Origin of the sequence: Haloferax sp. Atlit-109R (assembly GCF_003665865.1) — an archaeon.
GTDB classification, from domain to species: Archaea; Halobacteriota; Halobacteria; order Halobacteriales; family Haloferacaceae; genus Haloferax; species Haloferax volcanii.
The window spans coordinates 111019-221001 of record NZ_QPLO01000001.1 but is presented as its reverse complement, the minus strand read 5'-3'; the positions used below and the strand labels follow the sequence as shown (position 1 = coordinate 221001).

The 109983-nt window shown below is 67.5% G+C and carries 118 protein-coding genes and 1 tRNA gene (2 of these 119 cut by a window edge); 72 read left to right on the top strand and 47 right to left on the bottom strand.

All coding sequences use genetic code 11. The features are described from left to right. The 5 genes in view from DVK03_RS01135 to DVK03_RS01115 are tightly spaced (each overlapping or abutting the next) and all read right to left on the bottom strand, a layout consistent with a single transcriptional unit that may run on beyond the window. Positions 1-839, bottom strand: the 5' portion of a protein-coding gene (locus DVK03_RS01135) for an urease accessory protein UreD (protein ID WP_115802035.1). It extends 61 nt beyond the left edge of the window; 839 of the gene's 900 nt are visible here — the first part of the coding sequence; the start codon lies at positions 837-839; its stop codon lies off the left edge, out of view. Then, positions 839-1462: an urease accessory protein UreG gene (gene ureG / locus DVK03_RS01130; protein WP_004065640.1), complete on the bottom strand. Its 624-nt coding sequence runs from the start codon at positions 1460-1462 to the stop codon at positions 839-841. Before ureG ends, DVK03_RS01135 begins: the two co-directional genes overlap by 1 nt. Next, positions 1459-1848 carry an urease subunit gamma gene (locus DVK03_RS01125; protein WP_115802034.1) on the bottom strand — a complete coding sequence of 130 codons (390 nt, stop codon included), beginning with the start codon at positions 1846-1848 and terminating at the stop codon, positions 1459-1461. The genes ureG and DVK03_RS01125 overlap by 4 nt, the downstream gene beginning before the upstream one ends. Next, the gene (gene ureC / locus DVK03_RS01120; protein ID WP_115802033.1) at positions 1845-3551 is read right to left on the bottom strand and encodes an urease subunit alpha; all 1707 of its coding nucleotides are present in this window, start codon (positions 3549-3551) and stop codon (positions 1845-1847) included. Before ureC ends, DVK03_RS01125 begins: the two co-directional genes overlap by 4 nt. Further along, a complete protein-coding gene (locus DVK03_RS01115; protein WP_006600796.1) occupies positions 3548-3967 on the bottom strand; it encodes an urease subunit beta in 420 nt (139 codons plus the stop codon). The genes ureC and DVK03_RS01115 overlap by 4 nt, the downstream gene beginning before the upstream one ends. Positions 3968-4498: 531 nt before the next feature. Between DVK03_RS01115 and DVK03_RS01110 the strand changes: the two genes are divergently transcribed. From DVK03_RS01110 to DVK03_RS01090, 5 genes are read left to right on the top strand one after another with little or no spacing between them, the layout of a single operon-like run. Next, entirely contained in the window at positions 4499-5776 is a 1278-nt protein-coding gene (locus tag DVK03_RS01110; protein WP_115802032.1) for an urea ABC transporter substrate-binding protein, read from the top strand. Position 5777: 1 nt separating this feature from the next. Then, entirely contained in the window at positions 5778-6716 is a 939-nt protein-coding gene (gene urtB, locus DVK03_RS01105) for an urea ABC transporter, permease protein UrtB (RefSeq protein WP_004065650.1), read from the top strand. Beyond that, positions 6717-7817, top strand: a complete 1101-nt coding sequence (locus tag DVK03_RS01100) for an urea ABC transporter permease (protein WP_115802031.1) — start codon at positions 6717-6719, stop codon at positions 7815-7817. A 26-nt stretch (positions 7818-7843) separates the two neighbouring features. Further along, a complete protein-coding gene (locus tag DVK03_RS01095; protein ID WP_115802030.1) occupies positions 7844-8602 on the top strand; it encodes an ABC transporter ATP-binding protein in 759 nt (252 codons plus the stop codon). Beyond that, positions 8599-9300 carry an ABC transporter ATP-binding protein gene (locus tag DVK03_RS01090; protein ID WP_115802029.1) on the top strand — a complete coding sequence of 234 codons (702 nt, stop codon included), beginning with the start codon at positions 8599-8601 and terminating at the stop codon, positions 9298-9300. The genes DVK03_RS01095 and DVK03_RS01090 overlap by 4 nt, the downstream gene beginning before the upstream one ends. 6 nt (positions 9301-9306) lie before the next feature. On the opposite strand, the gene DVK03_RS01085 is transcribed toward DVK03_RS01090, so the two are convergent. Both DVK03_RS01085 and DVK03_RS01080 read right to left on the bottom strand, forming a co-directional pair. Next, on the bottom strand, positions 9307-9912 hold the full coding sequence (locus DVK03_RS01085) for a protein sorting system archaetidylserine decarboxylase (protein ID WP_115802028.1): 606 nt from the start codon (positions 9910-9912) through the stop codon (positions 9307-9309). After that, positions 9912-10937 (bottom strand): AAA family ATPase, encoded by a 1026-nt coding sequence (locus DVK03_RS01080; RefSeq protein WP_115802027.1) that lies wholly within the window; start codon positions 10935-10937, stop codon positions 9912-9914. Before DVK03_RS01080 ends, DVK03_RS01085 begins: the two co-directional genes overlap by 1 nt. A 136-nt stretch (positions 10938-11073) precedes the next feature. Here DVK03_RS01080 and rnz point away from each other — a divergent pair, with 136 nt between their 5' ends. Next, complete coding sequence (gene rnz / locus DVK03_RS01075) at positions 11074-12021, top strand: ribonuclease Z (protein WP_006600802.1); 948 nt, start codon at positions 11074-11076, stop codon at positions 12019-12021. Positions 12022-12068: 47 nt separating this feature from the next. Then, on the top strand, positions 12069-12947 hold the full coding sequence (locus DVK03_RS01070; protein WP_115802026.1) for a PhzF family phenazine biosynthesis protein: 879 nt from the start codon (positions 12069-12071) through the stop codon (positions 12945-12947). Between the two features lie 42 nt (positions 12948-12989). Here the strand turns inward: DVK03_RS01070 and DVK03_RS01065 are convergent, their stop codons facing one another. Beyond that, a complete protein-coding gene (locus DVK03_RS01065) occupies positions 12990-13334 on the bottom strand; it encodes a hypothetical protein (protein WP_115802025.1) in 345 nt (114 codons plus the stop codon). An 8-nt stretch (positions 13335-13342) separates the two neighbouring features. Then, on the bottom strand, positions 13343-14362 hold the full coding sequence (locus DVK03_RS01060) for a prohibitin family protein (protein WP_115802024.1): 1020 nt from the start codon (positions 14360-14362) through the stop codon (positions 13343-13345). A 182-nt stretch (positions 14363-14544) separates the two neighbouring features. Here DVK03_RS01060 and DVK03_RS01055 point away from each other — a divergent pair, with 182 nt between their 5' ends. Further along, positions 14545-16545, top strand: a complete 2001-nt coding sequence (locus DVK03_RS01055; protein WP_115802023.1) for a DUF460 domain-containing protein — start codon at positions 14545-14547, stop codon at positions 16543-16545. Positions 16546-16560: 15 nt separating this feature from the next. Here DVK03_RS01055 and DVK03_RS01050 read toward each other — a convergent pair whose 3' ends face one another. Next, positions 16561-16938, bottom strand: a complete 378-nt coding sequence (locus tag DVK03_RS01050; protein ID WP_006600804.1) for a hypothetical protein — start codon at positions 16936-16938, stop codon at positions 16561-16563. A gap of 20 nt (positions 16939-16958) precedes the next feature. On the opposite strand from DVK03_RS01050, the gene DVK03_RS01045 reads away from it, so the two are divergent. Both DVK03_RS01045 and DVK03_RS01040 read left to right on the top strand, forming a co-directional pair. Then, positions 16959-17945: a tyrosine--tRNA ligase gene (locus tag DVK03_RS01045; protein WP_004065671.1), complete on the top strand. Its 987-nt coding sequence runs from the start codon at positions 16959-16961 to the stop codon at positions 17943-17945. Between the two features lie 91 nt (positions 17946-18036). After that, entirely contained in the window at positions 18037-18885 is an 849-nt protein-coding gene (locus tag DVK03_RS01040) for an alpha/beta hydrolase (RefSeq protein WP_115802022.1), read from the top strand. Between the two features lie 25 nt (positions 18886-18910). Here DVK03_RS01040 and DVK03_RS01035 read toward each other — a convergent pair whose 3' ends face one another. After that, entirely contained in the window at positions 18911-19090 is a 180-nt protein-coding gene (locus DVK03_RS01035; RefSeq protein WP_115802021.1) for a hypothetical protein, read from the bottom strand. A 105-nt stretch (positions 19091-19195) separates the two neighbouring features. On the opposite strand from DVK03_RS01035, the gene eif1A reads away from it, so the two are divergent. The 5 genes from eif1A to DVK03_RS01010 all read left to right on the top strand — a co-directional run bounded on the left by eif1A (position 19196) and on the right by DVK03_RS01010 (position 23722). Then, on the top strand, positions 19196-19486 hold the full coding sequence (gene eif1A, locus DVK03_RS01030; RefSeq protein ID WP_004045248.1) for a translation initiation factor eIF-1A: 291 nt from the start codon (positions 19196-19198) through the stop codon (positions 19484-19486). A 101-nt stretch (positions 19487-19587) separates the two neighbouring features. Then, positions 19588-20460 (top strand): serine/threonine-protein kinase Rio1, encoded by an 873-nt coding sequence (gene rio1 / locus DVK03_RS01025; protein ID WP_004045247.1) that lies wholly within the window; start codon positions 19588-19590, stop codon positions 20458-20460. Between the two features lie 93 nt (positions 20461-20553). Beyond that, a complete protein-coding gene (locus DVK03_RS01020) occupies positions 20554-21096 on the top strand; it encodes a KH domain-containing protein (RefSeq protein WP_004065679.1) in 543 nt (180 codons plus the stop codon). Between the two features lie 252 nt (positions 21097-21348). Then, positions 21349-23001 carry a thermosome subunit alpha gene (gene thsA, locus DVK03_RS01015; RefSeq protein ID WP_004065681.1) on the top strand — a complete coding sequence of 551 codons (1653 nt, stop codon included), beginning with the start codon at positions 21349-21351 and terminating at the stop codon, positions 22999-23001. Positions 23002-23308: 307 nt separating this feature from the next. Continuing rightward, entirely contained in the window at positions 23309-23722 is a 414-nt protein-coding gene (locus DVK03_RS01010) for a hypothetical protein (protein ID WP_115802020.1), read from the top strand. Positions 23723-23908: 186 nt separating this feature from the next. On the opposite strand, the gene DVK03_RS01005 is transcribed toward DVK03_RS01010, so the two are convergent. The 4 genes from DVK03_RS01005 to DVK03_RS00990 all read right to left on the bottom strand — a co-directional run bounded on the left by DVK03_RS01005 (position 23909) and on the right by DVK03_RS00990 (position 25306). Continuing rightward, positions 23909-24112, bottom strand: a complete 204-nt coding sequence (locus DVK03_RS01005) for a hypothetical protein (protein WP_115802019.1) — start codon at positions 24110-24112, stop codon at positions 23909-23911. Between the two features lie 51 nt (positions 24113-24163). Next, positions 24164-24439: a hypothetical protein gene (locus tag DVK03_RS01000; protein ID WP_115802018.1), complete on the bottom strand. Its 276-nt coding sequence runs from the start codon at positions 24437-24439 to the stop codon at positions 24164-24166. Between the two features lie 372 nt (positions 24440-24811). Continuing rightward, positions 24812-24885: transfer RNA gene (locus DVK03_RS00995), tRNA-Arg, on the bottom strand. A 43-nt stretch (positions 24886-24928) separates the two neighbouring features. Next, positions 24929-25306 (bottom strand): YccF domain-containing protein, encoded by a 378-nt coding sequence (locus DVK03_RS00990; protein WP_004045241.1) that lies wholly within the window; start codon positions 25304-25306, stop codon positions 24929-24931. 140 nt (positions 25307-25446) lie between these two features. Between DVK03_RS00990 and DVK03_RS00985 the strand changes: the two genes are divergently transcribed. Beyond that, complete coding sequence (locus tag DVK03_RS00985; protein WP_004045240.1) at positions 25447-26016, top strand: AAA family ATPase; 570 nt, start codon at positions 25447-25449, stop codon at positions 26014-26016. 2 nt (positions 26017-26018) lie between these two features. Beyond that, complete coding sequence (locus tag DVK03_RS00980; protein ID WP_049922186.1) at positions 26019-26435, top strand: RNA-binding domain-containing protein; 417 nt, start codon at positions 26019-26021, stop codon at positions 26433-26435. Positions 26436-26468: 33 nt separating this feature from the next. On the opposite strand, the gene DVK03_RS00975 is transcribed toward DVK03_RS00980, so the two are convergent. The 4 genes from DVK03_RS00975 to DVK03_RS00960 form a co-directional block, all read right to left on the bottom strand. Continuing rightward, complete coding sequence (locus DVK03_RS00975; protein WP_004065693.1) at positions 26469-27488, bottom strand: transporter gate domain-containing protein; 1020 nt, start codon at positions 27486-27488, stop codon at positions 26469-26471. A gap of 74 nt (positions 27489-27562) precedes the next feature. Next, on the bottom strand, positions 27563-28123 hold the full coding sequence (locus DVK03_RS00970) for a magnesium transporter (protein ID WP_004065695.1): 561 nt from the start codon (positions 28121-28123) through the stop codon (positions 27563-27565). Next, on the bottom strand, positions 28124-28705 hold the full coding sequence (locus DVK03_RS00965; RefSeq protein WP_004045236.1) for a magnesium transporter: 582 nt from the start codon (positions 28703-28705) through the stop codon (positions 28124-28126). Positions 28706-28814: 109 nt separating this feature from the next. After that, the gene (locus DVK03_RS00960; RefSeq protein ID WP_004045235.1) at positions 28815-30212 is read right to left on the bottom strand and encodes a signal recognition particle protein Srp54; all 1398 of its coding nucleotides are present in this window, start codon (positions 30210-30212) and stop codon (positions 28815-28817) included. 90 nt (positions 30213-30302) lie between these two features. Between DVK03_RS00960 and DVK03_RS00955 the strand changes: the two genes are divergently transcribed. Together DVK03_RS00955 and DVK03_RS00950 are read left to right on the top strand one after the other, a co-directional pair. Next, positions 30303-31277 carry a D-2-hydroxyacid dehydrogenase gene (locus tag DVK03_RS00955; RefSeq protein ID WP_115802017.1) on the top strand — a complete coding sequence of 325 codons (975 nt, stop codon included), beginning with the start codon at positions 30303-30305 and terminating at the stop codon, positions 31275-31277. A gap of 33 nt (positions 31278-31310) precedes the next feature. Then, positions 31311-31928, top strand: a complete 618-nt coding sequence (locus tag DVK03_RS00950; RefSeq protein ID WP_115802016.1) for a LysE family translocator — start codon at positions 31311-31313, stop codon at positions 31926-31928. Between the two features lie 42 nt (positions 31929-31970). Here DVK03_RS00950 and ftsY read toward each other — a convergent pair whose 3' ends face one another. The 8 genes from ftsY to DVK03_RS00910 form a co-directional block, all read right to left on the bottom strand. Next, positions 31971-33341 (bottom strand): signal recognition particle-docking protein FtsY, encoded by a 1371-nt coding sequence (gene ftsY, locus DVK03_RS00945; protein WP_115802015.1) that lies wholly within the window; start codon positions 33339-33341, stop codon positions 31971-31973. A 32-nt stretch (positions 33342-33373) separates the two neighbouring features. Next, a complete protein-coding gene (gene pfdA / locus DVK03_RS00940) occupies positions 33374-33844 on the bottom strand; it encodes a prefoldin subunit alpha (RefSeq protein ID WP_004045222.1) in 471 nt (156 codons plus the stop codon). Then, positions 33844-34020, bottom strand: coding sequence for a 50S ribosomal protein L18Ae (gene rpl18a / locus DVK03_RS00935; RefSeq protein WP_004045220.1), 177 nt, complete (start codon positions 34018-34020; stop codon positions 33844-33846). The genes pfdA and rpl18a overlap by 1 nt, the downstream gene beginning before the upstream one ends. A gap of 81 nt (positions 34021-34101) precedes the next feature. After that, positions 34102-34767 carry a translation initiation factor IF-6 gene (locus tag DVK03_RS00930; protein WP_004045218.1) on the bottom strand — a complete coding sequence of 222 codons (666 nt, stop codon included), beginning with the start codon at positions 34765-34767 and terminating at the stop codon, positions 34102-34104. A 3-nt stretch (positions 34768-34770) separates the two neighbouring features. Further along, entirely contained in the window at positions 34771-35049 is a 279-nt protein-coding gene (locus DVK03_RS00925; RefSeq protein ID WP_115802014.1) for a 50S ribosomal protein L31e, read from the bottom strand. Between the two features lie 3 nt (positions 35050-35052). Next, entirely contained in the window at positions 35053-35205 is a 153-nt protein-coding gene (locus DVK03_RS00920; protein ID WP_004045214.1) for a 50S ribosomal protein L39e, read from the bottom strand. Positions 35206-35355: 150 nt separating this feature from the next. Then, on the bottom strand, positions 35356-35910 hold the full coding sequence (thpR, locus tag DVK03_RS00915; protein WP_004065708.1) for an RNA 2',3'-cyclic phosphodiesterase: 555 nt from the start codon (positions 35908-35910) through the stop codon (positions 35356-35358). Between the two features lie 26 nt (positions 35911-35936). Next, positions 35937-36554 carry a histidine phosphatase family protein gene (locus DVK03_RS00910; RefSeq protein ID WP_115802013.1) on the bottom strand — a complete coding sequence of 206 codons (618 nt, stop codon included), beginning with the start codon at positions 36552-36554 and terminating at the stop codon, positions 35937-35939. A gap of 91 nt (positions 36555-36645) precedes the next feature. On the opposite strand from DVK03_RS00910, the gene DVK03_RS00905 reads away from it, so the two are divergent. Both DVK03_RS00905 and DVK03_RS00900 read left to right on the top strand, forming a co-directional pair. Beyond that, the gene (locus DVK03_RS00905) at positions 36646-37386 is read left to right on the top strand and encodes a tetratricopeptide repeat protein (protein ID WP_004065712.1); all 741 of its coding nucleotides are present in this window, start codon (positions 36646-36648) and stop codon (positions 37384-37386) included. After that, complete coding sequence (locus DVK03_RS00900) at positions 37387-37689, top strand: DUF424 domain-containing protein (protein WP_004065714.1); 303 nt, start codon at positions 37387-37389, stop codon at positions 37687-37689. 45 nt (positions 37690-37734) lie between these two features. On the opposite strand, the gene DVK03_RS00895 is transcribed toward DVK03_RS00900, so the two are convergent. Beyond that, positions 37735-38868, bottom strand: a complete 1134-nt coding sequence (locus tag DVK03_RS00895) for a PAS domain-containing sensor histidine kinase (protein WP_115802012.1) — start codon at positions 38866-38868, stop codon at positions 37735-37737. Positions 38869-39081: 213 nt separating this feature from the next. Between DVK03_RS00895 and sufS the strand changes: the two genes are divergently transcribed. The 3 genes from sufS (at position 39082) to sufU (ending at position 41555) form a co-directional block, all read left to right on the top strand. Further along, a complete protein-coding gene (gene sufS, locus DVK03_RS00890; RefSeq protein WP_233521762.1) occupies positions 39082-40356 on the top strand; it encodes a bifunctional cysteine desulfurase/selenocysteine lyase SufS in 1275 nt (424 codons plus the stop codon). 110 nt (positions 40357-40466) lie between these two features. Beyond that, entirely contained in the window at positions 40467-41054 is a 588-nt protein-coding gene (locus tag DVK03_RS00885) for a mechanosensitive ion channel domain-containing protein (RefSeq protein WP_115802010.1), read from the top strand. A gap of 72 nt (positions 41055-41126) precedes the next feature. Beyond that, entirely contained in the window at positions 41127-41555 is a 429-nt protein-coding gene (gene sufU / locus DVK03_RS00880; RefSeq protein ID WP_004045199.1) for a Fe-S cluster assembly sulfur transfer protein SufU, read from the top strand. A gap of 56 nt (positions 41556-41611) precedes the next feature. Here the strand turns inward: sufU and DVK03_RS00875 are convergent, their stop codons facing one another. The 5 genes from DVK03_RS00875 to htpX all read right to left on the bottom strand — a co-directional run bounded on the left by DVK03_RS00875 (position 41612) and on the right by htpX (position 46205). Next, positions 41612-42025 carry a DUF1641 domain-containing protein gene (locus tag DVK03_RS00875; protein ID WP_115802009.1) on the bottom strand — a complete coding sequence of 138 codons (414 nt, stop codon included), beginning with the start codon at positions 42023-42025 and terminating at the stop codon, positions 41612-41614. A 10-nt stretch (positions 42026-42035) separates the two neighbouring features. Next, positions 42036-43181: an NAD(P)/FAD-dependent oxidoreductase gene (locus tag DVK03_RS00870; protein WP_006600821.1), complete on the bottom strand. Its 1146-nt coding sequence runs from the start codon at positions 43179-43181 to the stop codon at positions 42036-42038. 240 nt (positions 43182-43421) lie between these two features. After that, a complete protein-coding gene (radA, locus tag DVK03_RS00865; protein WP_008605306.1) occupies positions 43422-44453 on the bottom strand; it encodes a DNA repair and recombination protein RadA in 1032 nt (343 codons plus the stop codon). 258 nt (positions 44454-44711) lie between these two features. After that, positions 44712-45317 carry a hypothetical protein gene (locus tag DVK03_RS00860; protein WP_006600823.1) on the bottom strand — a complete coding sequence of 202 codons (606 nt, stop codon included), beginning with the start codon at positions 45315-45317 and terminating at the stop codon, positions 44712-44714. Positions 45318-45323: 6 nt separating this feature from the next. Beyond that, complete coding sequence (gene htpX, locus DVK03_RS00855) at positions 45324-46205, bottom strand: zinc metalloprotease HtpX (RefSeq protein WP_004065738.1); 882 nt, start codon at positions 46203-46205, stop codon at positions 45324-45326. 124 nt (positions 46206-46329) lie between these two features. Between htpX and DVK03_RS00850 the strand changes: the two genes are divergently transcribed. Together DVK03_RS00850 and DVK03_RS00845 are read left to right on the top strand one after the other, a co-directional pair. After that, positions 46330-46968 (top strand): phosphoribosyltransferase, encoded by a 639-nt coding sequence (locus DVK03_RS00850; protein WP_115802008.1) that lies wholly within the window; start codon positions 46330-46332, stop codon positions 46966-46968. A gap of 77 nt (positions 46969-47045) precedes the next feature. Continuing rightward, positions 47046-48173 carry a 60S ribosomal export protein NMD3 gene (locus DVK03_RS00845; RefSeq protein WP_006600825.1) on the top strand — a complete coding sequence of 376 codons (1128 nt, stop codon included), beginning with the start codon at positions 47046-47048 and terminating at the stop codon, positions 48171-48173. Positions 48174-48309: 136 nt separating this feature from the next. Here the strand turns inward: DVK03_RS00845 and DVK03_RS00840 are convergent, their stop codons facing one another. The 3 genes from DVK03_RS00840 to DVK03_RS00830 all read right to left on the bottom strand — a co-directional run bounded on the left by DVK03_RS00840 (position 48310) and on the right by DVK03_RS00830 (position 51104). Continuing rightward, on the bottom strand, positions 48310-48504 hold the full coding sequence (locus DVK03_RS00840; RefSeq protein ID WP_115802707.1) for a UPF0175 family protein: 195 nt from the start codon (positions 48502-48504) through the stop codon (positions 48310-48312). A 404-nt stretch (positions 48505-48908) separates the two neighbouring features. After that, positions 48909-50819 (bottom strand): helicase C-terminal domain-containing protein, encoded by a 1911-nt coding sequence (locus DVK03_RS00835; protein WP_115802007.1) that lies wholly within the window; start codon positions 50817-50819, stop codon positions 48909-48911. Positions 50820-50900: 81 nt separating this feature from the next. Next, positions 50901-51104 carry a hypothetical protein gene (locus DVK03_RS00830; RefSeq protein WP_115802006.1) on the bottom strand — a complete coding sequence of 68 codons (204 nt, stop codon included), beginning with the start codon at positions 51102-51104 and terminating at the stop codon, positions 50901-50903. A 117-nt stretch (positions 51105-51221) separates the two neighbouring features. On the opposite strand from DVK03_RS00830, the gene DVK03_RS00825 reads away from it, so the two are divergent. The 3 genes from DVK03_RS00825 (at position 51222) to DVK03_RS00815 (ending at position 53962) form a co-directional block, all read left to right on the top strand. Next, entirely contained in the window at positions 51222-52106 is an 885-nt protein-coding gene (locus DVK03_RS00825; RefSeq protein WP_115802005.1) for a YkgJ family cysteine cluster protein, read from the top strand. Positions 52107-52230: 124 nt separating this feature from the next. Beyond that, positions 52231-53163 carry an NAD(P)H-binding protein gene (locus tag DVK03_RS00820; protein WP_115802004.1) on the top strand — a complete coding sequence of 311 codons (933 nt, stop codon included), beginning with the start codon at positions 52231-52233 and terminating at the stop codon, positions 53161-53163. Between the two features lie 103 nt (positions 53164-53266). After that, a complete protein-coding gene (locus DVK03_RS00815) occupies positions 53267-53962 on the top strand; it encodes a hypothetical protein (protein WP_115802003.1) in 696 nt (231 codons plus the stop codon). 27 nt (positions 53963-53989) lie between these two features. Here DVK03_RS00815 and DVK03_RS19905 read toward each other — a convergent pair whose 3' ends face one another. Further along, positions 53990-54166, bottom strand: coding sequence for a DUF5786 family protein (locus DVK03_RS19905; protein WP_004045169.1), 177 nt, complete (start codon positions 54164-54166; stop codon positions 53990-53992). A 165-nt stretch (positions 54167-54331) separates the two neighbouring features. Between DVK03_RS19905 and DVK03_RS00810 the strand changes: the two genes are divergently transcribed. Next, positions 54332-55339, top strand: coding sequence for a DUF5784 family protein (locus tag DVK03_RS00810; RefSeq protein ID WP_004065752.1), 1008 nt, complete (start codon positions 54332-54334; stop codon positions 55337-55339). Positions 55340-55501: 162 nt separating this feature from the next. Here DVK03_RS00810 and DVK03_RS00805 read toward each other — a convergent pair whose 3' ends face one another. Further along, a complete protein-coding gene (locus DVK03_RS00805; protein ID WP_004045161.1) occupies positions 55502-55786 on the bottom strand; it encodes a hypothetical protein in 285 nt (94 codons plus the stop codon). A 132-nt stretch (positions 55787-55918) separates the two neighbouring features. Here DVK03_RS00805 and DVK03_RS00800 point away from each other — a divergent pair, with 132 nt between their 5' ends. Together DVK03_RS00800 and DVK03_RS19900 are read left to right on the top strand one after the other, a co-directional pair. After that, the gene (locus DVK03_RS00800; RefSeq protein ID WP_115802002.1) at positions 55919-56713 is read left to right on the top strand and encodes a PHP domain-containing protein; all 795 of its coding nucleotides are present in this window, start codon (positions 55919-55921) and stop codon (positions 56711-56713) included. Between the two features lie 75 nt (positions 56714-56788). Continuing rightward, a complete protein-coding gene (locus DVK03_RS19900; RefSeq protein WP_004045157.1) occupies positions 56789-56953 on the top strand; it encodes a DUF6757 family protein in 165 nt (54 codons plus the stop codon). An 80-nt stretch (positions 56954-57033) separates the two neighbouring features. Here DVK03_RS19900 and DVK03_RS00795 read toward each other — a convergent pair whose 3' ends face one another. After that, on the bottom strand, positions 57034-57546 hold the full coding sequence (locus tag DVK03_RS00795) for a DedA family protein (protein WP_006600828.1): 513 nt from the start codon (positions 57544-57546) through the stop codon (positions 57034-57036). Between the two features lie 105 nt (positions 57547-57651). Between DVK03_RS00795 and hemB the strand changes: the two genes are divergently transcribed. The 7 genes from hemB to DVK03_RS00760 all read left to right on the top strand — a co-directional run bounded on the left by hemB (position 57652) and on the right by DVK03_RS00760 (position 65255). Continuing rightward, positions 57652-58635, top strand: a complete 984-nt coding sequence (hemB, locus tag DVK03_RS00790; protein ID WP_115802001.1) for a porphobilinogen synthase — start codon at positions 57652-57654, stop codon at positions 58633-58635. A 340-nt stretch (positions 58636-58975) separates the two neighbouring features. Continuing rightward, positions 58976-60394, top strand: a complete 1419-nt coding sequence (locus tag DVK03_RS00785; RefSeq protein ID WP_004045146.1) for an ammonium transporter — start codon at positions 58976-58978, stop codon at positions 60392-60394. After that, a complete protein-coding gene (locus tag DVK03_RS00780) occupies positions 60391-60750 on the top strand; it encodes a P-II family nitrogen regulator (RefSeq protein ID WP_004045143.1) in 360 nt (119 codons plus the stop codon). Before DVK03_RS00785 ends, DVK03_RS00780 begins: the two co-directional genes overlap by 4 nt. Positions 60751-61129: 379 nt before the next feature. Then, complete coding sequence (locus DVK03_RS00775; RefSeq protein ID WP_115802000.1) at positions 61130-62500, top strand: ammonium transporter; 1371 nt, start codon at positions 61130-61132, stop codon at positions 62498-62500. A gap of 3 nt (positions 62501-62503) precedes the next feature. After that, a complete protein-coding gene (locus DVK03_RS20210) occupies positions 62504-62875 on the top strand; it encodes a P-II family nitrogen regulator (RefSeq protein WP_115801999.1) in 372 nt (123 codons plus the stop codon). Positions 62876-63067: 192 nt separating this feature from the next. Continuing rightward, entirely contained in the window at positions 63068-63775 is a 708-nt protein-coding gene (locus DVK03_RS00765) for a type II CAAX prenyl endopeptidase Rce1 family protein (protein ID WP_115801998.1), read from the top strand. A gap of 142 nt (positions 63776-63917) precedes the next feature. Beyond that, the gene (locus tag DVK03_RS00760) at positions 63918-65255 is read left to right on the top strand and encodes a glutamate-1-semialdehyde 2,1-aminomutase (RefSeq protein WP_115801997.1); all 1338 of its coding nucleotides are present in this window, start codon (positions 63918-63920) and stop codon (positions 65253-65255) included. Between the two features lie 33 nt (positions 65256-65288). Here DVK03_RS00760 and DVK03_RS00755 read toward each other — a convergent pair whose 3' ends face one another. Both DVK03_RS00755 and DVK03_RS00750 read right to left on the bottom strand, forming a co-directional pair. Next, positions 65289-65474 (bottom strand): hypothetical protein, encoded by a 186-nt coding sequence (locus DVK03_RS00755; RefSeq protein WP_223173859.1) that lies wholly within the window; start codon positions 65472-65474, stop codon positions 65289-65291. 128 nt (positions 65475-65602) lie between these two features. After that, positions 65603-65992, bottom strand: a complete 390-nt coding sequence (locus DVK03_RS00750; RefSeq protein ID WP_115801996.1) for a hypothetical protein — start codon at positions 65990-65992, stop codon at positions 65603-65605. A 124-nt stretch (positions 65993-66116) separates the two neighbouring features. Here DVK03_RS00750 and hemC point away from each other — a divergent pair, with 124 nt between their 5' ends. The 5 genes from hemC to DVK03_RS00725 all read left to right on the top strand — a co-directional run bounded on the left by hemC (position 66117) and on the right by DVK03_RS00725 (position 71602). After that, complete coding sequence (gene hemC / locus DVK03_RS00745) at positions 66117-67190, top strand: hydroxymethylbilane synthase (RefSeq protein ID WP_188148645.1); 1074 nt, start codon at positions 66117-66119, stop codon at positions 67188-67190. Between the two features lies 1 nt (position 67191). Next, a complete protein-coding gene (gene cobA / locus DVK03_RS00740) occupies positions 67192-68073 on the top strand; it encodes a uroporphyrinogen-III C-methyltransferase (protein WP_115801994.1) in 882 nt (293 codons plus the stop codon). Next, on the top strand, positions 68070-68813 hold the full coding sequence (locus DVK03_RS00735) for a uroporphyrinogen-III synthase (protein ID WP_115801993.1): 744 nt from the start codon (positions 68070-68072) through the stop codon (positions 68811-68813). Before cobA ends, DVK03_RS00735 begins: the two co-directional genes overlap by 4 nt. 1 nt (position 68814) lies before the next feature. Next, the gene (locus tag DVK03_RS00730; protein ID WP_115801992.1) at positions 68815-70008 is read left to right on the top strand and encodes an MFS transporter; all 1194 of its coding nucleotides are present in this window, start codon (positions 68815-68817) and stop codon (positions 70006-70008) included. A 163-nt stretch (positions 70009-70171) separates the two neighbouring features. After that, complete coding sequence (locus tag DVK03_RS00725) at positions 70172-71602, top strand: DHH family phosphoesterase (protein ID WP_115801991.1); 1431 nt, start codon at positions 70172-70174, stop codon at positions 71600-71602. On the opposite strand, the gene ppk2 is transcribed toward DVK03_RS00725, so the two are convergent. Next, positions 71599-72429 (bottom strand): polyphosphate kinase 2, encoded by an 831-nt coding sequence (gene ppk2, locus DVK03_RS00720; protein ID WP_115802706.1) that lies wholly within the window; start codon positions 72427-72429, stop codon positions 71599-71601. The genes DVK03_RS00725 and ppk2 overlap by 4 nt on opposite strands. A 780-nt stretch (positions 72430-73209) precedes the next feature. Here ppk2 and DVK03_RS00710 point away from each other — a divergent pair. The 4 genes from DVK03_RS00710 to DVK03_RS00695 all read left to right on the top strand — a co-directional run bounded on the left by DVK03_RS00710 (position 73210) and on the right by DVK03_RS00695 (position 75955). Further along, positions 73210-73431, top strand: coding sequence for a hypothetical protein (locus DVK03_RS00710; protein WP_004065778.1), 222 nt, complete (start codon positions 73210-73212; stop codon positions 73429-73431). 158 nt (positions 73432-73589) lie between these two features. Then, the gene (locus DVK03_RS00705) at positions 73590-73907 is read left to right on the top strand and encodes a DUF5783 family protein (RefSeq protein WP_115801990.1); all 318 of its coding nucleotides are present in this window, start codon (positions 73590-73592) and stop codon (positions 73905-73907) included. 44 nt (positions 73908-73951) lie between these two features. Further along, positions 73952-74329 (top strand): NifU family protein, encoded by a 378-nt coding sequence (locus tag DVK03_RS00700; RefSeq protein WP_004045112.1) that lies wholly within the window; start codon positions 73952-73954, stop codon positions 74327-74329. 78 nt (positions 74330-74407) lie between these two features. Then, on the top strand, positions 74408-75955 hold the full coding sequence (locus tag DVK03_RS00695; RefSeq protein WP_115801989.1) for a sulfatase: 1548 nt from the start codon (positions 74408-74410) through the stop codon (positions 75953-75955). A 31-nt stretch (positions 75956-75986) separates the two neighbouring features. Here DVK03_RS00695 and DVK03_RS00690 read toward each other — a convergent pair whose 3' ends face one another. Next, a complete protein-coding gene (locus DVK03_RS00690) occupies positions 75987-76883 on the bottom strand; it encodes a ketopantoate reductase family protein (RefSeq protein ID WP_115801988.1) in 897 nt (298 codons plus the stop codon). 70 nt (positions 76884-76953) lie between these two features. Continuing rightward, positions 76954-77241: a rubredoxin-like domain-containing protein gene (locus DVK03_RS00685; RefSeq protein ID WP_004065787.1), complete on the bottom strand. Its 288-nt coding sequence runs from the start codon at positions 77239-77241 to the stop codon at positions 76954-76956. 176 nt (positions 77242-77417) lie between these two features. Here DVK03_RS00685 and DVK03_RS00680 point away from each other — a divergent pair, with 176 nt between their 5' ends. After that, positions 77418-78680 carry a PQQ-binding-like beta-propeller repeat protein gene (locus DVK03_RS00680; protein WP_008609584.1) on the top strand — a complete coding sequence of 421 codons (1263 nt, stop codon included), beginning with the start codon at positions 77418-77420 and terminating at the stop codon, positions 78678-78680. Positions 78681-78837: 157 nt separating this feature from the next. Here DVK03_RS00680 and DVK03_RS00675 read toward each other — a convergent pair whose 3' ends face one another. From DVK03_RS00675 to DVK03_RS19895, 3 genes are all read right to left on the bottom strand, one after another. Continuing rightward, positions 78838-82443, bottom strand: coding sequence for a DNA polymerase II large subunit (locus DVK03_RS00675; RefSeq protein ID WP_115801987.1), 3606 nt, complete (start codon positions 82441-82443; stop codon positions 78838-78840). Between the two features lie 2 nt (positions 82444-82445). After that, on the bottom strand, positions 82446-82865 hold the full coding sequence (locus DVK03_RS00670; RefSeq protein ID WP_004045093.1) for a PPC domain-containing DNA-binding protein: 420 nt from the start codon (positions 82863-82865) through the stop codon (positions 82446-82448). Between the two features lie 84 nt (positions 82866-82949). Then, complete coding sequence (locus DVK03_RS19895; RefSeq protein WP_004045091.1) at positions 82950-83117, bottom strand: hypothetical protein; 168 nt, start codon at positions 83115-83117, stop codon at positions 82950-82952. Between the two features lie 235 nt (positions 83118-83352). Between DVK03_RS19895 and DVK03_RS00665 the strand changes: the two genes are divergently transcribed. The 23 genes from DVK03_RS00665 to DVK03_RS00550 all read left to right on the top strand — a co-directional run. After that, positions 83353-85191: an ABC transporter substrate-binding protein gene (locus DVK03_RS00665; RefSeq protein WP_004065794.1), complete on the top strand. Its 1839-nt coding sequence runs from the start codon at positions 83353-83355 to the stop codon at positions 85189-85191. A 212-nt stretch (positions 85192-85403) separates the two neighbouring features. After that, positions 85404-86453, top strand: coding sequence for an ABC transporter permease (locus tag DVK03_RS00660; protein ID WP_004065796.1), 1050 nt, complete (start codon positions 85404-85406; stop codon positions 86451-86453). Positions 86454-86459: 6 nt separating this feature from the next. Beyond that, a complete protein-coding gene (locus tag DVK03_RS00655) occupies positions 86460-87899 on the top strand; it encodes an ABC transporter permease (protein WP_004065798.1) in 1440 nt (479 codons plus the stop codon). Continuing rightward, positions 87896-88975 carry an ABC transporter ATP-binding protein gene (locus DVK03_RS00650; protein WP_115801986.1) on the top strand — a complete coding sequence of 360 codons (1080 nt, stop codon included), beginning with the start codon at positions 87896-87898 and terminating at the stop codon, positions 88973-88975. Before DVK03_RS00655 ends, DVK03_RS00650 begins: the two co-directional genes overlap by 4 nt. After that, complete coding sequence (locus DVK03_RS00645) at positions 88972-90306, top strand: ABC transporter ATP-binding protein (RefSeq protein WP_115801985.1); 1335 nt, start codon at positions 88972-88974, stop codon at positions 90304-90306. Before DVK03_RS00650 ends, DVK03_RS00645 begins: the two co-directional genes overlap by 4 nt. Positions 90307-90308: 2 nt before the next feature. After that, the gene (locus DVK03_RS00640; RefSeq protein ID WP_115801984.1) at positions 90309-90764 is read left to right on the top strand and encodes a hypothetical protein; all 456 of its coding nucleotides are present in this window, start codon (positions 90309-90311) and stop codon (positions 90762-90764) included. A 61-nt stretch (positions 90765-90825) separates the two neighbouring features. Further along, positions 90826-91404 carry a hypothetical protein gene (locus DVK03_RS00635; protein WP_004065808.1) on the top strand — a complete coding sequence of 193 codons (579 nt, stop codon included), beginning with the start codon at positions 90826-90828 and terminating at the stop codon, positions 91402-91404. A 132-nt stretch (positions 91405-91536) separates the two neighbouring features. Continuing rightward, positions 91537-92391: a CBS domain-containing protein gene (locus DVK03_RS00630; protein WP_004065811.1), complete on the top strand. Its 855-nt coding sequence runs from the start codon at positions 91537-91539 to the stop codon at positions 92389-92391. Further along, a complete protein-coding gene (gene glyS, locus DVK03_RS00625) occupies positions 92384-94168 on the top strand; it encodes a glycine--tRNA ligase (protein ID WP_115801983.1) in 1785 nt (594 codons plus the stop codon). The genes DVK03_RS00630 and glyS overlap by 8 nt, the downstream gene beginning before the upstream one ends. A 6-nt stretch (positions 94169-94174) precedes the next feature. Beyond that, on the top strand, positions 94175-94777 hold the full coding sequence (locus DVK03_RS00620) for a dolichol kinase (protein ID WP_115801982.1): 603 nt from the start codon (positions 94175-94177) through the stop codon (positions 94775-94777). A 43-nt stretch (positions 94778-94820) separates the two neighbouring features. Further along, a complete protein-coding gene (locus DVK03_RS00615) occupies positions 94821-95306 on the top strand; it encodes a cation:proton antiporter regulatory subunit (RefSeq protein WP_006600845.1) in 486 nt (161 codons plus the stop codon). Further along, positions 95306-96520, top strand: a complete 1215-nt coding sequence (locus tag DVK03_RS00610) for a cation:proton antiporter (RefSeq protein ID WP_115801981.1) — start codon at positions 95306-95308, stop codon at positions 96518-96520. The genes DVK03_RS00615 and DVK03_RS00610 overlap by 1 nt, the downstream gene beginning before the upstream one ends. A gap of 499 nt (positions 96521-97019) precedes the next feature. Continuing rightward, positions 97020-98237: an argininosuccinate synthase gene (locus tag DVK03_RS00605; protein WP_004065822.1), complete on the top strand. Its 1218-nt coding sequence runs from the start codon at positions 97020-97022 to the stop codon at positions 98235-98237. Between the two features lies 1 nt (position 98238). Further along, on the top strand, positions 98239-99705 hold the full coding sequence (gene argH / locus DVK03_RS00600) for an argininosuccinate lyase (RefSeq protein ID WP_004065824.1): 1467 nt from the start codon (positions 98239-98241) through the stop codon (positions 99703-99705). Between the two features lie 320 nt (positions 99706-100025). Next, a complete protein-coding gene (gene lysW / locus DVK03_RS00590) occupies positions 100026-100205 on the top strand; it encodes a lysine biosynthesis protein LysW (RefSeq protein ID WP_004045057.1) in 180 nt (59 codons plus the stop codon). A 1-nt stretch (position 100206) separates the two neighbouring features. Next, positions 100207-101082: a lysine biosynthesis protein LysX gene (lysX, locus tag DVK03_RS00585; protein ID WP_115801979.1), complete on the top strand. Its 876-nt coding sequence runs from the start codon at positions 100207-100209 to the stop codon at positions 101080-101082. Further along, complete coding sequence (argC, locus tag DVK03_RS00580) at positions 101079-102122, top strand: N-acetyl-gamma-glutamyl-phosphate reductase (RefSeq protein ID WP_004045051.1); 1044 nt, start codon at positions 101079-101081, stop codon at positions 102120-102122. The genes lysX and argC overlap by 4 nt, the downstream gene beginning before the upstream one ends. A gap of 54 nt (positions 102123-102176) precedes the next feature. Beyond that, positions 102177-103160, top strand: coding sequence for an acetylglutamate/acetylaminoadipate kinase (locus DVK03_RS00575; protein WP_006600849.1), 984 nt, complete (start codon positions 102177-102179; stop codon positions 103158-103160). Further along, complete coding sequence (locus DVK03_RS00570; RefSeq protein ID WP_004065834.1) at positions 103157-104293, top strand: aspartate aminotransferase family protein; 1137 nt, start codon at positions 103157-103159, stop codon at positions 104291-104293. Before DVK03_RS00575 ends, DVK03_RS00570 begins: the two co-directional genes overlap by 4 nt. After that, on the top strand, positions 104290-105435 hold the full coding sequence (locus DVK03_RS00565; protein WP_004065836.1) for a [LysW]-lysine hydrolase: 1146 nt from the start codon (positions 104290-104292) through the stop codon (positions 105433-105435). The genes DVK03_RS00570 and DVK03_RS00565 overlap by 4 nt, the downstream gene beginning before the upstream one ends. 85 nt (positions 105436-105520) lie before the next feature. After that, positions 105521-106417: an ornithine carbamoyltransferase gene (argF, locus tag DVK03_RS00560; protein ID WP_004065839.1), complete on the top strand. Its 897-nt coding sequence runs from the start codon at positions 105521-105523 to the stop codon at positions 106415-106417. 142 nt (positions 106418-106559) lie between these two features. After that, entirely contained in the window at positions 106560-108764 is a 2205-nt protein-coding gene (locus DVK03_RS00555) for an ATP-dependent DNA helicase (RefSeq protein ID WP_115801978.1), read from the top strand. 81 nt (positions 108765-108845) lie between these two features. Next, positions 108846-109983: the 5' portion of a cytochrome P450 gene (locus tag DVK03_RS00550; protein ID WP_115801977.1), read on the top strand. It continues 239 nt past the right edge of the window; the window shows 1138 of its 1377 coding nt (coding positions 1-1138); its start codon is at positions 108846-108848; its stop codon lies off the right edge, out of view.

Below are 109983 nucleotides of genomic sequence, written 5' to 3'. Positions count from 1 at the left end.
GCGGCGTCGCACGCGGTCCGGACGGTGTCCGCGCAGTCACCGAGCGCGCGAACCGCGACACCGGCGTCGTTCGGCAGTTCGGTCGCGCCGGCGCGGGCGTCGGTAGCCGCGACCGCCTCGTGGAGGTCGTCGCTCAACGAGGCCGCGTCTCGGCCCGGCGCGACGACAAACAGGGTCCCGTAGACCGCGTGCTCACCGAGGAGTCCCGGCGCGCTCGGGTCCGACTCGTCGGGCGCGAGATGCGTGGCGTCCTCGAACAGGAGGCCGTCCGGGCCGGTCGCGCGCAGTCGAGAGCGATAGCGGTCGAACTCGAACCGCTCGCCGCGGGCGAGTCGCCCCGAGACGACCACGTCGCCGACGATAGCCGTCGCGCCGTCTGCGACGTCGAGACGCAGGTCTTGCGTGTACCGGGCGTCCGCGTGGAGAATCGTCGGCTCCGGCACGTAGTCGAGGTGGCCGCCGGCGGCGACCGACAGCGCGGTGTCGACGCCGGCGTAGTTGCGCTCCATCGTCTGCACCTTCGTCGAACTCTGCGTCGAGACGTGCGCGATTGCGTCGGCTTCGACCGCGATGGTCAGGTCGTGGCGGTCGCCCTGCGCGACGCCGCCGGTCGGCGACTGGACGAACACCGTCTCTGCCTCGGGGTGCGGGTCGTGGCCGAGCGTTCCCGAAATATGGAACGGCACGGTCGCGTAGTCGTGGACGAGCGCCGTCCCGCGGCTGGTCCGCTCGAACGTCAGTTCGAGGACGCCGTCTTTTCCCGGCGCGCCGACCGCCGCCTGCGGGACGGGCTCCGCCGCGTACCGCTCGAACGACGGCGGGGGCGAGTCGGCGGCCATCAGGCGAACAGCACCCCTTCGCGAACGTGCGTCAGCACCTCCTCGATGCCCGTCTGAGAACGACAGTCGGTGAAGACGAACGGCCCGCTTCGGACCGCCTTCGCGTCCCGCTCCATCACGTCGAGGTCGGCGTCGACGTGCGGCGCGAGGTCGGTCTTGTTGATGACGAGCAGGTCGCAGTCGACGACGCCGGGGCCGCGCTTCCGCGGGATGTCGTCGCCCTCCGCGACGCTGATGACGTACAGCGAGTAGTCCGCGAGCTCGGGGTTGAACGTCGCCGCGAGGTTGTCGCCGCCGCTCTCTATCAGCACGATATCTAGCTCGGGGTGGTCCGCGAGGAAGTCGTCTATCTGCTGGAGGTTCATCGACGGGTCCTCCCGGATGCCCGTGTGCGGGCACGCCCCGGTCTCGACGCCCGCGACGAGGCTCTCGGGGACGACCCCGGCGAACCGCTCGCGCAACACGTCGGCGTCCTCCTGGGTGAGGATGTCGTTTGCGATGACGCCGACGTTCAGCCCCTGTTCGCGAAGCTGCGGCACGAGTTCGGTCAGAAGCGACGTCTTGCCCGACCCCACGGGCCCGCCGATACCGACCGTCGCCACGTCGCGGTGTGTGAGGCTCACGCGTCGTCACCCCCGCTCGCATCGGTCTCGTCGCCCCCGTCGGTCGCCGCGTCCGCAGCGTCGTCGGCGGTGCCGACGCTGTCGGACCGGATGGGGTCGTGGACGGTGACGAGCTTGGTGCCGTCGGGGAACATCGGTTCGACCTGAATCATGTCGATCATCTCGGGGACGCCGTCCATGACGTCCTCGCGGCCGAGCAACTGCGACGCCCCGGAGCGAATCTCGGCGACGGACTGTCCGTCGCGGCCGCGCTCGATACACCAGTCGGTGATGTACGCGACCGCTTCGGGGTGGTTCAGCGGGACGCCGCGCTCCTTGCGGCGTCGCGCGACCTCTGCGGCGGTGAAGACCGTGAGCCGTTCCTGTTCTTTCGGGGTGAGTTTCATAGCGTGTACCGCTGTGCGAGGGGGAGTTCGGAAGCCGGTTCGCAGGTGACGAGTTCGCCGTCGACTTCGACCTCGAACGTCTCGGGGTCGACGTCGATGTCGTCGGGGCAGTAGTCGTTGTACAGCATGTCCTCCTTGCCGGGCGTGCGCGTGCCGCCCACCGGGACGACCCGCGAGTCGAGGCCGTACGCCTCGCCGACGTCGTTGTCGGCGGCGGCCGGGGAGACGAACGACAGCGAGAGGCCGTGTTTGGCCTTGCCGTCCGCGCCGGCCCGCCGGCGCTGGAGAATCGGTTCGCACGTCATCAACGAGCCGTTGGCCTCGCCCATCTCCGAGTGGACGGGGAAGCCGCCTTTGAATATCATCGCCGGCTTGACGCCGAAGAACGCGGGGTCCCACAGCACCACGTCCGCGAGTTTGCCGGGTTCGAGCGTGCCGACGTAGTCGTCGATACCCGCGGATATCGCGGGGTTGATGGTGTACTTCGCCAGGTAGCGCTTGATGCGGTGGTTGTCCGCGCCGGTCCCCTCGTCTTCGGGGAGCGGCCCGCGTTGGGACTTCATCTTCGAGGCGGTCTGCCACGTCCGCGAGACGAGTTCGGCCTGCCGACCCATCGCCTGCGAGTCGGTCGTCATCATCGAAATCGCGCCCATGTCGTGGAGCACGTCCTCGGCGGCGATGGTCTCGGCGCGCACCCGCGATTCCGCGAACGCCACGTCCTCGGGCACGTCGGGGTTGAGATGGTGACACACCATCACCATGTCGAGGTGCTCGTCGAACGTGTTGTCCGTGTACGGCATCGAGGGGTTCGTCGACGACGGGAGCATGTTCGGCTCGCCGACCAGTTCCATGATGTCGGGGGCGTGACCGCCGCCCGCGCCCTCGATGTGGAACAGGTGCATCGTCCGGCCGTCGACGGCCGCGAACGTGTTCTCGACGAAGCCGGCCTCGTTGAGCGTGTCCGTGTGCATACACACCTGTACGTCCTCGTCTTCGGCCACGTCGAGGCAGGTGTCGATTGCCGCGGGCATCGACCCCCAGTCCTCGTGCAGTTTGAGCGCGCACGCGCCGGCTTCGACCTGCTCGATGAGGGGTTCGGACGTGGACGCGTTCCCCTTGCCGTAGAAGCCGACGTTGACGGGCCACGCCTCGGCGGCTTGGAGGAACCGCTTGATGTTCTGCGGGCCGGTCGTGCAGGTCGTCGCGCCGCCGCCGTAGCCGCCGCCGAGCATCGTCGTGATGCCGGACGCCAGCCCGTGTTCGTGCAGTTGCGCGGAGTTCCAGTGGACGTGGATGTCGAGCGCGCCGGCGGTCGCAATCTTCCCCTCGGCCGGGTAGACGTCGGTCGCCGGGCCGACGACCATGTCCACGCCGTCCATCGTGTCGGGGTTGCCCGCCTTGCCGACGCCGACGATGTCGCCGTCGCGGATGCCGATGTCGCCGGCGACGACGCCGAGAACCGGGTCGATGACGGTCGCGTTCGTGATGACCCAGTCCAGCGCCCCGTCTGCTTGGGTCACGTCGGGGGCCATCCCCAGACCGTCGCGGAGCGTCTTCCCGCCGCCGAAGACGGCCTCGTCGCCGTGCGTCCGGTAGTCCGTCTCGACCTCGGCGAACAGTTCGGTGTCGGCCAGTCGGACGCGGTCGCCCTCCGAGGGGCCGTACAGGTCGGCGTAGGCCTCGCGGTCGATGTCCTTCGTCATTCGCTCGACCCCTCCGCGGTGCCGTGTTCGTCGTCGGAAGCGCCGGTGTCAGCGAACCCGGCCGCGCGCAGGCGCTCGACGGCGGCGCTCGGGTCGGTGTCGACGCTGCCGTTGACCATCCCGTTCATCCCGTGGGCGCGGCGCTTGCCGCCGATAGCGACCAGTTCGACCGACGTTTGGTCGCCGGGTTCGAACCGGACCGCGGTCCCCGCGGGGATGTTCAACCGCATCCCGTAGGCCGCCTCGCGGTCGAACGACAGCGCGGCGTTCGCCTCGAAGAAATGGAAGTGAGAGCCGACCTGTATCGGCCGGTCGCCGGTGTTCCCCACCGTCACCTCGGCCGTCTCTCGCCCCTCGTTCAGCGTGATGGTCCCGTCGGCGGTGATGACCTCACCGGGAACGAACTCGCCGGTCATAGCGACACACACCGAACGGACGCGTTCGTGTCGGAATGACCAAATGGATATTCACACATCTTTATCGACATATTCGAGACATTTAGGATAAATATGGCCAGGAGAACAATATTTGCCCTGTCGGGGTCCGAGATGCTACTGGTTTGTCTATCGGACTCCGGTGGACCGAACCGCGCGGGAACCGGCCGCTCACGCCCCGAACACCTATCAAATATTCGAACTGTTCGGAAATAACTGAATTTCTTTAAATTAGTGAACCAATAAAATCTGATGTGTCGAGTATGTCGCAGATGTTACGAGATTACTTTCGGTTACACATGTCTAATGTTTACCTTTTCCAACCTTATACCACTATATTCAATAGATGTAAAATTAATACTCGATTGAGAACCCTTTTATATATCCTTCAGAACGGAGACATGTGTTCGAAAACGTTGACAAACGCACTGCTCTCGTGCAGATTGCTGAAGATTCATCCATTATCTACGCAAAATCGGAGGATTCACGAGTGTCGTTCGGGGGTGTCGGTGAATGAACGACCGACTCGTAAGTCGGCGTCAGTTCCTCGGGTCGGCGGCGGCGGTCGCCGGGACCGCGTTCGCCGGGTGTATGGGAGGTACGTCGTCCAGCAGCGACACGATAACCCTCGGGATACTCGAAGACCGCTCGGGAAACTTCGCGCTGGTCGGTGACCCGAAGTACAAGGCGTCGCTCCTCGCCATCGAGGAGATTAACGAAAACGGCGGCATCAACGGCCAACAGATCGAGGTTTTCGACCCCGACCCGCAGTCCGACAACCAGCGCTACCAGGAGTTGACGAGGCGCGCAATCAATCAGGAGAACGTCGACGCGCTGTGGGCGGGCTACTCCTCTGCGACGCGGGAGGCGATTCGGCCCATCATCGACCGTGAGGACCAACTGTACTTCTACACGACCCAGTACGAGGGCGGCGTCTGCGACCAGAACGTCTTCGCCGTCGGGCCGACCGCCCGCCAGCAGTTGGGGAGCGTCCTCCCGTACCTCGTCGAGGAGTACGGCCCGCGGATCTACACCATCGCCGCCGACTACAACTTCGGACAGCTCTCGGCGGACTGGGTGCGGGTCCTCGCCAACGAGAACGGCGCGGAGGTCATCGGCGAGGAGTTCATCCCGCTTTCGAACTCCCAGTTCGGTTCGACCATCAACCGCATCCAGGAGGCCGACCCCGACTTCGTGATGTCGATGCTCGTCGGCGCGAACCACACCTCGTTCTACGAGCAGAAGGCCTCCGCCGGGCTGGACGTGCCCATCGGAACGTCGACGGCGATGGCGCAGGGGTACGAGCACCTCCGGCTTGACCCGCCCGCGATGGAGAACATCTACGCCGGGGTCAACTACATGGAGGAAATCCCGACCGAGCGGAACACGGAGGACGGCGGCTTCGTCGACCGGTACTTCGAGAAGTTCCCCGACGCGCCGTATCTCAACGAGGAGGCCGAGAACAACTACTTCTCTATCTACATGTACAAGCAGGCGGTCGAGCAGGCCGGGACGACCGACCAAGCGGAAGTGAAGGCCGCGCTCGAATCGGGCATCACGTACGAGGCGCCCGAGGCCCCCGCGGGCGAGAGCATCGCGCTGGACGGGGCGACCCACCACGTCGACCACCACATGTGGGTCATGCGGGCGGACGGAGAGCACAACGTGGAGGCGGTCGACGACCGCGTCATCCCCGAGACGTTCCTCTCGGAGACGGTCGGCTGCGACCTCGCCAGCGAAGACGAGGAGAACCAGTACACACCACAGGACTTCTACGAGGTGGCGGGGTAAGATGGTAAATCCGCTGAACTTACTGTTTCAGTTCCTCGATAGCTTCGCGTTCATCGTGCTGGCGGCCGCTGGCCTCGCCGTCATCTTCGGCATCATGGGCGTCATCAACCTCGCCCACGGCGAGTTCATCATGGTCGGCGCGTACGCCACGACGCTGGCGAACATCCGCCTCGGCCTCCCGCTGCCGGTCGCGATGCTGGCCGGGGTCGCCGTCTCGGCGGTGTTCGGCCTCGTCGTCGAGCGGGTCGTCATCTCCGGGTCGGTGCCGAACGCGGTCAGCCAGCGGGCGCTCGGCCGCGACGTGGTCGAGCCGCTGTACGACCGCCTCGCGGATTCGATGGTTGCGACGTGGGGGTTGAGCCTCATCATGGTGCAGGGCGTCCGCATCACGCTGGGCAACTCGCTGCCCCAGATCGGGACACCGCTCGGGGAAATCGCGTACGGCGGCTACTCCTACTCGACGTACCGCGTGTTGCTGGCGGGCGTCGCCGTCGGCGTGCTCGCGCTGACGTACTACCTGTTTACCCACACCGAGTACGGAATGCGCGCCCGCGCGACGATTCAAAACGAGCGAATCGCAAAGGCGCTCGGCGTCGACACCGAGCGGACGTACATGACGACGTTCGCAATCGGCTCCGGGATGGCCGGGCTGACGGGCGCGCTGTACGCGCCGACGGTGACGATGGTTCCGACCCTCGGCAGCTCGTTCCTCGTGGAGTCGTTCGTCGCCGTCGTCGTCGGCGGCCCGGGCGTCGTCCTCGGGACGACGCTGGCCGGCGGGCTGCTGGGCTCCATCAACGCCCTGTTTTCCAACCTCGTCGGGACGTTCTTCGGTCGCATCGCCCTTCTCGCCACCGCTATCGTGATGATTCGGTTCCTGCCCGACGGCATCACCGGCTTCATCGAAACCGTCCGCGCGCGGCGGCAGGAGGACGCGTAGATGTCGAGCGGAAGCGCCGACGACACCGGGGTTCTCGCCCGACTGCGGCGGCGGGTCGAAGGTCCTAACACCGTCGGTGACTCGCGGGGGTTCTGGGTCGGCTTCGCCGTCGTCGTCGCGGCGCTGTTGGCGTACCCGTTTCTCGCCGGGTCCTATCAGGCGTCGCGGTTCTCGCTGTTCTTCGTGTACGCCTTCCTCGGCCTCTCGCTGTCGGTCGTCTGGGGCTACTCCGGCGTGCTGAGCTTCGGCCAGGTGGTGTTTTTCGGCATCGCCGGCTACACCTTCGGGGTCGTCTCGGTGAACGTCCCGACGCCCCTCGGCATCTCGACGGCGTTCCTCGTCGGCATCCTCGGCGGGGCGGTCGCTGCCGCGGTGCTCGGCTACTTCATGTTCTACGGCGGGGTGCGGGACGTCTACGTCACCATCATCACGCTGGTGTCGACGCTCGTGCTCCACACGTTCATGGCCCAGACCGCGGGCGACGAGTGGACCATCGGAAGCGCCGCGCTCGGCGGCTTCAACGGTATGCCGACGATTCCGACCCTCTCGCTCGGCGTCGGGCCCGCCGCGGTCACCTTCGACAGCGTCTCGTTCTACTACTTCGTGTTGGCGCTGCTCGTCGCCACGTATCTCGGACTGCGGGCGCTCGTCAACTCGGATTACGGGCGCGTGATGGTCGCCGTCCGCGAGGACGAAGACCGCACCCGGATGTTCGGCTACGACGTGCGGCGCGTGAAGCTCACCGTCTTCACCATCGGCGGCGCGCTCGCCGGCCTCTCGGGCGTGCTGTACGCCTCGTGGGGGAACTACGTCAGCCCGCAGGTGTTCGACCTCGCGTTCGCCTCGCTGCCCGTCATCTGGGTGAGCGTCGGCGGCCGCAAGACGCTCCTCGGAGCCGTCGTCGCCACCGTCGGCATCGAGTTCGTCCGGAACTCGCTCGGCGGCGAGTGGGCGTTCGTCGCGGTGGGTGCGCTGCTGTTGGTGTTCATCCTCGGACTCCCCGGTGGCATCGTCCCGTGGGTTCGCCAGACCTACGTCGAACTACGCGGCGGCGCGGCGACGCCGACGCCGTCGGAGAACCCGGAGGTGACTGAGTCATGAGCACACACAACACGAGCGGGCCGCAGATGCGACAGACCGCAGCACAGAGAGCGACCGGACGGACCACGGACACGCTGTTGCAGACCGAGGGTCTGCGGAAGGACTTCGGCGGCTTCACCGCCACCGACGAGGTGGACTTCAGCGTCGACGAAGGCGAGCTTCGGTGTCTCATCGGCCCGAACGGGGCCGGGAAGTCGACGCTGTTGAAGCTCATCACGGGGACCTACGCCCCGACCGCGGGCAACGTCTACTACGACGGAAGCGACATCACCGACGCCGACCCCCACCAGCGGGTCAGACGCGGGATTAGCATCAAGTTCCAAGTCCCGTCGGTGTACGGGAACCTGACGGTTCGGGAGAACGCGCGGCTCCCGATTCAGCGGTTCGCTGACGGCGCGGAGCGCCGGCAGCTCGTCGACGACGCGATAGCCGCGGCCGGACTCGACGGCTACGAGAACGCCCAAGCGAGCGCGCTCTCCCACGGCCAACAGCAACAGCTCGAAATCGGGATGGCCGCCGCGTTGGAACCGGAACTACTCTTGCTAGACGAACCGGTCGCCGGACTCGACATCGCGGAGCGCGAGGCCATCGCAGAGCGCATCACGCGGCTCAACGAGGAACAGAACATCGCGTTCGTCGTCATCGAACACGATACCGACTTCGTCGCGGACATCGCCGACGAGGTGACGGTGCTGCACAAAGGCGACGTGTTCCGCGAGGGCTCTATCGGCGAGATAGAGTCCGACCCGGCCGTCCAGCGCATCTACCTCGGGGGAAAGCAATGATACTCGAACTCGACGACGTGTCGGCCGGATACGGTACGACGCCGATTCTGCGCGACGTGAACCTCCGGGTCGAGGCGGGCGAAATCGTCGGCGTGATGGGCAAAAACGGCGTCGGGAAGACGACGCTGATGAAAACCGTCATCGGCCTCCTCGACGCGACCGAGGGGACGATTACGTACGCCGGCGAGGACGTCACCGCCGCCGGCGCGGACGAGCGCGCCCGGGCCGGGATGGGCTACATCCCGCAGGGCCGCGAGGTGTTCCCGAAACTCAGCGTCGAACAGAACATCAAGATGGGCGAGACGGTCAACGCCGGCAGCGACGACCTGCTGTACGACGAGATATACGACTACTTCCCGATTCTCCAGGAGCGCGCCGACCAGCAGGCCGGCACGCTCTCCGGAGGACAACAGCAGATGCTCGCCATCGCCCGGGCGCTCGTCTCGAACCCCGACGTGCTGCTTCTGGACGAGCCGAGCGAGGGCATCCAGCCCTCCATCGTCGACCAGATAAGCCGCGACATGAAGCGAATCAACGACCAACTCGGGACGACCATCCTCTTCGTCGAACAGAACCTCGGCGTCATCCGCGAACTGGCCGACCGGTGTTACGCGATGGAGCGCGGCACGTTCGTCGACACGGTGGGCCCCGAGACGCTAGCCGACGAAGACGCGCTCGCGGAGTACCTGGCCGTTTAGCGACGCTCACTCCCGCCGCGCCAACACCGTCTCGCCCGCCCGCACCGACTCACCCTTCTCGACGACCACGTCTTCGGAGCCGAACTCCGGTGGTAACAGCACGTCGGCCCGCGAGCCGAAGTCGATGTGGCCGAGTTTCTGGCCGCGGACGAGTTCGTCGCCGGGCGCGACGTACGAGTGAATCCGCCGGGCGAACGCGCCGGCGATGAGCGACACTTCGTGGTCGCCCGCGTCGGTGTCGAGTTCGATATCGACGCGCTCGTTGCGGTCGGAGTCCTTCGAGAACGCCGGTTTGTGCGCGCCGGGGCGGTGGGTGACGGTTCGGACCGAACCGGAGACGGGCGCGCGGTTGACGTGCACGTCGGTGACGTTCATGAACACGCCCACGCGGACGCGGCCGTCCTCGACGCGAATCACGGAGACGCGCCCGTCGGCGGGGGCGACGACGCCCGGTTCGTCGGGGGGCGAACGCTCGGGGTCCCGGAAGAACCAGAGGACGAACGCGCCGACCGCGAGAAGCGCGGCCCCGAGCGGTGGGAAGACGACCGCCGCGACCGCCGCGCCGACGAAGGCAGGAAGGGCGAACCGTCGGTAGCCGGGTGCGAACCGCATTATGCCTCGCCGCGGACGTCCGCGCCCCAACTCGTGAGGAGGTGGGTGATGTGCAGTCGGTCGTCGATGCCCGTCGAGATGTCGAGGTCGACCTGCCCCGCGAGTTCGTGCAGGCGGGCGAGTTCGCCGTCGGCGAAGCGCTCGGGGGTCGAGTCGGCGACGCGGAGGATGTCGCGGAGGAGCTCCTGCCCCTCGTAGCCCTCGTCGTCGAGGAGCGTCGTGAGGGTCTTGCGGGCGTCCTTGATGTCGCCCTCGCGGGCGTTGATGAGGAGCGTCTTCAGCTCGTCGTCGAAGCCCACGTCGCCGAGGGCGGCGTGGACCGTGGACATGGTGACCTCGTCAGCCTCGGTGGCCGTCCGCTGGGCCGAAAGCACGGCTTTTCGGACGTTGCCGTTCGAGGCGTCGGTGAGGAACTGGAGGCCGCCGGCGTCGTAGTCGACGCCCTCGGCGTCGAGGATGTCGGCGAGGAGGGCTTCGAGCGCCTCGTCGTCGGGCGCGGGCATGGGAACCGGGAAACACCGCGAGCGAATCGGCGGGATGAGCTTCGAGGGCTGGCGCGTGGTGATGACGAACTGCGTGGTCCGGTGGTGCTGTTCCATCACGCGGCGGAGCGCCTGCTGGAAGTCCTCGCGGATTGATTCGGCGTTGTCGAGGACGATGGTCTTGTACTCGCCTGACATCGGGGCGTAGCCGGCGGACTCCTTGAGCACGCGGTTTATCATGTCGCGTTTCGCCATGCGACTGCGGCCGTCGAGGAACTGCTCGAACCGCGGGTCGGCGCGAATCTGCTTTTTCGTCCGGTTGAAGAAGTCCGCGACGTTGAGTTCGATGAGGTCGTTTTCGGGGTCCGCGTGCGCCTCACGGGCCAGCGCGCGGACGGCGGCGGTCTTGCCGACGCCCGGCGGGCCCTGCACGACGAGGTTCATCGGTTCGTCCACGGCGCGTCGGAGGCGGTCGCGGACCTCCGGCTGTGGGAGGTCGTCGAGCCCCGGCGCGTGCGTCTCGGTCCACAGCGGCGCGTCCATTGGACTCCGGTAGCAGACGGTCGGGTAAGAATCGGTCGGTCCGGGGCGTCGGGGGCCGCACCGCCTCGGGGCGGCGAGCGGCCGCGACGGATTCGACGCACGTTTAGTCCCGCCGGTATCATTCTGGAGCATGTCCATGCGCGCGACCTTCCTCGGGACCGGCGGGGCCGTCCCCACCACGGCGCGTGCGCCGAGCGCGTTCCTCGTGAACCGCGACGGCGAGCGCCTGTTGTTCGATTGCGGGGAGGGCACCCAACGCCAGATGATGCGCTACGGGACCGGGTTCGGCGTCAGCCACCTGTTCGTCACCCACCTCCACGGCGACCACATCCTCGGCATCCCCGGGCTGATTCAGACGCTCGACTTCAACGACCGCGACGACTCGCTTGCCATCCACGGCCCGCCGGGGAGCAAAGGCCACCTCGAACAACTCGTCCACGCCGGCGGCTACCAGCCCGGCTTCCACGTCTCCGTCCACGAGGTCCGACCGGGGAACGTCGCCTACCGCGCCGACGACTACGAGGTCCGCGCGTTCGACACCGAACACCGGACCGCCTCGGTCGGCTACGCCCTCGTCGAGGACGACCGCCCCGGCCGGTTCGACCGCGAGAAGGCCGAGGAACTCGGCGTCCCCGTCGGCCCGGCGTTCGGCCGCCTCCACGCCGGCGAGGACGTGGAGCTCGAAGACGGAACCGTCGTGCGCTCCGAGCAGGTGGTCGGTGACCCCCGACCCGGCAGAACCGTCGTCTACACCGGCGACACCCGCCCGCTCGACTCGACCGTCGAGGTCGCCCGCGACGCCGACCTGCTCGTCCACGACGCGACGTTCACCGACGAGGAGGCCGAGCGGGCGAAACAGACCGCGCACTCGACCGCGCGGGAGGCCGCCCGCGTCGCCCGCGACGCAGACGTGCGGCGGTTCGCGCTGACGCACATCTCCGCCCGGTACGCCGCCGACCCGAGCCCGCTTCTCGAACAGGCCCGCGAGGTGTACGACGGCGAGGCGTTCGTCGCCGAGGACGGCCAGAAACTGGAGGTCCCGTACGCCGACAGCGACGGCGGCGGGGCGGAGACCGGGGAGTAGTCCGGGGCCGCGGTACGCTTTTCCCCCGCCCGCGCGCACCCGTCGATGTGCCGCAGAACGCCTTCCACACCGTCGACGTGTTCGCCACGGCGAAGTACGCCGGCAACCAACTCGCCGTCTTCGAGGACGCGGACGCGCTGCGTTCCGAGCAGATGGCCGCGCTCGCCAACGAGATGAACTACTCGGAGACGACGTTCATCGAGGGCGGGTCGCCCGACGATGGCTACGACGTTCGCATCTTCACGCCGGACGGCGAGATTCCGTTCGCCGGACACCCGACGCTCGGGACGGCCGCCGTCCTCCGCGACCACTTCGGCGCGGGCGACGAGGTGACGCTGAACCTCGGCGTCGGTCCGATTTCGGTCGAGGTCCGGTCCGACGGAAGCGACAGCGAGCAGTACTGGATGACGCAGAACGCGCCGAGGTTCGGCGCGGAACTCGACCGCGAGACGCTCGCGGAGGTGCTGTCGCTCGACGCGAACGACTTCGACGCCGACTGGCCGATACAGGTCGTCTCGACCGGCCTCCCGGCGGTGATGATTCCGCTCCGCGACCGCGACGCGCTCGCCCGGAGCGAGGTGTTCACCCCGGCGTACCGGTCGTTCTTCGACGACGTGGGCGTCGAGAACCTCTTTCTGTTCTGTCCGGACCCCCGCGACGACGCGAACGACTTCGCGGCGCGGATGTACGCGCCCGGCCACGGCGTCGCCGAGGACCCCGCAACCGGGAGCGCGAACGGCTGTTTCGCGGGCTACCTCGCCCGCCATCGCTACTTCGGAGACGACGAAATCGAGGTCACGGTCGAGCAGGGCTACGAGATGGGTCGACCGTCCCACCTCCACCTCGAAGCCGAGGACCGCGGCGACGAGGTGGCGGTCCGCGTCGGCGGGCGCGTCGAGTTCGTCTCGACGGGCAGGCTCGTCTGAGCGGCCGCTGAACGGGCCATCGAGCCGAAAGACGAGGTCGGGTCAGTCGCGGTGGGCGTCGCAGACCGGGTTCTCGCCGTCGTCGATGAGGACGACGGGAACCCCGAGGACGACCCACTCGCGGACGTAGCGCCGGCGCGTCGTCGCGGGCGACCCGCACTCGACGCAGGCGGCGTCCGCGGACTGGGCGGCCGATTCGATGATTCTCGTCCGCGGGCCGACGGCCGTCCGTGGGTACGCCGGCTGTGTTGCGAGGAGCGCCACGAGCGCCGCGGCGACCGCGAGGCCGGCGACCGGCAGGACGAACCGGCCGACGCCGGAGCGCGCGAGGACGCCGACGATGACGAGCAACGCGACCGCGACGGCCAGTTCACGGAGGAGACGCATCGACGGCGTCAGGTGCTCGTCTCGTTTTCGGAGCCGGACGAAGATGACGAACTGGACGACCCCGACGAACTGGACGACGCGGAGCGAGCGTCCGACGACGAACCGGCGGACGAACTCGACGACGAATCCGACGACGACGAGCCGTCGTTATCCAGCGACCGGACGAACTGCGGGTAGCCGCCGTCACCGACCGGGATGTAGACGGTGTCCGTCTCGTCGAGTTTCTCGATGTACTTCTGGGCCAGCACCTCGTCGGACAGCGACTGGGCGATGATGCGGTTGGCGTCGGCCTGCCCCTGTGCCTCGATGCGCTTGCGCTCGGCCTCCAACTCCTCGACGGCGAGTTCGTCCTGCTTCTGCTGGCGGCGCTGTTCGGTGATTTCCTTCTGTTCGACCGCCTGCGCGTACTCGGCGGGGAGTTCGACGTTGCGAACCTGCACCGCTTCGAGGATGAGGCCGTCGTCGGCGAACTCCTCTGCGAGTTCCCGCTCGGCGGCGGCCTTCAACTGGGTCTGGCCCTCGCCGGTGTAGATGACGGTGACGGGGAGCCGACCGGCCTCGGTCCGGAGCACCGAGCGAATCGACGGGCGAATCAGGCGCTCTTCGGCGGTTTCGAGCGTCCGGTAGTTGCGGTAGAACTCGACCGCCTGCCCGGCGTCGATGCGGTAGCGGACGGTCACGTCGATGTCCGTCCGGAGACCGTCTTCGGTCAGGACGGTGATGGCGTCGTCGCCCCGTTTGTCACCTTCGCTCGTCGACGACGACATCGTGTACGACTGCGGTCGCACCGACAGCGACGAGGTCGACTGCGAGACGGGGTTGACGAAGTGCGCGCCGGGTTCGAAGACGGTGCCGGTGGTCGCGCCCCACTTCTTGACGACCTTGACGTTCCCCTCTTCGACGGGTTCCCACGCGAGGAGCCCGGCGATAGGGGCGGCGATAAGGAGGAGGGCGACGACACCGATGAGGGCGATGCGCGTCAGCGACCGGGAGGTCACCGACGGCGGGTCGGGGATGTCAGAACTCATCACTCTGGTTTCAAATAGCCGAGACTTGTTTGTTTCGTGTCAAACGTAGGTCGCGGCGGGGTGTCGGCGGTGTCGGCGGCGAGCACCCGCTCGGCGGCCGAGTCGCGCAACCGCGACACCCGGCCGCGTCGGCACCCGCGACCGGCGTGGAGTATATATCCGGCGCGGCCCTAGTCGCCGTCGTGAACGACCGGACGAGTGCGCTCGACTCGGTCGTCTTCGGCGTCGACATCCAGAGCGGCGATATCCGCGGCGACTCGCCGTCGTACGCGCTGGTCGTGTTGGACACCCGAGACACCGAGTCAGACGAGGTCCGAATCGAACGAGACGTGGTCTCCTTCCGCAAGTTACGCCGACTCATCGAGCGCGACGAACCGCGCGTCGTCGCCACGGACAACATGTACGAGTTGGCGACCGACAAGGACGATTTAGTCCGCTTCCTGCGGTGGCTTCCCCACGGGACGCAGTTGGTGCAAGTGACCGGCGCGGAGCGACCGGAACCGCTCTCGCGGGTCGCCTCGCGCCACGGCGTCCCCTACGGCAAAGACCCGATGAAGGAGGCCGAGGCCGCGGCTCGACTCGCCCTCGGCAACGTCGGCTACGAGGTCGCCGCCTTCGAGAACACGACGACCGTGAAGGTCTCTCGCGGCCGCTCGACCGGCAAGGGCGGGTGGAGTCAGGACCGCTACACGCGCCGCATCCACGGGTCGGTCAAACAGCAGGCCCGCGAGGTCGAGTCCGCGCTGAAGGAGGCCAACCTCGACTACGAGCGGGACGTGACCGAGAAGTACGGCGGCTACTCGCAGGCGCTGTTTACCGTCGAAGCGCGGCCCGAGGACATCCCCGTGTCCACCCACCGCTCGGGCGACACCCGCGTCGAAATCGAGCGCGAGCGCCGCGACGGCATCGAGTTCGAACCGCTCGTGAAGCGCCGCGACCGCGTCATCGTCGGCATCGACCCCGGAACGACCACCGCCGTCGCCGTCGTCGGCCTCGACGGGCGCGTCCTCGACGTGCACTCGACGCGCACCGCCGACACCGCCGCCGTCATCGAGTGGCTCATCGAGCGCGGGCGGCCCAGCCTCGTCGCCGCCGACGTCCAGCCGATGCCCGAGACGGTCGAGAAGTTCCGCCGGAGCTTCGACGCCGCCGGCTGGGCCCCCGCGAGCGACATCCCCGTGGACGAGAAGCTCCACCGAACCCGCGAGGTCGACTACGAGAACGACCACGAGCGCGACGCCCTCGCCGCGGCGCTGTTCGCCTTCGACGACCACGAAGACCAGTTCGAGCGCATCTCCCGGAAGGTCCCCGCCGACGTGGACAGAGAGGAGGTCATCGCCCGCGTCCTCACCAGCGAGGAGTCGGTCGAGGCCGTCCTCCGCGAGATGGACGACGACGCCGACGACGGCGGCGACGACGCCGACGACGAATCCCACGAGGAGCCCGAACTCACGCCCGAAGAACGCGAGATTCGGGAGTTGCGGTCGCGGGTCGAGCGCCTCGAATCGCACGTCGAGGACCTGAAATCGACCATCGAGGAGAAAGACGAGACCATCGAGGAGTACAAAGACGAACTGTCCGACGCCCGCCGCGAGGAGCGCCGCGAGGCCCGCGAGCGCCGAGAAGTCACCCGGCTCGAACGCGAGAACGGCCGGTTGGAGCGGAAGGTCGAATCGCTCGAATCCGACAAGGCGGAGCTCGCAGACAAGCTCGACCAGCTGAAGTCGCTGTGGAAGCTCGACCACTCGAACTTCGCGGACGTGAACACCGACGGCAGTTTGGTGCCGGTCAAAATCGTCGAACAGTTCACCAACGGCGCGCTCGACCACACCGTCGAGGAGTACGGCATCGCCGCGGGCGACGTGGTCTACCTCCGCGACGCCAGCGGGGCGGGGCGGACGACCGCCGAGCGCCTCGCCGAGTTCGACCCCAAGGTCGTCCTCCGGTCGGGCAACCTCTCGGAGGTCGCAGACGAGGTGCTGTTCGAGGCCGACGTGCCGGTCGCACCCGCCGACGGCGTGACGATTCAGGAGATAGACGAACTCGCCGTGGCGAAGGAGTCCGAAGTCGAATCTGCAATTTCCGACTGGGAAGACCGGGCGGAAGAACGGCAGAAGGAACAGCGCGAGGAGATGGTCGACCAGATTATCTCCGAACACCGCGCCGAGAACCGGCGCGGATAGCGTCGAGTCGGGTTTTCAGTCGGTCGCGTCGTGGCCGACGACGACGGCGACCACGAAGTACAGCGCCGCGCCGACGAGCGGCAGTAAGAAGGCGATGACGGCCCAGAACGTCGCGTTTCGCCCCTTGAGCGTCGCGTCCTTGTGGACTCGGTACGGCAGGTAGACGTGGAACGCGAGAAAGTAGACGGCGAAGCCGAGGATGTACGGGAGGAGGTCGCCGCCGCGGACCGACGCCCACATGACCGCGAGCAGGCCGAAGACGACGAGGATGAGCGCGGCGAAGATGATGACGGGCGCACGCGTCGTGGTTCCTGAGTCGGACATCACCCGGAGTTGGGACCGGTGGATGTTGTCCGTTTCGCCCGCGGGCGGCTTCCAGAAGTCATATGCCACGTCCCCGACACCGGACGTGTATGGACGCATACGACCTGATCACTCGGAACGCCTCCGAAGTGGTCACGGAGGACGAAGTGCGCGCGCTGGCCGACGACCCCGAGGGCAAGCGAGCGTACGTGGGCTACGAGCCCTCCGGCGTCCTCCACATCGGTCACATGCTCACCGCCAACAAGCTCATCGACCTCCAAGCGGCGGGCTTCGAAGTCGTCGTGCTGCTGGCGGACGTACACGCCTACCTCAACGGGAAGGGCACGTTCGAGGAGATTCGTGAGACGGCCGAGCGGATGAAAGCGCAGTTCATCGCCTACGGCCTCGACGAGAGCCAGACGGAGTTCGTCCTCGGCTCGGAGTACCAGCTCGACGAGAGCTACGTCCTCGACCTGCACGCGCTCGAACTGGAGACGACGCTCTCGCGCGCCGAGCGCGCCATGGCCGAAATCAAAAGCGGCGACGGCGTCACCGTCGCGCAGGCGGTCTACCCCATCATGCAGGCGCTCGACATCGTCTACCTCGACGTGGACCTCGCCATCGGCGGGATGGAACAGCGCAAGGTCCACATGCTCGCCCGCGACACGCTCCCGAGCATCGGCGAGGAGTCGCCGACCTGCATGCACACGCCGCTCATCGCGGACCTCGGGACGGGCATCGGCAAGATGTCCTCCTCCGAGGGCGTCACCATCTCGATGGAGGACTCCACGGAGGACATCGAAGACAAGGTTAACGGCGCGTTCTGCCCGCCGACGGCCGACCCCGAGCCGACCGACGAGGGCGAGGCGCGCGAGAACCCCGTCCTCCAGATTTTCGAGTACCACGTCTTCCCGCGCTTCGAGCGGGTCGTCGTCGAGCGCCCCGAACAGTACGGCGGGAACCTCGACTACGACGACTACGAGACGCTGGAGGCCGACCTCGAATCCGGCGAACTCCACCCGGCCGACGCGAAGGGCGCGCTCGCGGACTACCTCGACGAACTCATCGAGCCGGGCCGCGCGAAGATAGCCGAGTAATCGCCGCGCCTCGCCGGAACGATACCCTTTTCGACGGTTCGTGACTCGCCGTCACCCAAACCGATAGAAGCCGCCGGCTCGACGAGTCGATATGCCCCGCCCGTCCGACGTTCTCGTTCATCGAAACCGCACGATCACCGACCGCGAGGAGCGCACGCTGACCGCGGACGTGTACTGTCCCGACTCACCGGCGGCCGAGATGGGCGGCCCGGCCGAGACGACCGAACCGGCCGAGACGACCGAACCGACCCGGCCGCTCGTCGTCTTCGTCTACGGCGGCGCGTGGGAGACCGGTTCGACCGGCCAGTTCGCCCGCTGGGCGCTCGACGCCGCCGACGAGGGGTTCGTCGCGGCCGAGGTGTCGTACCGACTCGGGCACGAAGCGCCGTTCCCCGCGCAAATCGAAGACGTGTGCGAGGGCATCGACTGGCTGACGGACCGCGCCGACGAGTTCGGAATCGACACGGACGCCGTCGCCGTCGTCGGTCACTCCGCGGGGGCGCACCTCGCGTTACTGGCGGCGCTTTCGGACGGCGAGTTCGGTCGCCGGACCGACATCGACGCCGCGGTCGGCGTCTCCGGCGTCTATGACCTCCGAGCCGACGACCACGAGCGCGCCGGCGAGTCGCTGCCGCTGTTCGAGAACCGGCCGTCGGCCGCCGAGTTGCGCCGGTGTTCGCCGATTACCTACGTGGATGACGACACCGACGCCGATGCCGATGCCGATGCCGACGCGCCGCCGACGCTGTTGCTTCACGGGAGCGAGGACTCGGTCGTCGCACCGGACCAGAGCGCCCGGTTGGCGGACGCGCTCGAAGCGGCCGGAACACAGGTCGAGTACGACGCCGTCGACGCGGCCGACCACGTCTTCTTGCACTCGTCGTACCACTATCCCGCGGTGCGAAAACGGGTGTTCTCGTTCCTCCGCGAATCGCTGTGAGCCGAGGGCCGGAGTCGAAGGCCCGTCAGGCCATCCCGAACATCTTCATGACGCCCTCGGCGAGGCCGCCGGCGACGAGGCCGAGCCCGGCGACGACGAACGCGAGGCCCGCCGCGACGACGGGGGCCTGATAGGCGACGATACCGATACCCACGAGCAGCGAGACGACGCCGGCGATACCCTTCGTGCCGAGTTTGTCGAGCATACCACGACGGCGTTTCGGGACGGTCCTAAACGCGTCGTTCCGTCGGACGCTTCCTACCGGCCGAACGTCGGCGGATTTAACCATGCCCACGTCGAACGCTCGCGCATGAGCGACGACGAGAACGAGAGCCGCCGAGACCTTCGAATGCCGAACGACGACGAAGTGTTCGCCGTCGTGACGAACATGCTCGGGGCCAATCGTATTCGCGTCCGCTGTGCCGACGGCGTCGAGCGGACCGCTCGCATTCCCGGACGGATGCAGAAGCGAATCTGGATTCGAGAGGACGACGTGGTGCTCGTCGAGCCGTGGGACTGGCAGGACGAGAAGGCCGACGTGAGCTGGCGCTACGAGAAGTCCGAAGCCGACCAGCTCCGCCGCGAAGGTCACATCCAGTAACGCGCACGTCCGAGACGGCGCGCCGTTTGTTGTTTGTTCCCCGAAGACGCCGAACCCGGAGCCTGTGCCCTTTTCATCTCGCCTCTCGTAGCCCTAGTCCAATGACTGACGAGTTCGGCATGGTCGAACCCCAGGAGGGCGAGGCGTTCGGCGACGAGTGGGAGGAGATAGACGTCTCCGACGACGAGGCGGACCGCATCGCGCGCCGCAAGGACCGCGACTTCGACGAGTTCCGGATGCGGTTGAAGGACGCCGACCAGTTCAAAGTCGAGCAGTCGGTGTTCGACGACGCGACGTTCGCCGCCATCTACAAACTCGTCCAAGACGGGCACATCGACGCGTTCGGCGGGCCGATTTCGACGGGCAAGGAGGCCAACGTCTTCGAGGCGCTCGGCGGCGACGACGCGGACGTGGCGGTCAAGATATACCGCATCAACGCCTCCGACTTCCGGCACATGCGCGACTATCTCGAAGGCGACCCGCGCTTCGAGAACATCGGCCACGACAAGGGACAGGTCGTCCGCGCGTGGGTCAGAAAGGAGTTCGCCAACCTCGAACGCGCCCAGCGCGCCGGCGTCCGCGTGCCGAAGCCCATCGCGGTCCAGCGGAACGTCCTCGTGATGGAGCTCGTCGGCGTCGTCGACGACCGGGCGCGGCGGCTCTCGGAGGTGCGCGTCGAGAACCCACAGACAGCCTACGAAGTCGTCCGCGAGTACATGCGTCGGCTCCACCGCGCCGGCCTCGTCCACGGCGACCTCTCGGAGTACAACCTCATCATCCACGACGGCGAACTCGTCGTCATCGACCTCGGACAGGCCGTCACGGTCCACCACCCGAACGCCGAGGAGTTCCTCCGGCGGGACTGCCGCAACGTGGCCAACTTCTTCCGGCGGCAGGGGGCCGACGCCGACGGCGACTCGCTGTACGAGTTCGTCACGGGCGACGAGGGCGAGGACGGAGACGGAGACGAGTAGCAACCCAGACCCGCCGCGAGACGGGTGTGCGACCGAGACACGCGGCGACCCGCCGAGCGAACGCTTAAACCACTCCGACGGGTATCGGGTGATATGCAGCACGTCAAGGTGCCGCAGGACCGTATCGGTGTTCTCATCGGCGAAGGTGGCTCGACGCTCCGAGAGATAGAGAGTCGCGCGGAAGTCCGACTCGACGTGGACTCGGAGAACGGCAGCGTCGCCATCGACAGCGTCGGCGACCCCGTACTCGGCATGGTCGCTCCCGACGTGGTTCGAGCGGTCGGCCGCGGCTTCGCCCCGGAGGACGCGATGGCGCTCCTCGACGACGACATGATGATGTTCGAACTCATCGATATCGACCGGCACACCCGAAACAAAAACGACATGCGGCGGCAGAAGGGCCGCCTCATCGGCGAGAACGGCCGCACCCGTGAACTCATGGAAGAGCTGACGGGTGCCGACGTGGTCATCTACGGCTCGACGCTCGGCATCATCGGCCAGCCCGAAGAGGTCGAGGTCGTCCGCCGGGCCGTCGAGATGATTCTCGACGGTGCCCCCCACGGCGCGGTGTACTCCTTCCTCGAACGGAAGCACAACGAACTGACCCAGGGCTTCAACGTCCGACAGAACAACTGAGACGCCACCGCCGACGAGTCCACCCCGACGCGACACGGCACTCGCCCGCATCGTCTTTTCACCGCACCCGCTTCGGGACTGGCGAGACCGCCCGGCGAAAGCCGCACATAAACCGCCGAAATCGACCGCCGTCTCCGGGTCTCAACCACCCCACCGTGTTGCGTTTTGGCATACCAATAAACGAAGCTTTTTTATAGAATCACAAACAATCAGGCGATGACTATGAGCCAGCGAATGCAGCAGGGTCAGCCCATGATCATTCTGGGCGAAGACTCCCAGCGCACATCCGGACAGGATGCGCAGTCGATGAACATCACGGCCGGGAAGGCCGTCGCAGAGGCCGTACGCACGACGCTCGGCCCCAAAGGGATGGACAAGATGCTCGTCGACTCCGGCGGGCAGGTCGTCGTCACGAACGACGGCGTCACCATCCTCAAGGAGATGGACATCGACCACCCCGCGGCCAACATGATCGTCGAAGTCTCCGAGACCCAGGAGGACGAGGTCGGAGACGGCACGACGACGGCCGTCATCAACGCCGGTGAACTCCTCGACCAGGCCGAGGACCTCCTCGACTCCGACGTTCACGCGACGACCATCGCGCAGGGCTACCGTCAGGCCGCCGAGAAGGCCAAGGAAGTCCTCGAAGACAACGCCATCGAAGTCACCGAAGACGACCGCGAGACCCTCCAGAAAATCGCCGCGACGGCGATGACCGGTAAGGGTGCGGAGTCCGCGAAGGACCTGCTCGCCGAACTCGTCGTCGACGCCGTGCTGGCCGTCAAGGACGAAGGCGGTATCGACACCGACAACGTCTCCATCGAGAAGGTCGTCGGCGGCACCATCGACAACTCCGAACTCGTCGAGGGCGTCATCGTCGACAAAGAGCGCGTCGACGAGAACATGCCCTACGCCGTCGAGGACGCGAACATCGCCATCCTCGACGACGCGCTGGAAGTCCGCGAGACCGAAATCGACGCGGAAGTCAACGTCACGGACCCCGACCAGCTTCAGCAGTTCCTCGACCAGGAAGAAAAGCAGCTGAAAGAGATGGTCGACCAGCTCGTCGAGGTCGGCGCCGACGCCGTCTTCGTCGGCGACGGCATCGACGACATGGCGCAGCACTACCTCGCCAAGGAGGGCATCCTCGCGGTCCGCCGCGCCAAGTCCTCCGACCTCAAGCGCCTCGCCCGCGCGACGGGCGGCCGCGTCGTCAGCAGCCTCGACGACATCGAAGCCGACGACCTCGGCTTCGCCGGCTCCGTCGGTCAGAAGGACGTCGGCGGCGACGAGCGCATCTTCGTCGAGGACGTCGAGGACGCCAAGTCCGTCACGCTCATCCTCCGCGGTGGCACGGAACACGTCGTCGACGAGCTCGAACGCGCCATCGAGGACTCCCTCGGCGTCGTCCGCACGACGCTCGAAGACGGCAAGGTCCTCCCCGGCGGCGGCGCTCCCGAGACGGAGCTCTCCCTGCAGCTCCGCGAGTTCGCTGACTCCGTCGGCGGCCGCGAGCAGCTCGCCGTCGAGGCGTTCGCCGAGGCGCTGGACATCATCCCGCGCACCCTCGCCGAGAACGCCGGTCTCGACCCCATCGACTCCCTCGTCGACCTGCGCTCGCGCCACGACGGCGGCGAGTTCGCAGCCGGCCTCGACGCCTACACGGGCGAGGTCATCGACATGGAAGAAGAGGGCGTCGTGGAGCCCCTCCGCGTCAAGACCCAGGCTATCGAGTCCGCGACCGAAGCCGCAGTCATGATTCTCCGCATCGACGACGTCATCGCGGCTGGCGACCTCTCCGGTGGCCAGACCGGCAGCGACGACGACGACGGCGGCGCACCCGGCGGCATGGGCGGCGGCATGGGTGGCATGGGCGGTATGGGCGGCATGGGCGGCGCAATGTGAGCGCCCCAGTAGGCCACCATACACCCACACCCTGACCTTCGCATCGACTCGACTCGCTCGGCCAAATTCACGACGTTTTTTGCGGCTTTACACCCGTTAGCAGCTGCTTTGCCCGCGGACGCGCCGGTTTGGACGCCGTTAATCGAGCGCCCGTGCCGCGCCGTCGGCTACCGCCCCGAGGCGGCGGGCGTATCGACAACTGATTCGTGACAGAAGTTGACAAATCTTTATGAATCATCCGATGTGATTCGTGAAATGCCGGTGTCCGCTCTATACTTATCTCCCGTGTCAGCGAATCTCACATCGTATGTCCCCACCCGAGAGCCCGGCGACCGACGCCGACTCGGACGCGACCACGCCCGCGAATCGACCGCCGTTTCTGGCCGTCGTCGCGCCCCGAATCTCCGAGGCGGCGGCACTCGCGGGACCGTTCCTCCACGGAGCCGGCCCGCTCGTCCGCGCGCCGCACAGTTCCTCCCCGTCGAACCTCCGCGCGACCCTCGCCGCGATGCGGCGACCGGACGCCCCGCTCGTCGTGGCGACCGATAGCGCGGCCGCCGTCCGCGACGCCGACCGCGTCCACGTCGCCGACGGCGGCGTCGTGGTCGAGTCCGGCGCGCCGAGCGACCTCCTCGCGGTCCACGGCGTCTACGCCCGACGCTACGGTGCCGAACTCGGCGCGAACTTCGCCGGTCCGGGAAAAGACGTCGATGACGAGTGACGGGCCGGCCGACGCTCGGCGCTCCGGTTCGCCCCAACGTTCACCACCGTTCCCGTGATAGCGGTACGTATGGGAGACAGGGCGTGTTACCGCGAGTTCTGTCCGGACTGCGACGCGCCGGTGACTATCGTCGACGACGAGTGCCCCGACTGCGGTCGAGAACTGGCGCTCATGTGAGAACCGGCGTCACTCGGGGACTCGCACGTCGACATGGCGGACCGCGTGCGGGGAGAGATACCGGCCGCCCGGCACCTCGACCCAGCCGTTGACGAGCACGCGGACCGGCCCCTCGTGGAGCGCGGACCCCATGTCCGCGTCGCCGTGGACGACCGCGTCGTCTATCGTCTGTTCGAACCGTCCCCCGAACGGGGAGTCGGACGCGAAGACCATACACGGGGCAACTGGACGACACGTAACGAGAATAGTGGGGAGTCGCGGCGTTCACGACGACCCGGAATCGCCCGCCTCGGCGCGCCGGGCGAGGAAATCGATCAGCGCCGAGACCACGAGCAGGGCCGCGACGAGTTGGAGGCCGTGAGCGACGTTCAGTCCGAGCGACGCCGCGAGTCCGAACTGTTCGATGACGTAGAGCGTCGCGGCGACGACGCCCAGACACCCGAACAGGAGTCTCGCGAATCGGCCGTCGAGGCTCGTCACGAGATTGTAGGCGGCGACGCCGAAGACGACCGCCGCGGCGACGATGCCGAGAACGTCCATGCGGGGCGTCTCGCGCCGCTCGACCGAAAAATGTTGTCATCCTAACTTGTAGGTCACACGTATCCGAGGTCAGGCCCCATAGTCGTCGAGAACAGAACCCGCTCAGGACAGGAGTAGGTGGGGCCGCCGATGCCGTCGCTCGGCGGTCTACCGCAACGAAAAGAGCGCGACGGGATTGAACAAACGCGGAGCGTTTGCGACGGGATTCGAACCCCAGTCGCAACAAGTTGCTCCCTGATTCGAATCCCGCGCGTGGCGTTCCCACACGTCTCGCTACCACTCGGGGGTTTCAGCAACGAAAAGAGCGCGACGGGATTGAGCAAACGCGAAGCGTTTGCGATGTCCGTCGCGCGAGCGAGGCCTCCGGCCGAGCGAGCGCGACGGGATTCGAACCCGCGACCATCGGATTAGAAGTCCGACGCTCTGTCCGACTGAGCTACGCGCCCTCGATGCCCACAAACCGTCCCTGCAAGAAAAACGAATCGGGTTCTACCCGTCGAACCGATACAGCGACGTGACCGCGGGGAGCCGGTTGAGCATCCAGATGCCGACCGGGAGGCCGACGATGGTGAGCGTGAACAGCACCGCCACGTTCGCCCAGACCCAGCTCAGCCACCAGCCGACGAACACGAAGTAGACGGCGCGGACGACGACCGACCGCTGGCCGCGACCCGAGTCGGGGTCGAGCCGGGTTTTCGGCTCCTTCAACGAGAGCACCGTCGGCACGAGGTTGATGAGCGCGACGCCGAGCGGGATGCCGATGACGGTCGCGTTCAGGAACCACGCGACGTTGACGACGGCGGGCGTCGCCCACCAGCCGACGAAGACGAACCAGAGGGCGCGGACGACGAACGAGCGCTGAGACATAGGCGTAGTACGCGGGCCGAGGCGAAAAGCAGCGGGGTGAGTCGGGAGTCGCCGAGGCGGTGACGGGAGAGCGGCGAAAACCCGCCACCCGGAGCGACGTGAAGGGAGGCTTTAACAGCGCCAACGCGGTAACACCGGCTATGAGAGTCATCGGGACGGTCGGCCTGCCGGGAAGCGGCAAGGGCGAACTCGCCGAGGTGGCCCGCAACGCGGGCGTACCCGTCGTGACGATGGGCGACGTCATCCGCGAGGAGTGTCGCAAGCGCGGCCTCGACCCCGCGACGGACCACGGGAAGATAGCGACCGCGCTCCGCGAGGAGGAGGGCGACGACGCCATCGCGGCGCGCTCGCTGCCGATGGTCGAACAGCACCTCGAATCGAACGACGTGGTGCTCGTCGACGGGCTTCGGTCGGGCGTCGAACTCGACCGTTTCCGCGAGGCGTTCGGCGACGACTTCGTCCTCGTGAGCGTCGAAGCGCCGTTCGAGACGCGCGCCGAGCGCCTGCTCGACCGCGACCGCGACGACAGCGACACCGACGTGGAGGCGCTCAAAAAGCGCGAACGCCGCGAACTCGATTTCGGGATGGGCGACGCGATGGACCGCGCCGACGTGGTCATCCAGAACACCGGCACGCTGGCTGAGTACCGCGAAACCATCACGAAGCTGTTCGAAGAGGGGCCGGAAGCGCTCGCGGAGGCCGACGCGTGAGCATGATTTACAGCGTCGACGTCCGCATCGAGGTGCCCGTCCGCGACACCGAGGTCACCGACCGCGTCGGCGACGCCGTCGAGAACATCTTCCCCGGCGTCGAACTCGACCACGAACCCGGACAGCTCGTCGGCGAGACCCACGAGCTGGAGCGCTTCTCCGAACGCCTCCACGAGCAGGCCATCCTCGACACCGCCCGCCGCGAGTTCGCAAAGCGCCGCGACGACGACGGCTTCTCGTTCGCGCTGAAAAAGCAGGCCGCGTTCAAGGGCGTCGTCAACTTCTCCGTCGGTAACCCCGACGAACTCGGTGACATCGAAGTGCACGTGACCGTCCGCGACCCCTCCGTCGACGAGGTCATCGACTACATCGCGCCGCCGACCGAAGAGGGGCGGCCGGTCGACCCGAACGACCGCTAACTCGGCCGCTGCGGCGGGGACGTTTCTTGCGACTCAGGCGACCAACAGCGCCACCGCGACGGCGATGAAGACGATTTTCAGCCCCGTGTTGACGGCGATGACCTTGGACCCGAACTCGGGGCCCCAGATGCCGTACTGGAAGGGAATCGACCGCTTGAACGTCGAGACGGCGAAGGAGATGATGCCGCCGATGAGCATCGTCGCCACGGCCTGTCTCGGCGTAAACGTCTCGCCGATGGCGGGCGCGATGGTCGCCGCGCCGGTCGTCGTGTCGAACGCGAAGGCGACGACGACGGGGACGGCCGCGCCCGGCAGGCCGACGAGGTTCGTCAGCGGGCTGGCGAGCGCCGCGAACGATTCGAGGTCGGTCGTCCGAAGCAGGAGCGTGACGGCCACGTAAACGACCGCCAGCCGCGGGACGATGCGCCGAAGTTTCTTCCAGGTGCTCCGGGCGGCGTCGTCGACCGTCTCGCGGAGCGAGTCGTCGCTCTCGGCCGCGTCGCCGGAGTCGCCCGCGTCGGCGGCCGAATCGACCGCATCCACCGCGCCGCCCGAGCCGTCGGTCTCGGTGACCGCGACCGGGGTCGTGTTCCGGTCCGCGAGGAGCACCGCGCCGGCGACGACGCCGGTCGCGGTGATGGCGAGCGCGATGGCCGCCCGCGCGCCGACGTACATGAAGCCGACCTCGCGGCCGAGGATGGGGATGAGCACCGGCCAGTAGAACGTGAAGATGTGCTGGACGAAGCCGAAGAACGTGTTGATGGTGACGGCGACGAGCGTCGCCCGGTCGTCGAGGACGCCCGACTCGCGGAACTCCGCGAGCATCCCGTAGCCCGCCGTCGTCGAGGCGGCGGTGGTGACGATGGCCGTCCCCACCTCGTCGGGGAGGTTCGCGGGGCTCGTCAGATACCGCGAGAGGCCGGCGATGCGCTCGACGAGGCCGAAGGCGACGACGAGGTTCGCGGCGAAGACGCCCACGGCGATGTAGGCGGCGATGCGCGCGACTCGCGGGAGCACCTCGAACAGCACCGGGAGGACGGCCGACGGCTGCACGACCGACGGTCGGGGCCGAGCGAACTAATCGGCGTCGGTCGGCGGGAGGCGTTCGAACGTCGGGGACAGCGGGGTCAGACGAGCACCTGCGCCACCCCGAACAGGACGACGACCCCCAGCACGTCGCAGAGGTTGGTGACGACGGGGATGACCACGTCGTCGGGGTCGAGACCGAACCGATAGGCGACGTAGGTCGAAGAGAACGTCACGACGACCGCGAGGACGGCCAGCGAAATCCCGCTCGATAAGGCGACGAGGACGACCTTCTGGAGGGCCAGCGACGTGTCGCCGGAGACGAGGAGCGTGGCGACCCACGCGCCCGCGCCGATGACTGGGAACACCGTCACCGCGAGGGCGAGCGTGGCGACGGCGTTGCCCGCGAGTTCGTCGTCGCGGGGCGAAAACGAGAGCGTCCCGAGGTGGAACGACGTGGACAGTCGCGCCGCGAGGACGCTCCCGAGGTTCCCCGCGGTCCCGATGGTGACGGGGACGAGCACGAGAAGCGACGGGTAACGGAACAACTGCGCCTCGAAGCTCCCGAGAACGAGACCGCTCCCGAGTTCGACGAGCGTGAGCACGAGCAGCACCGGAAGCATCGCCCGCGTGATGGCGCGGACGGTCCACTCCGTCGGCACTCAGAACACCCCCGCGACGGCGAGGACGGTCCGGACCGCGATGAGTAAAAAGAGGACGCCGAACACGTCGCCGGTAGTCGTCACGACCGGGCCGACGATGGTGTCGGGGTTGCGCCCGCGGCGGTAGCCCGCGAAGACGACGCTGACGACGACGACGGTCAGGACGATGCCGGAGAGCAGGCCGGCGACGATGGCGACGCCGACGAGAATCGGAAGCGGCGCGACCCGGCTGCCGAGGAACGTGAGGAGGAAGTACGCGACGACGGCGGCGAACGTGCTCGTGAGCACGCCGTTTGCGAGCGCGGCAGTCGCGGCCGCCCGAAGGCGCTCGTCGCCGCCGGTGACGCGGGGTTCGATGAGCCCCTGGTGGAGCGCGGTGGCGATGCGAGCGCCGAGCGAGCCGTAGACGTTGCCGCGGGTCGCCAACAGCGCGGGAACGAGGACGAGCAGCCCCGGGACGGCCCGGAGTTCGGCCCGCATCCCCCCGAGGACGACGCCGGCGACGAGGCCGCCGACGAGGCTGGCCGCGAGCGCGGGCAAGGCTTCCTTGTAGGCCTCGACCGCCACGTCTCGCACGGTCATTGTGGGGTGCGACGGACCCGAGCGTTAAAAGTCGGCGGTATCGCGGCGCAGCGAGGCGAGGAACTCGCGCGGGCAGGCACAGAAACCGCGGCGAAGAAATCGCGCGCGTTCAGAACGGCCCCATGCCGCCGAGACCGCCCATGCCGCCACCGCCGCCGCCACCCTGGTTCTGGAGCTTCTTCATCATCCGCTGCATGTCGCCGTCGCCCATGTTCTGGAACTGCTTGATGGTCTGTTCCATCATGCGGTGCTGTTCGAGCAGTTCCTGAATCGTCTCCTCGTCCTGTCCCGACCCCTGCGCGATGCGCCTGACGCGGGACGCGCCGACCTTCCGGGGGTTCTCCAGTTCCTCCTCGGTCATCGAGTCCATGATGACCTCGAACGAGCGCATCCGGTCTTTGGTCACGTCCATCGCGTCGTCCGGAAGCTGGTCTTTGATGCCGCCGCCGAAGCCCGGAATCATGTCGAGCACCTGGTCGAGCGGCCCCATCTTGTCCATCGCCTCCATCTGTTTTTGCATGTCCTTGAGGGTGAAGTTCCCCTTCATCATCTCCTCGGGGTCCCAGTCCTCGTCTTCGGCCTGGGTCTCGGACATGGCGCGTTCGACGCGCTCGGAGAGCTGTTTCAGGTCGCCCATGCCGAGCAGCCGAGAGATGAAGCCGTTCGGCTCGAAGCGCTCGATGTCCTGGACCGTCTCGCCCATGCCGAGGAAGGCGATAGACGAGTCGGTCTCGTTGACGGCGGTCAGCGCGCCGCCGCCCTTCGCCGTCCCGTCGAGTTTGGTGATGACGACGCCGCCGATGCCGATGGACTCGTCGAACTGCTGGGCCTGTTCCTTCGCCCCTTGCCCGATTGCCGCGTCGAGGACGAGCAGGTTCAGGTCGGGCTGAACGACGCCCTCTATCTCCTCGATTTCGTCGATGAGGTCGTCTTCGAGCGCGTGGCGACCGGCCGTGTCGACGATGTGCACGTCGGCGTCCTCGGTCGCTTCGAGGCCCTCGCGGGCGATTTGGACCGGGTCGTCGCAGTCGGGGTCGCCGTAGAAGTCGACCTCGGCGCGCTCGCACATCTGCTTGGCCTGGTCGTACGCGCCGGGGCGGAAGGTGTCGGTCTGGATGACCGCGGGGCGAAGCCCCTTCTTCGAGAACCACCACGCCATCTTGGCGGAGGTGGTCGTCTTCCCCGACCCCTGGAGGCCGGCGAGCATGATGGTCTGCGATTCGAGCGGAATCTCCGTCGACTCGCCGATGAGGTCGACGAGTTCCTCGTAGACGATTTTCAGGACGTGGTCGCGCGCGCTCGTGCCGCCCGGCGGCTCCTCTTCCAGCGCGCGGGTCTTGATAGAGTCCGAGAGGTCCATGACGAGGCTGACGTCGACGTCGGCGGAGAGCAGGGAGCGCTGAATCTCCTTGACGATCTCCTGAACGTCGTCCTCGTCGAGGCGGGACTTCCCGCGCAGCTTATCGAGACTGCCGCGGAGGGAACTCCCGAGATTGTCGAGTACCATTGTGCCTTCCTACGCCGGCGCGCCGGTAAAGGCTTTATCCGTCGCGTTCGGGGCCAACACCTATCGGCTCGGCCCCCGACAGCGCACTCGATGACGACGATTCTCGTCCTCGACCGCCCCACGCACGGCATCCCGGCGTCGGAGTACGCCGCGGCCCTCCGCGAGCGACTCCCCGACGCGACCGTGCGCCACCCGAAGACGACCGCCGAAACGCTCGACGCCGCGACGGACGCGACCGTCATCACGAGTACGTCGCTCCCCGACGAGGTGCTCGACGCCGCCGACGACCTCCGACTGTTCGCCGGCGCGGCCGCCGGCTACGACCACCTCCCGCTGGAAACGCTCCGCGAGCGCGGCGTCCGCGTCACCAACGCCTCCGGCGTCCACGGCCCCAACATCGCCGAACACGTCCTCGGGTGGCTGCTCATGATTACCCGCCGACTCGACGAAGGTCTCCGCCGCCAGCGACGACGCGAGTGGCGGAGTTTCCAGTCGTACGGCGAGTTACGGGGGTCGACGGCTACCGTGGTCGGCCTCGGCGCTATCGGACAGGCGGTCGTCGAGCGACTCGACGCGTTCGGCGTCGAGACCGTCGGGGTTCGCTACACGCCCGAGAAGGGCGGCCCGACCGACGAAGTGCTCGGATTCGACGACCTCGAATCGGCGCTCGTCCGCACCGACTTCCTCGTGGTCGCGTGCCCGCTGACCGACGAGACGCGCGGACTCATCGACGGCCGGGCGCTGAGCGCGCTCCCCGAACACGCCGTCCTCGTCAACGTCGCGCGCGGCGGTATCGTCGACACCGACGCCCTCGTCTCGCACCTCCGAAGCAACCGCCTCCGCGCCGCCGCGCTCGACGTGACCGACCCCGAGCCGCTGCCCGAAGACCACCCGCTTTGGGGCTTCGAGAACGTCTACATCACCCCGCACGTCGCCGGCCACACGCCGCACTACTGGACGCGCGTCGCCGACATCCTCGCGGAGAACGTCGAGCGACTGGCGTCGGCGTCGGACGGCGAAACGCCAACGCTCCGCAATCAGGTCGTTCCGAGTCCGAATCCCTGAGCTACTTCCCGCGGCGAATCGTAGCCCCGAGCGATGACGACGCTCGCGTTCGGACTCGACGCCGCGACCTACCTCGCGTTCTGCGGCGCGGCGGTCGCGCTCATCCTCGCGCCCGGTCCCGACACGATGTACGTCCTCGCCCGCGGCCTCGACGGTCGCGGGCCGGGCGTCCGGTCGGCGTTCGGCATCGCCACGGGCGTCCTCTTTCACACGCTTCTCGCGGCGCTCGGCGCGGCGGCGCTCTTTCGAACCGTCCCCGAGGCCGCCGCGGCGGTCAAGTACGTCGGCGCGGCGTATCTGGGCTATCTCGGCGTCACCGCCCTCCGAAACGACGAGTTCGACCCCTCGGTCGAGACCGAAAGCGGGGCGAGCTTTCGTCGGGGCGTCCTCGTCAACGCGCTCAACCCGAAGGTCGCGCTGTTCTTCCTCGCGTTCCTCCCCGGGTTCGCCGGGCAGGGCGCGGGAGCCGGCGTCAGGATGGCGGGTCTGGGCGCGACCTACGCCGCCCTCACGGCGCTGTACCTCTCGGGCGTCGCCCTCGGCGCGGACCGACTCGGCTCGCGGCTCGCGGAGACCCGGGTCGCCAGCGCGCTGAACTACGTCGGCGCGGGGACGATGCTACTGCTCGGAGTCGTGCTCGCACTGGAGTGAGCGTGAGGCGACCGAAAGAAACGGACGACGGACCGAGTCCGATTACTCGTCTTCACCGAGCAGGCGCTCGACCATCTGCTCGGGGTCGAACTTCTCGATGTGGTCGTAGCCCTGCCCCACGCCGAGGAACAAGATGGGCTTGCCCGTCACGTACGCGATGGAGATGGCCGCGCCGCCGTTGGAGTCGGCGTCGGCCTTCGTCAGAATCGCGCCGTCGATGGCGGCCGCGTCGTTGAACTGCCGGGCGCGTTCGACCGCGTCCTGGCCGGCGACGGCCTCGTCCACGAAGAGGGTGAGGTCCGGGCCGACGACGCGGTCTATCTTCTCCAACTGCGCCATCAGGTCGTTCGAGGTGTGGAGCCGACCGGCCGTGTCGCCGAGGACGATGTCGATGTCGTGGGCCTCGGCGTACTCGACGCCGTCGTAGATGACCGCCGCCGGGTCGCCGCCCTGCTCGTGAGCGATGAGCTTCTTGTCGAGCGCCTCAGCGTGCTCGCGAATCTGCTCGTTCGCGCCGGCGCGGTAGGTGTCGCCGTTGGCGAGCACCGTCGAGTAGCCCTGCTTCTCGAAGTACTTCGCGAGTTTGGCGATGGTCGTCGTCTTCCCGACGCCGTTGATGCCGGTGAAGATGAGCGTGACCGGTTTGTCGGCCTCGGCGATGCGCTGGTCGAAGTCGAACTGCCCGACGCTGATGACCTCGTACAGCGCGTCGTGGAGCGCCTCGGAGACGAGCTGGCCGGTGCTCTCGACCTGCTTTCGCGTCTCTCCGATGAGCTTCTCGCGGATGGTCTCGAGAATCTCCTCTGCGACCTGCATCTCGACGTCGCTCTGGAGGAGCGCCATCTCGAGCTCCCAGAGGGGATCTTCGAGGTCTTCCTCCTCGATGACGACCTTCCCCGTGGCGAACGCGGCGGCGCGGCGGAGCCGCCCCGGACCGGACGAATCGTCTTCGTCTTCCTCGGTCAGCGCCGCCTTCGCGGCGTCGGAGGCGAGCGACTCGCGCGGTTCGACCTCGTCGGCCGTCGGCTCGCCGCTCGGCTCGTCGTCCGTGTCCGCGCCGGCGTCGACCTCGGAATCCGGCTCCGGGGTCGCCGCGGATTCGGATTCGGCATCGGCATCGGCTTCGACCGCCGCAGACGCCGACTCGGCGTCCGCGGGAGCGTCGGCCGCGTCGACCGCGTCGGCTTCGGACCCGGCGTCCGCGTCGCCGACGGCGTCGGCGTCCGGGTCGGCAGCAGCGGGTTCGGACGCCTCGGGTTCGACCGCCGCGTTGTCCGCGTCTGCTGGTGCTGATTCCGCTTCCGCGTCGGCGTCGGATTCGGCCTCGTCGGCGGCCGCCTCGGCCTTCTCTTCGGCGGTCTCTTCAACGTCGTTACGGAAGCGGTTGAGTTTCTTCTTCAGTCCGTCGAACATCTGAATAGTAGGAGGTGGGGGTAGGGGTTACCTTACTCGTCGTCGCCGTCGTCGCCCTCGCCCTGCATCTGCTGCATCTGCTGCATCTGCTGTTGCTGCATCTGCTGTTGGGCCTGCATCGCCTGCTCTTCGATCTCGTCGCTCTCCTCTTCGAGCTCCTCGATCTGGCCGCGAACGCTCGCGATTTCCTCGTCGAGCGCGTCCTGCTTGCGTCGCAGGGTCTCGATGGCCGTGCTCTGTTCCTGCTCGGCGGCGTAGTTCGCGCCGAGGGAGACGACGACCTCGTCGATGTCCTGGACTTCGGCGCGGAGATACGCGTCGCCGCCGAGGGGCACCTGCACCGTCGAGCCCGTTTCGAGCGTCTCGATGGCCTCGACCGCCTCGTCGATCTCGTCTTTCTCGTCGTTCAGGTCGGAGACTTCGGCTTCGAGCGATTCGATTTCCTCGTCGAGCGCCTGAAGCTCCTGGGAGAGCTGCTGGAGTTGCTGCTGACCGCCGCCCATCATGCCGCGGTCACCTCGTTGAGCTCGACCTTCGTGCGCTTGATTCCGTGCTCGCTCCCGATGAGCGAAAAGGCGCGTTCCTGTGCGACGTTCTCGTTCGGCGCTTCGACAGTCTTCGTGAACTCGTGGACGACGCCACGGCTCGTGAAGCTGCCCGTGATAATGAACTGGCTCATGCACGTCGGTCGGGTGGCGAGCGGGAAAGGTCTTCCTACTCGGAGCGAAACTGAAGCGAGAAACGGGGGGACGCGAGGCCCTCAGTCGATGTAATCGAGGGCGTCTTCGATGCGACCCAGCTCCGGGCCGGTCGTGTCCTCGCCGACGACGTAGCTCTCGTCGTTGGCGACGAGGCCGGAGCCGACGAGCGGTCCGCCATAGTTGATGGTGCCGATGTCGGCGCGAACGTCGAGCAGCGCTTCGAGCGCTTCGAGTTCGGGTTCGCGCGACTTCGGGTGACAGAGGACGCCGCGGTTGTTGGCGACGGCCGCCGTCCCGACGGTTCGAACGTCGGCGAGGTCGCCGCGTTCGACGGGGACCTCCAGCGCCTCCTCGACGGCCGCGACGGCCTCGTCGGAGAGCTCCGCGTGGACGTACGCGCCGTAGTCGTTCGCAAGCACGACGTTGCCGGCGGCGTTGATGCGACCGGGAAGCTCGTAGACCGGGAGGTCCACGGCGTCGGTGAGGGCCTCCTTCTCGCGGGACGTGGCGCGGCTCGACACGAGAAGACCGTTCTCGTTACCCGTCGCTAACGCACCGACCGTTCCCGACCCGCCGACGGTCGTCTTGACCAGCGGCACGTCGAGTTCCTCGGCCATCTGCTCGGCGAGCGAGTCGTCGGCGTCCGGGCGGACCAACAGCGCGTCGTCGGTCGCGCGAGCGAAGACGCCGATGTAGGACGAACCGGCGAAGGAGGCGCGAAGCACCGTTTACTCGGCCGGTTCCGCTTCGACGACCGACTCGCCGTCCTCGTCGAAACGCGCGGCGCGGACGCGGAACTTGCTCGGCGGGCTCTGCCGACCGTGCGCCCAGATGTCCTCGTTGATCTGCGTGTCGAGACGCACGTTCTCGGTGTCGACCTTGAAGTGCTTCGCGAGGTGCTCGCGGATGAGCGTCATCGAGCGGCCCGCGCGTTCGTGTGCCGGAACCGCCTGCACGTCTCGGAGCGGGACGGTGACGACGCGCTCCTCGAAGTCGTTTGCGCTCATTGCTTACTCGTCCGTGTTGCTCCGCCGCCAGTTGCGACGCTTGGGGTTTCGCGTGACTTCCATGTCCGTCTTGAGCATGACCCACGCGGGGACGCGACTGTTCTGGCGTTCGAGCTTCGCCAGACGCTTCTTCTTGGACTTCGACTTCTTACCCATAGTGGGCTGTACTTTCCATCCTCCGCATAAAATCTTGTTCCTTCGAGTTTCGGGCGTGTGAGGGGCGTCCGCACGCCCGAATCGGCTGAAACGCGGCTCTCCGCGGGGGTCGGCGTCGCGGGCGGCCGACCGACCGACGACTGACGCGCCTCACAGCGAGACCCGCGCCACCGTCTCGTACTCGGGGCCGTCGGGGCCGAGGTCGCTCTTCTTCAGGCGTACCTCGCGCACGCGAAACGACCCGACCGTCGGTGACTCACCCCCGACGACGCGCCGCACGAGGTCCTTCCCGCGGGCGTCGTCCATGCGGGCGAGCGTGACGTGCGGCGTGAACTCGTGGTCTTCGGGGTCGAAGCCGAGTGCCGTCGTCTCGCGCTCGATGGCCTCGTGGAGCCGCGTCAACTCGGCCCCGCCGTCGTCGACGCCGAGCCAGACGACCCGGATGTAGTCGAGCGAGGGAAAGACGCCCAGCCCGTCGACCGAGGCGTCGAAGGGGCCGACGCCCGCGGCGTCGACGGCTGATTCGACCGCATCTTCCACCGCTCCGACGCGGTCCGGCGACACCTCGCCGAGGAACTTCAGGGTGACGTGCGCACTCTCGGGGTCGGTGAACCGAAGCCCGTCCGCGTCCGAGAGCCGGTCTTGTACCGCGGCGACGCCCGCCGCGAGCGAGTCGGGGAGGTCGACGGCGAGAAAGCAACGCATGGCAGGTGGTTGACCCGAACCGGACGTTAACGTTCCGCCGGGTCGCGGTCGGCGTCGCCCTCGCGGGCGGCCTCCTCGGGCGTCCACGTCCGGGCGATGCTGAACGCCTCGCCGTCCACGAACGTCACCTCGTACACGTCGGGCGTCGTCAGCCCCGTCCAGAACTCGCGGCCGTAGCGCGGGTCGTAGGCGTTGAACACGAGCGCCATGAGCGTGGCGTGGGTGCCGACGACGACGTGGCGGTCGGGGTACGCCTCGACGAGGCGGTCCACGGCGGCGACGCCGCGGGCCTGCGCCTCGGCGTGGGACTCGCCGCCGGGGTGCGACGCGTTCGGGTTCGCCCAGAGATGTTCGACGGCCTCGTCGAAGTCTTCGATGGGTGAGTCAGCGAGTTCGCGTTCTCTGAGGTCGTCGTCGACGATGAGCGGGGCGTCCGCCGCGTCGGCGACGCCCTCGACGGTCGCGCGGGCGCGCTCGGCGGGGCTGGTGGCGACCACGTCCGCGAGGTCCGCGAGGCGGGCGGTGACGCGCGCGGCGTCGCGGCGGCCGTGACGCGAGAGGCCGGGGGTGCGCTCGGCGTCGGAGACGGACGGGACGTGGGCGTGCCGGACGAACGACACGACCGTCGTCGGGGGCGCGGACATTCGGAGACGCTCGCCCGCGGGAGGCTAAAAAGCGGTCGGTGTCGTCCCGCTGACGCAGCGTTTAACCGCCGTGACGCCCAAGCGCGGCTATATGACCGACGACGGCAAGCGACCCCACCGCTTCTCGGAAGGGCAGGGGTTCGACGAGGACTACTCCGACTTCTCGCTCGACCCGCCCGAACTCTCGGTGGACCCGACGAAGGTCGACCCGGTCGACTCGCGCGTCCTGACCGACATCCTCGACCAGCGGAACATCGACCCCGAGGACGTCGACGTCGAGAAACTGCTCGACGTGGCGCTCTCGTACATGCAGATTAACCGCTTCGAGGAGGCCACCGAGGCGTTCGAGCGCGTCGCTCGGTTCGCCGGCGACGACGAGGACATCGCCCAGGAAGCGTGGGTGAACAAGGGCGCGGCCCACGGCCAACTCGAAGAGTGGGACGAGGCCATCGGCTCCTACCGGGAGGCGCTCAAACTCGACGACGACAGCGAACACGCCGCGACGGCCCACACCAACCTCGCGTACGCGCTCTGGGAGGCCGGCCAGACGGCCGACGCGCTCGACCACGCGGAGCGCGCCGTCGAACTCGACCCGCGGTTCCCGCAGGCGTGGTACAACCGCGGCTTCTTCCTCCACGAGCGCGGCCTCAACGAGGACGCCGTCAACGCCTTCGACAACGCCATCCGCCTCGGGATGCGCACCCCCGGCGTCCACGAGGAGAAGGCGCGCGCGCTCGAAGAACTCGGGCGCGACGAGGAAGCAGAACAGGCCCAGCAGCAGGCCGACGACCTCCGCGAGCAGGCCGAAGCGGAACTCGTCGAGGAGTACTAGATGCTCCTCCGCGAGCGGGAGACCCCCGAGGGGCTCCTCGTCTCGGTCTGCGACCCCGACTGCATCGGCGAGACCTACACCGACGACGGCGTCTCGCTGGACGTGACGGAGGACTTCTACGGCGGCGACGAGGCCGAGACCGCCGACGAAGACGCCGTCGTGGACAGCCTCACCCGCGCGACCGTCGCCAACATCGTCGGCGAGGAGTCCGTCTCGGTCGCCATCGACGCCGGCCTCGTAGACGAGGAAACCGTCCTCGAAGTCGACGGCACGCTCCACGCGCAACTGCTCTGGCTCCGCTGAGCCGCCGTCGAAAATCGGTGTGCTCCGCGCTTCCGCGCCGGTACGTTACGCCGGGCGCTCGACGCCCGTTATCTCGAAACGAGCGCCGCCGTTTTCGGCCTCGGTGACGTCGATATCCCAGTCGTGCGTGTGAACGGCCTGCGCGACGATTGACAGGCCGAGTCCCGTCCCTTCTTCACCCGTGGTGTAGCCGGCCTCGAACACCTCGTCGCGCTCCTCCGCGGGGATGCCGACGCCGTCGTCCTCGACGTAGAACCCCGTCTCGTCCGCGTCGCCATAGAGCACGCCGACCGTCACGGTCAGGTCGTCGCTCGCGCCGTGCTCGACGGCGTCACCAGACGCAGTCTGGTTGCCCGTGGAACCGTGTTCGACAGCGTCGTCGGGAGTATCCCGACTGCCCGTGGAACCGTGTTCCACGGCGTTCCGAAACAGGTTCTCGAACACGTGTCCCAACAGACTCGGGTCCGCGCGGAACTCGACGGTGTCGGCGACGACGAGGTCGGCCGAGCCGGTGTCGACGTGCTCCCACGCGGTCATCGCGCGCGTTTCGAGGTCGACGGTCGAGAGCTCCTCGACCGCGTCGTGGCGGGCCAACACCAGCGCGTCGGTGATGATGTCGTCCATCCGGTCGAGCGCGCCGGCGACCTGTTCGAGTCCGTCGGCGGCGACCACGTCGTCGAGGAGCGATTCGACGTAGCCCACGGCGACCGAAAGCGGGTTTCTGAGGTCGTGCGAGAGCATCCGCGCGAGGTTCCGGAGGCGCTCGGCCTTCTCTTCGGCCTCCAGTTCCGCGCGCTTCCGGTCGGTGATGTCGAGGTGTGCGATTTGAACGTACGTCTCGCCGTCGTCGGTGAATCGAGTCGCCCGCATGGTGAACCAGAGGCGCTCTTCGGGCGTCTCGCAGGGGTATTCGAAGGAAAACTCGTCTCTGTCGTCGTCGATGACGGCGCGGATGCCCTCGCTGGCCGTCGTCGCGTCGGCGTCGGCGCTGAGGTCGCAGACGCCGAGGTAGTTCATGCCGACGGAGCTACTGTCGCCCTGATAGCCGTGTTCGTTGCCGAACTCCTGCCACGCGCGGTTGGTGTAGACGATGACGCCGTCCTCGTCCAGAATCGCGAGTTGCGTCGGAAGCGCGTCGAGGCTCGAAAACGCGAGCGAGGACGAGGTGACGTGCGACATTGTTACACAAACGAACGTGAGCTACTTGATTCGTTCGGGTGGGGAGCCGACACGTCCCCGCCGCGCCGCGGTCGCTGTCCTCGTCGCCGTTGCGTCGCCGTCGCGTCACCGTCACCGGCCACAGTTGCCGGCTGACGAAACCGAAATCGGTTGCAGCGCCGCGTGCGGACCGAAGACGTGTTGTGCCTACGGGGGTAACTCACACCAATGAGAGTGCAGGAGTCGTACCCCGTCGACGTCGACGCCATCCGCGCGGATTTCCCCATCCTCCAGCGGAAGGTCGGCGGCGACATCTCGACGCCGGGTGAACACGACGACGACACCACGCCGCTGGTCTACCTCGACAACGCCGCGACGAGCCACACGCCGGAACAGGTCGTCGACGCCATCGTCGACTACTACCACGGCTACAACTCGAACGTCCACCGCGGCATCCACCATCTGAGCCAGGAGGCCTCGGTCGCCTACGAGGACGCCCACGACCGCGTCGCGGAGTTCATCGGCGCGTCCGGCGGCCGCGAGGAGGTCGTCTTCACGAAGAACACCACCGAGTCGATGAACCTCGTCGCCTACGCGTGGGGCCTCGACGAACTCGGGCCGGGCGACTCGGTCGTCATGACCGAGATGGAACACCACGCCTCGCTGGTCACGTGGCAGCAAATCGCCAAGAAGACCGGCGCTGAGGTGCGCTACATCCGCGTCGACGACGACGGCCGCCTCGACATAGAGCACGCGAAGGAGCTCATCGACGACTCCACGAAGATGGTCTCGGTCGTCCACGTCTCGAACACCCTCGGAACCGTCAACCCGGTCTCCGAACTCGCGGACATGGCCCACGAAGTCGGGTCGTACATCTTCGTCGACGGCGCGCAGTCGGTCCCGACCCGCCCCGTCGACGTGGAGGCCATCGACGCCGACTTCTTCGCCTTCTCGGGCCACAAGATGTGCGGCCCGACCGGCATCGGCGCGCTCTACGGCAAGCGCGACATCCTCGACGAGATGGGGCCGTACCTCTACGGCGGCGAGATGATTCGGAGCGTCACCTACGAGGACTCCACGTGGGAGGACCTCCCGTGGAAGTTCGAGGCCGGCACGCCGCCCATCGCGCAGGGCGTCGGCTTCGCCGCGGCCGTGGACTACCTCGACGACATCGGCATGGAGAACGTCCAGGCCCACGAGGAACTGCTCGCGGAGTACGCCTACGACCGCCTCACCGAGTTCGACGACATCGAAATCTACGGCCCGCCGGGCGACGACCGCGGCGGCCTCGTCGCGTTCAACCTCGACAGCGTCCACGCCCACGACCTCTCCAGCATCCTCAACGAACAGGGCGTCGCCATCCGCGCCGGCGACCACTGTACCCAGCCGCTCCACGACAAACTCGGCGCAGCGGCCTCGACGCGGGCGTCGTTCTACATCTACAACACGCGAGAGGAAGTCGACGCGCTGGTCGACGCTATCGATACGGCCCGCGAACTGTTCGCCTGAGAGCGAACCGTTCCGCGAACCAACAGTTCGCCTGAGTACGGCCGCGTTCCCCTTTTTCCCGCCCGGCCGCCCCCAAATACCTTTGTCCCGCTGACACGTCGTCGGAGCGTATGCTTCAATCGCTGACCGGCTTCCTCGTCGAGACGCTCCGGGAGACCGTCGCGGAGTTCGGGACGGCGGTGCAGGACGCCGCGCCGAAGGTGCTCACGGCGGTCGTCTTCCTCGCGCTCGCCTACGTCGGCATCAGGGCGATACTGTTCGTCGTCCGGGGCGTGCTCGACGGGCTGTACCCCGAAGAACAGGACCTCGTGGTCGAACTCGGCGTCGCCGTCGCGGGCGTGTTCCTGTGGTTCGGCGCGGCGCTCGCGCTGTTGAACATCGTCGGCATGACCGAGGTCGCCGCGAGCCTCGGCACCGCGACCGGCTTCGTCGCGCTGGGCGTCTCCTACGCGCTGTCGAACATGATAGCCGACACGGTGGCGGGCGTCTACCTACTTCGGGACCCCGATTTCAACCCCGGCGACCGCGTGAAATCGGACCCGGTGACGGGGACGGTCAGCTCCATCGAACTCCGAAAGACGCGCTTCGAGAGCGACGAGGGCGACACCGTCGTCGTGGCCAACCGCGACGTCGAAAAGAAGTGGACGAAGTACGACGCGCCGGCGGCCGAAGACGCGTCAACGGCCGACGCGACGTAAGCGACGAATTCGGCCGAATCGCCGGCCCCGGAATCCTTTTACGGCGCTCGGGCGTACCCCCGACGAACACCAATGGGCATTGGCTCAGACATGTATCGTCAGCAGATAATGGACCACTACAAGAACCCCCGGAACCACGGTCGGCTGGAGTCGCCGACGTTCACCCACACCGGGGAGAACCCCTCCTGCGGCGATACGATTACGATGGACGTGCAGCTCGCCGACGACGGCGAGACCATAGAGCGCGTCGCGTTCTCCGGCGATGGCTGCGCCATCAGTCAGGCGTCCGCGAGCATGCTCACCCAGCGACTGCCGGGCACGACGCTCTCGGAGCTGGAAGCGATGGACACCGACGACATCACCGAGATGCTCGGCGTCGACATCTCGCCGATGCGAATCAAGTGCGCCGTCCTCGCGCGACAGGTCGCACAGGACGGCGCGAAGATTCACGACGGCGAGATAGAAATCGAGAAAACGAAGACCGAAGACGGCGACGACTGAGCCGGCTTCGGCCGACTTCGGCCGGCAGCGGCACGGCGAACCGAACGCGATTCGAGTTATTCTTCGTCCGTCCCCGCGCCGAGCGCCGCCGCCAGCGCGACGAGGTAGCCGAGCCCCGCCTTGACCTCGGGGTCGCGAGTGGCCCGCAGGAGGCCGACCGCGCCCACGGGCGTCGCCTCCGCCTCCTCCGCGTCGCCGACGGCGCGGAGCAGGCGCTTCATCCCGGCGACGGTGTCGGGGTCGGAAGCGTCGTCTGCGACTTCCGCGAGCGAGGTGCCGGTTCGCGCGAGCGACCGCACCATCTCGTCGTCGAGTGCGCCGACGCCGAGTTCGAGCACGTCGATGAGGTCGTTGACGAGACCCATCCGCTCGACGAGGAGCGCGACCTCCTCGGGGTTGTTCTCGATGGCCCGTACGAGTTCGTCGGGCACCTGCTGTTCTGTCGTCGTGGTTGGTTCGTGGTCCTGCATTGGTCTCACCTCAGAGCATCCCCCTGGCGGTCAGCCAGTACGATTCGTTGTACGCGTGTTTCGCCCAGTGGACGGGCTTCGACGGCTGGCGCATCGTCGCGGGCGTCTCGTAGTCGAACGAGACGAACGACGCCTCGTCGAGGCCGGTCTCGACGAAGCAGACGGTCTTGCCGTCGTAGCGCTTCGTCGGCGTGCGACCCCGGACCTCCGCGGCGATGCGCTCCGCGACCGCAAAGGCCTGGAAGTGCGCCGCGCTCCCGGCTTTCGGGATGGGCAGCGCCGCCGTGTCACCGATGGCGTACACGTCCTCGGCGGCGGTCGCACGGAGGGTCCGCTGGTCCACGTCGACCCAGCCGGCGTCACCGAGGCCGGAGTCGGTGATGAGTTCGTCACCGCGGTGCGGCGGGATGCCGACCAACAGGTCGTAGTCCACCTCCGCGCCGCTTTCCGCCGAGACGACCCGTTCGTCCGGGTCGACGGCGTCGACGACGAAGTCGGTCTCGACGCGGACGCCCCGTTCGGCCAGAATCGGGTCGGCCCACTCCGCGACCTCGGGCTTCCCGTGGCTCCGCTCCATCGGGTAGGTGTAGACGAGGTCCGTGTCCTCGCGCAGCCCGCGGCTCCGGAGCCAGTCGTCCACGATGAACGTGAATTCGAGCGGCGCGGCCGGGCACATGTGGGGCGTCCCGACGACGCTCAACACGAGGCGACCGCCCTCGAACTCCGCGAGCGCGTCGCGGAGCCGTTCGGCCCCATCGGCGTTGTAGAAGTGGTGTGCGCCCTCCCGGAAGCCGGGAACCGCGTCGGGGTCGAGCTTCGCGCCGGTCGCGAGGACGAGCGTGTCGTAGTCGAGTTCCTCGTCGCCGTCCTGACAGTAGAGGCGCTTTTCGTCGGTGTCGACCCGGCGGACGCGGTTGGTGACGATGTCCACCCGCTCGTCGACGAGGTCCCGCAGGTCGCGGACGCCGTCGTCCGGCTCCGCGACTCCGAACGGGACGTACAAGAACACCGGCTTGTAGACGTGTTTCGTATCGTCGGAGACCAGCGTTACCTCCACGTCGCCGTCGTCTATCTCCGATTCGAGTTCCTCGGCGAGACGGTTCGAAACGACCGTCCCACCCGTGCCACCGCCAACGACTACGATTCGGTGCGTCATGGAGTTCACCTACCTAGACGATGGGCCGCCGACGGGATAGTATTGCAATCTGTTTCCAACATTGTGAGAACCGCGAGACGGGGCGGTCGCTCGGGGGACGAGACGAAGGGGAGAATGTGGTGGGGTGGGGAGGGGTGGAATGGAGTGGAGTGAGACGGAGAGTGTGGGGGAACGGGGACCGCGGAGTCGTGTGAAGTCGGCCGGCCGAGCGAGTGATTGAGCGGCCGACCGAGCGACGGCTTACTCGGGCTTGAGACCGGCGTCCTGTACGCGCATGATGGCCTCGCCGTCGGCGAGGTTCGGCGCGTCCACGAGGCGGACGATACGCTTGTCGCCCTTGGACTTGCGGAGGTAGATGCGGAACGTCGAGGTGTGGCCGAGGATGTTGCCACCGATGGGCTGGGTCGGGTCGCCGAAGTAGGAGTCGGGGTTCGACGCGACCTGATTCGTCACGAGGATGCCCGTGTTGAACAGGTCGCCGATGCGCATCAGGTCGTGGAGGTGCTTGTTGAGCTTCTGCTGGCGCTCTGCGAGTTCGCCGCGGCCGACGTACTCGGCGCGGAAGTGAGCGGTGAGCGAGTCGACACAGAGGAGGCGGACCGGCCACTCGGTGTCCTCGTGCTCGCCGGCGAGCTCCTTGGCCTTCTCGGCGAGGAGAATCTGGTGGTTGGAGTTGAACGCCTTGGCGACGTGAATCTTGTCGAGGAAGTCGTCGACGAGCGCCTGCATCGTCTCCTCGTCGTCGATGGAGCCCTCCATCTCGCGGTCTTCGAGCGTCGCTTCGAGCGCCTCGTCTTCGAGCCCGCGGACCATGTCGTCGATACGCTCGGGGCGGAACGTGTCCTCGGAGTCGATGAAGATACAGCCGCCGCCGAGGCCGCCCTGTTCGGGCGGAAGCTGGACGTTGACCGCGAGCTGGTGGGTTATCTGGGACTTCCCGGCACCGAACTCGCCGTACACCTCGGTGATGGACTGCGTTTCGAGACCGCCGCCGAGGAGTTCGTCCACTTCGTCGATTTGCCAGCTCAGCTTGCCGATCTGCTGGCGTCGTTCGAGGACCATCGAACCGGTCTCGAAGCCGCCCACGTCGGCCGCGTCGCGGGCCGCGTTGATGATGTCGGAGGCCGTGCTGGAGCCGATGTCTGCCTTGTTCGACAGTTCGCCGGGGCTGGCGACCGCGATGGACTGGTAGCTGTCGTAACCGCTCTCGACGAGTTTGTCGGCCGTCGCCGGGCCGACGCCGGGGAGACTTTCGAGGTCGTCTTCTGCCATACCCAGTCGTTCCGCCTATACCCTCATAAACCCTCGTTAACAGCAGGGTGAAAGTGAAAACGGGAGACGTGGTGGGGTCGGCAATCGGGCCGGTGCGGAGATTCAAGGGCGATATCGCGAGGACGGGGGCGGACGGGAGAGACTGGGTCGGCTCCGAACTCGGCTGAGAGCGCGGGCTGGCGCGGAAGTAGAATCGAACAGAAAGGAAAGGGGGCGGGGGCTGACGACGAGAGCGTCAGGCGCGACGGGCGAGCGCGGTTAGTCCCACGGATGGCCGTTCGGCGTCGACGGCCACAGCGGGTACCAGTAGCTCTCGTCGCCCTCGATTTCGAGTTCGCCGTCGAGGACGGATTCGAGTTTGAACTCCAGACTCTGGTTCCGCGAGGAGGTGCCCTGCGGGGCGAAGGGATAGTACGCGCCGCGGCGGAACGAGTAAATCCAGTAGGCGCGGTCGCCGTCGCGCTCGAAGCCGAACAGGGCGGCGAGCAGGCGCGAGCCGTAGCCGCGCTCGATGAACTCGTCGGCGGCGAAGTGGACGCTCGTCACGAGGTCCTCGGGATCGTCGTCGGCGAGGACGACCCAGTTGTAGCCGTGGCCGTCGGTGTGGCGGCTGAACTCGGTCCCGGTCTCCTCGCTTCCGGCGGTGAGGATGTCTTCGACGGCGTCGACGGTGTCCGCGAAGTCGGTGCTATCGACCGAGGAGAAACACAGGGCCGCCTCGTCGGCCGAGTCGAACCGGAGGTCGGCCTCCATCGTGAGGTACGCCGTGCTCATCCCGAAGAGGTCCTCGGGGTCCGCTTTCGTGGTCGCGTCGGACTCGGCGCTGATGCCGAGCATGGCGCGGAATGAATCGAACAGCCCCATCGGAACTCAGGCGGTCTCCATCTCGCGCTCCAGGTCGCGGAGGCGCTCGACGCGGTTCTCGGTGGAGGGGTGGGTGCTGAACAGGCGACCGATGAAGTCGGACTTGATGGGGATGATGAAGAACGCGTTCATCTCCGAGGTGTCGCGCATGTCGCGCTTCGGGACGTTGTCCATCCGGCCCGAAATCTTGAGGAGCGCGGACGCCAGCGCCGAGGGGCGGCCGGTGATGACGGCGGCTCCGCGGTCGGCGGCGTACTCGCGGTAGCGCGAGAGCGCCCGAATCAGGAGGTACGAGATAATCCAGACGACGAGCGACGCGATGATGGCGACGATGACCGGCGCGTTCTGGCGGTTGTCGTCGCCGCCGAAGAGCCAGCCCCAGCGGACGATGAGGAAGGCGATACTGGAGAGGAACGACGCGATGGTCATGACCATCACGTCGCGGTTCTTCACGTGCGCGAGCTCGTGGGCGATGACGCCCTCCAACTCGTCGTCGTCGAGGGTCTCCATCAGGCCGGTCGTGACGCAGACGGCCGAACTCTTCTGGGAGCGCCCCGTGGCGAAGGCGTTCGGGACGCGCGTGTCGGCGATGGCGACCTTCGGTTTCGGGAGGTCCGCCTGCTGAGAGAGCCGGCCGACCATCGCGTGGAGCTTCCGCGCCTGCGGGCCGTCGTCCTCGTCGACGACGCTCGCGCCCATGCTGTACAGCGCGATTTTGTCGCTGAAGAAGAACTGCGCGAAGAGGAAGACGCCCATGACCCCCGCCATGATGAACAGGCCGTCGAAGTACCATGCCAACAGGCCTGCAAAGACGATGTAGAGGGCGAACAGGAGGAACATCGTGAGCGCCATCCGCCCGCGAAGTCCCCAGTCCGGTTTCCAGTTCATACCACGTGATTAGTAATCCGGCTAATAAACGCTGTTGGAGTGCGAAGCCCTCGCACGCGACCGCCCCAGTCGTGAAGAATCGGGATATACCGTTTTGCCGCCGGAGCGCGTAGCTCCGGGTGACATGTTCGCCGATAGGGAAGACGCGGGCCGCCGGCTGGCGGACCTGCTCGACGAGCGAGATGAGACGGCGGACCTCGTGTTGGCCATCCCGCGGGGCGGTCTCCCCGTCGGTAGGGAGGTCGCAGACCGCCTCAGAGCGCCGCTCGACGTGGTGGTCGCCTCCAAGGTCGGCGCGCCGGACAACCCCGAACTCGCCGTGGGGGCGGTCGCCGGCGACGGGAGCGCGTGGTGGAACGAGGACCTGCTTTCGTACCTCGACGTGGGCGAGGACTACCTCGACCGCGAGCGCGAGCGCGAGGCCGAGGCGGCCAGAGAGAAGGTGTCGCTGTACCGCGGCGGCGACCCGCTTCCCGACGTGGCCGAAAAGCGCGTGGTCGTCGTCGACGACGGCGTCGCCACGGGTGCGACCGCCCGGGCGTGTCTCCGTCAGGTCGCCGCCGGCGGCGCAGAGCGCGTCGTTCTCGCGGTCCCGGTCGGCCCGCCGCACACGCTCTCGGAACTCGAAGCCGAGTGTGACGCGGTCGTCGCGGTCGAGTCGCCGGAGACGTTCGGGGCCGTCGGCGCGTTCTACCGCGACTTCGCGCAGGTGTCCGACGAGGAGGCCGCGACGTACCTCCGCGACGGGGCGGGCGAGCACTGAGGCGAGTTGCTGACGGCCGAGGTTCACCGGCGCGCCGTGACGCCGAACTTAAGCGGTCGAACGGACTAGAGCCGTCAATGAGCGAATCCCGCGACTTCTGCCCTCGGTGCGGCGACCCGGTTCCGGAGCGACCGGAACCGCTCCCCGGGATGCCGCGCGAGCGCGACGACGTGCTCTGCGACTCGTGTTACTTCGAGGACTTCGACCTCGTGGACGCGCCCGACGAGGTGCAGGTCCGCGTCTGCGCGCAGTGCGGCGCGATTCACCGGGGCAACCGATGGGTCGACGTCGGCGCGCGCGACTACACCGACATCGCCATCGAGGAGGTATCGAACTCCCTGGGCGTCCACCTCAACGCCGAGGAGGTCCGCTGGGGCGTCGAGCCCGAGCAGGTCGACGAGAACAACATCCGGATGCACTGCCACTTCTCGGGCGTCGTCCGCGGCACGCCGCTGGAGGAGTCCATCGTCGTCCCGGTGAGCATCGCCCGCGAGACGTGCCAGCGCTGCGGCCGCATCGCCGGCGGCTACTTCGCCAGCCTCGTTCAGGTCCGCGCCGACGACCGGACGCCGACGACCGAGGAGGCCGAGACGGCCATCGAAATCGCCGAGTCCTACATCGCGGAACGCGAGGACAAAGGCGACCGCAACGCCTTCATCACGGAGGTGAATCGGACGCCCGACGGCCCGAACATCAAGATATCGACCAACCAGATGGGAAGCGGCGTCGCGAAGCAGATTCGCGAGCGCTTCGGCGGCACCATCGAGGAGCACCCGACGCTCGTCACGGAGGACGGCGACGGCAACGAGGTCTACCGCGTCACGTTCGTCGCCCGCCTGCCGCGGTACACCGCCGGCGACGTCATCGACCCCGAGGACGGCGACGGGCCGGTCCTCGTGCGGAGCAACCGCGGCCGACTCAAAGGAACGCGGCTCACTTCCGGCGACCTCTACGAATCGGAGTTCGAGGAGGGCGAACGACCCGAGGCCGAAGACCTCGGCTCCGTCGAGGACGCGGCGGAGACCACCGTCGTCACCGTCGAGGACGAACACGCCGTACAGGTGCTCGACCCCGAGACGTACGAGGCGAAGACCATCCCGCGGCCGGACTACTTCGACCCCGACGCGTCGATGGTGCCGGTCCTCAAGAGCCCGTCGGGGCTGCACATCCTCCCCGAGGAAGTCGTCGACGACGACGAGGAGTAAGCGAGAAGCGGCGAGGAGAGAGGCAGAACACGACGAAATCGTCGTTTTCGATTTGTACGACTCGCGGTCCGAGCCAGCGAGAGCGCCCAGAGAGCGGTCGCTAAGAGACGGGCGATAATCGAACGACGAAGCAGAATCAGTCGGCGCTGGCCGGCCGGTCAGCCGAGAGGGACGCGGCCGGAGCGTCGTCTTCGTGCGCGGGCACACCGTGGCGCTGGAGGGCGAGGAGCAGGTCGTCTTCGGAGTAGCCGGAGCGAGCGGCCGCCTGCGAGAGTGTGAGTGCCCCACTACGATACAGTGTCATCGCCGTGGCGAGTGCGTTGGTGTGCATGACCGATACTCCACCATTCAGGGGCATTGGTGTTAACTATTTCGTGAGAAAGCGTATCAAAGACAAAGTTAGTGGAAATATAGCTTTACAAACGTTGCGCTATTCCCCATCTACACTCTCTAAACGGTTAAACGCATTAACAATCATTGAGGAAACGTGGCGGAGGCGGCGGCTCTCCTGGACACTATGGCGATTTTTGCCGGACAAACGAGATGTGATGGCATGACATCGTGAGGATGGCACCGACTGTCGGGCGGGGTTATCACTCGTGGGAACCGGTTCAGAAACGTTAATTACCGGCCGACCGACCCACACCCATGGATAGACAGCAGTTCCTCGCGTTGACGCTCGTCGCGCTCATGATCGGGTCGACGCTGTTCTCCGCGGCCAGTGTCATTCTGTAATCACTCGCCCCACACGTCGGAAAGCGGGTGATTGCTCCGGCCGCTGTCGTCAGCGCTCCCGTCCGAGCCGCCGGTCTCGCGGCCGTCGGAACCGCCGGACGACGTACCGCCGGAGCCGCCCGCGCGACTCCCAGCGGACCTCGAACCGCGAGTCGAGTCGCGCCGCGAGTCGGAGTCGGAACCCGACGCTCCTCGCGACCGACCCGTCGAGCCGCCGAGATTCGCGGTCCCGCCGGTTGCGTTGCCCGCGTTGCTCCCGCGGCCCCCCGCCGCGACGGGGTCGAACTCGGGGAGGTCGGGGTTCGTCATCCGGTCGACCTGCGCCGCGAACCAGTCGGGCATGTCGGTCCGCGTCTTGTCGAACAGTTGCAGCAGACTGCTGTCGGCGACGTAAGTGTCGCCGTAGTCGTCGGGCGCGCGCACGACCCGGCCGCAGGCCTGAATCACGGTTCGGAGGGCGGCGCGGCGGTACCACGCCCACTGGCCGTCTTCGAGGCGACGGGCGACTCTGGAGTCGTTCGTGTTGAGGTAGGGCGCTTTGCAGAGCACCTGCCAGCGACAGAGGTCGCCGTTCAGGTCCAGCGCCTCCTCCATCTTCACCGAGAGGAACACCTCCGGGCGGTCGGTCGCCTTCCACGTCTCCAGTTCCGCGTTTCGGTCGTCGCGGTCGTGGCCGCGGACGCGGTTGCCGAGGCCCATCTCGGCGAGTCGGCGGCGAAGCTCCGCCTGAATCGCATACGAGTGGCAGTGAATCAACCCCTTCTCGTCGGGATGTTTCGCCATCAGGCGAACGACGAGGCGGGCGATTTTGGGCAGCGTCTCGTCGCGGTGCTCGTAGGTCATCTTCCCCCGCGTCACGTCGTACAGCGGCCGGTTCTCGACGGGGAAGGTGTGCTCGACGTCCACGAGCGCGACCTTCGAGGGGTCGAGACCGACCGAGCGGCAGAACGCCGCCTTGTTGAGGATGGTCGCAGACAGGAGCGCGAACTTGTTTCCGCGGTCCCAGACGGTGTGTTTGAGGTACTTCGCGGGGTCGAGCGGCTTGATGGCGATGGGCGACCCCTCGCCGTCGTGCTGGTCGACGACCCACGTCGTCGGGCTCTGGGGGTCGCGGTAGTCCTCCACGAACCAGTTCAGCTCGCCGATGAGCTCCTGTAAGCGGTCGCGGCGGGCGGCCTCCTCGGGCGTCAGTTCGGACTTCGTCAGCAGCTCGTCTTTCTCGCGCTTGCAGACGCCGACGAGCGTCTCCGCGAAGCGCGAGGCGCGCTCGACGGGGTCGCCCGCGGCCGCCACGTCGGGGACGCCGATGTCGTCCCACACCGGGACGGTCCGGGGTTTCAGGTCGATAGTCGCGTACATCTCGGCCCACTCGGCCAGTCCGTGAGCCTCGTCGACGACGACCACGTCGCGCTTTCGGAACACGTCGGAGCCGGCGGTCTGCATGAAGTACGCGAGCGTCATCGCCGCGATTTGGCGGTTCGAGGCGATGGCGCGGTCGGAGAAGTACGGACAGCGGTGCCGAACCGAGCAGTCGAAGCCGCGCTTGCGGGCGCAGGGGGCGCGGTCGACCGGCGTGTCTTCCTCGCCGCGGATGATGCAGTTGTAGTTGGACTTGCCGCGGATTATTTTGAGGTCCGAAAGCAGGTCGTCTTCGGCCACGTCGTCCAGTTGCGACACCTGCGGGGTCGTGTAGTAGGCGTCGGTCGCCTGCGCGGGCGAAGTCTCGTCCACGGTCGCCGCCGACCCCGCGATGGCGCGGGCGAGAAGCGACTTGCCGCTTCCGGTCGGCGCGCGGACCAAGACCACGTCGTTGCCGTCGGCGAAGGCGTCGCGGATGTCGCGCAGGGCCTGTTCCTGCGCGCCGCGGAAACTGGGGGCCGGAAACGAGTCGATGATGCGCGACGGGTCCACGGTCGATGGAGTCCTCGGACGGGCCTAAATCCACCGCTCCGGGGTGCGGTCGCGGCATCGACAAGGCCGAGAAATCGGAGCCTAAAGCGCCGCCACGTCCTCGGCCGTCGGTTCGCGGTCGCCTGGGAGTCGCTCCATGCAGTCGAAACAGAGGAAGTGCTCGGAGCCGTCGACGAGTTCCAGCGTCATCCCGCCGGACGAGGAGGTGGAGAAGTTCCAGAGGTCGCCGATGCCGCCGGCGATGCGGACGCCCTTCCCGCAGGCGTCGCACGGTTCGGAGGTCATGAGGGAACCGAAGAGCCGAGGCGGCAAAAGCGCCCCGCCGCGTCGGCGGAAACGTAATCGGCCGGCGCCGCCGACCCGGCGAGAGGTTCTTGTCGGTTGGCGTATGACTTTCGTCCCATGCGCGTCGACTGCGAAGGCTGTGCCGGCTGCTGTATCGACTGGCGACCGGTCGCGCCGGCCGCGCTCGACCACGAGCGTCGCGGGCCGCGCGCGCCGCTCGACGACACCTACAACCTCGTCCCGCTGACCCGCGACGAGGTTCGCGACTTCGTCGAGGCCGGGTTCGGCAGTGCTCTCTCCCCGCGGCTGTGGGAAGCGCCGCCGGGCGAGGGCGTCGAAATCGACGGCGTCGAACTCGCGGCCGTCGACGGGAAGCCGGCCTTTTTCGTCGGCATGCGCAAGCCGCCGAAGCCCGTCGCGCCGTTCGGACTGGAACGGACGTGGCTCCGCGCCTGCGCGTTTCTCGACCCCGAAACCCTCCAGTGCCGCATCCACGACACCGACTTCTATCCCGACGAGTGCGCCGAGTACCCCGGGCACAACCTCGTCCTCGAACAGGAGACCGAGTGCGAGCGCGTCGAGCGACACCACGGCGGCGAGCGCCTGCTCGACGACGCGGCCCCGGACGACCTTCACGGCCTGCTCCTCGGCCCCTACGCCCTCGGCGCGAAACTGTTCGTCCACCCGGAGCCCGAGCGGTTGGCTGGGACTATCGACCACCTCAAACGCCGCGAACTGACGCCCGAAGACCGCGCGGAGTTCGTCGGCGTCGCGGTCGGGTCGCACCCCGGTTCGACCGAGGTCGACGACGACCGCGCCTCGCGGGCGCGTGCGAAGACGCTCGAAAGCGAGTCGTGGGCGGGCGAAGCGGTCGCCGCGTGGGACGCGGTCGCCGGTCGCCTCGGGAGCGCGGCCGGCGACGCGCCCGACCCCGACGAGGTCGAAGTCGCTCGCGGCGCGCCCGAAACCCCCGGCTGGGACGCGGTTCGCGACGACGGCTGAGTCGCGGGCGGCGAGCGGCGGGGGAGACGGCGGTCCGCGGTCAGGTCAGCGAGCAGTCGGTGGTCGGTCGGTGGTCGGTCGGACGGGCGATACGTTAACATCGTGAGCGGCGCTACCGTATGGCATGAAAGTGCTCGTGACCGGTGCGACCGGGTTCGTCGGCCGGCACCTCGTACCCCTCCTCCTCGACGCCGACCACGACGTGATCGTCTTCGTCCGCGACGCGGCGCGCTACGACGGTCCGCCCGGCGTGGAGGTGGTCGAGGGCGACATCTTCGAACCGGCGACGCTCGACCCCGCGATGGCGGGGGTGGACGCGGCGTACTACCTCATCCACTCGATGCACGCCGGCGGCGACTTCGAGGCGCGCGACCGGCTCGCCGCCCGCAACTTCGTGGACGCCGCCGGGTCCGCCGGCGTCGAACGACTCGTCTACCTCGGCGGCCTCGGCGAGGACCGCGACCAACTCTCGGCGCATCTGCGGTCGCGCCGCGAGGTCGAACACATTCTCGCGTCGGGCGCGCCCGCACTCACGACGCTCCGGGCGGCCATCATCGTCGGCGCGGGGAGCGCGAGCTTCGAGATGGTCCGCCAGCTCGCCACGCGTCTCCCGGTCATGGTGACGCCGCAGTGGGTCGAGACGCGGTGTCAGCCCGTCGCCATCGCGGACGTGGTCGCCTACCTCGCGGGCGTCCTCGACCACCCCGAGACGGCGGGCGAGACCTACGAAATCGGCGGCCCCGACGTGCTCACCTATCGGGAGATGCTCCAGCGCGTCGGCGCGCAGTTGGGCCACGCGCCGCGAATCGTCCCCGTGCCCGTGTTGACGCCGCGGCTCTCGTCGTACTGGATCGGCCTCGTGACCGACGTGGACACGGGCGTCGCCCGCCCGCTCATCGAGGGGCTGAAAAACCCCGTCGTCGTGGGCGACGACCGCATCCGCGACATCGTCGCGGTGGACGAGACGCCGTTCGACGCCGCGGTTGAGCGGGCGCTCCGCGGGGAGCGCGAGCAGCGGGAGAAAACCGTCGAACCGGCGTCGACGACCCCGACGTGAACGGGACCCGAACCGCCCGTCCGCGCACCTCGACCGCCCCGACCGCCCCGAGCATCCCGAGCGCGGCGGCGATTGATATACCGCGGGGCCGTAGGAGCGGGACATGAACGACGCCCCGGAGTACGGCGAGACGTGGGTGTACGAGAGCATCGTCGGCGCGCTCCCGGGCGTGAACATCGGTGAGGCGGGCGCTATCGCCCTCCAAATCGCCGTGTTCGAGGTCGCGGTGCTCGTCTTCGCGTGGGTGTACGACCTGTGGGCCGCGGCGGTCGCGGGCACCGCGGCCATCGTCGTCGCGGCCGCGGGGAGCGTCGTGATGCTCCGCATGGGCGAGTGGACCCGCGCCGCGAGAGTGCCCGCTCCCTATCGACGCCTGCTGTTCGGGTCGAGCATCGAAGTCGTGCTGGGCGTGCTCGCGTTCGTCGCGCTCGTGACGCATCTGTTCGTCTTCGACCCGCGACAGCCGGGGACGCCGCTCATAACGACGCTGTTCGGCCCCGAGCCGCCGGTCGTGGTCGTCTACCTGACGCTGCTCGTCCTCTGGGACCTCTGTTACCGAATCGGCACGTCGTGGTGGGCGGCCGTCGTCGGCCTCTGGGGGGCCGTTCGCTACCGATTCGACGGTCCGACCGCCGAGACAGTCAGGCGAGTGAACCTCCTGAACGTCGGCTTCGCGGCCGCGCAGGTGCTGTTGCTCCCGTTCGTCGCGGACCAGCCGGTGCTGTTGCTCGCGGTCGGCGGGCACGTCGTCGCCGTGACCGTCGTCTCGGTGACGGCGGCGGCGCTGACGAGGACGTGAGGGACGCAGGAACAGGAGAGGGACGGGTCAGTCGTCGGACTTCATCCGCTTGAACTGTTCGAGCAGCGCGTCGGTCGAGTCGCCGGAGTCGTACTCGACGCTGCCGTGGTACGTCTTCCGGTCGTCGTCGGTACCGGGTTCGACCTGACTCGTCATCCGCTCGCGGCGTTCGTGTTCGGCTTCGTCGTATGCCCCCATTGACATGGTTCGACTTACCATGTGGTAGAGTACCACATATAACTATCGGAGACGTTCACAATCGTGATATTCTGGAGACGGGGGACCGGAGCGCCGAACCGAGCGGGGATGGAGCCGAAATTCGGGGCTGTCGCAGGAAAGCGTAAAAACAATCGCCGAACTACACCGTGTGTGGCACGCCCGCTTCGCTTTCGTTACGCCCCCGGTCGCTGGGACGAGTCGCGCATCGGCCGCGACGTCTTCCAGCCGCTCGACGCCAACCTCGGTGCCGAGATGGGTGCGCCGTGGTACGCACCGCCCGACGGCTACGAGGCCCGACGGTTCGATATGGACAACGGCGACACCGCGCTGTTCGCGTGGACCGACGACCACGCCTACTGGATCGGCAACACCGAGACGCCGAGTTCGCTGTGGCGGACCGACAAGGAGGGCTTCGACGAGGCCCCCTTCGAGGTCTCCCGGTGGGCCCAGCGCGAGCTCATCGCCGAGCTGTTCGACCAGTCGCCGTGGCTGAAGCCCTATCCGCACCTCTCGTGGTTCTTCCTCCCGGTGTTCCTCTCGAAGGACGGCCGCGAGACGACCCGCGAGTTCTTCCACGACCACGCCGCGGGCTTCCCGGACGCGACCCGCGAGGAGGCCCTAGAGTTCTACGAGTCGTTTTTCGCCACGGGCGTCCTCGACGAGTACCGCGAGGTCATGGCCGGAAAGCTCGGCACCTCGGAGTACTTCGACCCGATACGGATGGCCGCGGCGATGGGCGAGTTCGACGTGGCGTACCTCCTCGACGACGCGGGCTACGACATCACGCCCGAAATCGCCGTGGCGACCGGCCACTCCATCGACTTCCGCGCCGAGAACACCCGCGCGGGCGGCGCGCTCATCGAGGTGACGCGCCCGCTGCCGCCGAACCGACGCTCCGTGAGCAACCCCGTCGCCGCCATCCGCGACACGGCTCAGACCAAGACCAACGGTGAAGGCCAACTCGCGGAACACGGCGGCGGCGTGACGCTGTTCGTCGACTGTTCGTCGTTCCCCGACGACGACTGGGCCGCCATCATGGGCGAGAAGCCCGACGTTCGGCACCGACCGGCCGTCGTCTTCCGCCTCCGGCCGTCGGGAGCGGTCGAAGGCTACTCCAAGGGGTCGGTCCCGGTGGACCTGCCGTGGCTCACCGAGTGACGGGGCGGACTCCTGTCGGCCGTCGGCTGTCGGCCGCTTCGGCCCGTGAACGGCGGTGACACGGGCGAATCAGCGAATGAACGAATCAACGAGCGAGACGCCGAGCCGACGGCTCGGGAATCGCGGGGAGAAAGAAAAATCGGAGCGAGACGAGAGCCGACCTCAGAACGAGACCATCTCTGGTCCGTTCTCACCGAGCGGGGACGGGTCGCGGTCACTGTAGTAGCGGCGACCGATTGCCTCGTGTCCGACACCGGTCAAGAGGGCGTCCCGCACGTCCTGCGGGCACGTGTACGTCTCGTCGCCGAGACGGGCCAGGATTTGTGCGACGGTCTCCTGACCGTTCTGGAGCTCGATTACTTCGTCGCCGTGACGTTGGGCGAAGTCGGTCGAGCTAATCGGGTATTCGTGGCGATCAATCGCGTCGCCGAGTCCGTTCAGGCGCATTACACCCACAACTGGACCGCCACCATCCTTAATGATTTTCCATGTATTTGATTAGTGGCATTGGAGTCCTTAATCGTCCTTAATGACGTACTGGGCGCAACGTTTGTCTCCCCCTCGCCCCGACCACGAGACATGGACGAAAGCCCGCCGGTCGCGGACCTCCATCTCCACACGACCGCCTCGGACGGCCGGCTCACTATCGACGCGCTCCCGGACGCGGCCCGCGCGGGCGGGGTGGACGTGGTGGCCGTGACGGACCACGACCGCTATCACCCGGAGCTCGACGCGCCGGTGGTCGAACGCGACGGCGTGACAGTCGTCCGCGGCATCGAACTGCGCGTCGACGCCGGCGACCGCCGGGTCGACCTCCTCGGGTACGGTCTCAGGGAGCGGCCCGCTCTCGTCGAGACGGTCGAACGACTCCAGCGGAACCGCGTCGAACGGGCGCGCGAAATCGTCGCGGCGGTCGAGGAAGAGACCGGAGTCCGCCTCGACATCGACATCCACGACGGCGTCGGCCGGCCGCACGTCGCCCGCGCAATCGACGCCAGCGAGGCACCCTACGACTACCAGGGCGCGTTCGACGAACTCATCGGCGCGGACGGTCCCTGCTACGTCGCGCGCGAACTCCCGACGTTCGACGACGGCGTGGCGGCCCTGCGAGACGCCTGCGACGTGGTCGGCCTCGCACACCCGTTTCGCTACCGCGACCCCGCCGGCGCGCTCGAACTCTGTGCCGACCTCGACGCCGTCGAACGCTACTATCCCTACGGCTTCGATGTCGAGGCGGACCTCGTCGAGGAGGCCGTCGAGCGCTACGGCCTGCTCGCCACGGGCGGGAGCGACGCCCACGACGAGACGCTCGGCCGCGCCGGGCCGCCGGAGACCGACTTCGCCCGGTTCGCCGCGGCGGTAGACGGTTTCTAACCGTGTTAGTCCGTGAATAACCCGGAACGTGCCGTGGGGCGTAGAGTTAAATCCTATCGGAACTGAAGGGGCGGTATGCAGTGTCACTACTGCGACCGTGAGGCCGCATACGCCGCGGAGAAAGACCACATTAAGGTCGGCCTCTGCGAGCGACACTTCCGCAAGCGGGTCGAGGAACTCGCCGAATCCGAGGAACTCGCCGCCCTGAAGGAAAAACTCGATATTAACCGAACAAAGTGACGGCCACCCCACAGCAGTCCCTCCACTAACGTCAGCCTACCGCCGCCGCGCCGACCCGCCTCGGTCGGCGGCGCGTCCGCTCACGCGAGCACTTGGCCGCCGAACACGTACAGCGCCGCGAGCGCGCTCTCGAACACGACGGTCCCGAGCGCCGAGAGCGCGAGGAACCGCTTTACCGACATCCCGGACAGCCCCGCCGGCACGGTGAGCATCCCGCGGGTGAACAGCATCGCGTTGCTCAGCGGAACGACGACGGGACCCCAGCGGTCGAACCAGCCGTCGAACCGGTCGAGGGAGTCTTCGCTGACGCGGAACCACGGCCGCGACAGGAGATACTCGCGGCCGCCCCGCTTGGCGACGAGAAACAGTCCGACCTGACCGACGGTCGCGCCGAGCACGGCGACGGCGAGAATCGGAAGCAGCAGTCGCTCGCCGACCAGCACCAGCGCACCGGGGACGAGGAGTTCGCTCGGCGCGACGTAGAGGAGCATCGCGCCCTCCAGCACGAACACGAAAAAGAGGGCGACGAAGGCGAGGTCGGACGCGAGGAGTTCGCGGAGGAAGTCGGGGAGTTGGGCGGTGAAGGCGCTCATGTCGTATGCGTGTTTCGAGCGGAATCATGTTCATTATGGTTTGGATAACGCGGCGCGAACCGACGGGAGCGACGGCATTTTGCCGCCGCCGACCGAACCCGGCGTATGAAGTTCACCGACCGCCCCCGCAGGCTTCGAACCGACGGGATTCGGCCGCTCGTCTCGGAGACGACCCTCGACGCGACCGACCTCGTCGCGCCCGTCTTCGTGGACGCGACGACCGACGAGCGCGTCCCCATCGAATCCATGCCGGGCCACGAGCGCGTGCCGGTCGCGGAGGCGGCCGACCGCGTCGCCGAGGTGCGCGAGGCCGGCGTCGAGGCCGTCATCGTCTTCGGCATCCCCGAGTCGAAAGACCCCGAGGGGTCCAGCGCGTACGCGCGAAACGGGGTCGTACAGGAGGCCGTCAGCGCCATCACCGCCGAGACGGACGCCTACGTCATCACCGACGTCTGTCTCTGCGAGTACACCGACCACGGCCACTGCGGCGTGCTGGAGGACCACGCCGAGGACGACCCGACGCTGACGGTCGAAAACGGGCCGACGCTGGACCTGCTCGCGGAGACGGCCGTCTCCCACGCCGAGGCGGGCGCGGACATGGTCGCCCCCTCGGCCTCGATGGACGGGATGGTCGGCGCGATTCGCACGGCGCTCGACGACGCCGGCCACGACGAGATACCCATCATGTCCTACGCCGCGAAGTACGAGAGCGCCTTCTACGGCCCCTTCCGCGACGCGGCCGACGGCGCGCCGGCGTTCGGTGACCGACGGCACTACCAGATGGACCCCGCGAACGCCCGGGAGGCGCTGCGCGAGGTCGCCCTCGACGTCGAACAGGGCGCGGACGTGCTGATGGTCAAGCCGGGCCTGCCGTATCTCGACATCGTCCGCGCCATCCGCGAGGGCTACGACCACCCGGTCGCCGCCTACAACGTCTCCGGCGAGTACGCGATGCTCCACGCCGCCGCCGAGAAGGGCTGGCTCGACCTCGACGCGGTCGCCCGCGAGTCGCTCCTGTCGATGAAGCGGGCGGGCGCGGACCTCATCATCACGTACTTCGCGGAGCACGTCGCGCGGCAACTCGACTGAGACGAGCGGCGAATCGACCGCTCACGACCGACCGGTTCGAGACGCGCACCACGGGACACGATACCGCGGCGCGCACGGCCAAAACACACTTGTCAGGCAACATTTTCCTGAACGTTCGTCCAGAGAACGCCCGAGAATCTCAAAACTCTTGGACGATATACAACCTTATATGCGTAATATTCTAGCCTATTTTGTGCAGTTGTGGTATTACACCCCAGTAAATTTGACAAAACCAACCCCACACTTTATGTACTAACTCACCATGAAGCCGAACCGTGATGAAGCACCAGAATCCACACGGATACGGAGCAAAAGTAACTGAACGGTCACCGGAGACCGCATGGGGTGGGCAGTCGTGATACCGCTCCAAGTCGACCCGAGCGTTATCGCGCAGGGGGTCAACTACGTCTGGATCCTCGTCGTCTCGTTCCTCATCTTCTTCATGCAGCCGGGCTTCGCGCTCTTAGAGGCAGGGCAGGTACGCGCGAAGAACGTGGGCAACGTGCTGATGAAGAACATGACCGACTGGGCGCTCGGCGTGCTCGTCTACTTCCTCGTCGGCGCGGGGGTCGCGACAATCGTCGGCGGCCTCACGTCGCCCGGCGGCTTCGACGTCGCCGCCGCGTTCTCGTACATCGGAGACTCCGGCGCGTGGATTGACTGGCTGTTCGGGGCCGTCTTCGCCATGACCGCCGCCACCATCGTCTCCGGCGCGGTCGCAGAGCGCATGGACTTCCGCGCGTACATCGTCTTCGCGGCGACCATCACGGGGTTCATCTACCCCGTCGTGCAGGGCCTGACGTGGTCCGGTGGTCTCCTCTCGAGTGGCGGCTACATCGGTGCCGCGCTCGGCGTCGGCTACCTCGACTTCGCCGGTGCGACCGTCGTCCACATGTGCGGCGGCGTCGCCGGCCTCGTCGGCGCGAAGATGGTCGGCCCGCGTAAGGGCCGCTTCGACTCGAACGGCAACAGCCAGCCCATCCCGGGCCACTCGATGCTGCTCGCCGTCCTCGGCACGCTCATCCTCGCGTTCGGCTGGTACGGCTTCAACGTCGGCACGCAGGCGACCGTCCTCGCGGCCACCGACAGCGGCGGACTGGAGTTCATGGGTGCCGCGCTCGGTCGCGTCGCCCTCGTGACGACCCTCGGTATGGGCGCCGGCGCGGTCGCCGCGATGATCGTCTCGACGAGCTACCAGGGCAAGCCCGACCCCCTCTGGATGGCGAACGGCCTGCTCGCCGGGCTCGTCGCAGTCACCGGCGCTGTCCCCCACGTCACGTGGTGGGGCGGCCTCATCCTCGGCGCGCTCGGCGGCGCAATCGTCCTGCCGGCGTACCGCTGGACCGTCGACTCGCTCAAAATCGACGACGTGTGTGGCGTCTTCGCCGTCCACGGCGTCGCGGGCGCGGTCGGCACGGCGCTCATCCCGGTCTTCGCGGTGAGCGGCTTCTCCGGCACCCAGCTCGTGATGCAGGTCGTCGGCGTGGTCGTCATCGCCGCGTGGACCATCATCGCCTCGGCCGTCGTCTTCGCCATCGCGGACGCCGTCTTCGGCCTCCGCGTCTCGGAAGAAGAGGAAGAAGAGGGCCTCGACGCCGGCGAACACGGCGTCTCGGTCTACCCCGAATTCGTCGGCGACGCCGGTCCCGACGGCGCGCTCGGCTCGCCCACGGCGACCGACGGCGGCAGCGACGTCCGCACCGACGGTGGCGTCGAGCAAGACGAGACCGTCGAAGCCAACGGAGGTGACAGCCAATGAGCGACGGAGAACAGGGCATCAAGATGGTGATGGCCATCATCCGCCCCGACAAGCTCTCGGACGTGAAGACCGCGCTCGCAGAGGTCGGCGCGCCGTCGCTCACCGTCACCAACGTCTCCGGCCGCGGCTCCCAGCCCGCGAAGAAGGGGCAGTGGCGCGGCGAGGAGTACACCGTCGACCTCCACCAGAAGGTCAAAGTCGAGTGCGTCGTCGCCGACATCCCCGCCGACGACGTGGTCGACGCCATCGCCGACGCCGCCCAGACCGGCGAGAAAGGCGACGGCAAGATATTCGTGCTCCCCGTCGAGAGCGCGGTGCAGGTCCGTACCGGCAAGGAGGGCGAGACGGCGGTCTGAGCGCGCAACTGCGACCGAAGCCGACTGGAAGTCTCCTTTCGCCGCTCTCGTCGTGGTCCGCGCGAGTGCGCACCTGACCGGGGTTCGACGAACGCCCCACGTCGTTCTGTTTACTTTTCCGACACTACGTTCGTAGGGTTGTGTGGCAACATTTGTTCACTGAGTGCCAACCTTACGACCTTATACAAGACATATTTCATCTTATATCGGACATACGTCTCTCAGAACACCATTTTGTAGACGTTTGTCAACGCGAACCGTTATATGAACGTCTTGAGATAGCATCTCTCATGGTTCGCGAGACATTCGGTCGCGAATCGAGCACCAATATGAACGACTGTCCAACTTCCCAGCTCGAACCGCTCGCCGGAGGCATCGTATGTTGACACCCTTGCAGACCGACCTCGCCTCGGTCGTCGAGGGCGTGAACCTCGTGTGGGTCCTCACGGTCACGTTCCTCATCTTCTTCATGCACGCCGGCTTCGCCATGCTCGAAGCCGGGCAGGTCCGCGCGAAGAACGTCGCCAACCAACTGACCAAGAACCTGCTGACGTGGAGTATCGGCGTCATCGTGTTCTTCCTGCTCGGCGCGGCCGTGTCGTCCATCGTCGCCGCCCTCACCAGCGGCTCCGCGCTGGACATCACCGGGGCGTTCATGAGCCTCTACGCGCCCGACGCCTCGGCGACGACGGCGTGGGTCGACTGGCTGTTCGGGGCCGTCTTCGCCATGACCGCCGCCACCATCGTCTCCGGTGCCGTGGCGGGTCGCGCCCGGCTCCGCGCGTACCTCACGTACACCATCCTCATCGCGGGCGTCATCTACCCCGTCGTGGTCGGCTTCACGTGGGGCGGCGGCTTCCTCGACGCCCTCGGCTTCCACGACTTCGCCGGCGGCATGATCGTCCACGGCATGGGCGGCATCGCCGGCCTCACCGCGGCGTGGATTATCGGCCCGCGCATGGACCGCTTCAAGCCCGACGGCACCGCGAACGTCATTCCCGGTCACTCCATCACGTTCGCCGTCCTCGGTACGCTCATCCTCGCGTTCGGCTGGTACGGCTTCAACGTCGGCACCGCCGCCGCGCCGCTCGCGTACGCTGACGGCGCGGTCACGCTCGGCTCGTTCGCCTACGTCGGCCGGGTCGCCCTCGTGACGACCCTCGGCATGGCCGCGGGCGCAATCGGCGCTGGCGGCGTCGCCATGTACAAGACCGGCAAGGTCGACACGCTCTACGTCGCCAACGGCGTCCTCGCCGGCCTGGTCGGCATCACCGCCATCGCCGACGACATCGTCTGGCCGGGCGCGCTGGTCGTCGGCCTCCTCGCCGGCGCGCAGCTCCCGGTCGTCTTCGAGTTCGTCGAAAAGCGCCTCCGCATCGACGACGTGTGCGCGGTCTTCCCCGTCCACGGCTCCGCGGGCGTCCTCGGGGCGCTGCTCTACCCCGTGTTCGCCGTCCCGCTGTGGCACGACGGCGCGTCGTTCGTCTCGCTGGCCGTCCCGCAGGTCATCGGCGTCGGCGTCATCGCCATCTGGACGTTCGTCGCCACCGCGGTCGTCTTCGGCGGCTTCCGCGCCCTCGGACAGGTCCGCGTCTCCTCGGACCACGAGCGCGAGGGCCTCGACACGGCCGAACACGGCGTCGACACCTACCCCGAGTTCGGCTCGCCCGACCACGACACCGGCATCCGCACCGACGGCTCCGGCGTCCCGAGCGGGGATGGATTCATGACGACGGGACGGGAGGACTAACCCATGAGTGATGCAGACGCTCCGAACGACGGCGAAATCAAGATGGTGATGGCGGTCATCCGCCCCGACAAGCTCTCGGACGTGAAGACCGCGCTGGCCGAAATCGGCGCGCCGTCGCTCACCGTCACCAACGTCTCCGGCCGCGGCTCCCAGCCCGCGAAGAAGGGGCAGTGGCGCGGCGAGGAGTACACCGTCGACCTCCACCAGAAGGTCAAAGTCGAGTGCGTCGTCGCTGACATTCCGGCCGACGACGTGGTCGACGCCATCGCCGACGCCGCCCAGACCGGCGAGAAAGGCGACGGGAAGGTGTTCACCCTCCCCGTCGAGAGCGCGGTGCAGGTCCGCACCGGCAAGACCGGCCGCGACGCGGTCTGAACGCCGCCGACCGCTGTTTTCGTTCGGTTCGGTCGCGCCGAGCCGTCCCCGGCGTCGTCAGCCTGACGGGCGACGGGGTTATACGCGCTCGGCCGAACGTACCGGTGGCCCCCCACGGGGCGAGAGCCGAACCCACGCGAAACCGTTTTTCCCCTCCGCACCGAGCGTCGTGACGATGAGCGGTGGCTCCACGTGGTGACTGTCGCTGTCCTCGGCGGACTCGCCGTCGCGCTGTTCGGGATGGCCGGCGTCGGCCTGCTCGCCGACCGATATCTCGCCGAGCCCGACGACCTCCGCGCCGACCTCCTCGTCAGCGACGCGAACAAGTGGGCCGTCTTCGCCCTCCTGTGCGGCTACGTGCTCGTCGTCGAGGGGCGGCCGCTGTCCTCGATGACCGGCCGCTCGCTTGCCCCCCTCGCGTTCGTCGCGGTGGTCGGCGGCGGCGTCTTCGTCCTGTTCGCCGCGAACGCGGTGACGACGCCCGTCTTCGACCGACTCGGCGTGGGCGGCCTCGACGAGGGGATGTCCGGGTTGGGTTCGCTGTCGGTCAGACACCGACTGTTCGTGTCCGGGACCGCCGGGATTACGGAGGAAGTGCTGTTCCACGGCTACGCTATCGAGCGCCTGCTCGAACTCACCGGCAGTCCGCTCCTCGCGGGCGGCGTCTCGTTCGCCGCGTTCACCGCGAGCCACGCCGTCGGCTGGGAGCGCGGCGCGGTCGCCAGAATCGCCGTCCCCGCGCTCCTGACGACGATTATGTACCTCCTCGTGCGCGACGTGGTCGCGCTCGTCTGCATCCACGCGCTCAACGACGCGGTCGGACTGCTGTTGGCCGGGTCGGTCGAGGACGCCGGCGACGCCGACGGCGCTGACGCGGCCGCGGACGGAACGGCGCGGTAGGTCGCCGCCGCCGGAGCGAACCGATAGGTCGCCGCAGTCCCGCGACGCCGGCCGGGCGGGCGTCGCCCCGTCTACTGGTTCGCCGGCGGCAGGTGCGGCCGGCCCAGTAAGGTCTTTCCCGCGAGCGGCCGAACCGCCGCGCATGAACCACGACGAGTCAAGGGCGCTGTACGACCGCGCGCTGTCCGTGCTCGCGGGCGGCGTGAACTCCTCCGTCCGGGCGACCCAACCGTACCCGTTCTTCGTCGAGCGCGGCGACGGCGCACACGTCATCGACGCCGACGGGAACCGCTACGTCGACTACGTGATGGGCTACGGGCCGCTGCTGTACGGCCACGACGCGCCCGAACCCGTCCAGTCGGCGGTCCAGAAGCACGCCGCCGCGGGGCCGATGTACGGCGCGCCGACCGAAATCGAGGTCGAACACGCCGAGTTCGTCGCGCGGCACGTCCCCTCCGTCGAGATGCTCCGATTCGTCAACTCCGGCACGGAGGCGACCGTCTCGGCGGTCCGCCTCGCCCGCGGCGTCACCGGCCGCGACAAAATCGTCGTCATGCAGGGCGGCTACCACGGCGCACAGGAGTCCACCCTCGTCGAGGGCGGCCCCGACGGCGCGAAGCCCTCGACGCCCGGCATCCCCTCGTCGTTCGCTGACCACACCATCCCCGTCCCGTTCAACGACGAGGAGACCGTCCGCGAGGTGTTCGCGGAACACGGCGAGGACATCGCTGCGGTGCTGACCGAGCCGATTCTGGCGAACACGGGCATCGTCCACCCGGTCGACGGCTACCTCGAAGCCCTCCGCGACGTGACCGAGGCACACGGCGCGCTCCTCATCTTCGACGAGGTCATCACCGGCTTCCGCGTCGGCGGTCTCCAGTGCGCGCAGGGCAAGTTCGGCGTCACGCCCGACCTCACGACGTTCGGGAAGATTATCGGCGGCGGCTTCCCCGTCGGCGCGGTCGGCGGGAAGGCCGAACTCGTCGAGCAGTTCACCCCCGGCGGCGACGTGTTCCAGTCGGGCACGTTCTCGGGCCACCCGGTCACGATGGCCGCGGGCCACGAGTACCTGAAGTACGCCGCCGAAAACGACGTGTACGGGCACGTCGACCGCCTCGGCGAGAAGCTTCGGGCGGGTATCACGGACATCCTCGAAGACCAAGCACCCGAGTACACCGTCGTCGGCACGGACTCGATGTTCAAGACGGTGTTCACGCGCCACGGCGCGACCGAGCGCGCCGACGCCTGCGCCGACGGCTGTTCGCAGGTCGAGTCGTGTCCCAACTACGACGCCTGTCCGAAGACCGGCGCGGACGTGTCGAACGCCGAGACCGACCGCTGGGAGCGCGTCTTCTGGCAGGAGATGAAAGACCGGGGCGTGTTCCTCACGGCGAACCAGTTCGAATCGCAGTTCGTCTCCTACGCCCACACCGACGAGGACATCGAGAAGACGCTGGAAGCGTACAAAGCGGCGCTATAACCATAATCGACGATTCGCCGGTCGCGCGCTTTTTCACGACTCCGACCCGCTCGCCCGAGAGAGCCCGAAGTACACCGGCAGTCCGAAGACGGCGGCCAGTCCGGCGGTGAGGAACAGCGGGGCGATGCCGGTCGGGTCCGGCGCGAAGATGAAGCCGAGCGGGAGCGCGACGACGAACGCGACGCCGAAGGTGAGGGCGAGACGGGCGGACCTGTTCACGTCGGCGGCGTCGTCGCGGAGGCCGATAACTGTTCGGCACTTCGACACGGCTGCGAGGCGGCCGAGGCGAGCGAGGACCGTCCGTCGCGACTTCGACCCGGGCCGGGCCGGGCCGGGCCGAACGCGCCTCACTCGACCCGCAGTCGCGCCTCGGCCGCCCGCCACAGCGGCGGGTAGGTCAGGGCGACGCCGACGCCGAGCGCGGCCGCCCACGAGACGAGGATGCCGACCGGGTCTCCTTGGAGTTCGAGGAAGACCAACAGCGGAATCCAGACGGCGGTCACGACGAGACCGACGCCCCAGACGCGGGCGACGAGTCGGAGGCGGAGGGGGCGCGCGAGGAGGAGCGCGAGCGCGACGAGCGCGGCCGCGACGAGGCCGGCGAACCACGGCGGTTCGACGCCGACCGACGAGAGAAACAGGTCGAGGGGCGCGACGACCGAGGTCAGGCCGAACAGGAGGAGGGCGACGACCACGAAGTCACCGACCTGCCGGACGGCCGAATCGAGGGCGGGCATCGTCCGGGTCGTCGCGCGGGGACCGTATCGGTCTTCCGTTCGGATTCGACCCGGCGCGCGGGAGCGAACTGGAGGGCTTTTCAACGCGGGGGCCAGACTGACGCGTATGACTACAACACTTCGCTTGGCGACGCGAGGGTCGGCGCTCGCTCGCGCGCAGGCCGCGAGCGTGCAGGGGGCGCTCGCGGGCCGCCGACTCGACGTCGAACTCGTCGAAGTCGAGACCACGGGCGACCGGATTCAGGACGAACTCATCCACCGACTGGGCAAGACCGGCGCGTTCGTCCGCGCGCTCGACGAGCGCGTCCTCGACGGCGAGGTCGACGCCGCGGTCCACTCGATGAAGGACATGCCGACCGAGAAGCCCGCCGACCTCGTCGTCGCCGGCGTGCCCGAGCGCGCGCCCGCTGGCGACGTGCTCGTGACGGCCGAGGGCCACGACATCGACGACCTGCCCGAGGGAGCCGTCGTCGGCACGTCGTCGCTCCGCCGACAGGCCCAACTGCTGAACTACCGCGAGGACCTCGAAGTCGAGCCGCTCCGGGGCAACGTCGACACCCGCATCGAGAAACTGCTGGCGACGCACCTCCAGCGCGAACACGAGGCCCGCGTCGAAAACGACAAAGAGCGACAGGGCAAGAAGGGCAAGACCGACCACGACGAGGCGTTCGACGAGACCGCCGACGAGTGGTTCGAGGGGCTCACCGAACTCGAACGGCAGGCGCTCGGCCGGCAGGTCGAAACCGAGTACGACGCCATCGTCCTCGCGGAGGCCGGGCTCAAGCGCAGCGGGCTCACCGAGAAGGTGAACTACGAGCGCCTGCCGCGGACGACGTTCGTCCCCGCACCCGGACAGGGGGCCATCGCCGTGACCGCCGCGGACTCGGAGGTCATCGAACTCATCCGCGACAAACTCGACCACCCGCGGACCCGCGTCGAGACGACCGTCGAGCGGACCATCCTCGCGGAACTCGGCGGCGGCTGTATCGCCCCCGTCGGCGTCCACGCCCTCCTGCAGGGCGAACACGTCCACGTCGACGTGCAGGTGCTTTCGACCGACGGCTCGGAGTCCATCAAGACCTCTCGCGACCTCCCCGTCGGCAACCACGCCAACGCCGCCCGCGAGTTCGCGGCGGCCCTGCGCGACCGCGGTGCGGGTCAGTTAGTCGACGCCGCCCGCGAGGAGGCCGAGGAGTGAGATGACGGGCGACGACCAGCGCGCGGGAGCCGACGAACACTCGAACGACGACGCGACCGACGGCGACGGCGTCGGCACGGTCCACCTCGTCGGCAGCGGCCCGGGCGACCCGGAACTGCTGACGATGAAGGCCGCCCGCCTCATCGACGAGGCGGACGTGGTGCTCCACGACAAGCTCCCCGGCCCGGAGATTCTCGAGATGATTCCGGTCGAGAAGCGCGAGGACGTGGGCAAGCGCGCCGGCGGCGAGTGGACCCCGCAGGAGTACACGAACAACCGACTGGTCGAACTCGCCCGCGAGGGCAAGGACGTGGTCCGCCTGAAGGGCGGCGACCCGTTCGTGTTCGGCCGCGGCGGCGAGGAGATGGAACACCTCGCAGACAACGGGATTCCCTTCGAAGTCGTGCCGGGCATCACCTCGGCGGTCGCCGGGGCCGGCGCGGCGGGCATCCCCGTCACCCACCGCGACCACGTGTCGTCGGTGTCGTTCGTCACCGGCCACGAGGACCCGACGAAAGACGAGTCCGCGGTCGACTGGGACGCGCTCGCCGCGACCGGCGGGACGCTCGTCGTCCTCATGGGCGTCGGCAAACTCCCGCTCTACACCGCCGAACTCCGCGAGGCGGGGCTGGCCGGCGACACGCCGGTCGCCCTCATCGAGCGGGCGACGTGGCCCGATATGCGCGTCGCCACCGGCACGCTCGACACCATCGTCGACGTGCGCGACGAGACCGACATCGAGCCGCCCGCGATTACCGTCATCGGCGAGGTCGCGGCGACCCGCGACCGCGTGAAGGGGTTCCTGCAAGGCGGCGGCGCGGACGCCATCGAGGCGGGCGCGGACGCGAACCCGACCTCCGGAGGTGCGGGAGGGGACGAATGAGCCAGCAGGTCCGCGCGGCCGTCTTCCGCCCCGACGACGACCGCATCGAGCGCGCCGTCGAACTCCTCGACTCGCTCGGCGCGACCCCCGTCCCCGACCCGATGCTCGCAATCGAGCCGACCGGCGCGACGCCCGAACCCGGCGCGTTCGTCGTCCTGACGAGCAAGACCGGCGTCGAACTCCTCGACGAGGCCGGCTGGAACCCCGGCGACGCGGTGCTGTGCTGTATCGGCCCCGCGACCGCCGACGCCGCCCGCGACGCCGGCTGGACGGTCGACCGCGTCCCCGACGAGTACACCTCGGCCGGACTGGTCGACCACCTCGCGCCCGACGTGGACGGCGCGACGGTCGAAGTCGCCAGGAGCGACCACGGCAGTCCGGTCCTCACGGACGGCCTGCGCGACGCGGGCGCGGACGTTCACGAGACGGTGCTCTACCGGCTCGTCCGCCCCGAGGGAGCCGGCGAGTCGGCCGAGCTGGCCGCCGCCGGCGACCTCGAAGCCGCCCTGTTTACCTCGTCGCTCACGGTCGAACACTTCCTCGACGCCGCCGCCGAGCGCGGTATCCGCGAGGAGGCCATCGCCGGCCTGAACGACGCGGTCGTCGGCGCAATCGGGCCGCCGACCCGCGACACCGCGGAATCCCACGGCATCGACGTGACGGTCGTCCCCGACGAGGCGACGTTCGAAGCGCTCGCGGTCGCCGCGGTCGAGACCGCCGCGCCGACGTATCACGAGTGACGTGACGGGAAGCGAGACGAGAGATGACTCGGGAGACGGCTCGTGGCGCGCCGTCGGCTCGGTCGCCGGCTGGCAGACCGCCGCGAGCCTCTGTTACTACGCCATCTTCGCGGCGACCGGCTTCGTCCGCGACGCGTTTTCGGTCTCCGAGTCGCTGGTCGGACTGTTCCTGACCGCCGGCCTGCTCGGTTACACGGTGTTTCTCTTTCCGAGCGGCGCGGCCGTCGACGGCTACGGCGAAAAGCCCGTGATGGTCGTCGGCCTGCTGGCGCTGTCGGTCGCGCTCGTCGGCGTCACGTTCGCGCCGCCGTCGTATCTCCTGTTGTTGGTGACGGTGGCGCTTCTCGGGGCGGCCTACTCGACCGCGATGCCGGCGTCGAACCGCGGCATCGTCGCGGCCGCGCCCGCCGGGAGCAAGAACCTCGCGATGGGGCTGAAGCAGGTCGGCGTCACCGTCGGCAGCGGGGCGTCGTCGCTCATCGTCACCGGCGTCGCCGTCGTCGCGGCGTGGCAGGTCGGCTTCTGGGCCATCGCCGTCTTCGCCGCCGGCTACGCGCTCGTCTTCGCTACGCGCTACCGCGGAAACCCCGGGACAGGACGGCTCGAACGCCCCCGGCTCGCCGGCCTCGGCGGCAACCGCGCCTACGTCGCGCTCGTCGCCGCCGGACTGTTCATCGGCGCGTCCATCTTCTCGATGCTCGGCTACACCGTCCTCTACGTGCAGGACGTGGTCGGAACCGGTCCCGCGCTCGCCGGGGGCGTCCTCGCGGCGACGCAGGTGACCGGAAGCGTCGGCCGCATCGGCGCGGGAAGCCTCGCGGACCGCCTCGGCGGGCCCCGCGGCGCGGCCACCGTCGCGCTCGTCCAACTGGCCGGCGCGGTCGCGCTCTTTTCGCTCCTCGTCGGAACCGGCGGCTCGTTCGCGCTCACCATCGCCGTCTTCGTCGCGCTCGGGCTCACCATCCACGGCTCGACCGGCGTCTTCTACTCCTGTCTGAGCGGCGTCGTCGACGACGGCGACATCGGCGCGGCGACCGCCGGCGGCCAGACCGCGCTCAACGTCGGCGGTCTCGTCGCTCCGCCGCTTTTCGGCTTCGTCGTGGAGTCGACGGGATACGGGGCCGGCTGGGCGCTCGTCGCCGGTTCGACGGTGCTGGCGACCGTCCTCCTGTTCGTCGTCAGGCGGCGAATCTGACCGGCGGTCGCCGTCGACCAGTGCCTCGCTCCGCAGGCGAGCCTTCTTATACCGAACCACGGCAACCACGACACATGTTCGCCGTCGAACTGGAGTGGAAACGAAGGGGTCGCGTGGCCGGACTACTAGCGTTTATGCCGGAGAGGGCGTGAGTACCACACCAATGGACGGACCCGTCCCCGAACTCACAGAGCACGCGGCGGCCTGCGCGGCCCGCCTCCGCGACGCCGACCGGGTGCTCCTCGCCTCGCACATCGACGCCGACGGGTTGACGAGCGCCGGCATCGCCTCGACCGCGCTCGAACGCGCCGACATCCCCTTCGAGACGGTGTTCTGCCGCCAACTCGACGAGGCCGCCGTGGCCGACATCGCGGCGACCGACTACGACACCGTGCTGTTCACGGACTTCGGCAGCGGCCAACTCGACATCATCGCCGAGCACGAGGCGGCGGGCGACTTCCACCCCGTCATCGCCGACCACCACCAGCCCGCCGAGGGCGTCGAGACCGACCACCACCTCAACCCGCTCCGGTTCGGTCTCAACGGCGCGAGCGAACTCTCCGGCGCGGGCGCGAGCTACGTCCTCGCGCGGGCGCTCGAACCCGACGCCGGCGACAACCGCGACCTCGCCGCCCTCGCCGTCGTCGGCGCGGTCGGGGACATGCAGGACACGAACGGCGAACTCCGCGGGGCCAACGCGGGCATCGTCGACGAGGGCGTCGAAGTCGGCGTCGTCGAGGAGGGCACCGACCTCCGCATCTACGGCCGCCAGACCCGCGCGCTCCCGAAACTGCTCCAGTACGCGACGGACGTACGCATCCCCGGCATCTCGAACAACGAGGCCGGAGCCATCGAGTTCCTGACCGAACTCGACGTGCCCTGCCGCGACGACGACGGCGAGTGGAAGCGGTGGGTCGACCTCACCGGCGACGAGCGCCAGACGCTCGCCAGCGCCCTAATGCGCCGCGCCATCGCCAGCGGCGTGCCCGCCTCCCGCATCGACGACCTCGTGGGGACGACCTACGTGCTCTCTCGGGAGCGGGAGGGGACCGAACTCCGCGACGTAAGCGAGTTCTCGACGCTCCTGAACGCGACCGCGCGCTACGACCGCGCGGACGTGGGCCTCGCGGTCTGTCTCGGCGAGCGCGACGCGGCGCTCGACCGGGCGCGCAGGCTCCTGCGAAACCACCGCAAGAACCTCTCGAACGGCCTTCAGTGGGTGAAGGAACACGGCGTCCGCGTCGAGGACAACCTCCAGTGGTTCGACGCGGGCGACGAGATACGCGAGACCATCGTCGGCATCGTCGCCGGGATGGCCGTCGGCACCGACGCGACCCGAAGCGGGATTCCCGTCCTCGCGTTCGCCGAGAAAGAAGACGGCGAAGTGAAGGTCTCCTCGCGCGGGTCGTACGTGATGGTCAGAGACGGCTTGGACCTCTCGGCGGTCATGCGCGAGGCGTCGCGGGCGGTCGGCGGCGACGGCGGCGGCCACGACGTGGCCGCGGGCGCGACGATTCCGAAGGGCGAAGTCGAGGCGTTCATCGCCGAGGCAGACCGCATCGTCGGCGAGCAGTTGGCCGAGGACGCGGACTAATCGTCGACCGGGTTCTCCCCGAACCGCGCGGGCACCCAGTTTTGGCTGTCGATTGGCGGCCGCTCGTATCCGGTGTCATCCTGTCGCGGCGGGAGTTCGATGGGGTCGGGCGTGAGGTCCTCGTAGTCGATTTGGTCCAGCAGGTGCGAGATACAGTTGAGCCGCGCGTGGCGCTTCACGTCGGCGTGGACGACGTGCCACGGGGCCTCGTCGATGTCGGTGTGTTCGAACATCCGGTCTTTCGCCTTCGAGTACTCAACCCACCGAGAGCGCGCTTCGAGGTCCATCGGACTCAGCTTCCACCGCCGCTTCGGGTCGTCTGTTCGTTTCTGGAACCGCCGTTCCTGTTCCTCGTCGCTGATGGAGAACCAGTACTTGACGAGGATGATACCCGAGCGGACGAGCATCCGCTCGAACTCGGGGCAGGACCGCAGGAACTCCTCGTACTCCTCGTCGGTGCAGAAACCCATCACCCGCTCGACGCCCGCGCGGTTGTACCAACTCCGGTCGAAAAGCACCATCTCGCCCTCTGTCGGAAGCTGTTCGACGTACCGCTGGAAGTACCACTGGCCCTGTTCGCGCTCCGTGGGTTTGCCGAGCGCGACGACCCGCGCGACCCGCGGGTTGAGCCGGCGGGTGATGCGCTTGATGACGCCGCCTTTCCCCGCGGCGTCGCGCCCCTCGAAGACGACGCAGACCCGGAGGTCGCGTTCCTTTATCCAGTACTGGAGTTTCACCAGTTCCTCCTGAAGGCGGTGCAACTCCCGTTTGTACTGTTGCTTCTTCAGGACCCCCTCGTCGTCGTAGCGGGGCTCGTCGGCGGACATACGAGAACTGCGTGCGCTGTGACCAAATAGCAAGCGGGGGCGGGCGGCGCGCTCGACGCCGGCGACGACGAACGCCGCGGGCGACGAGCGGTCTGACCATCCGCCGGAACAACGGCCTGTGTGCCAGCGCGTCGATGAGAATGCGACGGTCGTACATCAGGGGGCGCGGACACCTCGGGAGAGCGCCTGTCGGAGTCGTGCGGCCCACAATCGCGACAGACCGAGCTGCTCGACGAGTAGAACGTGATAAAGTACTCACTTCTGGAGGAATTGACTCGTGTCTGGGAATATATTTACACATATATTTAGAGTCCGACAACCTATCGAGTATAAAATCGGTTGTCCTCAAACAACCCACTCCGGCTATGACTCCCTCGACTCGGCACAACCTCGGAGGATGGAAGTGTTGCGTGCCTTCTATTCAAGCACAACAACGGAGAAATAGGCGCAGTCTATCGGTTTTGACTTCATATCACTCAGAAATCCTTTCCACGCTTTCTCACCGTGACGAACTCGGAAATCACGAGACGAGGGCCTAATCAAACACAAACCATGTGAAAATAAGACACGCAACAGAACCCAAACTCCGAAACTCTGCGACTCGGATACGGAAGCAATTCGATATAGCGGAATGTGATTTATTATGGCCGAGGTGGGGGAAGAAACGGCCGAGTGTAGACCGCGTTCGCGTTCGCCCTCGGGGTCGAAGCCCGCGAAATCCTCATATCGGATGCTTGTGTATGTCATGGCACCGGCACGCATGCCGGAGTGGGGTGAACGATGGCGACTGCCAACTCGAACGAGGCCGAATACGACTACCCGGTCGGCTACGAACCGGAGGTACAAACAGAGACGGTCGAACTGGACCGTCGAACCGTCGAGCGACTCGACGCGCTGCGCGAGGACGACGAGTCGTACGACGAACTGATAACCGAGCTCGCGTCCATCTTCGCGGCGAGCGAACTCTCCGCCGCGCGCGTGGACAGCCCGCTCATCGAGTGACGCCCCGCGTCGCTCGATTTTCCGTATTTGAGACGCGCTAAGAGAGGAATCGCCGTTCAGAGGACGAACAGTCGATAAATGCTACGTTGCTATACAGAATCCACAATTCCGACGAACTAACCGTCCGATTTTTTGCTCAGAGCGCGAAAGCTCCGAGTATGACCGAGTTCGACCCCGAGAAGTTCGAGGACAAGTACGCCAACTACTTCCCCGAACTCCAGCGCGCGTACAAGAACGCCTTCGAGACGATGAACGACGAGTTCGACTCGTCGCTCATCCACGGGGTCGACCAGCAGATTCTCAACGAGTCCGAGCCGTTCTACGATGACGGCGACTTCTCCGTGCAGCTCCCCGACGACCCCGCGGAGCGGCTGACGGCGGTCGAAATCGACGACGACGAGCTCGACGCCGTCCTCGACCGCTACGTCGACGAAATCGAAGGCGAGCTTCGGCGGGTCTTCGGCGTCGAGGCGTAACCCCGAACCAAAGGCCTAAGCACGTTCACCTCGAAGCCGCGTGCATGAGCACGGAGACGCAGGACGGCGAGGACGACCTCAAAGAGCGTGTCGTGAACTTCCTCCGTCGGAACTTCCCGCAGATCCAGATGCACGGCGGCAGCGCGGCCATCCGCGACCTCGACCGCGAGACCGGTGAGGTTACCGTTCTCCTCGGCGGCGCTTGCTCCGGGTGCGGCATCTCCCCGATGACCATCCAGGCCATCAAGACCCGCATGGTCAAGGAGATTCCCGAGATCAACGAGGTCCACGCCGACACCGGCATGGGCGGCGACGGCGGGATGGGCGGCGACAGCCGCGGCGGCAGTCCGTCGTTCCCCGGCGACACCAGCGACGACACGACCGATATCGAGGACGACCAGGGCCCGCAGGCCCCGTTCTAACTCGGCGGTTCGGACGTTTTCGTCGCGGCGGCGGCCGAGAACAGGAGTTTTATCGGCAACTACTCCCCACCCTCGGGTATGACTGCCGAGTCGCCCGAGAACGTCCTCTTCGTCGTCATGGACACCGTCCGAAAGGACCATCTCACGCCGTACGGCTACGACCGCCCGACGACGCCGGGCCTCGACCGGTTCGCCGACGAGGCGACCGTCTTCGAGCAGGCCGTCGCGCCCGCGCCGTGGACGCTTCCGGTCCACGCCTCGCTTTTCACCGGGATGTACCCCAGCCAGCACGGGGCCGACCAGGAGAACCCCTACCTCGAAGGCGCGACGACGCTCGCCGAGACGCTCTCGGCGGCCGGCTACGACACCGCCTGTTACTCCTCGAACGCGTGGATAACGCCCTATACGCACCTGACCGACGGCTTCGCGGAGCAGGACAACTTCTTCGAGGTCATGCCCGGCGAGTTCCTGTCGGGGCCGCTGGCGAAGGCCTGGAAGACGATGAACGACAGCGACGCGCTGCGGACGCTCGCCGACAAACTCGTCAGCCTCGGCAACACCGCCCACGAGTATCTCGCCGGCGGCGAGGGCGCGGACTCGAAGACGCCCGCGGTCGTCGACCAGACCATCGACTTCATCGACGACTCCGAGGGGTTCTTCGCGTTCGTCAACCTCATGGACGCGCACCTGCCGTACCACCCGCCCGAGGAGTACAAAGAGCGCTTCGCGCCGGGTGTCGATTCGACCGAGGTCTGCCAGAACTCCAAGGAGTACAACGCCGGTGCCTACGAGATTGACGACGACGAGTGGGATGACATCCGCGGGCTCTACGACGCCGAAATCGCCCACATCGACGACCAGCTCACCCGGCTGTTCGACCACCTCAAAGAGACCGACCGCTGGGACGACACGATGGTCGTCGTCTGCGCCGACCACGGCGAACTCCACGGCGAACACGGCCTCTACGGCCACGAGTTCTGCCTGTACGACCCGCTCATCAACGTCCCGCTGATGGTCAAACACCCCGACCTCGACGCGGAGCGACGCGACGACCAGGTCGAACTGGTCGACCTCTACCACACGGTGCTCGACTCGCTCGGCGTCGAAGGCGGCGAGCCCGCGACCCCCAGCGACGACGCGGTCGGCCTCGACCGCACGCGCTCGCTCCTGTCGGCCGATTACCGGGAGTTCGCGCAGGCGTCGAACGACGACCCCGGTCAGCGCCGCGACGGTCAGTACGCCTTCGTCGAGTACTCCCGTCCCGTGGTCGAACTCAAGCAGCTAGAAGAAAAGGCGTCGAGCGCCGGCATCACCCTGCCTGAAGACTCGCGATTCTACTCCCGGATGCGGGCGGCGCGGCGGACCGACGCCAAGTACGTCCGAATCGACCGCATCCCCGACGAAGCCTACCGCATCGACGACGACCCCGAGGAGACCGAGAACGTCGCCGACGCCGACACGGGCGACGAGGCCATCGCGGAGACCGAGGTCGCCCTCGCGGAGTTCGAAGACGCAATCGGCGGCGCGTGGACCGACGCGCTCGACACCGACGTGTCGGACGACTCGGTCGACCAGATGGACGACGAGGCGCAGGACCGACTCCGCGACCTCGGCTACCTCGAATAGCTCGCACACGGGCGTCTCGGGTCCGACGCGACTACCGAAGCCCTGCTCCCCGCTCCCACGCCCGGAGGAGCGCCGCGAGCGTCCGGTTCGTCGGCACCTCGAAGCCGTGGTCGGCGGCGATATCCACTACCGCACCGTTGATAGCGTCCACCTCGGTCCGCTTTTCGGCCGCCACGTCCTGCAACATCGACGAGCGGTTCGCGGCGGTCTTTTCGACCACGCGGTCGACCGCCTCGCGGGCGACGCGGTTCGGGAGCGACACGCGCTCTAATCGGGCGACGCGGGCCGTTTCGCGGGCCGCTCGGTGTGCGAGTTCGCCGGCGTCGTCGCCCGCGAGCGCGCCGTTTTCGACCCGCGCGAGCGCGGTGACCGCGTTGATGCCGGCGTTGACGGCGAGTTTCTCCCAGCGCCGTCGCGGCATGTCGGTCGCGACGAGCGTGTTGAGCCCCGCGTCGCGGAACGCCTTCCCGACGCGCTCCGCGAGGGGGTCGGGCCCGCCGTCGAGCGCGCCCAAGACGACCCGACCGACGCCGGTGCACTCGACGCGGCCCGGCTCGACTAATCGCGCTCCGTAGGTCGCCGTTCCCGCGAGGACCGGCGCGTCGAGGCGAGAGGCGAACGTCTCCTCGGTGAGTCCGTTCTGGAGCGACAGCACCGCGTCCACGTCGCAGTCAGCGAGCGCGTCGGCAGCGGCCGCGGTGTCGAACGACTTGACCGTGACGAGCGCGAGGTCCGCCGAATGGCCCGTCTCGGTCGTCGTCGCGGCCGGCGAGATGTGCGCCGACTCGGCACCGACGATATCGAGCCCGGCCGCCGACACCCGGGCCGCGTGCGGGTCGCGGGCGACGAGCGTCACGTCGTGGACCGACGCGAGGAGACCGCCGACGAGCGTGCCGAGGCTGCCCGCGCCGAAGACGAGAATACGCATGGCTACCCGTACTCGGCGGGCGACAAAAATAGCGAGTTTCGCGGCGCAGCGGTCGAATCGGGGCGACCCCTCAGTCCTCGGTCCAGTAGTAGAGTTGCTCGCGCTCGGCACCGCAGTTCGGGCAGGCGTCGGGCAGTTCGTCGAGGTCGCCCATTTCGCCGCAGTCGCTACACCGCCACATCAACTCGGCCTCACCGAACTCGTGGCCGGCGCGCTCGTGTTCGACGGACATCCCCGCGAGTCCCTCGCGGGTCGTCACGAAGAAGCCGTCGTCGTCGAAACCGCGGACGCTCCCGAGTTCGGTTCCGTCCGCCGCGTACACCGTCATTCCCACCGTCGGCTGTGTCTCGTCAGCCATACGCGACTAGTCGTCGCGCGAGCGGATAAAAAGGAACGGCCGAATCCGCGTCGAGGTCGGGCGAGCCCAGCAATAGGCCGGCAGTGATGTCCGCATATAAATAATAAATCAAATACCGCGATATAGAATCTCGTGGCTCGACAAAGCACTTACCGCCACATCATAGATCCGACAGTATGCCCCGTCTTCGGAGCCGCCGCCGATTCCTCCAACTGCTCGGAAGCGCGTCGTTCGGTGTCGCCGGCTGTCTCGGCCGCGACGGCGGGTCGTCCGGTCCTACGACGACCGAGGCGACGACCACCACCGCCGAACCGTCTACGACTTACGGTCCGACCTCCGGGCCGGACGAACGCGTGACGGCCACGCCGCCGGGCGACCCCGCGCTCTCGCCGTCGGGGGCGTGGCCGCAGTACCGCTTCGACGCGGGAAACACCGGCTACAACCCCGACGTTTCGATTCCGACCGACGCCGAGGAGTACTGGCGGCTGAACGCCGGCGGCTCACCCGTCCTCGACGGCGACCGCCTCTACAACCTCCATGGGCGCGGGCGCGACGAGCGAGCGTTCGTCCGGCGCGACCCCTCGACGATGGGTGAGCGGGCGGTAACCCCGCTTGTCGGCTATGGCGTGAACTCGCCGCCCGTCGTCGCGGGCGACCGAGTCGTCGTCACGACCTTCATCGAGGTGTTCTGTCTCGCCGCCGACCGCGACGAAGTGCTCTGGCGCGGCCCCGAGATGGACGGTATCCACGGCCCGCCCGCGGTGGGCGACGGCGTCGCCGTCGTCTCAGGCGGCGGGTTCGACGGCGTCCCGACCCAGCTTCGGGCGTTCGAGCTCGCGGACGGGAGCGAACGCTGGCGCTACGACCTCGAAAGCGACGCGAAGGGCGCGCCCGCCGTCGCCGACGGTGCGGTGTTCGTCGTGACGAGCGACGCCGTCCACGCCGTCGACCTCGCGACCGGCGAGCGGCGCTTCCGCGTCGAGGCGCGAACGAGCGAGTGGACGACGCCGGTGGCGACGCCCGAGGCCGCGTATCTGCCCACCCGCGACGGAGAACTCCTCTCGCTCGCCCCGAGCGACGGCACCGAACGATGGCGGTCGCCGGGAAGCGGCGCGCCGGTCGTCACCGACGACGTGCTCCACGTCGCGGTCGACGGGGAGACCGCGACGCTGTCTCGCGACGACGGGAAAGAAGTGGCGACGCGATTCGTCGGCGCTCCGCACGCGCGCGCACGAGAAGCATTGCTGGTTTCCGATGAGCAGGGACGACTAGCAGCGTACAACACTGATGAAGAGCGTCAGTTATGGACACACCAGACCCCGGAAGTGCAGGTGGCGGACGTGGTTTCACAGGGCGTCGCCGCCGCAGTCCCCGTCGACGGCGCGGTGTACGTCGTCGCCGCCGACGGCTTCCACGGGTTAGGGGCGGCGCAGGACTGAGACGCCGAGCGGCGGAGTCGCTCGACTCGCAAAACCTGGAGGAAAAACCGACCGCTAAACTACATGAAGTCCGCGATGCCCGACTGCTCGTTCTCCACTTTTTCCGAGTCTCGCTCCGCTCGACTCGCAAAACCTGGAGGAAAAATCGACCGCTAAACTACATGAAGTCCGCGATGCCCGACTGTTTGTTTTTGTCGTTCTCGAAGACCGATTCGAGGCTCTTTTCGAGCACTTCGAGGCGCTGTTTCGTGTAGTCGCGGCAGTCGAACTCCTCTGCCACCTGAATCGCGGTGTCCATGTACTTGTTCACGGAGCCCTGGTGGACCGTGAGGTTCACCCGGCCGCCGCACTCCCGGCAGTCGCCCGAAAGCGGCATCCGGCGGTACTTCTCGCCGCAGTCGAGACACCGCGTCTCCTGTCGGGAGAAGGCGCGGAGGTTGCCGATGAGGTCCGGCAGGAAGTGGTACTCGATGACGCGCTCGGCCACGTCCGTCTCGTCGACCGCCCGGAGCTTCCGCGCGAGGAACAGTTGGGCGTCCATCTTGTCCATCATCGACCCGAGGGTCTTGTACGCAGAGAGGTCCGGGCCGGCGGCGATGTCCGTGGTGTCGTGGGTGTGGTCGAACCCGGTGTACTCGCGGTCGGTTCCGAGGTACTCCTCGGCGATGGTGACTTCGTCTTCCCAGTCGTCGGGGTCTTCCATCCGCAGGGTCGCCTCGTAGAACTCGCGGGGGTACTGCCGCACGATGTCCATGTTGTGCGCCTCGTCGTCGATCTCCGAGGGGTCGATTCGCGAGGACATGACGAGCGGCGCGTCCATCTGCCCGCCGCGCTTGTCGGGGAGATATTCTTTCGAGAAGTTGAGAAGACCGTCCATGAGCAGCATGACGCAGTCTTCGTCCCCGTCGCAATTCCGGCGTTTCGCGGCGTGAAAGTACGGATGAGCATATCCAACTGCTGCTGTCGTGAATCCGACAACTCTGCCGACGACCGCGGCGGAGGTGTGGGGGGCCATCCCGAAGACGAGTTCGCCGATGAGGTCGTCGCGCTCTTCGATTTCGTAGAACCGGTCGAGGCCGTAGAACTGGTCGAGGAGGTCGTCGACGAAGTCGGCGGTCTGCATCATGTGTTGCGCCGCGCCGTTCGAGAGGACGATGTCCTGGACTTTGAGTTCGACCAGTTGGTCGTCGAACCGGAGGGGTTCGCCGTCGATGTCGGTCTCGTAGCCGAGTTCGCGGAAGTGGTCGGCGGTCACGTCGAGTTCCTCGGGGCGGACCGCGGTGACGGGCAGGTCGGTCATGTCGTAGCGGACGGTGCCGTCTTTGAACGACGACACGTCGTGTTTCGCCCGCAGGACGCCTTTCTCGATTGGTTCGGGCGTCTTGTTCGCGGAGGTGAGGCCTTTGACACCCTTGAGAATCTGGAACGACGACTCGCGCTCGCCGACGCGTTCGAGGGCGTCGCGGTACTCGCTGTTCAGGTCGACGTCCTGCCACTCGGCGCTCTCGACGTCCCACTCGCAGCGCTCGCAGTAGACGCGGCCCGACTCGTCGGGTTCGAGGACGGTCCCGCAGTCGTCGCACTCGTAGTGGGGTTCGGTGTGACCGCCGCAGTCGGGACATTTCGATTTGAAGCCGAACGCGCCGCAGTCGGGGCACTTGCGCTGACCGAGGCGGACCGAAATCTGGCCGCGCTTGCCGGACTCGCCGCGGTGTCTGGCGGCGTCGCCAACGTCGCGTTGGCTCCCGCCGGCCTCGCCGATGGGAAACAGCGTGTGGACCGCGGGCGAGAGGTCGCGGCGCTCGGATTTCTCCGGGCGACCCATCCGGTTGCCGATTCGGGTGGGCGCGCGCTCGCGGACGGTGAACGGCGCGACCTCGTTGACGGCCTCGACGGCGTTGTCGCCGTCGTCCCACGTGCGGGCGCGTTCGGAGAGGTCATCGAGTTCCCACGTCCGCTCGCGGTCGTCAGTGAGGCCGAGGCTCCGGGCGAGGGGTCGCCAGACGGGGACGCGGAGCGCCTCGTCGGTCTGTCGGTGAGCGACGAGCAGGTGTTCGAGCGCCTCCCGAATCTCGGGCGCGTTGTCGAGGACGAGCGTCCCCTCCAGTCCGCGCTCGGGTTCGTTGTCGTGTTCGAGCGCGGCGGTCGTGCCGCCGTCGGCTTCGGCGGCGACGATTTCACCGGCCGCGACGGCGTCGGCGAGCGCGTCGAACCGCTCGACAGAGATGTCGTGCCAGAGGTAGGTGTAGACGGGATGGAGCGGGGCGTCGAACTCGGTCGCCCACGAGAGGGCCTGTTCGACCGACGGCTCTTCGAGGTCGACGGCGGGGTCGTCGCGGAGCGCCTGCACGTTGGCCTCGGTCGCCTCGAACTCCTGAATCCACCACTCGAAGACGTACGAGGCGGGCGCGAGCGGGTGGTTGTTCTCGACGAACTCCCCGAAGTTGACGAGATACTCGCCGAGGTCGAGAATCTTCTCGACGCCGTTCTGGAGTTCCTTCGCCTCCTCGGGGTCGTCGATGCGGCGCACGTCGCCGTTAGCGAGTCTGACCGTCGGCCCCTCGATGGAGTCGACGGGGACGACGCCGCCGGCCTTGCCGGGACGCTCGGTCTTGATTTGGGTGCCGGTGGCGATGAAGTCGTCCACGATGTGCATCGTCGCGGGGTGGACGCCCGCGGTCGCGAAGCCGTGGTTGCGAGCGCGGCCGTAGCGCAGGCGGAAGCCGCCGGGCGCGGAGGGGTGGCCGAACACCGGGCGGCCCGCGATGAGGTCGCGGAGGAACTTGGTCGCGGGTTCGACGCGGGTCGGGCCGTCGGGGGCGTCGCTCTCGGCGTCGTCGGCCTCTGCGTCCGGGTCCTCGGCCTCGGCTTCGTCGCCGTCGTCGCCCGCGTCGTCGGCGTTCGCGGCGTTGTCGTCGTCCTTGCCGATGGTGCCGTCGATGAGGTCTTGGAGCCACGGCCAGTCGACCTCGTCGAGTTGGCGGGTGTAGCGCTGAATCTTCGGGGCCTTGAGCGCGATGCCCTCGGCCATGACGAGACACATGCCGCCGCGGGCGGAGTTGGTGTCGACGCGTTCGAGGTCGCGGTAGCCCGAGACCTCCTCGTCGCCCGTGGCTTCGCCGTCGAGCATGATGGGCATGTTCTCCGCGATGAAGCGCGACTCCTTGTCCTTCGGCGAGTACTGGAGGCCGGTCTCCTTGTCGTAGAGGTTTATCTCCTCGACGTAGCGCTCGACCTCGTCGGTTCGGGCTTTGTACTCGTCGATGTCGAGCAGCGAGCGGGCGTAGTCGGCGACGAGCACGGAGAGCGCCTGTGCGGTGCCGCCCGCCGAGCGAATCGGGCCGGCGTAGTAGACGTTGACGAACTCCGTGCCGTCGTCGTTTTCGAGGATTTCGACGCGGTCGATACCCTCGATGGGGGCGGCGACGACCCCCTCGGTGAGGAGGGCGACGGCGGTTCGGACCGCGCCCTCGACTTTGCCCTCGCGGGAGTCGTAGTCGCCGACGTTGCCGTCGACGAAGTCGGTCACGAGTTCGAGCGCGGCTTCCTCGCGGGACATCTCGCCTTCGAGTTCGCGGACGCGCTCTGCGACGCCGTCGATGCCGAGGATGTTCTCGACGCGGTCGGCCATGTCCTTGGCGACCGGAATCTCGACTTCGGTCTTCGGGTCGTACCCCGTCGCCTTCGCGGCCTCCGCGAGGTCGAACGCCTCGTCGAGGCGGGCTTCGATGCGACGGAAGTACCGGGTTTCCTCCTCGCGCACGGTTACAGCCAGAGGTCGAGGTCGGTCACCGCGTCGTGGTCGCGTTCGAGCGGTTCCTCGAAGGCGCGGAGGTTCAGTTCGCCGGCGAAGACGGTCGCAGAGTCGAGGTGTCCGGCGAGCGCCTGCCCACTACGCCGAGAAAGGATTGCGTGCGTGTGTGCGAAGGGTTCGCCGTCGAGGAGCGCAACGTTACCCACGCAGGCGGCGACTTCGAGCGGCTCGTCGAACGTCACGGACTGGTACTCCTGGTCCGTCTGGTCGTAAAACCAGAGTTCGGCGTCCTGGACGGCACCCATGGCGTTGAACCACGCGGACTCGATGTCCTTGCGCGCGCAGAACTCCTCGATCTCCTCGCGCCAGTCCGCACCGTGTTCGAGACGGGCGAGGTACTCCTCGCTCACCGTCACCGCTCGAGCGTTCATGCAGCGTACCACGAGCGAGTCGGACTAAAATGTGAATGGTCTGTCCGCCGGGCGTCCGGCGGCGGGCTTACGGGGCCGGTGCGATTACTGCCACTCGTCGAGCGCGAGCGCGTCGGCTACGTCAGCAGCGAGCCACGCGTCGTCGCGGGAGATATCCGCGATAATAAGACGCTGGCCCGTCTGAGAGCGATCCACCGAGGCCATGACCTCGGCGCCCGAGTCGTCGACGGAAGCCGTCGCATCCGGCGTCATGTATGATACATAGTGACACCCCTATATAAGTGGACCGAAACTGCGGGCCGAGAAGTGTCCCGTTGACTGATTCTGTCGCCTCGAAAGCGGGTTTAAAATGTAAAACGAGTTTTGTAGGGATTCTCGTGGCAGTTTTCGCCGCTTGGGTATGGAACTACCTCCCTTCCACGCTACACTATATCAAACAAATCGAATACGGTAAGTTTATCCACGCGCCGGGAAAATTTCGTTCTGAATGCCAGACACTAACAAACTCTCGCGTCGCCGCTTCCTGAAGGCAACGGGTGGGGCTGCCACGGCCGCCGCTCTCGCCGGTTGTACCGGCGGTGATGGTGAAGAGACGACGACGACCGAATCCGGTGGCGAGGAGACCACCACCTCGTCGACGACCCAAGAGGACACGGGCACGGAGCTGTCCGGGTCGGTGTTCAACCGCACCCTCTCGGGGACCATCACGACGATGGACCCCGTCGCCGCGACCGACACGTCGTCGGGCATCCTCATCCAGCAGGTCTTCGACTGCTTGATGTCCTACCAGAACGCCCTCCCGACGGTCGAAAACGAACTCGCCGCGGACTACACGGTCTCCGACGACTTCACGACCTACACGTTCGAGCTCGCGGACGCGACCTACCACAACGGCGACCAGGTCACCGCCTCGGACTTCATTTACTCGTGGGAGCGCCTCGCGGCCTCCGAGAACAGCCGTCGCGCCTACTTCATCCTCGACTCCGTCGGCGTCGAACACGAGACGGACGACGAGGGCGACTACGTGCCCGGGTCGCTCGGTCTCGAAGTCGGCGAGAGCGAGAGCGAACTCGTCGTCAACCTCTCGGAGCCGTTCCACGACACCCTCGAGATGTTCGCCTACACCTCCTTTGCCGCCCTTCCCGAGGGCGTCCTCGGCGACATCGAGGGTCACGACGGCGAGATGGAGTACACCGAGTTCGCGTCGAACAACCCCATCGGTGCGGGTCCGTTCGAGTTCGCGTTCTGGGAGCAGGGCACCGCCGCGGCCGTCTCCAAGTACGACGACTACTACGGGCAGGTCGCGCAGGTCGACAACGTCCGCTGGCAGGTCATCGAGGACGACACGGCCCGCTACAACTACGCGATGAACGAGAACGCGGACTACTTCACCCTGCCCACCGCGCAGTACGACCCCGGACTGGCTCAGGTGGAGTCGACCGACGAGTACGGTCGCGAAATCGGGACGTACGGGCCCGTCCGTAACGGGAAGACGCTCAACTACGTCGGCGTTCCGACCCTCTCCATCTACTACGTCGGCTTCAACATGAACAAGGTCCCGAAGGCGGTCCGTCAGGCGTTCGCCTACGTCCTGAACCAAGACCAGATGGTCTCGGAAGTGTTCAAGGGCCGCGGCTCCGCGGCGGAGCTCTTTACGCCGCCGACCATCTTCCCCGGCGGTGCGCAGGCCGCGAGCGACCTCGTCAGCTCCGACTACCCGTACAGCGCGGGCGAGACGGACATCGAGGCCGCCCGCCAGGTCATGGAGGAGGCCGGCTACGGTCCGGACAACCAGTTCGAGGTCCAGTGGACCCAGTACAACAACAACGCGTGGGAGGAGATGGCGAGCATCCTCCGCGACCAGCTCGCATCCGCCCACATCAACATGCAGATTCAGAAGGCCGACTTCTCGACGCTTCTCGAACGCGGCCGCAACGGTCAGCTCGAAGCGTACACCCTCGGCTGGATCGCCGACTGGCCGGCACCGGACAACTTCCTGCAGCTCCTGAATCCGCCGCAGACTGATACGTCCGAACAGGGCCCAATCTCGTACGTCAACTGGACGGCCGAAAACGGCGACGCCGCCCAGCAGGCGACCGACGCCTATCAGCAGGTCGTCAACAACCCCGCGCCGACCGACGAGGCCCAGCAGGTCCGCGACGAGGCCTACGTCGACATCGAGATGGCCAACTGGGAAGACGTCGCGATGCTGCCGGTCTACAACCAGAAAGAAGAGACGTTCTGGTACGACACCGTCGACATCGAACCGTTCGGTGGGATGGGTCCGAGCCGCCAGAAGCTCAACACCGTCACCCTCAACCGATAAAACCGAGGAACACGGGAACGCTTTCGCGTCCCGTCTCAATCGAAACGGCCGAATATTTTTGACAAGCGTACAATTAGTGGCCACTATATGAAATAATCTGGCATCAGAGTTGCTGAAACTGCGATATTTGGACCTCAAAGCGCAAGACATATCCATACCACTCAGTAAAAACTTACAACAATGTCCGCTCGAACGGTCTGCGAGGTGATGCCATGAGTCGATGGCAGTACTTCCTCCGCAGGGTACTGATGTCGATTCCTGTCGTCATCTTCGGGACGACGATTACGTTTGCCCTCATCCGCCTGGGGCCACTCGACCCCGTTTCAGCGATTCTGGGGACGCAATACAACCCACAGGCGGCAGAACAGATTCGAACGAACCTCGGGTTGAACCAGCCGCTATGGAGTCAGTACCTCGACTTCATGTACGACCTGTTCACCTTCCAACTCGGCCAGTCGTGGGTCATTGCGCCCGGGACGACCGCGTACGAACTCATCGAAATCTACGCGCCCCGGACGATTTGGCTCGGGTTCTGGTCGGTCGTCATCGCGCTGTTCGTCGGGATTCCGCTCGGCTTCTACGCCGGGCTGAACCCGAACACGCCCTCCGACTACGCCGCTTCCTTCGGCGGAATCGTCTGGCGCGCGATGCCGAACTTCTGGCTGGCCATCATGCTCGTCACGGCCCTCTCACAGCTCGGGTCGTGGACGAACGGCCTGTTCACGTGGCAGACGTGGATTGTCAGGACGAACGTCGTCACACCCCCAGCGCTCGGCTTCTTCCAGTCGCCGGTCGAACAGTTCCTCGCTGACCCCGGCGGGTGGATCGAGTCGTTCGTCCGAGCGACGAAGCAGATAGCCCCCGCGGCGCTGGTCCTCGGCTCTGCGTCGATGGGCAACGAGATGCGTATCGGCCGTACCGCGGTCCTCGAAACCATCAACTCGAACTACGTCGAGACCGCCCGCGCGAAGGGCGTCTCCGGGCGCTCGCTCGTCTGGAAGCACATCTTCCGGAACGCGCTCATCCCGCTCGTGCCCATCATCACGGGCGAGGCGTTCCTGCTTCTCGGCGGGTCGGTGTTCGTCGAGACGGTTTTCGCCATCAACGGCCTCGGCTGGCTGTTCTTCAACGCCGCCATCAACGGGGACCTGCCGCTCATCGGGACGCTGATGTTCATCTTCATCCTCATCCTGGTCGGCACGAACATCCTTCAGGACTTCCTGTACACGATTATCGACCCGCGCGTCGGGTACGACGGGTGAATCACAGTGAGCACGACAACCGAAACCGAAATTCCGCTCCGACAACGAGTCGCTGAGAACCCCCAGCCCGCGCTGATTTGGGCCGCCGTCGGTGCAGTCCTCGTCGGCGTCGAACTGGGCGCTATCCTCCAAGTCGTCGGTGCCGTCGCCGGCGTGGTCGTCAACCTCCTCCCCGGCGACCCCGGCGCGTCCGCCGTCCAGTCGTTGCAGGCGGCGTTCGACGCGATTCCGACGCTCGTCTCCCGCGACGTGATTCCGAACCAGGGCTACTGGAACGGGACTAGCTACCAGAACACGTTCCTCGGGCTCTCGCCCGCGGTCGCGTGGGCCATCCGCGTCGTGTTCGTCTACGCGTACGCCTTCGCGGTGCTGGCGTGGGCGTGGAACGGCTACAACCGGTTCCGCCGCCACTACCGCCGCGTCGACTGGACGCCGCGGGACGACGTGGTCAACCGCTTCCGGAATCACTCCTGGGGCAAGTTCGGGCTCATTATCGTCATCACGTTTGTGGTCATGGCGGTATTCGCGCCCGCGCTCGGTCCGACCACGATGGAGCGGAACATCCTCCAGCCGTACGACTACGAGGTGAGCTACTGGAGCGAAGACACCCAGAGCGTCGAGACCGTCCTCGTCGGCGAGGCCAACATCGGCTCCGGGTCGCAGGGAGCGGGCGACGAGAACGTCGCGCCGCTGACGTACGACGACTTCGGCAGGTTCCATCCGTTCGGCACGGCGACAAACGGGAAGGACTTGTTCACACAGGTGGTGTTCGGGGCCAGAATATCCCTGACAATCGCCGTCGTCGCCATGGGTATCGCCGGCCTCATCGGGCTCGGCTTGGCCATGATAACGGCGTACTACAAGGGACTGGCCGACTTGGCGACGGTGTTAGTCTCAGACTCGATACAGGCGTTGCCGGTCATCATGGTCCTCATCTTGATGCTCGTCATCTTCCAGAACACCTGGGTGAGGGAGTTGTACGACGGCGCGGTGCTCATCATCCTCATCTTCAGTATCGTCTACTGGCCGTTCATCTGGCGGTCGATACGTGGCCCGGCGCTCCAGGTCTCCGAGGAGGACTGGATCGACGCCGCGAAATCGTTCGGACAGACGCCGACGCAGGTCATGCGCAAGCACATGGCACCCTACGTGTTCAGCTACATGCTCATCTACGCCTCGCTCAGTCTCGGTGGTATCATCATCAGCGTCGCCGGGCTCTCCTACCTCGGGCTCGGTATCACCGCGCCGACCCCCGAGTGGGGCCGGCTCATCGCGAACGGACAGCAGTACGTCGCGAGCCCCTCGTGGCACATCTCGCTGCTTCCCGGCCTCCTCATCACGCTCGTCGTGACCGGTCTGAACGCCTTCGGCGACGGCATCCGCGACGCCATCGACCCGCAGGCGGACACCGGTGACGAGGCCGCGGCCACCGGAGGTGGCGCATGAGCACCGAACAGGCGCGCTCGGCCCGCACCGAGGGTGAGCCGCTGCTCTCCGTCGAGAACCTCCGAACGTCGTTCTACACCGACAAGGAGGTCATCCGCGCGGTCGACGGCATCTCGTTCGACATCTTCCGCGGCGAAACCGTGGGCATCGTCGGCGAGTCCGGGTCGGGCAAGTCCGTCACGGCCCGCTCTATCATGCGGCTGGTCGAAAAGCCCGGCCGCATCGAAAACGGCCGCATCATGTACGACGGCGAGGACCTCCTCGACAAGTCGGCAAAGCAGATGCGCTCCATCCGCGGCGGCAGCATCGCGATGGTGTTCCAAGACCCGCTGACGAGTCTGAACCCCGTCTACACCGTCGGCAACCAGATTAAGGAGGCGCTTCGCCTCCACCGCGGACTGAGCGGGTCGGCGGCGACGAAAGAGGCAATCGAGCTGCTCGAAGCGGTCGGGATTCCGGACGCCCACCGTCGCGTCCGCGAGTACCCCCACCAGTTCTCCGGCGGGATGCGCCAGCGCGCCGTCATCGCGATGGCGCTCGCGTGCGACCCCGAACTGCTCATCTGCGACGAGCCGACCACCGCGCTCGACGTGACTATCCAGGCGCAGATTCTGGAGCTCCTCGAAGAACTGCAAGAGGAACGCGACCTCGGCATCATGTTCATCACCCACGACATGGGCGTCATCGCCGAAATCGCCGACCGCGTCAACGTGATGTACGCGGGCGAAATCGTCGAGAGCGCACCCGTCGTCGAACTGTTCGAATCACCGAAACACCCCTACACGCAGGGGCTTCTCAACTCCATCCCCGGACAGGGGCTCGACGAGGGCGAACAGCTCGCGACCATCGAGGGCGACGTGCCGACGCCGAACGAGGACCCGACCTACTGTCGGTTCGCCCCCCGGTGTCCAAAGGCGTTCACCGAGTGCGACACGGTCCACCCAGAGCCCGTCGAAGTCGGGGACGGCACGGGCCGACACCGCGCGTCGTGCCTGCTGTACCCCGACGACCTCCCCACGGAGGAGGCGGTCGCCGTCCACCGCGAGGGCGGACAGCGCGGAGGTGACACGCGATGAGTACGACATCCACTGAAGAAGAACAGACTGCGAAGCCGCGCGGAGACACGCTCCTGGAGGTCAACGGCCTCAAGACCTACTACGAGGACGGCGGCATCCTCGGGAGCAACCCCGTGAAGGCGGTCGACGGCGTCTCGTTCGACATCCAGCGCGGCGAGACGCTCGGGCTCGTCGGTGAGTCCGGTTGCGGGAAGTCCACGCTCGGTCGCACGCTGATGCGCCTCGAAGAGGCCACCGCGGGCGAGGTCAAGCTCAACGGCACGGACATCACCACGCTGTCCGGCTCCGACCTCAAGCAGTTCCGCGAGGACGTGCAGATGGTGTTCCAGGACCCCGATTCGAGCCTCAACGAGCGGATGACCGTCGGCGAAATCGTCCGCGAGCCGCTCGACGTTCACGACTGGAAGACGCCGTCAGAGCGCCGCGAACGCGTCCGCGAACTGCTCGAAACCGTCGGGTTGCAGGAGCAGCACTACTACCGCTACCCGCACCAGTTCTCCGGCGGCCAGCGCCAGCGCATCGGCATCGCCCGGGCGCTCGCGCTCGAACCGGAGTTCATCATCCTCGACGAGCCGGTGTCGGCGCTCGACGTGTCCGTGCAGGCGAAGATTCTCAACCTGCTCGAAGACCTGCAAAACGAGTTCGGGCTGACGTACCTGTTTATCGCCCACGACCTCGCGGTCGTCCGCCACATCTGCGACCGCGTCGCCGTGATGTACCTCGGCAACATGATGGAAATCGGCCCGGCAGACGAGTTGTTCGACGAGCCGGCGAACCCGTACACTCACGCGCTGTTGTCGTCGATTCCGGAGCCGGACCCGACCGTCGAGCGCGACCGCATCACCCTCCGCGGGACGCCGCCGAGCCCGCGGGACCCGCCGTCTGGCTGTCCGTTCTCGACGCGCTGCCCGGTGAAGATTCGCCCGGCGGCGTACAGGGAGATGGACCCCGACCTCTGGGAGCGCATCGAAATCTTCCGCGAGGTCCTGCGCGAGCGCTCTCGCGCCGACCCCTCGCTGAGCGACCGCGTCCGGAAACTGCTCGGCCGGGAGACCCACCGCGCCGGGATGGACGAAATCATCCCCGAACTGTTCGGCGACTTCGACGCGCCCTCGGACGTGATGAACCACATCCACGAGGCCGCCGACTACGCCGAAAACGACGACGAGGACGCCGCACGGACCTACCTCCGCGAGGAGTTCGGCAGCGTCTGTGACCACGAGCGACCCGAACAGCTCGCGGTCGGCAACCGGGGGCGACTGAGCCTCTGTCACCGCCACGAGGCCGAGTACGAGGAGCCGGCGACCGTCTTCGAGACGCTCGTCCAATAGCCATGGAGTTCGACCCACGCCGATTCGGCGTCAAGGCCATCGACGCCGTGGTCTACGCCGTCTCCCTCACCGGCGTGGTGTTCGTCGTGACCGCCGTCGTGAGCACGCTCGCCGGCAACGGACTGCCCGGCGCGAAGTGGCTCATGTTCTTTCTCGGGTTCGCCATGTTCGGCTACGCGTCGCTCAAAGTCCGCCCGAAGGCGGCGTGGAAACACGGGGACGGAAACGACGGTAACGGCGGCAGCGGCGGCAGCGACGGCGGCCTGTTCTCGGGGAGCGACGAACCGGTCGGCGTCGAAAAGCTCGTCGGGGACGCGCTCGACGCGATACTCCCGCCGCGACTGCGACCGGCGAACAGCGACGAGCGGCCGTCGAGCGGGGTGAAGCTCCTCCTCGCGTCGGTCTGTATCCTCGCGACTTCGTACGCGATGGAAGTCGTCTTCGAACTCAACTACTGACCGGCACGGGACCACCCGTGACCTTCGATGCCTTTTACCATATACGTCGTCCAGAACGGGTATGGCCGAGCTCGGAGACGACGAGACGCCCGAGGCCGAACGGATCGCGAGCGATGCGGACCGTCGCCGCGAGGCGTGGGGCGCGACGCTCGACGACATGACAGCGATGGCCGACGAGTTCGAGGACGAGGGGTGGGAGACGGTCCGCATCCCGGCGGGTGACAGCGGCCCGTTCGGCCCCTCCAGCGGCAAAGGCGGCGAGGGGGCGTTCGGCCTCGCGTACGTCATCCCCGGCGACAAGGCCGAGACCGTCGCCGACCTGTTCGAAGCGACCTCGTTCCCCGAGTACGAGGTGTACCGCGCGGAGAACGACGGCCGCGTCTACATCGTGACGGCGCTGTTCTCGCCGGAGACCGAGACCGCGATTTTCATCGCGGGCGCGTGGGACCTCCGCGAGGCGCTGGAGTGTGCGACCGTCGCCGTCGAGGAGGGGCGGATGTACACCTACCTCCAGAAGCTCGACGGCACCGTCGTGGGCGTCGTCGAACACGACGACCCCGAGAAGTTCTTCCCCAACCTCGACGCGATTCGGCGGTACGCGCCGAACAGCGACGGCGAGGGCGAAGGCGACGAGAACTGAGCCGAGGACCGTTCCGCTTCTACGCCGCGTGCGCATCGTCTGTCCTCCGACCCTCGCGAGCGGCGGCGGACGCCTGTCAGCGAGGCGAAAGCGTTCGCAGAGTACATTAGGCGGGGGGAAGAAAGCGGGTGTATGAAAGTAGCCGACGCGATGACCCGCGGTGAGGAGGTCGTGACGGTGTCCCTGCCGGGCACGCGCGACGACGTGCTGGAATACCTCCAAGAGCGTGGGTTCTCTTCTGTTCCTGTGGTGAAAGAGACCGACGAGGGGACGAAGTACCGAGGCCTCATCTCTCGGGAGGACCTCATCGAACACCCCGACGAGGACCAGCTGGCGGTGCTCGTCCGCGAGGTGCCGACCGCGAGCGCCGACGACGACCTCGAAGCGGTGGCCGCGACGATGGTCTCGGAGGACGCGCGCCGAATCCCCGTCGTCGACGGCGACGCAATCGAGGGCATCCTCACCGTCACCGACGTGGTCCGGGCCATCGCCCGCGGCGACATCGACGGCGAGACCGAGGTCGGTGACGTCGCCGCCCGCGACGTGAACACCACGTACGTCGACGTGCCGCTCCACATCGTCGAGCGCGAGATATTCTACGCGAACGTGCCCTACGCGGTCGTCCTCGACGACGAGGCCTCGCTGGCCGGCATCGTGACCGAAGTCGACATCATCGAGGTCGCCCGCGTCGTCGAAGGCGAGGCCGGCACCGGCGACTCGGTCGCCAATCAGGACGACGAGTGGATGTGGGAGGGCATCAAGGCGGTCGGCAATCGCTACATCCCGACCCGGAACGTCGAGATACCGGCCGAACCGGTGTCGAAGTTCATGACCGACGACCTCGTGAGCGTCGCCACGCGCGCCACCGCCAAGGACGCCGCCCAGACGATGATTCGCGAGGACATCGAGCAGATTCCGCTCGTCTCCGGCGACGAACTCATCGGCGTCGTCCGCGACATCAACCTGCTGGAGGCGCTGTATGAGTGAGGGCGACGAGTCCGCCGCGCTCACCGAACTCGCCAAGCGCCGGGGCTTCTTCTTCGGCTCTTCGGAGGCCTACGGCGGCGTCGGCGGCTTCTACACCTACGGCCCGCAGGGCGCGGCCCTGAAGTCCAACGTCGAGGAGGCGTGGCGCGAGCGCTTCGCCGTCCAGGAGGGTAACCTCGAAATCGAAGCGCCGACCATCATGCCCGAGCCCGTCTTCGAGGCGTCGGGCCACCTCGACGGCTTCGACGACATGCTCGTCGAGTGCGCCGAATGCGGCGAGTCCCACCGCGCGGACCACCTCATCGAGGACAACTCCGAACTGGAGGACGCCGAGACGCTATCCCCTGAGGCGGCGGCGGAGAAAATCGCCGATCTCGGCCTCGTCTGTCCGACCTGCGGCGCGGACCTCGTCGGCCAGTCGGTCGAGGACTTCAACCTCATGTTCGAGACGAACATCGGCCCCGGCTCGTCGACGCCGGGCTACCTCCGCCCCGAGACGGCGCAGGGCATCTTCGTGGAGTTCCCGCGCATCAAGGAGTACGCGCGCAACAGCCTCCCGTTCGGCGTGACGCAGGTCGGCCGCGCCTACCGCAACGAGATTTCGCCGCGGAAGAGCATCGTCCGCACCCGCGAGTTCACGCAGGCCGAACTGGAGCACTTCATCGACCCCGAGCGCGACGAGGCCGACCTTTCGGCGGTCGAGGACGTGGAGGTGCTTCTGTACCCCGCGACCGAACAGGAGGCCGACGACGGCGACTACGTCGAGACGACCATCGGCGAGGCCGTCGAAGACGGCATCATCGGCAACGCGTGGCTCGGCTACTTCCTCGGCATCGCCCAGGAGTGGTACGAGACGGTCGGCGTCGACATGGACCGCTTCCGCTTCCGCCAGCACCTCGCGGGCGAGCGCGCCCACTACTCCTCGGACTGCTGGGACGCCGAAAGCGAGGTCGACGGCGACTGGATAGAGATTGCGGGCTTCTCCTACCGGAGCGACTACGACCTCTCGAAGCACGGCGAGTACGGCGACGACGACTTCACCGTCTTCCAGCAGTACGACGAGCCGAAGACGGTCGAGCGCGCCGTCGTCGACCCCGACATGGCGACGCTCGGCCCCGAGTTCGGCGCGCAGGCCGCCGACGTGGCCGAGGCGCTGGAGACGCTCGCCGAGCGCGACCCCGACGCCTTCGACGCCGACGAGGTCACCCTCGACGTCGACGGCGAGGAAATCACCGTCGACACCGACGTGGCCAACTTCTCGGTCGAGACGCAGACCGAAGCGGGCGAGCACATCACGCCGCACGTGGTCGAGCCGTCGTTCGGTATCGACCGCACGGTGTACACGCTTCTCGCGCACGCGTACGAGACCGACGAGGTCGACGGCGAGGCGCGGAGCTACCTCTCGCTTTCGCCGTCGGTCGCGCCGACGAACGTCGGCGTCTTCCCGCTCGTGAGCAACGTCGACGAGCTGGTCGACCTCGCGGACGACGTGGCCGAAGAGCTCCGCGCGGCCGGCTTCGCGGTCGTCTACGACGACTCCGGCAGCATCGGTCGGCGCTACCGCCGACAGGACGAGGTGGGCACGCCGTTCTGCATCACCATCGACCGCGACGGGCTGGAAGGCGACGGCGCGGACACCGTCACTATTCGCGAGCGCGACAGCGGCAAGCAGGTCCGGCTGCCCGTCGACGACCTCGTCGGAACGCTCGTCGGCCTGCGCGCCGGCACCGCCTCGTTCGACGACGTGCTCGACGACAACGAGGTCGTCGAGGCGTAACCCGCCGTGGGGCGACCGAGCACCGCCGAGGTGAAACGGCGACTGGTCCACGCGAGCGGTTCGGGGATGCCGCTTTTGTACCTCCTCGGGCTGGTCGAGTGGCGTACCCTCGGGTATCTGTTCGTCTTCCTCGCGGCGGTCGTCAGCGTCCTCGAACTGCTCCGGCTGTTCGGCGGTCTCGAATGGGCGGTCTACGACGAACTCACCCGCGAGTACGAACAGGACAACGTCGCCGGCTACGCGCTGTACGTTTACAGCCAGACGGCCGTCGCGCTGGTGTTCGGCCCCCACATCGCGGTTCCGGGGATGCTCATGCTCACCATCGGTGACCCGATAAGCGGCCTGATGGGCTCCGCACCGGTGGGAGAGTTGAAGTCGGCGCGGACGCTCGCGGCGATGTTCGCGGTCTGTTTCGCCCTCGCCGCGCCGTTCGTGATTCCCGTCTCGGGGGTCGTCGCGGGCGGCCTCGCCGCGGCCGCCGGCGCTGCCGGGGCGACGCTGGCCGACGGCGCGAAGCCGGTCGTCGCCGGCTACGTCATCGACGACAACCTCTCGATTCCGCCGGTCGCCTGCACCGCCATCGCGGCGACGCTCTGGCTGCTCACCTGAGCGGAAGGCGGCTTTATTTTGCCCGCTCGCCAATCGTCGAGCCATGACAGTCTACGAGAGCGACCTTCCGGGCGTCGGGAAGAAACACGAGGTGGACCTCGGCGACGGCTCCCGGCTCGTCATCGTGACGCACAACAGCGGCAAGCGGGAGGTGTTCCGGCGCGCGAGCGCCGACAGCGACTCCGAGAAGCTGTTCGAGCTCACCGACAAACTCGCCCGACAGGTGGGGACGCTCCTCGAAGGCGCGTACTTCCAGCCGGTCCAGACGGAGACCATCGAGACGCTGCTGGGCGACAACACGCTCATCGAGTGGGTCGAAGTCGGCGCGAACTCCGACATCGCGGGCAAGACGCTCGGCGAGTCCGACCTCCGGCAGGCGACCGGCGCGTCCGTCATCGCCATCGAGCGGGGCGACGAGGTCGTCACCTCGCCCGGCGGCGACGCCATGGTCGAAGCCGGCGACACGCTCGTCGTCATCGGTCCCAAGACGGCCTGCCGCGACTTCGTCGCGCTCGTCAAAGGGGCCTGATGGCGGCGGCGCTGCTCGAATTCGGCTACCTGTTCGCCGTCCTCGCGGTCGTCGGAGCGGTCGCGCTCCGCCTCGGTCTGTCGGTGATTCCCCTCTACGTCGTCGGCGGCGTCGTCGCCGGGCCGTACGTCGCCGGGCGGTTCGGCCTCCCGTACGTCCCGAACGGCGAGGTCGTGACGGTTCTGGCGGAACTCGGTATCGTCCTCCTGCTGTTTTTCCTCGGCCTTGAGTTCAGCCTCGACCGACTCCGGTCGTCGGGAGCGAAAATCGGCCGCGCGGGCGTCATCGACCTCGCGGTGAACCTCCCCATCGGCGTCGCCATCGGCCTCGTCCTCGGCTGGTCGCCGGTCGAGGCGCTCCTGCTCGGCGGCATCGTCTACATCTCGTCGTCGGCCATCGTGACGAAGACGCTCATCGACCTCGGGTGGATTGCCGACCCCGAGTCGGAGCCGATTTTGGGCACGCTCGTCTTCGAGGACCTCGCCATCGCGGTCTACCTCGCGGTCGTCACCTCGCTCGTGCTCGGCGGCGACGGCGGCGTCGCGGCCATCGGGCGGTCGCTCGCCATCGCCTTCGGCTTCCTCGGCCTGCTGTTCGTGGCCGTCCAGTACGGGACGGCGCTTTTCGCCCGCGTCCTCGACGTGGAGAACCAAGAGGCGTTCGTCCTGCGGGCGCTCGCGGTCGTCGTCCCCATCTCGGGCGCTGCGCTCGCGCTCGGGGTGAGCGAGGCCGTCGCGGCGTTCTTCGTCGGCATGGGCTTTTCGACGAGCGGCCACCGGGAACGACTCGAACACCTGCTCGTCTCCGTGCGCGACGTGTTCGCCGCGGTGTTCTTCTTCTGGATTGGGCTCGGCACCGACCCGACGCTGTTGGCGGCGGCGGCCGTCCCGCTCGCCATCGCGGTCGTCCTCTCGACGCCGTCGAAGGTTCTCTCGGGCTATCTCGGCGGTCGGGCGTACGACCTCTCGGCGCACCGGTCGCTCCGGGTCGGCGTCGGACTGGTCCCCCGCGGCGAGTTCTCGCTCGTCATCGCGGCGCTGGCCGCCGCGGGCACGACGCCGGTGATGCGCGACATCATCCCGGCGTTCGCCGTCGGCTACGTGTTCGTCATGAGCGCCCTCGGCACGGTGTTGATGCAGCGGTCCGACCTCGTGGAGCGTCTGGTCTTCCGCGGCGGCGAGACTGACGGCGAGGCCTCGGCGGAGAGCGCCTGAGTCGCCCCGGCGCGGGTTCTGCCCATCGGCGGCGGCCGACTCGAACGACTCGACTGACCCGACCGGCCACAGAACACTTACCCGAGGAGCCGTCACGTTGCGGGTGCTATGACCCTTATCGAGTGGCTCATCATCGCAGTCGTCGTGGTCGCGGTTATCGCGCTCGTCCTCGCGCTCGTCGACAACGAACTGCTGGTCGAACTCGCCGGGGAGTTGCTCGACTGAGGAAACGTTTGCGTCGCCGGAAGCGTTTAATAGGGAAGCCGTCGTAGCGTCTCACAACCATGGCGACTCGCAGCACTTGCGCCACTTTTGCCCCGCTGCGAGCCGCGGCTGTCCGACCCCGACGACGGGCCCTTTAGGGCCACAATCATCATCTCCTTCGGGACACGTCGAAATCGCTAATCTCCTGTTTTCGTGCCCATAGGCATCTCTACCCTTTAATTTCATAAACTGAATGCAAAGAATTTATCTGTGTGTCCCCGCCACAGACGAGTACATGAAGAAAGTCGCACTCGCGTTCTCGGGCGGACTCGACACGACAGTCTGCGTCCCGATTCTCGAAGAAGAGTACGGATACGACGAAGTCGTCGGCGTCACGGTCGACGTCGGCCAGCCCGAAGAGGAGTTCGAGGAGGCCTACGAGACGGCCGAGGCCCTCGGACTGGAACACTACGTCGTCGACGCGAAACAGGAGTTCGCACAGCTCTGTCTCGACTCGGTGTGCGCCAACGCGGACTATCAGGGCTATCCGCTCGGCACCGCGCTCGCGCGCCCGGTCATCGCCAAGGCCATCCTCGAACTCGCAGAGGAGCAGGACTGCGACGGCATCGCCCACGGCTGTACGGGCAAGGGTAACGACCAACTCCGCTTCGAGGCGGTCTGGCGCGCCTCCGACCTCGAAGTCATCGCGCCCGTCCGCGAGATGGGCATGACCCGCGAGTGGGAAATCGAGTACGCCGCCGAGAAGGACCTCCCGGTGCAGGGCGGCAACGAGGGCGTCTGGTCCATCGACACGAACCTCTGGAGCCGTTCCATCGAGGGCGGCAACCTCGAAGACCCCGGCTACGTCCCGCCGGAGGACATCTACGAGTGGACCGACCAGCCCTCGGACGAGACGGAACTCATCGAAATCACGTTCGAAGACGGCTACCCGGTCGCCGTCGACGACGAGGAGCTCGAACCCCTCGAACTCATCTCGCTTCTCAACGAGAAGGCCGGCAAGCACGGCGTCGGCCGCACGGACATGATGGAAGACCGCATGCTCGGCCTCAAGGTGCGCGAGAACTACGAGCACCCGGCCGCGACGACGCTCCTGAACGCCCACGAGGCGCTCGAAGGGCTCGTCCTCACGAAGGAGGAACGCGACTTCAAGGCCACCGTGGACAACGAGTGGTCCCAGAAGGCCTACGAGGGCCTCGTCGACGCCCCGCTCGTGGGCGCGCTGAACGCCTTCCTCGAAAAGACCCAAGAGCGCGTCACGGGCACCGTGACCATCAAGTTCGAGGGCGGACAGGCCCGCCCGGTCGGCCGCGAGTCCGAGTACGCCGCCTACTCCGAGTCCGCCGCCTCCTTCAACACGGAGACGGTCGACGGCATCGAGCAGGCCGACGCGACGGGCGTCGCCAAGTACCACGGCTTCCAGGCGCGTCTCGCCAACCAGAACACGAAGAAAGCAAAGCCCGAACTCGCCGCAGACGGCGGTAGCGACGAGTAAGATGGCAGGCGAGGACGGCGACTCCGAGGGCGTCATCCGCCGGGACCGCTTCAGCGGCGGCCCCGCCCGCGGGTTCATGTCGAGCCTCGCGGCCGACGAACGCATCTTCGAGGCCGACCTCGCCGTCGACCGGGCGCACGTCGTGATGCTCGCGTCGCAGGACATCATCGAGTCCGAGGTCGCGAGCGAGATTCTCGCCGCGCTGGACGAGGTCGAGGCCGCGGGCCACGACTCGCTTTCCGGCGGCGAAGACGTCCACGAGGCCATCGAGGCCGCGGTCATCGACATCGTCGGCCCCGACGGCGGGAAGATGCACACCGCCCGCTCGCGCAACGACGAGGTGGCGACCTGCATCCGCTACCGCCTGCGCGAGGACGTGCTTTCGGCCCTCGACGCGGCGCTCGCCCTGCGCGAGTCGCTGGTCGAGACGGCCGCCGAACACACCGAGACGGTGATGCCCGGCTACACGCACCTCCAGCCCGCGCAACCGACGACGGTCGCGCACTTCCTTCTCTCGTACGAACGGGCGGTCGCCCGCGACTGCGCCCGCCTCATGTGCGCGTACGAGCGCATCAACCAGTCGCCGCTCGGGTCGGCCGCCTTCGCGGGGACGCCCTTCGACGTGAACCGCGAACTCGCCGCCGACCTGCTCGGCTTCGACCGCGTGATGGAGAACTCGATGGACGCCTCCGCGACCCGCGACTTCCTCGCGGAGACGCTGTCGGCGCTCACGACCCACGCGGTCACGCTCTCCGGGCTCGCCGAGGACCTCGTGATATTCTCGAACAAGGGGCTCGTCGAGCTGTCGGACGACTACTCGTCGACCTCCTCCATCATGCCGCAGAAGAAGAACCCCGACACGATGGAGCTCGTCCGCGCCGTCGCGGGCGACGCGGTCGGAGAACTCACCGGCCTCCTGACGACGCTGAAGGGACTGCCGCGCGCGTACAACCGCGACCTCCAGCGCGCCCACAAACACGCGTTCCGCACCGTCGACGACGCGGGCGAGGCGGCCGCGGTCGCCGCCGGCGCGGTGGCGTCGGCGACGTGGCCCGAAGACGAACTCGCAGCGGCCGCGGGCGACGGCTTTTCGACCGCGACCGGCGTGGCGGACCTGCTGGCGATGGCCGGCCTCCCGTTTCGCACGGCCCACGAGGTCGTCGCGGAGGCGGCCGCCCGCTCCGAGGGAACGCCCGACGTGGCAACACTTGACGCCGTCGCTACGGACGTATTGGGTGAGTCACTCTTTACGCACGTGACAGCCGAGGCCGTCGAAGCCGCGCTCGACCCGACCGAGAGCGTGGCGAGTCGCGATTCGGTCGGCGGGCCCGCGCCCGCCGCCGTGGAGGCGACGCTCTCGACGGCCCGCGACGAGCTCTCGGACGACGCCGCGGCCGTCGCCGACGCCCGCGACTCGCTCGCGGCGGCCGCCGAGGGTCTCGACGAGGAGGTTTCGAGCTATGTCTGAGTCCGAACGCGAGACGCCCGCGGGCCCGCTCCGACGACCCCGAGCGGTCGCGCCGCGACGACCGGCGGGGCTCCGACGACCCCGACCGGAACCGCGGCGACGACGACCACGACCGACGCGGGGGACGGGCCGACCGGTCCGACGACCGGTCCCGTCTCCGGCGTCGAGTGAGCGTGGCACCCAAGCTCGACGCGTCGTTCGGTCGACCCGTATCGTCGGCCGATTCGACAGATAACACCCGTTAGAGACTTCTTTGCATTAATTTTTCTCGCGTAATTTTCGACGGCTTTAATACCGTCCGTCGACCAGCCACGGATGTAATGAGCGACACCATCACCGCGGAAGACCCGCTGAGCGGAGAGGAAATCGAGCTGCCGGCCGACGTCGAAGTCGGTGAAATCATCGACAGCCCCGCCACGGGCGCAGAGCTGGAAGTCGTCTCCCTCGACCCCGTGACACTCGAAGAAGCGCCCGAACTCGAAGAGGACTGGGGAGAGTAAATTGCACGTTGGACTGCTCTATTCCCGGATTCGCCGCGACGAGAAGCTGCTTCTCAACGAGCTTCGCGACCGCGGCCACGAGGTGACGAAGATAGACGTTCGGAAAGAGCAGTTCGACCTCACGGAGCCGCCGGAATCGTTCGACGGACTCGACGTGGTGGTCGACCGCTGTCTGGCGACGAGCAGGAGCATCTACATCACGCGCTTCCTGAAGTCGTACGGAATCCCGGTCGTCAACTCCCACGAGACCGCCGACATCTGCGCCGACAAGGCGAAAAACAGCCTCGCGCTCGCGGACGCGGGCGTGCCCACGCCGAACACGAAAGTGGCGTTCACGGTCGACTCGGCGATGGACATCGTCGAGGAGTTCGGCTACCCCTGCGTCCTCAAGCCGGTCGTCGGCTCGTGGGGTCGCCTGATGGCGAAAATCGACTCCGAGGCGGCCGCCGAGGCCATCCTCGAACACAAGTCGACGCTCGGAAACTACGAGCACAAGGTGTTCTACATCCAGGAGTTCGTCGAGAAGCCGGGCCGCGACATCCGCGTGCTCGCCACCGACGGCGAACCCGTGGCCGCGATGGTCCGCTCGTCGGACCACTGGCTCACGAACGCCGCGAAGGGCGCGAGCGTCGAGGAGTTCGAACTCGACGACCGCGCGGAGGAACTCGTGAAGCAGGCGTCCGACGCGGTCGGCGGCGGCCTGCTCGGCGTCGACCTCATGGAGACGGGTGACGGCTACACCGTCCACGAGGTCAACCACACCGTCGAGTTCAAGGCGCTCAACGACGCCGTCGAGACGGACGTTCCCGCGACGGTCGTCGACTGGCTCGAAGCCAAGGTCGACGGCGAGCAGTCGCTGGCGGAGGTCTCGGCGTGAGCGACCAACTCACCGCGGGCGTCGTCGGCGGCTCCGGCTTCACCGGCGGCGAACTGCTCCGCCTGCTCGACGGCCACCCGAACTTCGAGGTCGAACAGGCGACGAGCCGCTCCTACGAGCGCAAGACCGTCGGTCACGTCCACCCGAACCTTCGTCACCTCGACCTCCGTTTCACCTCGCCGGAGGACCTCGAATCAGTCGACGTGCTGTTCACGGCGACGCCCCACGGCGTCTCGATGGAGCACATCGACGCCTTTCAGGACGCGGCGGACACCGTCGTCGACCTCTCTGCGGACTTCCGTCTCTCCGAGGCGGCGCAGTACGACGAGTGGTACGACGGCCACGTCTGCCCCGAGTATCTGGAGAAATCGGAGTACGCGCTCCCCGAACTGAACCGCGAGAACCTCCCCGGCGCGGACCTCATCGCCGCGGGCGGCTGTAACGCGACCGCGACGATTCTCGGCCTCAAGCCGCTTTTCGACGCCGGCATCCTCGCCGGCGACGAGCAGGTCGTCGTGGACGTGAAAGTCGGCTCGTCGGAGGGCGGCGCGGGCGCGAGCAAGGCGTCGTCGCACGCCGAGCGCTCGGGCATCGTCCGCCCCTACGCGCCGACCGGCCACCGCCACGAGGCCGAAATCGAGGAGTACCTCGGCCTCTCGGTCTCGTTTACCGTCCACGCGGTCGACATGGTCCGCGGCGCGGCGGCGACCTGTCACGTCTTCCCCGACGGCCCCGTCTCGAAGGGCGACATGTGGAAAGCGTTCCGCGGCTCCTACGGCGACGAACCGTTCGTGCGCACCGTCGCCGGCGGCGGCGGCGTCTACCGCTACCCGGAACCGAAGTCGGTCGCCGGGACGAACTACGGCGAGGTCGGCTTCGAAGTCGACCCCGGAAACCGACGACTCGTCGTCTTCTCGGCCATCGACAACATGATGAAAGGCTCCGCGGGGCAGGCGGTCCACGCCGCCAACATCGCGCTCGGGCTGGACGAGACCGCCGGACTCGACTTCACCGGCTTCCACCCCGTCGGCTCGCCCTGACCGCACCGCCCCCGAACGCTCGCCCCGACCCACGATTTACGCACCATTTCGACTATGACAGGATACACACGCGAGGAACTGCTCGCGGCACACGAACAGCTCGTCGACAACGAAGACAACCTCATCGCCGACGGCGGTATCGGAATCGGAGATTCCGGTACCTCGTCAGCGCTCCGCGCTGACGGTGGCAAGGAGCCGCCGGTCGTCGTCAAAATCGGCGGCGCGAAGGCCGTCGACCCGAAGGGAGCCGTCTCCGACGTGGCCCACCTCGTCGCCAACGGCACCGACGTGGTCGTCGTCCACGGCGGCTCGACCGCCGTCGACGAGACGCTCGAAGAACTCGGCGAGGAGCCGACGTACGTCGAGTCGCCCTCGGGCGTCTCCGGCCGCTTCACCGACGAGCGCACCATGGAGGTCTTCTCGATGGTGATGCCCGGCAAGCTCAACACCGACCTGACCGCGCTGTTCCGCGAGGCGGGCGTCGACGCGCTCGGCCTCTCGGGCGTCGACGGCGGCCTCCTGACCGGGCCGCGCAAATCGGCCGTCCGCGTCGTCGAAGACGGCAAGAAGAAAATCAAGCGCGGCGACCACTCCGGGAAGATTACCTCGGTGAACGCGACGCTCCTCGAAACCCTCCTCGACGGCGGCTACACGCCCATCGTGACCGTTCCGATGCTCGCCGACGACGGCGTGCCGGTCAACGCCGACGCCGACCGCGCCGCCGCCGCGGTCGCGGGCGCGCTCGGCGCGAAACTCGTCGTCCTCACCGACGTGAAAGGCGTCTACGCCGACCCCGACGACGAGTCCACGCTCATCGAGACGGCCGACACGCCCGAGGCGTTCTCGGCGCTCGAATCGGCCGCTGAAGGGTTCATGACCAAGAAGGTCATGGCCGCGAAGGAGGCGCTCGACGGCGGGGCCGCCGAGGTCGTCGTCTCCGACGCGAACCTGAACGACCCCATCGTGACGGCGCTCAACGGCGGCGGCACGCACGTGACGCCCGGCGCGCTGGTCGAAGCCGAGGAGGCCGAACAATGAGCGGCTTCGTCTTCAACGAGAAACCCATCGCCATCGAGTCCGGCGAGGGGCCGTATCTCTACTCGGACGACGGCACCGAGTACCTCGACTTCGGCGCGAGCTACGCCGTCGCGGCGCTCGGCCACTCCCACCCCGCTGTCACCTCCGCGATTCAGGAGCAGGCCGCGAAGCTGACCTACGTGCAGGCGTCGTACCCCGTCGAGGTCCGCACGGAACTGTACGAGAAGCTGGCGACGCTCGCGCCCGGCGACATCTCGAACGTCTGGCTCTGTAACTCCGGCACCGAGGCCAACGAGGCGGCGATGAAGTTCGCCCGCTCCGCGACCGGCCGCCAGAAAATCGTCGCCACGAAGCGCGCCTTCCACGGTCGCACCCTCGGGAGCCTCGCGCTCACGTGGAAACAGAAGTACAAGAAGCCCTACGAACCGGTCGCCGGCGGCGTCGAGTTCGTCAGCTACGGCGACGAAGCGGAACTCGCCGAGGCCGTCGACGACGAGACGGCCGCGGTCTTCCTCGAACCGATTCAGGGCGAAGGCGGCATCAACCCCGCGACGGCCGAGTATCTCCAGACCGCCCGCGACCTGACCGAGGACGCCGGTGCGGCGCTCGTCTTCGACGAGATTCAGACCGGCATCGGCCGCACCGGGTCGCTGTGGGCCTGCGAGAACGCCGGCGTCGTCCCCGACATCCTCACGAGCGCGAAGGGCATCGCCAACGGCCTGCCGCTCGGCGCGACGCTCTGCGCCGACTGGATTGCCGACGGCGCGGCGTCCCACGGCTCGACGTTCTCCGGCGGTCCCGTGGTCTGCGCGGCGGCGAACGCCACCCTCGACACCATCGTCGAGGGGGACCTGCCCGGCCACGCGGCCGCGGTGGGCGACTACCTCACGACGGAGCTCGAAGCCGCCGTCGAGGAACACGACCTGCCGGTCCGCGAGGTCCGCGGCGACGGCCTCATGGTCGGCGTCGAGGTCAAACGCGGCGCGAACCGCACGCTGAAGCACCTCGCGTTGTCCGAGCAGTTGCTCGCGCTCCCCGCGGGCCGGACGGTCGTCCGGTTCCTGCCGCCGCTCGTCATCGAGGAAGAACACGCCGACCGCGCGGTCGACGCCATGACGAACGTGTTATCATGAACGCCGAAATCGACCGCGAGGGACACGACGAGTCGGAGACCGAAGCGGAGTCGGCGGCCGAGACGGCGGCCGACGCCGAGGTCGACGCGGACGCCGACACCGACGCCCTCGACGAGGGCGAGTGGGCCGACGCGCGCCACCTCCTCTACGACATGGTCTCGACGCCCTCGGTGTCGGGCGACGAGGAGGCGGCCGCCGAGGTCCTGAAGGCGTTCTTCGAGGCGCACGACCGCGAGGTGTGGATAGACGAAATCGGCAACGTCCGCGCCCCGGCCGACGACGCGGTGCTTCTCACCTCCCACATCGACACCGTCCCCGGCGACGTGCCGGTGAAGATAGAAGACGGCGTGCTCTGGGGTCGCGGCAGCGTCGACGCGACCGGCCCGCTCTGTTCGATGGCCGCGGCGGCCGTCGAGACGGGCGTCTCGTTCGTCGGCGTCGTCGGCGAGGAGACCTCCTCGCGCGGCGCGTGGCACCTCGTGGAGGACCGCGAGGAGCCCGACGCGGTCGTCAACGGCGAGCCCTCGGGCTGGGACGGCGTCACGCTCGGCTACCGCGGGTTCCTCTCCGGGACGTACATCTCGACGAGCGAACTGGGTCACTCCTCGCGCCCCGAGGAGAACGCCATCCAGTCCGCGGTCGCGTGGTGGTCCCGCGTGGCCGACTTCTTCGACGAGGACCGCGACGGCGTCTTCGACACGGTGACGACCAAGCCCGTGACGTTCGACGGCGGCCCGACGGAAGACGGCCTCGCGGTCGAGGCGACGGTGGACGTGCAGTTCCGCGTCCCGCCGCGGCTCTCCATCGACGACGTGCGCGAGGTCGCGGAAAGCGAACTCACCCGCGGCGGCGTCCACTGGAACAAGCCCATCCCGCCGGTCATGATGAGCCCCCGCACCGACGTGGCGCGGGCGTTCCGCGTCGCCATCCGCAACGTCGGCGGCGTGAAGCCCCGGCTCCTCCGCAAGACCGGGACCAGCGACATGAACATCTTCGCCGGCACGTGGGACTGCCCCATGGCGACCTACGGCCCCGGCGACTCCGACCTCGACCACGCCCCGAACGAACATCTCGACCTCGCCGAGTTCGACAGCGCCATCGACGTGCTCGTCGACGTCTGCGAGCGCCTCGCGGACGACTGAGACGAGACGAGCGACGGAGGCGAACGGCGACGACGACCAGACACCCGAGACGACGAACCGACACGGAGACACGACATACGACACAATGCTCGAAACCACCCACTTCACCGACATCGACGACATCAGCGCATCGGAGTTAGACCGCGTTCTCACCCGCGCCGCCGACATCAAGTCCGGCGACGACGAGACGCAGCTCACCCGAGCGACGCTGGCGATGCTCTTCGAGAAACCGAGTACCCGGACGCGTGTCTCCTTCGAGACGGGGATGACCGAACTGGGCGGCCACGCGCTGTTCCTCGGCCCCGAGGACATCCAGCTCGGCCACGGCGAGCCGCTTTCGGACACCGCGCGCGTGCTGGGTCGCTACGGCGACGCCATCATGGTCCGCCTGTTCGAACACGAGGACCTCCTCGAAATCGCGGAGCACTCCGACGCGCCGGTCATCAACGGCCTGACCGACGACGCCCACCCCTGCCAGACGCTCGCCGACCTGCTCACCATCCGCGAACACGTCGGCGACTTCGACGAGGTGTCCGCGGCGTGGGTCGGAGACGGCAACAACGTCGGCCAGTCGTTCGTCCTCGGCTGTGCGATGGCCGGCATCGACCTCACCGTGGCGACCCCGCCGGAGTACGGCGTCGACGACGACGTGCTCGAGAAGGCCGCCGAACTCGGCTCGACGCCGACGATTACGACCGACCCCGAGGAGGCCGTTTCGGACGCGGACGTGGTCTACACCGACGTGTGGATTTCGATGGGCCAGGAGGACCAGCGCCACGAGAAACTGCAAGCGTTCGAGGGGTTCCAACTCAACGAGGAGTTGCTCTCGGGGACCGACGCGCAGGTCATGCACTGCCTGCCGGCCCACCGCGGCGAGGAGATTACCGGCGACGTGCTCGAAGGCGAGCGCTCGCTCGTCTGGGACCAGGCGGAGAACCGCCTGCACGCCCAGAAGGGTCTCATCGTCGAACTGCTCGAATAAATTCGGGTCCACGGCGGTCGCGGCTCTTTGCAGCTTCTCAGAAGACGCCGTCGAGCGCGGAGGTACGCTCTACCGTTCCCGTCGCCTCCGGCGGTGTCGAGGCCTCCGAGCCTTTTAATCGGATGGCGGCCGAGATTCTCCCGTGGCCCACGCCAACGGCGCACCCGACGACGGCGACGCGGACGGAGCGTGGCGGTTCTTCCCGTACGACGAGCCGTACCCGAATCAGGAGGCGGCGATGTCCGGCATCGCCGACGCGCTCGGCGACGAGCGGAACGTCCTCCTCGAAGGGGCGACCGGGACCGGGAAGACCATCTCCGCGCTCGTGCCCGCGCTCTCGTACGCCCGCGAGCACGACAAGACGGTCGTCATCACGACGAACGTCCACCAGCAGATGCGCCAGTTCGTCGAGGACGCCCGCGCCATCACCAGAGAGGAGGCCATCCGCGCGGTGGTGTTCCGCGGGAAGTCCTCGATGTGCCACATCGACGTGGGTTTTCAGGAGTGTCAGACCCTCCGCGATACGACCCGGAGCATCGTCGAAAAGGAGTCCGACAAGGCCGAACTCTCCGAGCAGGCGCAGTCGCTCCTCGACGGGATGCGCGAGGGGGAATCCGGCGCGGCCGACGCGCGAAGCACCGTCACGGACGAACTCGACGCCATCGACGACGAGTTGGCGGAGTTGAAGGAGGGCAACTACTGCGAGCACTACTACAACAACCTCACGCGGAACACAGACGAGTTCTTCCAGTGGCTGTTCGACGACGTGCGGACGCCCGACGAGATTTTCGAGTACGCGGGCAAGCAGAACCTCTGCGGCTACGAACTGCTCAAGGAGGGCATGGAGGGCATCGACCTCGTCGTCTGCAACTACCACCACCTGCTCGACCCGATGATACGCGAGCAGTTCTTCCGGTGGTTGGACCGCGACCCCGACGACGTGATTACGGTGTTCGACGAGGCGCACAACATCGAGGGCGCGGCCCGCGACCACGCGAGTCGCGCGCTCACCGAGAACACGCTCGAAAGCGCGATGACCGAGTTGGAAGACGAAGACGACTCGCGGGCCGAGAGCGCCCGCAACGTCATCGGAACGTTCCTCGACGCGCTGCGCGACAGCTACGAATCGGCGTTCGGCTTCGGCGAGCGCGAGCAGGTCGGTGAGAACTGGTACGACCTCTCTATCGCCAGTCAGGGTCGTCGCGACGACCTGACGATGGAGTTCCTACAATCCTACGAGGGCCGCGGCATCGACGTGGAGGTCGAACTCGCGCTCCAGTTGGGCAAGCAGTTAGACGAGCAGTACGAAGACGCGTACAAGAACGGCGAGGCGACGACGCGCAAGGAGTGCCAGACGCTCCAGGCGGCGAACTTCATCGCTGACTGGACGGAGTTGGGCGACGAACTCGGCCGCCACCCGATGCTGTCGGTCCGCCGCGACGGCGGCACCGACGAGATTTACGGCCGCGCGGAACTGTACACCTGTATCCCGCGGGAGGTCACGAAGGAGCTGTTCGAGGAGGTTCACGCGAGCATCCTGATGTCGGCGACGCTCCGCCCGTTCGACGTGACGGAAAGCACGCTCGGCCTCGACGACCCGGTGACGATGGCCTACGGCCTCGAATACCCCGAGGAGAACCGCCGGACGTTTTCGGTCTCGCTGCCCGCGCTGTTCTCCTCCGAGCGCGACGACCCCGGCACACAGGAGACGGTCGAGGAGGTGCTCGCGGACGCCGCCGGCTTCACGCCGGGGAACACGCTCGCGTTCTTCCCGTCGTACGCCGAGGCCGAGCGCTACCACGAACGCCTGCGGGCGAACCCGAACGTCGACGCGGAGCTGTTTTTAGACGAACCGGGCGTCCGCGCCGAGGAGATGCGCCGGGAGTTCGTCGCCGAGGACGGCGCGGTGCTTCTCACCTCGCTGTGGGGGACGCTCGCGGAGGGGGTGAGCTTCGACGGCGACGACGCCCGAACGGTCGTGGTCGTCGGCGTACCCTACCCGCATCTCTCCGAGCGGTTGGAGGCGGTACAAGACGCCTACGACCGCGTCTACCGTCGGAAAAAGGACGCCGGCTGGCGCTACGCCGTCGAGATTCCGACGATTCGAAAGACCCGACAGGCGCTCGGCCGGGTCATCCGCGCGCCCGACGACTTCGGCGTCCGCGTGCTGGCCGACAAGCGGTACACCCGCGAGAGCACCTCGATGGGGAAGTACGGCGTCCGCGGGTCGTTCCCGGTCGAGGAACGCTCCGAGATGGTCGATATCGCGCCGAACAAACTCAAGTTCGCGATGCTGAACTTCTACACCGACCACGACGCCTACGACGGCGACCCGCCGCGGCCCTGAGCCTGAGCGGGTCGCGCTCGGCGCGGAAAAGCCGGTCGCGACCGCCGTGCGATTCTTACCTGTTCGAACCAACACAGGGTGATGAGTGCGACCCCTCCCGGCCCGAAGGGCCTCCCGTTGTTCGGCGCGAGCAGACAGTACGCCCGCGACCCGTTTACGTTCCTGACGGCCGTCGCGGACGCCTACGGCGACGTGGTCCACTTCGACCTCGGCCCGCTGGACACGTACATGCTCACGAACCCGGCGGACGTAGAGACGGTGCTCGTGAGCGAGGCGTCGAAGTTCAGAAAGCCGCAGTTCCAAGACCGCGCCATCGGCGACCTGCTGGGCGACGGCCTGCTGATGAGCGAGGGCGCGACGTGGAAGAGACAGCGCCAGCTCGCCCAGCCGGCGTTCGACGTGCGGCGCATCTCGACGATGGCCGGCATGATGACCGACCGGACGGAGTCGATGCTGTCGTCGTGGGGCGACGGCGACGTAGTGGACGTGCAACTGGAGATGGCGCGGCTGACCGTCGAGATAATCGTCGACGCCATGTTCGGCACCGACCTCGACGACGAGCGCATCCGGCGGGTACAGGAGAACCTCGAACCGCTCGGCGCGCGGTTCGAACCCGACCCGCTTCGGTTCCTGACGCCCGACTGGGCACCGACGCGGGAGAACCGCGAGTACAAGCGGGCGCTGTCCGAACTCGAATCGCTCGTCTGGGACATCGTCGAGGAGCGCCGCGGGACCGAGTACGGCGAGACGCCGGCGTCGTCGGTGCCGGCCGACGCGACGGGCGAGGAGCGGCCGATGGACCTGCTTTCGATTCTGCTCCGCGCCTACGACGAGGGCGAACAGACCGAGAAGAACCTCCGCGACGAGCTAATGACGATGCTCCTCGCGGGCCACGACACGACGGCGCTGACGCTGACGTACGCGTGGTATCTGCTCTCGCAACACCCCGAGGCGGAGGCGAAGCTCCACCGCGAACTGGACGAGGTGCTCGGCGGGCGGACGCCGACGTTCGAGGACGTGCGAAAACTGGAGTACACAGAGCGCGTGCTGAACGAGGCGATGCGGCTGTATCCACCGGTGTACGTCATGTTCCGCGAGCCGAAGGTGGACGTTCGCCTCGGCGGCTACCGCGTCCCCGCGGGGTCGGCCATCATGCTCCCGCAGTGGGTCGTCCACCGCTCGGAGCGCTGGTGGGACGACCCGTTGGAGTTCGACCCGG

What these genes read in the sequence shown, in the direction of transcription:
- DVK03_RS01125 (WP_115802034.1), bottom strand. Translation starts at nt 1,848, where the DNA reads ATGAAACTCACCCCGAAAGAACAGGAACGGCTCACGGTCTTCACCGCC.
- ureC (WP_115802033.1), bottom strand. Translation starts at nt 3,551, where the DNA reads ATGACGAAGGACATCGACCGCGAGGCCTACGCCGACCTGTACGGCCCC.
- DVK03_RS01115 (WP_006600796.1), bottom strand. Translation starts at nt 3,967, where the DNA reads ATGACCGGCGAGTTCGTTCCCGGTGAGGTCATCACCGCCGACGGGACC.
- DVK03_RS01110 (WP_115802032.1), top strand. Translation starts at nt 4,499, where the DNA reads ATGAACGACCGACTCGTAAGTCGGCGTCAGTTCCTCGGGTCGGCGGCG.
- urtB (WP_004065650.1), top strand. Translation starts at nt 5,778, where the DNA reads ATGGTAAATCCGCTGAACTTACTGTTTCAGTTCCTCGATAGCTTCGCG.
- DVK03_RS01100 (WP_115802031.1), top strand. Translation starts at nt 6,717, where the DNA reads ATGTCGAGCGGAAGCGCCGACGACACCGGGGTTCTCGCCCGACTGCGG.
- DVK03_RS01095 (WP_115802030.1), top strand. Translation starts at nt 7,844, where the DNA reads ATGCGACAGACCGCAGCACAGAGAGCGACCGGACGGACCACGGACACG.
- DVK03_RS01090 (WP_115802029.1), top strand. Translation starts at nt 8,599, where the DNA reads ATGATACTCGAACTCGACGACGTGTCGGCCGGATACGGTACGACGCCG.
- DVK03_RS01085 (WP_115802028.1), bottom strand. Translation starts at nt 9,912, where the DNA reads ATGCGGTTCGCACCCGGCTACCGACGGTTCGCCCTTCCTGCCTTCGTC.
- DVK03_RS01080 (WP_115802027.1), bottom strand. Translation starts at nt 10,937, where the DNA reads ATGGACGCGCCGCTGTGGACCGAGACGCACGCGCCGGGGCTCGACGAC.
- rnz (WP_006600802.1), top strand. Translation starts at nt 11,074, where the DNA reads ATGCGCGCGACCTTCCTCGGGACCGGCGGGGCCGTCCCCACCACGGCG.
- DVK03_RS01065 (WP_115802025.1), bottom strand. Translation starts at nt 13,334, where the DNA reads ATGCGTCTCCTCCGTGAACTGGCCGTCGCGGTCGCGTTGCTCGTCATC.
- DVK03_RS01060 (WP_115802024.1), bottom strand. Translation starts at nt 14,362, where the DNA reads ATGAGTTCTGACATCCCCGACCCGCCGTCGGTGACCTCCCGGTCGCTG.
- DVK03_RS01045 (WP_004065671.1), top strand. Translation starts at nt 16,959, where the DNA reads ATGGACGCATACGACCTGATCACTCGGAACGCCTCCGAAGTGGTCACG.
- DVK03_RS01040 (WP_115802022.1), top strand. Translation starts at nt 18,037, where the DNA reads ATGCCCCGCCCGTCCGACGTTCTCGTTCATCGAAACCGCACGATCACC.
- DVK03_RS01035 (WP_115802021.1), bottom strand. Translation starts at nt 19,090, where the DNA reads ATGCTCGACAAACTCGGCACGAAGGGTATCGCCGGCGTCGTCTCGCTG.
- eif1A (WP_004045248.1), top strand. Translation starts at nt 19,196, where the DNA reads ATGAGCGACGACGAGAACGAGAGCCGCCGAGACCTTCGAATGCCGAAC.
- rio1 (WP_004045247.1), top strand. Translation starts at nt 19,588, where the DNA reads ATGACTGACGAGTTCGGCATGGTCGAACCCCAGGAGGGCGAGGCGTTC.
- DVK03_RS01020 (WP_004065679.1), top strand. Translation starts at nt 20,554, where the DNA reads ATGCAGCACGTCAAGGTGCCGCAGGACCGTATCGGTGTTCTCATCGGC.
- thsA (WP_004065681.1), top strand. Translation starts at nt 21,349, where the DNA reads ATGATCATTCTGGGCGAAGACTCCCAGCGCACATCCGGACAGGATGCG.
- DVK03_RS01010 (WP_115802020.1), top strand. Translation starts at nt 23,309, where the DNA reads ATGTCCCCACCCGAGAGCCCGGCGACCGACGCCGACTCGGACGCGACC.
- DVK03_RS01005 (WP_115802019.1), bottom strand. Translation starts at nt 24,112, where the DNA reads ATGGTCTTCGCGTCCGACTCCCCGTTCGGGGGACGGTTCGAACAGACG.
- DVK03_RS01000 (WP_115802018.1), bottom strand. Translation starts at nt 24,439, where the DNA reads ATGGACGTTCTCGGCATCGTCGCCGCGGCGGTCGTCTTCGGCGTCGCC.
- DVK03_RS00990 (WP_004045241.1), bottom strand. Translation starts at nt 25,306, where the DNA reads ATGTCTCAGCGCTCGTTCGTCGTCCGCGCCCTCTGGTTCGTCTTCGTC.
- DVK03_RS00985 (WP_004045240.1), top strand. Translation starts at nt 25,447, where the DNA reads ATGAGAGTCATCGGGACGGTCGGCCTGCCGGGAAGCGGCAAGGGCGAA.
- DVK03_RS00980 (WP_049922186.1), top strand. Translation starts at nt 26,019, where the DNA reads ATGATTTACAGCGTCGACGTCCGCATCGAGGTGCCCGTCCGCGACACC.
- DVK03_RS00965 (WP_004045236.1), bottom strand. Translation starts at nt 28,705, where the DNA reads ATGACCGTGCGAGACGTGGCGGTCGAGGCCTACAAGGAAGCCTTGCCC.
- DVK03_RS00960 (WP_004045235.1), bottom strand. Translation starts at nt 30,212, where the DNA reads ATGGTACTCGACAATCTCGGGAGTTCCCTCCGCGGCAGTCTCGATAAG.
- DVK03_RS00955 (WP_115802017.1), top strand. Translation starts at nt 30,303, where the DNA reads ATGACGACGATTCTCGTCCTCGACCGCCCCACGCACGGCATCCCGGCG.
- DVK03_RS00950 (WP_115802016.1), top strand. Translation starts at nt 31,311, where the DNA reads ATGACGACGCTCGCGTTCGGACTCGACGCCGCGACCTACCTCGCGTTC.
- ftsY (WP_115802015.1), bottom strand. Translation starts at nt 33,341, where the DNA reads ATGTTCGACGGACTGAAGAAGAAACTCAACCGCTTCCGTAACGACGTT.
- pfdA (WP_004045222.1), bottom strand. Translation starts at nt 33,844, where the DNA reads ATGGGCGGCGGTCAGCAGCAACTCCAGCAGCTCTCCCAGGAGCTTCAG.
- rpl18a (WP_004045220.1), bottom strand. Translation starts at nt 34,020, where the DNA reads ATGAGCCAGTTCATTATCACGGGCAGCTTCACGAGCCGTGGCGTCGTC.
- DVK03_RS00925 (WP_115802014.1), bottom strand. Translation starts at nt 35,049, where the DNA reads ATGAGCGCAAACGACTTCGAGGAGCGCGTCGTCACCGTCCCGCTCCGA.
- DVK03_RS00920 (WP_004045214.1), bottom strand. Translation starts at nt 35,205, where the DNA reads ATGGGTAAGAAGTCGAAGTCCAAGAAGAAGCGTCTGGCGAAGCTCGAA.
- thpR (WP_004065708.1), bottom strand. Translation starts at nt 35,910, where the DNA reads ATGCGTTGCTTTCTCGCCGTCGACCTCCCCGACTCGCTCGCGGCGGGC.
- DVK03_RS00910 (WP_115802013.1), bottom strand. Translation starts at nt 36,554, where the DNA reads ATGTCCGCGCCCCCGACGACGGTCGTGTCGTTCGTCCGGCACGCCCAC.
- DVK03_RS00905 (WP_004065712.1), top strand. Translation starts at nt 36,646, where the DNA reads ATGACCGACGACGGCAAGCGACCCCACCGCTTCTCGGAAGGGCAGGGG.
- DVK03_RS00900 (WP_004065714.1), top strand. Translation starts at nt 37,387, where the DNA reads ATGCTCCTCCGCGAGCGGGAGACCCCCGAGGGGCTCCTCGTCTCGGTC.
- DVK03_RS00895 (WP_115802012.1), bottom strand. Translation starts at nt 38,868, where the DNA reads ATGTCGCACGTCACCTCGTCCTCGCTCGCGTTTTCGAGCCTCGACGCG.
- DVK03_RS00885 (WP_115802010.1), top strand. Translation starts at nt 40,467, where the DNA reads ATGCTTCAATCGCTGACCGGCTTCCTCGTCGAGACGCTCCGGGAGACC.
- sufU (WP_004045199.1), top strand. Translation starts at nt 41,127, where the DNA reads ATGGGCATTGGCTCAGACATGTATCGTCAGCAGATAATGGACCACTAC.
- DVK03_RS00875 (WP_115802009.1), bottom strand. Translation starts at nt 42,025, where the DNA reads ATGCAGGACCACGAACCAACCACGACGACAGAACAGCAGGTGCCCGAC.
- DVK03_RS00870 (WP_006600821.1), bottom strand. Translation starts at nt 43,181, where the DNA reads ATGACGCACCGAATCGTAGTCGTTGGCGGTGGCACGGGTGGGACGGTC.
- radA (WP_008605306.1), bottom strand. Translation starts at nt 44,453, where the DNA reads ATGGCAGAAGACGACCTCGAAAGTCTCCCCGGCGTCGGCCCGGCGACG.
- DVK03_RS00860 (WP_006600823.1), bottom strand. Translation starts at nt 45,317, where the DNA reads ATGGGGCTGTTCGATTCATTCCGCGCCATGCTCGGCATCAGCGCCGAG.
- htpX (WP_004065738.1), bottom strand. Translation starts at nt 46,205, where the DNA reads ATGAACTGGAAACCGGACTGGGGACTTCGCGGGCGGATGGCGCTCACG.
- DVK03_RS00850 (WP_115802008.1), top strand. Translation starts at nt 46,330, where the DNA reads ATGTTCGCCGATAGGGAAGACGCGGGCCGCCGGCTGGCGGACCTGCTC.
- DVK03_RS00845 (WP_006600825.1), top strand. Translation starts at nt 47,046, where the DNA reads ATGAGCGAATCCCGCGACTTCTGCCCTCGGTGCGGCGACCCGGTTCCG.
- DVK03_RS00840 (WP_115802707.1), bottom strand. Translation starts at nt 48,504, where the DNA reads ATGCACACCAACGCACTCGCCACGGCGATGACACTGTATCGTAGTGGG.
- DVK03_RS00830 (WP_115802006.1), bottom strand. Translation starts at nt 51,104, where the DNA reads ATGACCTCCGAACCGTGCGACGCCTGCGGGAAGGGCGTCCGCATCGCC.
- DVK03_RS00825 (WP_115802005.1), top strand. Translation starts at nt 51,222, where the DNA reads ATGCGCGTCGACTGCGAAGGCTGTGCCGGCTGCTGTATCGACTGGCGA.
- DVK03_RS00820 (WP_115802004.1), top strand. Translation starts at nt 52,231, where the DNA reads ATGAAAGTGCTCGTGACCGGTGCGACCGGGTTCGTCGGCCGGCACCTC.
- DVK03_RS00815 (WP_115802003.1), top strand. Translation starts at nt 53,267, where the DNA reads ATGAACGACGCCCCGGAGTACGGCGAGACGTGGGTGTACGAGAGCATC.
- DVK03_RS19905 (WP_004045169.1), bottom strand. Translation starts at nt 54,166, where the DNA reads ATGTCAATGGGGGCATACGACGAAGCCGAACACGAACGCCGCGAGCGG.
- DVK03_RS00805 (WP_004045161.1), bottom strand. Translation starts at nt 55,786, where the DNA reads ATGCGCCTGAACGGACTCGGCGACGCGATTGATCGCCACGAATACCCG.
- DVK03_RS00800 (WP_115802002.1), top strand. Translation starts at nt 55,919, where the DNA reads ATGGACGAAAGCCCGCCGGTCGCGGACCTCCATCTCCACACGACCGCC.
- DVK03_RS19900 (WP_004045157.1), top strand. Translation starts at nt 56,789, where the DNA reads ATGCAGTGTCACTACTGCGACCGTGAGGCCGCATACGCCGCGGAGAAA.
- DVK03_RS00795 (WP_006600828.1), bottom strand. Translation starts at nt 57,546, where the DNA reads ATGAGCGCCTTCACCGCCCAACTCCCCGACTTCCTCCGCGAACTCCTC.
- hemB (WP_115802001.1), top strand. Translation starts at nt 57,652, where the DNA reads ATGAAGTTCACCGACCGCCCCCGCAGGCTTCGAACCGACGGGATTCGG.
- DVK03_RS00785 (WP_004045146.1), top strand. Translation starts at nt 58,976, where the DNA reads ATGGGGTGGGCAGTCGTGATACCGCTCCAAGTCGACCCGAGCGTTATC.
- DVK03_RS00780 (WP_004045143.1), top strand. Translation starts at nt 60,391, where the DNA reads ATGAGCGACGGAGAACAGGGCATCAAGATGGTGATGGCCATCATCCGC.
- DVK03_RS00775 (WP_115802000.1), top strand. Translation starts at nt 61,130, where the DNA reads ATGTTGACACCCTTGCAGACCGACCTCGCCTCGGTCGTCGAGGGCGTG.
- DVK03_RS20210 (WP_115801999.1), top strand. Translation starts at nt 62,504, where the DNA reads ATGAGTGATGCAGACGCTCCGAACGACGGCGAAATCAAGATGGTGATG.
- DVK03_RS00760 (WP_115801997.1), top strand. Translation starts at nt 63,918, where the DNA reads ATGAACCACGACGAGTCAAGGGCGCTGTACGACCGCGCGCTGTCCGTG.
- DVK03_RS00750 (WP_115801996.1), bottom strand. Translation starts at nt 65,992, where the DNA reads ATGCCCGCCCTCGATTCGGCCGTCCGGCAGGTCGGTGACTTCGTGGTC.
- cobA (WP_115801994.1), top strand. Translation starts at nt 67,192, where the DNA reads ATGACGGGCGACGACCAGCGCGCGGGAGCCGACGAACACTCGAACGAC.
- DVK03_RS00735 (WP_115801993.1), top strand. Translation starts at nt 68,070, where the DNA reads ATGAGCCAGCAGGTCCGCGCGGCCGTCTTCCGCCCCGACGACGACCGC.
- DVK03_RS00725 (WP_115801991.1), top strand. Translation starts at nt 70,172, where the DNA reads ATGGACGGACCCGTCCCCGAACTCACAGAGCACGCGGCGGCCTGCGCG.
- ppk2 (WP_115802706.1), bottom strand. Translation starts at nt 72,429, where the DNA reads ATGTCCGCCGACGAGCCCCGCTACGACGACGAGGGGGTCCTGAAGAAG.
- DVK03_RS00710 (WP_004065778.1), top strand. Translation starts at nt 73,210, where the DNA reads ATGGCGACTGCCAACTCGAACGAGGCCGAATACGACTACCCGGTCGGC.
- DVK03_RS00705 (WP_115801990.1), top strand. Translation starts at nt 73,590, where the DNA reads ATGACCGAGTTCGACCCCGAGAAGTTCGAGGACAAGTACGCCAACTAC.
- DVK03_RS00700 (WP_004045112.1), top strand. Translation starts at nt 73,952, where the DNA reads ATGAGCACGGAGACGCAGGACGGCGAGGACGACCTCAAAGAGCGTGTC.
- DVK03_RS00695 (WP_115801989.1), top strand. Translation starts at nt 74,408, where the DNA reads ATGACTGCCGAGTCGCCCGAGAACGTCCTCTTCGTCGTCATGGACACC.
- DVK03_RS00690 (WP_115801988.1), bottom strand. Translation starts at nt 76,883, where the DNA reads ATGCGTATTCTCGTCTTCGGCGCGGGCAGCCTCGGCACGCTCGTCGGC.
- DVK03_RS00685 (WP_004065787.1), bottom strand. Translation starts at nt 77,241, where the DNA reads ATGGCTGACGAGACACAGCCGACGGTGGGAATGACGGTGTACGCGGCG.
- DVK03_RS00680 (WP_008609584.1), top strand. Translation starts at nt 77,418, where the DNA reads ATGCCCCGTCTTCGGAGCCGCCGCCGATTCCTCCAACTGCTCGGAAGC.
- DVK03_RS00670 (WP_004045093.1), bottom strand. Translation starts at nt 82,865, where the DNA reads ATGAACGCTCGAGCGGTGACGGTGAGCGAGGAGTACCTCGCCCGTCTC.
- DVK03_RS19895 (WP_004045091.1), bottom strand. Translation starts at nt 83,117, where the DNA reads ATGACGCCGGATGCGACGGCTTCCGTCGACGACTCGGGCGCCGAGGTC.
- DVK03_RS00665 (WP_004065794.1), top strand. Translation starts at nt 83,353, where the DNA reads ATGCCAGACACTAACAAACTCTCGCGTCGCCGCTTCCTGAAGGCAACG.
- DVK03_RS00660 (WP_004065796.1), top strand. Translation starts at nt 85,404, where the DNA reads ATGAGTCGATGGCAGTACTTCCTCCGCAGGGTACTGATGTCGATTCCT.
- DVK03_RS00650 (WP_115801986.1), top strand. Translation starts at nt 87,896, where the DNA reads ATGAGCACCGAACAGGCGCGCTCGGCCCGCACCGAGGGTGAGCCGCTG.
- DVK03_RS00645 (WP_115801985.1), top strand. Translation starts at nt 88,972, where the DNA reads ATGAGTACGACATCCACTGAAGAAGAACAGACTGCGAAGCCGCGCGGA.
- DVK03_RS00640 (WP_115801984.1), top strand. Translation starts at nt 90,309, where the DNA reads ATGGAGTTCGACCCACGCCGATTCGGCGTCAAGGCCATCGACGCCGTG.
- DVK03_RS00635 (WP_004065808.1), top strand. Translation starts at nt 90,826, where the DNA reads ATGGCCGAGCTCGGAGACGACGAGACGCCCGAGGCCGAACGGATCGCG.
- DVK03_RS00630 (WP_004065811.1), top strand. Translation starts at nt 91,537, where the DNA reads ATGAAAGTAGCCGACGCGATGACCCGCGGTGAGGAGGTCGTGACGGTG.
- glyS (WP_115801983.1), top strand. Translation starts at nt 92,384, where the DNA reads ATGAGTGAGGGCGACGAGTCCGCCGCGCTCACCGAACTCGCCAAGCGC.
- DVK03_RS00615 (WP_006600845.1), top strand. Translation starts at nt 94,821, where the DNA reads ATGACAGTCTACGAGAGCGACCTTCCGGGCGTCGGGAAGAAACACGAG.
- DVK03_RS00610 (WP_115801981.1), top strand. Translation starts at nt 95,306, where the DNA reads ATGGCGGCGGCGCTGCTCGAATTCGGCTACCTGTTCGCCGTCCTCGCG.
- DVK03_RS00605 (WP_004065822.1), top strand. Translation starts at nt 97,020, where the DNA reads ATGAAGAAAGTCGCACTCGCGTTCTCGGGCGGACTCGACACGACAGTC.
- argH (WP_004065824.1), top strand. Translation starts at nt 98,239, where the DNA reads ATGGCAGGCGAGGACGGCGACTCCGAGGGCGTCATCCGCCGGGACCGC.
- lysW (WP_004045057.1), top strand. Translation starts at nt 100,026, where the DNA reads ATGAGCGACACCATCACCGCGGAAGACCCGCTGAGCGGAGAGGAAATC.
- DVK03_RS00575 (WP_006600849.1), top strand. Translation starts at nt 102,177, where the DNA reads ATGACAGGATACACACGCGAGGAACTGCTCGCGGCACACGAACAGCTC.
- DVK03_RS00570 (WP_004065834.1), top strand. Translation starts at nt 103,157, where the DNA reads ATGAGCGGCTTCGTCTTCAACGAGAAACCCATCGCCATCGAGTCCGGC.
- DVK03_RS00565 (WP_004065836.1), top strand. Translation starts at nt 104,290, where the DNA reads ATGAACGCCGAAATCGACCGCGAGGGACACGACGAGTCGGAGACCGAA.
- argF (WP_004065839.1), top strand. Translation starts at nt 105,521, where the DNA reads ATGCTCGAAACCACCCACTTCACCGACATCGACGACATCAGCGCATCG.